This window comes from Nitratireductor lacus (assembly GCF_056431025.1).
Genome location: NZ_JBWKMB010000014.1, coordinates 56,218 through 143,630, shown reverse-complemented (window position 1 = coordinate 143,630; position 87,413 = coordinate 56,218). Strand labels below are relative to the sequence as shown.

At 60.2% G+C, this 87,413-nt stretch carries 108 protein-coding genes and 2 tRNA genes (1 of these 110 running past the window's edge); 69 read left to right on the top strand and 41 right to left on the bottom strand.

Annotated elements, in window-relative coordinates:
- The first annotated feature begins 309 nt into the window (after window positions 1–309).
- Window positions 310–2,652 (top strand): Tex family protein, encoded by a 2,343-nt coding sequence (locus AC07E3_RS13825; RefSeq protein WP_478362666.1) that lies wholly within the window; start codon window positions 310–312, stop codon window positions 2,650–2,652.
- Window positions 2,653–2,673: 21 nt separating this feature from the next.
- Here AC07E3_RS13825 and AC07E3_RS13820 read toward each other — a convergent pair whose 3' ends face one another.
- The 6 genes from AC07E3_RS13820 to hemB form a co-directional block, all read right to left on the bottom strand.
- Window positions 2,674–3,579 carry a DMT family transporter gene (locus AC07E3_RS13820; protein ID WP_065817720.1) on the bottom strand — a complete coding sequence of 302 codons (906 nt, stop codon included), beginning with the start codon at window positions 3,577–3,579 and terminating at the stop codon, window positions 2,674–2,676.
- A 56-nt stretch (window positions 3,580–3,635) separates the two neighbouring features.
- On the bottom strand, window positions 3,636–4,382 hold the full coding sequence (locus AC07E3_RS13815; RefSeq protein ID WP_223004358.1) for an arginyltransferase: 747 nt from the start codon (window positions 4,380–4,382) through the stop codon (window positions 3,636–3,638).
- A gap of 24 nt (window positions 4,383–4,406) precedes the next feature.
- On the bottom strand, window positions 4,407–6,203 hold the full coding sequence (locus AC07E3_RS13810; protein ID WP_336065401.1) for an SLC13 family permease: 1,797 nt from the start codon (window positions 6,201–6,203) through the stop codon (window positions 4,407–4,409).
- A gap of 189 nt (window positions 6,204–6,392) precedes the next feature.
- Window positions 6,393–7,028 carry an RDD family protein gene (locus AC07E3_RS13805; RefSeq protein WP_478362663.1) on the bottom strand — a complete coding sequence of 212 codons (636 nt, stop codon included), beginning with the start codon at window positions 7,026–7,028 and terminating at the stop codon, window positions 6,393–6,395.
- 55 nt (window positions 7,029–7,083) lie between these two features.
- A complete protein-coding gene (locus AC07E3_RS13800) occupies window positions 7,084–7,551 on the bottom strand; it encodes an RDD family protein (protein ID WP_336065398.1) in 468 nt (155 codons plus the stop codon).
- A gap of 74 nt (window positions 7,552–7,625) precedes the next feature.
- Window positions 7,626–8,657, bottom strand: a complete 1,032-nt coding sequence (gene hemB / locus AC07E3_RS13795; protein ID WP_336065395.1) for a porphobilinogen synthase — start codon at window positions 8,655–8,657, stop codon at window positions 7,626–7,628.
- Between the two features lie 157 nt (window positions 8,658–8,814).
- Here hemB and AC07E3_RS13790 point away from each other — a divergent pair, with 157 nt between their 5' ends.
- The 12 genes from AC07E3_RS13790 (at window position 8,815) to AC07E3_RS13735 (ending at window position 20,801) form a co-directional block, all read left to right on the top strand.
- Window positions 8,815–9,864: an enoyl-CoA hydratase/isomerase family protein gene (locus AC07E3_RS13790; protein ID WP_336065393.1), complete on the top strand. Its 1,050-nt coding sequence runs from the start codon at window positions 8,815–8,817 to the stop codon at window positions 9,862–9,864.
- A complete protein-coding gene (locus tag AC07E3_RS13785) occupies window positions 9,861–10,286 on the top strand; it encodes a DUF6163 family protein (RefSeq protein WP_478362659.1) in 426 nt (141 codons plus the stop codon). Before AC07E3_RS13790 ends, AC07E3_RS13785 begins: the two co-directional genes overlap by 4 nt.
- Window positions 10,287–10,504: 218 nt before the next feature.
- Window positions 10,505–11,020 (top strand): transcriptional regulator LdtR, encoded by a 516-nt coding sequence (gene ldtR / locus AC07E3_RS13780; RefSeq protein ID WP_007007954.1) that lies wholly within the window; start codon window positions 10,505–10,507, stop codon window positions 11,018–11,020.
- A 282-nt stretch (window positions 11,021–11,302) separates the two neighbouring features.
- A complete protein-coding gene (locus tag AC07E3_RS13775; RefSeq protein WP_478362657.1) occupies window positions 11,303–12,556 on the top strand; it encodes a L,D-transpeptidase family protein in 1,254 nt (417 codons plus the stop codon).
- Between the two features lie 158 nt (window positions 12,557–12,714).
- Window positions 12,715–14,031 carry a serine hydroxymethyltransferase gene (gene glyA / locus AC07E3_RS13770; RefSeq protein ID WP_223004353.1) on the top strand — a complete coding sequence of 439 codons (1,317 nt, stop codon included), beginning with the start codon at window positions 12,715–12,717 and terminating at the stop codon, window positions 14,029–14,031.
- Between the two features lie 35 nt (window positions 14,032–14,066).
- Window positions 14,067–14,525, top strand: a complete 459-nt coding sequence (gene nrdR / locus AC07E3_RS13765; RefSeq protein WP_025031595.1) for a transcriptional regulator NrdR — start codon at window positions 14,067–14,069, stop codon at window positions 14,523–14,525.
- 2 nt (window positions 14,526–14,527) lie between these two features.
- Entirely contained in the window at window positions 14,528–15,631 is a 1,104-nt protein-coding gene (gene ribD, locus AC07E3_RS13760) for a bifunctional diaminohydroxyphosphoribosylaminopyrimidine deaminase/5-amino-6-(5-phosphoribosylamino)uracil reductase RibD (protein WP_478362654.1), read from the top strand.
- Entirely contained in the window at window positions 15,631–16,245 is a 615-nt protein-coding gene (locus AC07E3_RS13755) for a riboflavin synthase (protein WP_478362652.1), read from the top strand. The genes ribD and AC07E3_RS13755 overlap by 1 nt, the downstream gene beginning before the upstream one ends.
- 44 nt (window positions 16,246–16,289) lie before the next feature.
- Complete coding sequence (gene ribH / locus AC07E3_RS13750; protein WP_478362650.1) at window positions 16,290–16,757, top strand: 6,7-dimethyl-8-ribityllumazine synthase; 468 nt, start codon at window positions 16,290–16,292, stop codon at window positions 16,755–16,757.
- Window position 16,758: 1 nt separating this feature from the next.
- Window positions 16,759–17,250 carry a transcription antitermination factor NusB gene (gene nusB / locus AC07E3_RS13745; protein ID WP_336065375.1) on the top strand — a complete coding sequence of 164 codons (492 nt, stop codon included), beginning with the start codon at window positions 16,759–16,761 and terminating at the stop codon, window positions 17,248–17,250.
- Window positions 17,247–18,464, top strand: a complete 1,218-nt coding sequence (locus AC07E3_RS13740) for an MFS transporter (protein WP_065817707.1) — start codon at window positions 17,247–17,249, stop codon at window positions 18,462–18,464. The genes nusB and AC07E3_RS13740 overlap by 4 nt, the downstream gene beginning before the upstream one ends.
- A gap of 204 nt (window positions 18,465–18,668) precedes the next feature.
- Window positions 18,669–20,801 (top strand): sodium-translocating pyrophosphatase, encoded by a 2,133-nt coding sequence (locus tag AC07E3_RS13735; protein WP_478362646.1) that lies wholly within the window; start codon window positions 18,669–18,671, stop codon window positions 20,799–20,801.
- 91 nt (window positions 20,802–20,892) lie between these two features.
- On the opposite strand, the gene AC07E3_RS13730 is transcribed toward AC07E3_RS13735, so the two are convergent.
- Complete coding sequence (locus AC07E3_RS13730) at window positions 20,893–21,414, bottom strand: outer membrane protein assembly factor BamE (RefSeq protein ID WP_007007943.1); 522 nt, start codon at window positions 21,412–21,414, stop codon at window positions 20,893–20,895.
- Between the two features lie 125 nt (window positions 21,415–21,539).
- On the opposite strand from AC07E3_RS13730, the gene AC07E3_RS13725 reads away from it, so the two are divergent.
- The 7 genes from AC07E3_RS13725 (at window position 21,540) to AC07E3_RS13695 (ending at window position 26,210) form a co-directional block, all read left to right on the top strand.
- Window positions 21,540–22,088, top strand: a complete 549-nt coding sequence (locus AC07E3_RS13725) for a ubiquinol-cytochrome C chaperone family protein (RefSeq protein ID WP_336065365.1) — start codon at window positions 21,540–21,542, stop codon at window positions 22,086–22,088.
- Between the two features lie 3 nt (window positions 22,089–22,091).
- Window positions 22,092–22,643: a YceD family protein gene (locus tag AC07E3_RS13720; protein WP_478362643.1), complete on the top strand. Its 552-nt coding sequence runs from the start codon at window positions 22,092–22,094 to the stop codon at window positions 22,641–22,643.
- Between the two features lie 110 nt (window positions 22,644–22,753).
- On the top strand, window positions 22,754–23,809 hold the full coding sequence (gene plsX / locus AC07E3_RS13715) for a phosphate acyltransferase PlsX (RefSeq protein ID WP_065817703.1): 1,056 nt from the start codon (window positions 22,754–22,756) through the stop codon (window positions 23,807–23,809).
- A gap of 9 nt (window positions 23,810–23,818) precedes the next feature.
- Window positions 23,819–24,790 carry a beta-ketoacyl-ACP synthase III gene (locus AC07E3_RS13710; RefSeq protein WP_223004345.1) on the top strand — a complete coding sequence of 324 codons (972 nt, stop codon included), beginning with the start codon at window positions 23,819–23,821 and terminating at the stop codon, window positions 24,788–24,790.
- A gap of 108 nt (window positions 24,791–24,898) precedes the next feature.
- Window positions 24,899–25,222 carry an integration host factor subunit alpha gene (locus tag AC07E3_RS13705; RefSeq protein WP_065817701.1) on the top strand — a complete coding sequence of 108 codons (324 nt, stop codon included), beginning with the start codon at window positions 24,899–24,901 and terminating at the stop codon, window positions 25,220–25,222.
- A 266-nt stretch (window positions 25,223–25,488) separates the two neighbouring features.
- Window positions 25,489–26,010 (top strand): MerR family transcriptional regulator, encoded by a 522-nt coding sequence (locus tag AC07E3_RS13700; RefSeq protein ID WP_007007937.1) that lies wholly within the window; start codon window positions 25,489–25,491, stop codon window positions 26,008–26,010.
- A gap of 123 nt (window positions 26,011–26,133) precedes the next feature.
- A tRNA-Pro gene (locus AC07E3_RS13695) sits at window positions 26,134–26,210 on the top strand.
- Window positions 26,211–26,289: 79 nt separating this feature from the next.
- On the opposite strand, the gene AC07E3_RS13690 is transcribed toward AC07E3_RS13695, so the two are convergent.
- The 19 genes from AC07E3_RS13690 to AC07E3_RS13600 all read right to left on the bottom strand — a co-directional run bounded on the left by AC07E3_RS13690 (window position 26,290) and on the right by AC07E3_RS13600 (window position 37,735).
- On the bottom strand, window positions 26,290–27,327 hold the full coding sequence (locus AC07E3_RS13690) for a tyrosine-type recombinase/integrase (RefSeq protein WP_478362638.1): 1,038 nt from the start codon (window positions 27,325–27,327) through the stop codon (window positions 26,290–26,292).
- Window positions 27,328–27,513: 186 nt separating this feature from the next.
- A complete protein-coding gene (locus tag AC07E3_RS13685; protein WP_478362636.1) occupies window positions 27,514–27,825 on the bottom strand; it encodes a hypothetical protein in 312 nt (103 codons plus the stop codon).
- Window positions 27,822–28,022 carry a hypothetical protein gene (locus AC07E3_RS13680; protein ID WP_478362634.1) on the bottom strand — a complete coding sequence of 67 codons (201 nt, stop codon included), beginning with the start codon at window positions 28,020–28,022 and terminating at the stop codon, window positions 27,822–27,824. Before AC07E3_RS13680 ends, AC07E3_RS13685 begins: the two co-directional genes overlap by 4 nt.
- A gap of 240 nt (window positions 28,023–28,262) precedes the next feature.
- Window positions 28,263–28,859 (bottom strand): hypothetical protein, encoded by a 597-nt coding sequence (locus AC07E3_RS13675; protein ID WP_478362631.1) that lies wholly within the window; start codon window positions 28,857–28,859, stop codon window positions 28,263–28,265.
- Window positions 28,856–29,245, bottom strand: coding sequence for a DUF968 domain-containing protein (locus AC07E3_RS13670; protein ID WP_478362629.1), 390 nt, complete (start codon window positions 29,243–29,245; stop codon window positions 28,856–28,858). The genes AC07E3_RS13675 and AC07E3_RS13670 overlap by 4 nt, the downstream gene beginning before the upstream one ends.
- Entirely contained in the window at window positions 29,245–29,712 is a 468-nt protein-coding gene (locus tag AC07E3_RS13665) for a hypothetical protein (protein WP_478362626.1), read from the bottom strand. Before AC07E3_RS13665 ends, AC07E3_RS13670 begins: the two co-directional genes overlap by 1 nt.
- The gene (locus tag AC07E3_RS13660) at window positions 29,712–29,924 is read right to left on the bottom strand and encodes a hypothetical protein (RefSeq protein WP_478362624.1); all 213 of its coding nucleotides are present in this window, start codon (window positions 29,922–29,924) and stop codon (window positions 29,712–29,714) included. Before AC07E3_RS13660 ends, AC07E3_RS13665 begins: the two co-directional genes overlap by 1 nt.
- Window positions 29,921–30,241 carry a hypothetical protein gene (locus tag AC07E3_RS13655; RefSeq protein WP_478362622.1) on the bottom strand — a complete coding sequence of 107 codons (321 nt, stop codon included), beginning with the start codon at window positions 30,239–30,241 and terminating at the stop codon, window positions 29,921–29,923. The genes AC07E3_RS13660 and AC07E3_RS13655 overlap by 4 nt, the downstream gene beginning before the upstream one ends.
- On the bottom strand, window positions 30,238–30,966 hold the full coding sequence (locus AC07E3_RS13650; protein WP_478362620.1) for a hypothetical protein: 729 nt from the start codon (window positions 30,964–30,966) through the stop codon (window positions 30,238–30,240). The genes AC07E3_RS13655 and AC07E3_RS13650 overlap by 4 nt, the downstream gene beginning before the upstream one ends.
- Complete coding sequence (locus AC07E3_RS13645) at window positions 30,963–31,814, bottom strand: hypothetical protein (RefSeq protein WP_478362618.1); 852 nt, start codon at window positions 31,812–31,814, stop codon at window positions 30,963–30,965. Before AC07E3_RS13645 ends, AC07E3_RS13650 begins: the two co-directional genes overlap by 4 nt.
- Complete coding sequence (locus AC07E3_RS13640; protein WP_478362616.1) at window positions 31,801–32,712, bottom strand: recombinase RecT; 912 nt, start codon at window positions 32,710–32,712, stop codon at window positions 31,801–31,803. The genes AC07E3_RS13645 and AC07E3_RS13640 overlap by 14 nt, the downstream gene beginning before the upstream one ends.
- Window positions 32,709–32,909, bottom strand: a complete 201-nt coding sequence (locus AC07E3_RS13635) for a hypothetical protein (RefSeq protein WP_478362614.1) — start codon at window positions 32,907–32,909, stop codon at window positions 32,709–32,711. Before AC07E3_RS13635 ends, AC07E3_RS13640 begins: the two co-directional genes overlap by 4 nt.
- Complete coding sequence (locus AC07E3_RS13630; protein ID WP_478362611.1) at window positions 32,909–33,184, bottom strand: primosomal protein N' family DNA-binding protein; 276 nt, start codon at window positions 33,182–33,184, stop codon at window positions 32,909–32,911. Before AC07E3_RS13630 ends, AC07E3_RS13635 begins: the two co-directional genes overlap by 1 nt.
- On the bottom strand, window positions 33,181–34,209 hold the full coding sequence (locus tag AC07E3_RS13625; protein ID WP_478362609.1) for a hypothetical protein: 1,029 nt from the start codon (window positions 34,207–34,209) through the stop codon (window positions 33,181–33,183). The genes AC07E3_RS13630 and AC07E3_RS13625 overlap by 4 nt, the downstream gene beginning before the upstream one ends.
- A 123-nt stretch (window positions 34,210–34,332) precedes the next feature.
- Entirely contained in the window at window positions 34,333–34,779 is a 447-nt protein-coding gene (locus tag AC07E3_RS13620; RefSeq protein ID WP_478362607.1) for a hypothetical protein, read from the bottom strand.
- 40 nt (window positions 34,780–34,819) lie between these two features.
- The gene (locus AC07E3_RS13615) at window positions 34,820–35,266 is read right to left on the bottom strand and encodes a hypothetical protein (protein ID WP_478362605.1); all 447 of its coding nucleotides are present in this window, start codon (window positions 35,264–35,266) and stop codon (window positions 34,820–34,822) included.
- Between the two features lie 780 nt (window positions 35,267–36,046).
- The gene (locus tag AC07E3_RS13610; protein ID WP_478362603.1) at window positions 36,047–36,550 is read right to left on the bottom strand and encodes a hypothetical protein; all 504 of its coding nucleotides are present in this window, start codon (window positions 36,548–36,550) and stop codon (window positions 36,047–36,049) included.
- Window positions 36,551–36,818: 268 nt separating this feature from the next.
- Entirely contained in the window at window positions 36,819–37,052 is a 234-nt protein-coding gene (locus AC07E3_RS13605) for a hypothetical protein (RefSeq protein WP_478362601.1), read from the bottom strand.
- Entirely contained in the window at window positions 37,049–37,735 is a 687-nt protein-coding gene (locus AC07E3_RS13600; protein WP_478362599.1) for a hypothetical protein, read from the bottom strand. Before AC07E3_RS13600 ends, AC07E3_RS13605 begins: the two co-directional genes overlap by 4 nt.
- A gap of 29 nt (window positions 37,736–37,764) precedes the next feature.
- Here AC07E3_RS13600 and AC07E3_RS13595 point away from each other — a divergent pair, with 29 nt between their 5' ends.
- Complete coding sequence (locus AC07E3_RS13595; RefSeq protein ID WP_478362597.1) at window positions 37,765–38,010, top strand: hypothetical protein; 246 nt, start codon at window positions 37,765–37,767, stop codon at window positions 38,008–38,010.
- Window positions 38,011–38,096: 86 nt separating this feature from the next.
- Here AC07E3_RS13595 and AC07E3_RS13590 read toward each other — a convergent pair whose 3' ends face one another.
- The 3 genes from AC07E3_RS13590 to AC07E3_RS13580 all read right to left on the bottom strand — a co-directional run bounded on the left by AC07E3_RS13590 (window position 38,097) and on the right by AC07E3_RS13580 (window position 40,124).
- Complete coding sequence (locus AC07E3_RS13590; protein WP_478362595.1) at window positions 38,097–38,717, bottom strand: NYN domain-containing protein; 621 nt, start codon at window positions 38,715–38,717, stop codon at window positions 38,097–38,099.
- Between the two features lie 171 nt (window positions 38,718–38,888).
- On the bottom strand, window positions 38,889–39,500 hold the full coding sequence (locus AC07E3_RS13585; protein WP_478362593.1) for a type VI secretion system-associated protein TagO: 612 nt from the start codon (window positions 39,498–39,500) through the stop codon (window positions 38,889–38,891).
- Window positions 39,501–39,515: 15 nt separating this feature from the next.
- Entirely contained in the window at window positions 39,516–40,124 is a 609-nt protein-coding gene (locus AC07E3_RS13580; RefSeq protein WP_478362591.1) for a LexA family protein, read from the bottom strand.
- Window positions 40,125–40,436: 312 nt separating this feature from the next.
- Here AC07E3_RS13580 and AC07E3_RS13575 point away from each other — a divergent pair, with 312 nt between their 5' ends.
- Entirely contained in the window at window positions 40,437–40,799 is a 363-nt protein-coding gene (locus AC07E3_RS13575; RefSeq protein ID WP_478362589.1) for a hypothetical protein, read from the top strand.
- Between the two features lie 19 nt (window positions 40,800–40,818).
- Here AC07E3_RS13575 and AC07E3_RS13570 read toward each other — a convergent pair whose 3' ends face one another.
- Window positions 40,819–41,106, bottom strand: coding sequence for a hypothetical protein (locus AC07E3_RS13570; protein ID WP_478362587.1), 288 nt, complete (start codon window positions 41,104–41,106; stop codon window positions 40,819–40,821).
- Between the two features lie 297 nt (window positions 41,107–41,403).
- On the opposite strand from AC07E3_RS13570, the gene AC07E3_RS13565 reads away from it, so the two are divergent.
- The 17 genes from AC07E3_RS13565 to AC07E3_RS13485 all read left to right on the top strand — a co-directional run bounded on the left by AC07E3_RS13565 (window position 41,404) and on the right by AC07E3_RS13485 (window position 50,808).
- Window positions 41,404–41,847 carry a hypothetical protein gene (locus tag AC07E3_RS13565; RefSeq protein ID WP_478362585.1) on the top strand — a complete coding sequence of 148 codons (444 nt, stop codon included), beginning with the start codon at window positions 41,404–41,406 and terminating at the stop codon, window positions 41,845–41,847.
- On the top strand, window positions 41,844–42,041 hold the full coding sequence (locus AC07E3_RS13560) for a hypothetical protein (RefSeq protein ID WP_478362583.1): 198 nt from the start codon (window positions 41,844–41,846) through the stop codon (window positions 42,039–42,041). The genes AC07E3_RS13565 and AC07E3_RS13560 overlap by 4 nt, the downstream gene beginning before the upstream one ends.
- Entirely contained in the window at window positions 42,038–42,205 is a 168-nt protein-coding gene (locus AC07E3_RS13555; RefSeq protein ID WP_478362580.1) for a hypothetical protein, read from the top strand. The genes AC07E3_RS13560 and AC07E3_RS13555 overlap by 4 nt, the downstream gene beginning before the upstream one ends.
- Before the next feature lie 552 nt (window positions 42,206–42,757).
- Window positions 42,758–43,294, top strand: a complete 537-nt coding sequence (locus AC07E3_RS13550; RefSeq protein ID WP_478362578.1) for a hypothetical protein — start codon at window positions 42,758–42,760, stop codon at window positions 43,292–43,294.
- A gap of 3 nt (window positions 43,295–43,297) precedes the next feature.
- A complete protein-coding gene (locus AC07E3_RS13545; protein WP_478362576.1) occupies window positions 43,298–43,531 on the top strand; it encodes a hypothetical protein in 234 nt (77 codons plus the stop codon).
- A 69-nt stretch (window positions 43,532–43,600) separates the two neighbouring features.
- Entirely contained in the window at window positions 43,601–45,466 is a 1,866-nt protein-coding gene (locus tag AC07E3_RS13540) for a DNA cytosine methyltransferase (RefSeq protein ID WP_478362574.1), read from the top strand.
- An 88-nt stretch (window positions 45,467–45,554) separates the two neighbouring features.
- A complete protein-coding gene (locus AC07E3_RS13535) occupies window positions 45,555–46,127 on the top strand; it encodes an MT-A70 family methyltransferase (protein ID WP_478362572.1) in 573 nt (190 codons plus the stop codon).
- Complete coding sequence (locus tag AC07E3_RS13530; RefSeq protein ID WP_478362570.1) at window positions 46,127–46,699, top strand: hypothetical protein; 573 nt, start codon at window positions 46,127–46,129, stop codon at window positions 46,697–46,699. Before AC07E3_RS13535 ends, AC07E3_RS13530 begins: the two co-directional genes overlap by 1 nt.
- The gene (locus AC07E3_RS13525) at window positions 46,696–48,123 is read left to right on the top strand and encodes a replicative DNA helicase (RefSeq protein ID WP_478362568.1); all 1,428 of its coding nucleotides are present in this window, start codon (window positions 46,696–46,698) and stop codon (window positions 48,121–48,123) included. The genes AC07E3_RS13530 and AC07E3_RS13525 overlap by 4 nt, the downstream gene beginning before the upstream one ends.
- Window positions 48,120–48,308 carry a hypothetical protein gene (locus AC07E3_RS13520; protein WP_223004325.1) on the top strand — a complete coding sequence of 63 codons (189 nt, stop codon included), beginning with the start codon at window positions 48,120–48,122 and terminating at the stop codon, window positions 48,306–48,308. The genes AC07E3_RS13525 and AC07E3_RS13520 overlap by 4 nt, the downstream gene beginning before the upstream one ends.
- Window positions 48,305–48,577 carry a hypothetical protein gene (locus tag AC07E3_RS13515; protein ID WP_478362566.1) on the top strand — a complete coding sequence of 91 codons (273 nt, stop codon included), beginning with the start codon at window positions 48,305–48,307 and terminating at the stop codon, window positions 48,575–48,577. The genes AC07E3_RS13520 and AC07E3_RS13515 overlap by 4 nt, the downstream gene beginning before the upstream one ends.
- The gene (locus tag AC07E3_RS13510) at window positions 48,574–48,903 is read left to right on the top strand and encodes a hypothetical protein (RefSeq protein ID WP_478362564.1); all 330 of its coding nucleotides are present in this window, start codon (window positions 48,574–48,576) and stop codon (window positions 48,901–48,903) included. The genes AC07E3_RS13515 and AC07E3_RS13510 overlap by 4 nt, the downstream gene beginning before the upstream one ends.
- Window positions 48,900–49,352 carry a hypothetical protein gene (locus AC07E3_RS13505; RefSeq protein WP_478362562.1) on the top strand — a complete coding sequence of 151 codons (453 nt, stop codon included), beginning with the start codon at window positions 48,900–48,902 and terminating at the stop codon, window positions 49,350–49,352. The genes AC07E3_RS13510 and AC07E3_RS13505 overlap by 4 nt, the downstream gene beginning before the upstream one ends.
- Window positions 49,349–50,065, top strand: coding sequence for a hypothetical protein (locus AC07E3_RS13500; RefSeq protein ID WP_478362560.1), 717 nt, complete (start codon window positions 49,349–49,351; stop codon window positions 50,063–50,065). Before AC07E3_RS13505 ends, AC07E3_RS13500 begins: the two co-directional genes overlap by 4 nt.
- Window positions 50,065–50,313 carry a hypothetical protein gene (locus AC07E3_RS13495; RefSeq protein ID WP_478362558.1) on the top strand — a complete coding sequence of 83 codons (249 nt, stop codon included), beginning with the start codon at window positions 50,065–50,067 and terminating at the stop codon, window positions 50,311–50,313. The genes AC07E3_RS13500 and AC07E3_RS13495 overlap by 1 nt, the downstream gene beginning before the upstream one ends.
- A 95-nt stretch (window positions 50,314–50,408) precedes the next feature.
- Window positions 50,409–50,485: transfer RNA gene (locus tag AC07E3_RS13490), tRNA-Met, on the top strand.
- A 101-nt stretch (window positions 50,486–50,586) separates the two neighbouring features.
- Complete coding sequence (locus AC07E3_RS13485; RefSeq protein ID WP_478362556.1) at window positions 50,587–50,808, top strand: hypothetical protein; 222 nt, start codon at window positions 50,587–50,589, stop codon at window positions 50,806–50,808.
- 4 nt (window positions 50,809–50,812) lie between these two features.
- On the opposite strand, the gene AC07E3_RS13480 is transcribed toward AC07E3_RS13485, so the two are convergent.
- The gene (locus AC07E3_RS13480; RefSeq protein WP_478362554.1) at window positions 50,813–51,157 is read right to left on the bottom strand and encodes a hypothetical protein; all 345 of its coding nucleotides are present in this window, start codon (window positions 51,155–51,157) and stop codon (window positions 50,813–50,815) included.
- Between the two features lie 32 nt (window positions 51,158–51,189).
- On the opposite strand from AC07E3_RS13480, the gene AC07E3_RS13475 reads away from it, so the two are divergent.
- The 25 genes from AC07E3_RS13475 to AC07E3_RS13355 all read left to right on the top strand — a co-directional run bounded on the left by AC07E3_RS13475 (window position 51,190) and on the right by AC07E3_RS13355 (window position 72,766).
- Entirely contained in the window at window positions 51,190–51,402 is a 213-nt protein-coding gene (locus AC07E3_RS13475) for a hypothetical protein (protein ID WP_478362552.1), read from the top strand.
- A 5-nt stretch (window positions 51,403–51,407) separates the two neighbouring features.
- Entirely contained in the window at window positions 51,408–51,593 is a 186-nt protein-coding gene (locus tag AC07E3_RS13470; protein ID WP_478362550.1) for a hypothetical protein, read from the top strand.
- Window positions 51,575–51,796, top strand: coding sequence for a hypothetical protein (locus tag AC07E3_RS13465; protein WP_478362548.1), 222 nt, complete (start codon window positions 51,575–51,577; stop codon window positions 51,794–51,796). Before AC07E3_RS13470 ends, AC07E3_RS13465 begins: the two co-directional genes overlap by 19 nt.
- 129 nt (window positions 51,797–51,925) lie before the next feature.
- Window positions 51,926–52,249, top strand: coding sequence for an HNH endonuclease (locus AC07E3_RS13460; protein WP_478362546.1), 324 nt, complete (start codon window positions 51,926–51,928; stop codon window positions 52,247–52,249).
- A gap of 177 nt (window positions 52,250–52,426) precedes the next feature.
- A complete protein-coding gene (locus tag AC07E3_RS13455) occupies window positions 52,427–52,822 on the top strand; it encodes a hypothetical protein (protein WP_478362544.1) in 396 nt (131 codons plus the stop codon).
- Entirely contained in the window at window positions 52,794–54,650 is a 1,857-nt protein-coding gene (locus tag AC07E3_RS13450) for a terminase large subunit (protein ID WP_478362542.1), read from the top strand. The genes AC07E3_RS13455 and AC07E3_RS13450 overlap by 29 nt, the downstream gene beginning before the upstream one ends.
- Before the next feature lie 37 nt (window positions 54,651–54,687).
- On the top strand, window positions 54,688–56,709 hold the full coding sequence (locus tag AC07E3_RS13445; RefSeq protein ID WP_478362540.1) for a phage major capsid protein: 2,022 nt from the start codon (window positions 54,688–54,690) through the stop codon (window positions 56,707–56,709).
- 71 nt (window positions 56,710–56,780) lie between these two features.
- Window positions 56,781–57,008 carry a hypothetical protein gene (locus AC07E3_RS13440; protein WP_206549036.1) on the top strand — a complete coding sequence of 76 codons (228 nt, stop codon included), beginning with the start codon at window positions 56,781–56,783 and terminating at the stop codon, window positions 57,006–57,008.
- Window positions 57,009–57,012: 4 nt separating this feature from the next.
- On the top strand, window positions 57,013–58,368 hold the full coding sequence (locus AC07E3_RS13435; protein WP_478362538.1) for a phage portal protein: 1,356 nt from the start codon (window positions 57,013–57,015) through the stop codon (window positions 58,366–58,368).
- The gene (locus AC07E3_RS13430; protein ID WP_478362536.1) at window positions 58,368–59,216 is read left to right on the top strand and encodes a hypothetical protein; all 849 of its coding nucleotides are present in this window, start codon (window positions 58,368–58,370) and stop codon (window positions 59,214–59,216) included. The genes AC07E3_RS13435 and AC07E3_RS13430 overlap by 1 nt, the downstream gene beginning before the upstream one ends.
- Window positions 59,216–59,587, top strand: a complete 372-nt coding sequence (locus AC07E3_RS13425; RefSeq protein WP_478362534.1) for a head-tail connector protein — start codon at window positions 59,216–59,218, stop codon at window positions 59,585–59,587. The genes AC07E3_RS13430 and AC07E3_RS13425 overlap by 1 nt, the downstream gene beginning before the upstream one ends.
- Window positions 59,588–59,628: 41 nt before the next feature.
- The gene (locus AC07E3_RS13420) at window positions 59,629–60,204 is read left to right on the top strand and encodes a hypothetical protein (RefSeq protein WP_478362532.1); all 576 of its coding nucleotides are present in this window, start codon (window positions 59,629–59,631) and stop codon (window positions 60,202–60,204) included.
- A gap of 173 nt (window positions 60,205–60,377) precedes the next feature.
- On the top strand, window positions 60,378–60,833 hold the full coding sequence (locus AC07E3_RS13415) for a hypothetical protein (RefSeq protein ID WP_478362530.1): 456 nt from the start codon (window positions 60,378–60,380) through the stop codon (window positions 60,831–60,833).
- A complete protein-coding gene (locus AC07E3_RS13410) occupies window positions 60,833–61,390 on the top strand; it encodes a class I SAM-dependent methyltransferase (protein ID WP_478362528.1) in 558 nt (185 codons plus the stop codon). The genes AC07E3_RS13415 and AC07E3_RS13410 overlap by 1 nt, the downstream gene beginning before the upstream one ends.
- The gene (locus AC07E3_RS13405) at window positions 61,390–61,740 is read left to right on the top strand and encodes a phage head closure protein (protein WP_478362526.1); all 351 of its coding nucleotides are present in this window, start codon (window positions 61,390–61,392) and stop codon (window positions 61,738–61,740) included. Before AC07E3_RS13410 ends, AC07E3_RS13405 begins: the two co-directional genes overlap by 1 nt.
- Window positions 61,740–62,216: an HK97-gp10 family putative phage morphogenesis protein gene (locus AC07E3_RS13400; RefSeq protein ID WP_478362524.1), complete on the top strand. Its 477-nt coding sequence runs from the start codon at window positions 61,740–61,742 to the stop codon at window positions 62,214–62,216. Before AC07E3_RS13405 ends, AC07E3_RS13400 begins: the two co-directional genes overlap by 1 nt.
- Window positions 62,217–62,301: 85 nt before the next feature.
- A complete protein-coding gene (gene gp17, locus AC07E3_RS13395) occupies window positions 62,302–62,712 on the top strand; it encodes a tail completion protein gp17 (RefSeq protein WP_478362522.1) in 411 nt (136 codons plus the stop codon).
- 66 nt (window positions 62,713–62,778) lie between these two features.
- On the top strand, window positions 62,779–63,240 hold the full coding sequence (locus tag AC07E3_RS13390) for a phage tail tube protein (protein WP_206546006.1): 462 nt from the start codon (window positions 62,779–62,781) through the stop codon (window positions 63,238–63,240).
- On the top strand, window positions 63,240–63,596 hold the full coding sequence (locus tag AC07E3_RS13385) for a GTA-gp10 family protein (RefSeq protein WP_478362520.1): 357 nt from the start codon (window positions 63,240–63,242) through the stop codon (window positions 63,594–63,596). Before AC07E3_RS13390 ends, AC07E3_RS13385 begins: the two co-directional genes overlap by 1 nt.
- Window positions 63,597–63,909: 313 nt before the next feature.
- Window positions 63,910–65,577, top strand: a complete 1,668-nt coding sequence (locus tag AC07E3_RS13380; RefSeq protein ID WP_478362518.1) for a phage tail tape measure protein — start codon at window positions 63,910–63,912, stop codon at window positions 65,575–65,577.
- Complete coding sequence (locus AC07E3_RS13375) at window positions 65,577–66,299, top strand: hypothetical protein (protein WP_478362516.1); 723 nt, start codon at window positions 65,577–65,579, stop codon at window positions 66,297–66,299. The genes AC07E3_RS13380 and AC07E3_RS13375 overlap by 1 nt, the downstream gene beginning before the upstream one ends.
- A gap of 3 nt (window positions 66,300–66,302) precedes the next feature.
- Window positions 66,303–66,872, top strand: coding sequence for a transcriptional regulator (locus tag AC07E3_RS13370; protein ID WP_478362514.1), 570 nt, complete (start codon window positions 66,303–66,305; stop codon window positions 66,870–66,872).
- Window positions 66,869–67,273, top strand: a complete 405-nt coding sequence (locus AC07E3_RS13365; RefSeq protein WP_478362512.1) for a DUF6950 family protein — start codon at window positions 66,869–66,871, stop codon at window positions 67,271–67,273. The genes AC07E3_RS13370 and AC07E3_RS13365 overlap by 4 nt, the downstream gene beginning before the upstream one ends.
- Entirely contained in the window at window positions 67,270–69,456 is a 2,187-nt protein-coding gene (locus AC07E3_RS13360; protein WP_478362510.1) for a phage tail protein, read from the top strand. Before AC07E3_RS13365 ends, AC07E3_RS13360 begins: the two co-directional genes overlap by 4 nt.
- 529 nt (window positions 69,457–69,985) lie before the next feature.
- A complete protein-coding gene (locus tag AC07E3_RS13355; RefSeq protein ID WP_478362508.1) occupies window positions 69,986–72,766 on the top strand; it encodes a hypothetical protein in 2,781 nt (926 codons plus the stop codon).
- Here the strand turns inward: AC07E3_RS13355 and AC07E3_RS13350 are convergent.
- Entirely contained in the window at window positions 72,732–73,799 is a 1,068-nt protein-coding gene (locus tag AC07E3_RS13350; RefSeq protein WP_478362506.1) for an acyltransferase family protein, read from the bottom strand. The two genes, AC07E3_RS13355 and AC07E3_RS13350, sit on opposite strands and share 35 nt — an antisense overlap.
- A 952-nt stretch (window positions 73,800–74,751) precedes the next feature.
- On the opposite strand from AC07E3_RS13350, the gene AC07E3_RS13345 reads away from it, so the two are divergent.
- The 3 genes from AC07E3_RS13345 (at window position 74,752) to AC07E3_RS13335 (ending at window position 76,288) form a co-directional block, all read left to right on the top strand.
- Entirely contained in the window at window positions 74,752–75,546 is a 795-nt protein-coding gene (locus tag AC07E3_RS13345) for a glycoside hydrolase family 108 protein (protein ID WP_478362503.1), read from the top strand.
- Window positions 75,543–75,815 carry a hypothetical protein gene (locus AC07E3_RS13340; RefSeq protein ID WP_478362501.1) on the top strand — a complete coding sequence of 91 codons (273 nt, stop codon included), beginning with the start codon at window positions 75,543–75,545 and terminating at the stop codon, window positions 75,813–75,815. Before AC07E3_RS13345 ends, AC07E3_RS13340 begins: the two co-directional genes overlap by 4 nt.
- A 164-nt stretch (window positions 75,816–75,979) precedes the next feature.
- Window positions 75,980–76,288 (top strand): hypothetical protein, encoded by a 309-nt coding sequence (locus tag AC07E3_RS13335; protein WP_478362499.1) that lies wholly within the window; start codon window positions 75,980–75,982, stop codon window positions 76,286–76,288.
- Between the two features lie 528 nt (window positions 76,289–76,816).
- Here AC07E3_RS13335 and AC07E3_RS13330 read toward each other — a convergent pair.
- From AC07E3_RS13330 to AC07E3_RS13300, 7 genes are all read right to left on the bottom strand, one after another.
- Window positions 76,817–77,509 carry an RNA polymerase sigma factor gene (locus AC07E3_RS13330; protein WP_478362497.1) on the bottom strand — a complete coding sequence of 231 codons (693 nt, stop codon included), beginning with the start codon at window positions 77,507–77,509 and terminating at the stop codon, window positions 76,817–76,819.
- On the bottom strand, window positions 77,506–77,931 hold the full coding sequence (locus tag AC07E3_RS13325; RefSeq protein WP_478362495.1) for a plastocyanin/azurin family copper-binding protein: 426 nt from the start codon (window positions 77,929–77,931) through the stop codon (window positions 77,506–77,508). The genes AC07E3_RS13330 and AC07E3_RS13325 overlap by 4 nt, the downstream gene beginning before the upstream one ends.
- Window positions 77,932–78,029: 98 nt before the next feature.
- Window positions 78,030–78,449: a hypothetical protein gene (locus tag AC07E3_RS13320; RefSeq protein ID WP_336065352.1), complete on the bottom strand. Its 420-nt coding sequence runs from the start codon at window positions 78,447–78,449 to the stop codon at window positions 78,030–78,032.
- A 123-nt stretch (window positions 78,450–78,572) separates the two neighbouring features.
- Complete coding sequence (locus tag AC07E3_RS13315) at window positions 78,573–79,820, bottom strand: O-antigen ligase family protein (protein WP_478362493.1); 1,248 nt, start codon at window positions 79,818–79,820, stop codon at window positions 78,573–78,575.
- Window positions 79,817–81,352, bottom strand: coding sequence for an undecaprenyl-phosphate glucose phosphotransferase (locus tag AC07E3_RS13310; RefSeq protein ID WP_478362491.1), 1,536 nt, complete (start codon window positions 81,350–81,352; stop codon window positions 79,817–79,819). Before AC07E3_RS13310 ends, AC07E3_RS13315 begins: the two co-directional genes overlap by 4 nt.
- A gap of 100 nt (window positions 81,353–81,452) precedes the next feature.
- Window positions 81,453–82,595 carry a glycosyltransferase family 4 protein gene (locus AC07E3_RS13305; RefSeq protein ID WP_478362489.1) on the bottom strand — a complete coding sequence of 381 codons (1,143 nt, stop codon included), beginning with the start codon at window positions 82,593–82,595 and terminating at the stop codon, window positions 81,453–81,455.
- Window positions 82,596–82,623: 28 nt separating this feature from the next.
- Window positions 82,624–83,187: a polysaccharide biosynthesis/export family protein gene (locus tag AC07E3_RS13300; RefSeq protein ID WP_418792831.1), complete on the bottom strand. Its 564-nt coding sequence runs from the start codon at window positions 83,185–83,187 to the stop codon at window positions 82,624–82,626.
- A 236-nt stretch (window positions 83,188–83,423) separates the two neighbouring features.
- On the opposite strand from AC07E3_RS13300, the gene AC07E3_RS13295 reads away from it, so the two are divergent.
- Window positions 83,424–85,592, top strand: coding sequence for a GumC family protein (locus tag AC07E3_RS13295; RefSeq protein WP_478362486.1), 2,169 nt, complete (start codon window positions 83,424–83,426; stop codon window positions 85,590–85,592).
- Window positions 85,593–85,623: 31 nt separating this feature from the next.
- Here the strand turns inward: AC07E3_RS13295 and AC07E3_RS13290 are convergent, their stop codons facing one another.
- Window positions 85,624–86,808: a GNAT family N-acetyltransferase gene (locus AC07E3_RS13290; protein ID WP_478362484.1), complete on the bottom strand. Its 1,185-nt coding sequence runs from the start codon at window positions 86,806–86,808 to the stop codon at window positions 85,624–85,626.
- A gap of 81 nt (window positions 86,809–86,889) precedes the next feature.
- On the bottom strand, window positions 86,890–87,105 hold the full coding sequence (locus AC07E3_RS13285) for a DUF2842 domain-containing protein (protein WP_007007928.1): 216 nt from the start codon (window positions 87,103–87,105) through the stop codon (window positions 86,890–86,892).
- A 167-nt stretch (window positions 87,106–87,272) separates the two neighbouring features.
- On the opposite strand from AC07E3_RS13285, the gene AC07E3_RS13280 reads away from it, so the two are divergent.
- On the top strand, window positions 87,273–87,413 hold the start of the coding sequence (locus AC07E3_RS13280) for a COX15/CtaA family protein (RefSeq protein ID WP_478362482.1). Its footprint extends 960 nt past the window's final position; only the first 141 of its 1,101 coding nucleotides appear in the window; the start codon lies at window positions 87,273–87,275; the stop codon falls past the right edge of the window.

The following is an 87,413-nucleotide window of genomic DNA, read 5'->3' as shown; positions in this document are numbered from 1 at the left end:
GCGCAGGCACTCGACACTGGGCTATCTGAGCCCCGTGGAGTTCGAGGAGCGAGCTATGTTAGCTTAACCTCGTGTCCGAAAAACCGGCAGCAGGCCAGCTCGACTTCTCTGACCGAAGGAGGAAGTGCTCGCAACGTCTACCTTGATGGCGCGCTCCATCCCTCCTCATCCTGAGCTTGTCGAAGGACGCACTCCCTCTTAGCGCACCTTGTCCCTTCACGTCCGCGATTGTGGAAAAGCGCTTCTTGTGAGCGGCAGGCTGCGGCGAATGACACTATCTTCGCCGCACCAATCGATTCAGGAAATTCCATGTCCGCAGACGCCAAACGCATTGCCACCCTCATCGCCAACGAGATCAGCGCCCGCCCGGAGCAAGCCGAGGCTGCCATAGGCCTCCTCGATGAGGGGGCGACCGTTCCGTTCATCGCGCGCTACCGCAAGGAGGTGACCGGCGGGCTCGACGACACGCAGCTGCGAACGCTCTCCGAGCGGCTCTCCTATCTGCGCGAGCTCGATCAGCGGCGCGACACGATCCTCGGGTCCATCCGCGAGCAGGGCAAGCTGACGCCGGAGCTGGAGACGAAGATCGCAACCGCAGCGACAAAAGCGGAGCTCGAAGACATCTACCTTCCCTACAAACCCAAGCGGCGCACCAAGGCGCAGATCGCGCGTGAACGCGGGCTGGGGCCGCTGGCAGAGGCCATTCTGGCCGACCGCTCGAAAGTGCCGGCGGATATCGCAAAGGACTATCTGGGCGAAGAGGTGCCGGACGAGAAGGCGGCGCTTGAGGGCGCACGCGACATTCTGGCCGAACAGTTTGCGGAAAACGCCGATCTGGTCGGGCAGTTGCGCAACCACATGAAGGAACGCGCCGTCCTGCGCGCCCGGGTTGTCGAGGGCAAGGAAGAGGCGGGCGCGAAATTTTCCGACTATTTCGATCATTCAGAGCGCTGGGCGGGCGTACCGAGCCACCGCGCACTGGCCATGCTGCGCGGTCGCAATGAGGACGTTCTGGCGCTCGACCTGGAAGTGGATACGGACGACACCAGCCCGTTGAAACCGGCGGTGCGCATGATCGCGGCAGCCTATGAGATCGGCGGGCAGCTTCCCGGCGACCAATGGCTGATGGAGGTGGCCGGCTGGACATGGCGTGTAAAACTCTTCCTGCATCTCACCCTCGACCTGATGCGCGATCTGCGCGAGCGGGCCGAGGAAGAGGCGATCAACGTGTTCGCCCGCAATCTGAAGGACCTGCTTCTGGCAGCCCCCGCCGGCACCCGCGCGACGATGGGGCTGGATCCCGGCATCCGCACCGGCGTCAAGGTGGCGGTGGTGGATGCCACGGGCAAGCTGCTCGACACGGAAACGGTCTACCCGTTCCCGCCGCGCAACGATCTGCGCGGCAGCCAGGCGGCGCTTTCGGCATTGATCCGCAAGCATGGCATCGAACTCATCGCCATCGGCAACGGCACGGCCAGCCGCGAAACGGAGAAGATGGTCGCCGACATGCTCTCCGACATGCCCGCGCCAAAGCCGCTCAAGGTCGTGGTTTCGGAGGCGGGGGCCTCGGTTTATTCGGCTTCGCCCACGGCGGCGGCCGAGTTCCCCAATCTCGACGTGTCGCTGCGCGGTGCCGTCTCCATCGCCCGCCGCCTGCAGGACCCGCTGGCGGAACTGGTGAAGATCGAGCCGAAATCCATCGGCGTCGGCCAGTATCAGCACGATGTGGATCAGTATCGTCTGGCCAGGGCGCTCGACGCGGTGGTGGAAGACGCGGTGAATGCGGTCGGTGTCGATCTGAACACGGCCTCCAAATCGCTTCTGGCGCGGGTTTCCGGCCTTGGTGAATCGATCGCCGAGGCGATTGTCGCGCATCGGGATGCCAATGGCGCTTTTTCAAGCCGTAAGCAGCTTCTGGAGGTGGCGCGGCTCGGACAGCGCACTTTCGAGCAATGTGCCGGCTTCCTGCGCATCCAGAACGGTACAGAGCCGCTCGACGCGTCATCCGTCCACCCGGAAGCCTATGGCGTTGCCCGCAAGATCGTCGCCTCATGCGGGCGCGACGTGCGCGCGTTGATGGGCGATGCCGAGGCGCTCAAGGCGCTCGATCCGCGCGTCTTCGTGGACGAGCGTTTCGGCCTGCCGACGGTGCGCGACATCATCGCCGAACTGGAGAAACCGGGGCGCGACCCGCGCCCGGCCTTCCGCACGGCGACGTTTGCCGAAGGAATTGACGACATCAAGGACCTGAAGCCCGGCATGAGCCTTGAAGGCACGGTGACCAATGTCGCCGCCTTCGGCGCCTTCGTTGACATAGGCGTGCATCAGGACGGGCTCGTGCATGTCTCGCAGCTTGCCGACCGCTTCGTGAAGGATGCTCATGAGGTGGTGAAGGCCGGAGACGTGGTAAAGGTGCGGGTGCTTGAGGTCGACATCAAGCGCAAGCGCATCAGCCTTTCCATGCGCAAGGATGGCGGCAGCGCAGCTGGGGCCGGCGCAGGCGCAGGAGCCGGTGCCGGTCGACCGCGCGACCAGGGTAAGCCCGCCCGTACCGCGATGCCACGCAATGGCGGCGGCAAACCGGGCGGGCGTGGCAGCGAACCGCAGGGCGCGCTGGCCGCAGCGCTTGCTCAGGCCATGAAGAAGAAATAAAGGGCGTTCGTCATTCCGCCCTCACAGCGGGTGACGCACCACGCCTTGCGCCAATCGCCGCTTGCGGCCTGAATGGAGTTGCCACAGCGAGTGCGCGACCAGTGTGACGATGAGGATCGTGCCGCCGATGAGGGTGGCGCGGCTCGGCACCTCGGAAAAGATCAGCCACACCCAGACCGGCGCCAGAACCGTTTCGAGAAGATAGAACATCGCCACTTCCGGCCCTGAAATGTATTTGGGGCCGTTGGACAGGCAGAAGAACGAGATCGGCATGATCACCGCACCGTTGAGGATGATCCACCAGGGCGCTTCGATCCGATAACCGGTCCTGGCTGTCATGATCGCGGCCACAAGGCAGGGAAGCGCCACCGCCACGAGTGCGGCAAACCCCATGTCGCGACCGCTGCCGCGCGTGATGGTGATCGCGGTCGCCAGCAGGAATGCAGCGCTCAGCGCCATCACGTCACCGAACAGATTGCCGGCCCCGATGCCGCCGCCGACGATGATCAAGACACCGATCAGCATAACGCCCATGGCTATCAGCGTGGCGGGTCTTGGTCTTTCCTTGAGAAACAACCATGAGAGAAGCGCGGCAAACATGGAGTTGAAGGCAAGAATGAACACAAGATTGGCGGTAGAGGTGTTGTAGACGGCGGTGATGAAGCAGAGTGCCGAAAGCGCATAAAGGGCGGCGACCACAAGGCCCACACGACCGGGGACGAGCGGCGGGACATTGCGCGTAAAAAGACGCCACACGAACCATACGATAAGCGCCACCGCGACCGTCAAGGCGCTGCGCACCATCAGGATCGGCCAGGGGTCGCCATCGGCCAGCCGGATCAGCGGAATGTCGATGGTGAGCGCCATGCCGCCAAAAGCGGTCAGCGCAAGTCCCTTGGCGTGGGAAGATGGCGAGGGAGTGGGCATGAAGGACCCTTCCGGGACGGCGTGTCGGATGCAGGCGGGTGCGGTGGATGCGACCTTCAGTCGACGCGTTCCCACCCCTGCGGGCCCAGGTGCTCCTGTGGCTTGAAACGCACCTTATAGGCCATTTTGCGCGAGCCATTGACCCAGTAGCCGAGATAGACATGCGGCAGGCCGGCGGCGATTGCACGGTTGATATGGTCGAGGATCATGAAGGTGCCGAGCGAACGGTCGGTAAGCTCCGGGTTGAAGAAGGAATAGACCATCGACAGCCCGTCTCCCATCGTATCGGTGAGGGCCACGGCCATCAGCTCGCCTTCGCCCTTGCCGGTGATGAAACTGTCGGGTCCGCGGCGGCGGTATTCGATCACCTGCGTGCTCACATGCGTGTCTTCCACCATCATCGCATAGTCGAGCACGGTCATGTCCGACATGCCGCCTTTCTTGTGGCGGGCGTCGAGGTAGGAACGGAACAGCGTGTACTGTTCGGTGGAAGGTTCCGCATCATGGGCTGTGCCGATGAGGTCGGCATTCTGCCTGAGAATGCGCTTCATGTTCTTCGTCGGCTGGAACTCCTGCGCGAGGATGCGTACGGAAACGCAGGCGCGGCAGGTTTCGCAGGCGGGGCGGTAAGCGATGTTCTGCGAGCGGCGGAAACCGCCCTGGGTCAGCAAATCGTTCAGTTCGGGTGCCTTGTCACCGACCAGATGGGTGAAGACCTTCCGCTCGAACTGCCCTTCCAGATAAGGGCAGGGTGAAGGCGCGGTTAGAAAGAACTGCGGCGATTGGGCGGGTTGCTGCGTCATGTCGGTAGGGCGTCACTCCTGATCCTAAAGCCCATAATACCATGGCCCGACAAACGAAAACGTCAACCAAATTATCGCCACCAGCGGCATGCCCGCCTTTATGAAGTCGCGGAAGGAATAGTGGCCGGGGCCCATGACCATCAGGTTTGTCTGGTAACCGATCGGCGTCGCGAAGGAGCAGTTGGCGGCAAAGATCGTCGCGGCGATGAACGCCTCCGGAGGCACACCGATGGCCGAGGAGATTCCCAGGGCGATGGGGGTGAACAAGACGGCGGTGGCATTGTTGGAGAGAAAATTGGTCAGGATGGCGACCACCGCGAAATAGCCCGACAGGATGATTGCGGGGGACTGGCCCTGAAGTGCCGCCACCGCTCCGTCGGCGATGAGCTGTGCACCGCCGGTGCGTTCCAGCGCCGTGGCGGCGGCAATGGCCGAGCCCACCAGAAGGAAAATCTGCCGGTCAAAGGCACGGCCAGCCTGTGCAAGCGTCAGACAGCCCGTGGCGATCATGGCGAAGGCGCCGGCAACGGCCGTGGCGACGATGGGGGCGATGTCGAGCGCTGCCGTAATGACGATTCCGGCGAAAATGACGAAAGCGATCCAGGCCTTACGGCGCTGGGGAACCGGCTCGGCTGACCATTCGAGGACAAGGAGATCGTGGCTTTCGCGCAGATCCTCGAATGCGCGGTCGGTGCCTCCCACGAGAATGGTGTCGCCGGGTTCGAGCCGGATATCGGAGACCGGCGTGCGTCCCATCCGGCTTTTGCGCTGCACACCGAGCATGTGGACACTGTGTTCGGTCTCGATACCGGCGTTGCGGATCGTGCGCCCGGCGTGGCGCGAGCCTGGCGGTATGACGGCTTCGGCAATGTGATAGTCGGGACCGACCGTTGCCGTCTCCGCTTCGGCGATGTGTCCCGCTGCCCCGTGGGAAAGCGCCTGCGTGAAGGCGCGGCGGGTGGCCGTCACCATGAGACGGTCGCCTTCCGACAGAACCACATTCTCGAAGGGAGGGTGAAAGCTCATCCCGCGCCGGACGATAAGGCGCGGCGTCAGGTCGCCGAGCCCCTGGAACAGTCCGGCTTTCGATTCCTTACCAATGAAGGGATGACCCGGCACGATGCGAATCTCACCGATGAACTGCGTGCCGGACTGCATCTGCCGGAAGGTCTTTTCGCTGCTTGAATCGCGCAGGATGCGCGGCATGACGAAAAAGACATAGAGCGCACCCGCCGCCGCCAGAAGCAGGCCGGGCATGGTGATGTCGAAGAAACCGATCGTCAGGCCCGCCTTGCCGGCGACCCCGGCCACCAGAAGATTGGTCGAGGAGCCGATCAGCGTCGTCATGCCGCCCAGAATGGTCATGAAGGAAAGCGGCATCAGCGCCTTGGAAACCGGGAAGTTGCGCTGCGCGGCGAAGACGATCAGCACCGGAATGAAGATGACCACCACCGGTGTGTTGTTGAGGATCGCGCTCAGCATCGCCGCCGTGATGAGCGTGATGATGATGGTTCGCGTGCTCGAACTGCCGGCGGATTTTGCGAGAATGCGGGCCGGCTTGTCGAGCGCGTCGGTGGCAAACAGGCCCTGACCGACAATCAGGAGTGCCAGGACCGTTGCCAGCGCGGGATTGGCGAAGCCCGACAGGAGCTCTTCGGGCGGCAGGCCTCCGGACGCCTCATAGGGGATGAAAGCGAAGAGTGCCAGAAAGGCGACCAGACTGCCAAGAGCGACGATCTCCAGCGTAAAGCGCTCGCTGACATAGGCGGCGACGGTTGCGAGAATGATCGCGTAGGTCGCCCAGAGATGGAAATCGGCCATTCAGGTCCCGCTGCTTGAGACTGTCCCCGCAGGCGACGGTCTGCGCCTGCTCATCGTTGAGGAGAATAAGCACGGGCAGGCGCGCCGCAAGCATGGATTTGTCTCACGCCGACAAAAGGCGGGCAAATCAGCGAGGCTGGATGGCTCGTCCGAGAAAGGAATTTGCTTGTCTCTTATGTCGATGCGCAGTCAGGACTGCGCATCGGGGGGAAGATTGTGCTCCGATCCCAGCATCACGATGTCGAGCAGCCGGTCGTGCAACGCCTGCCTGTTGGTCAGGAAGAAGGGGGCGAGCAGGATGAGCGGCGTGAAGACTGCTGAGGTCACCAGAAACAGAAGAAGATGAGCAACCGCATAACGGCCGGTGATTTTGCTGTTGTCGAGGCGCTCCAGTCGCAATCCAAGAGCGCGCATCCCAAGTGTTGCCTGGCGGCGTCCGCCCAGCGTAACGGATACATAGACCATGACAAGGGCCAGTGTGGTCAACGAGGCAAGGCCTGCAGAAAGCGTGTAGAAGAAATTGAGGCTCTGCTGAGAAAACGCCGGTGCCACGCGTCCATCGGATGCCGCTATCCCGGTCAGGTTTTCCATCAGCATCGTCGCAACCACGGTCAGCACCAGGGCCAAGGCTACGTAAAGCGCGTAGTCCATGAGAAATGCCAGCACGCGCCGGACGTGGAGCCATCGGCCCTGGCGCAGGGAAATGTCCGTTGCCCGACCGTTGGGGAGCGTTTCGTCTGGATGGTATTCTTGAAATGTATCGGTCATCAAATCACTCGCAATATCGTTGGTGTTCTGAAAGACACCACGATACCGGGTTATCACGATTTGATAAACCTAAAATATATATAACCGTTAATAATGCAACCTTTAGGGGTGTTCAGTTTGACCGAACAACGACGGTGCCGAGGAGCAGGTCGTGGACCGTGCGCTTGTGGTCGAGAAACAGGCTTGCCAGAAGGATGAGCGGGGTCAGAATCGCGTTGCCGGCCCAGAAAAGAACCGTGTGAACAACCGCAAGCAGCGAATCGACACGCCCGCCGTCAAGGCGCGCAAGCCGGATATCCATGAACTGCATGCCGAGCGTCGCCTGACTGCGCCCGCCGAGCGTGAAGGCGACATAGAGGAGGGCGGTCAAGGGCGCGAGAATGCCGAACAGAAGCCAGCCGAGACCCAGCGTCATGACGCCGAGCAGGGCAACGATGATCGCAACGGGGATCATCATCAATCCGATCAGCAGATAGTCGATGAAGAACGCGAGGATACGGCGCGTGCGGACACCGCGGTAAAGATAACCGTCGTCCTGTGCATTGTCGAGAATTTCGCCGTCGAGGGGCCGGGCTGTCATAAACGATCCTCTTTCGATTGGTTCATGACAGAGATGGGGAACCTGGCGCGCGCTTCAAGCTTTCCAGCGCGAAATCACAGCAATTCGGCCATTTCGAGCGCGAAATAGGTGAGAACCCCGTCACAACCGGCGCGCTTGAAGGCGAGGAGGCTCTCCACCATCGCTCTCTCGCCGTCGATCCACCCATTGGCCGCCGCGGCCTTGATCATCGCATACTCGCCGGAGACCTGATAGGCGAAGGTCGGAACGGCGAATGTGTCCTTCAGGCGGTGGACGATGTCGAGATAGGGAAGCCCGGGCTTCACGATCAGCATGTCCGCTCCTTCCAGAAGATCCTGCTCGGCTTCCCGCAACGCTTCGTCGCTGTTGGCGGGGTCGATGTAGTAGGTCTTCTTGTCTCCCTTCAGCAGCCCGCCCGTGCCGATGGCTTCGCGGTACGGGCCGTAGAAGGCGGAAGCGAATTTGGTCGCATAGGACATGATCGCGACGTTCTGGAAGCCGTTCTGGTCGAGTGCATCGCGGATCGCGCCGATACGGCCATCCATCATGTCGGAGGGCGCGATGATGTCGGCACCGGCCGCCGCCTGACCGACAGCGGCCACGGCGATCTGGGCGACCGTCTCGTCGTTGACGATCTCGCCATCGCGCAGGATGCCGTCATGGCCGTGGCTGGTGAAGGGATCGAGTGCAACATCGGTGATGATGCCGATCTCCGGCACCGCCTCCTTGATGGCACGGGTAGCCCGGTTGATCAGATTGTCCGGATCGAGGCTGTGGGAGCCGGTTTCATCCCTGCGCGAAGGATCGATATTGGGGAAGGTGGCGATCGCGGGAATGCCGAGCCTTGCCGCGCGCTCAGCCTGCCTCACCGCATGATCGACCGTATGCCGCATGACGCCGGGCATGGCCTCGAGCGGCTCCTGCCGGTTCTCACCCTCCATGAGAAACAGCGGCCAGATGAGGTCATCGACCGTAAGATGGTTCTCGCGCACCAGCCGGCGCGACCAGTCGGCCTTGCGGGTGCGACGCAGGCGGCGGCTGCCTGTAATCTCATCGACGCTGCGGCGTGTGGCGGGGCTGTTCATGGTGCGGGAAAACTTGTTCACGGCTTCGACTCCAGTATGGCGCCTCTCTATCACGCAGGCGAAACGGGTCCAAGTGGACGTCCGGCGTCCTGTGGTCGCATCCGCTTATAGCATTGACGGCCCGGGTAGCGGCGAATAATCACCTAGTGAGGCTTGCTGTTTCTGCAACGATTTGGGGGTGCCCGTGAACGTCGATTTCGGTGGCGCTGGAGATATCCTGTTTGAACAGGTCGGGCGTGCCGGCATCGTAACCCTTTCCCGGCCGGCATCTTTGAATGCGATCAATCATCGCATGATCAGCGCGCTTGCGCGGGCGCTTTCTGCCTGGGAGGCGGACAGCGCGGTCGAGCGTGTCATTATCCGGGGAGAGGGACGCGCCTTCTCGGCAGGGGGGGACATTCTGGATGTCTACCGGGCCGGCCTTGAAGGCCGGGCCAGTCCTGACTTCTTCGCCGACGAATATCGGCTCAATGCCGCGATTGCCCGTTTTCCGAAACCCTATGTCGCGCTGATCGACGGTATCGTGATGGGTGGCGGCGTCGGCGTCTCCTGTCACGGCTCCCATCGTGTGATGACGGAGAATGCGGTTTTCGCAATGCCCGAAGTGGGGATCGGTTTCTTTCCCGATGTGGGCGGCAGCCATCTTCTGTCGCGCCTGCCGGGCGAGTTCGGCATGTATCTGGCCCTGACCGGCAATCGCATTCGCCGTGGTGATGCCTGTGCGGCGGGGCTGGCGACCCATTCGGTCGATGCCGGGCAACTGCCGGCGCTCATGCAGGCATTGTGCGAGAGCGACAGCGTGGATGGGACGCTCTCCGTATTCGATGGCGCGGCAGAACCGCAGATGGACGAGGGCACTGTGCATGCGATCGCACGCCATTTCTCCTTCGGCAGCCTGCCCGAAATTCTGGAATCGCTTGCCGACGACCAGGACGAATGGGCACAAGACACTCTCGCCACGATCGAAAAACGCTCGCCCACCAGCCTTCATGTCGCGTTCCGCCAGGTGCGTGCGGGCGCGATGCTGGAGATGGACGAGTGCATGAAGATGGAGTTCCGCATCCTTAACCGGATGCTCGCCGGGCATGACTTCTATGAGGGCATTCGCGCCGTCCTTGTTGAAAAGGGCAGCACGCCCCGCTGGAAGCCTGAAAAGCTGGGCGACGTTCGGGAAGAGGACATCGACGCCTATTTCGCACCGCTGACCGACGGGGAACTGACGCTGTGAATGGTGAAACCCTGTCGGGCATAACGTCCAGCCGGCCGTCTCAACTCGACAGTCTCTATTTCGGGTTTCACCGGCTGATCGCGATCGCCTGCCTGATCATGGGGCTTTTCTACTGGGTCCGGCTTCTGGGCTTCTATCCCGGTCTTATGTGGCGGTTCGACCTCATGCCGGTCCACTGGCAGGTCGCGAGCGTCATTCTCGCGGTCATCTATCCCTTTGCTTCGGTTGGCCTCTGGCTGGTCGCGCCGTGGGGCGCGGTGATCTGGTTTTTATGCGCGGGCGCGGAAGTGGTGATGTTTGGCGTATTGCCTGATCTTTTCGGGCACAACTACCCGCTGATCGGCTTTCATCTTGTGGTGGCCATTGTCTATGCGGTCCTGCGCTTCGCCCGTTACCGGAGCAGACGCAGGGCAATGCAGTAGCCCCGTTTCGTTTCCGCACCCACAGCCGCTGCTTCTCTCAAGCTTTCATCGAATGCCCGCAGCCCGGTTTACCGGCTGTTAGCCGTGTTTGCAGGGGCGGCTTTTGTAAGGCGTTGTTAAGGCTAGTGTTTAAGTCGAATTTTAGAAGCATTCGATAGGGTCAGGCCAAGGTGAGACAAAAAACAAAAATCACCGGCGTCAAACGAGAGGCTTTAGTTATGAATACTTCGCGACCCGCGGCGAAACCTGCCGCTACGAATGACGAACGCAAAGATGCACTGCGTTCTCTTTATCTTGAATCTCTCCAGCTCGTGGAGCGACTGCACCGCCGTCTGCTCGACGTGATCAAGGACGAGTTCGAGCGCAACGGACGCAGCGACATCAACGCCATCCAGGCATTGCTGCTCTTCAACATCGGTGACACGGAACTGACGGCTGGCGAGCTGCGCTCGCGCGGCTATTATCTCGGCTCCAACGTCTCCTACAATCTCAAGAAGCTGGTCGATCTCGGCTTCGTCAACCATCAGCGCTCGCGCGTCGACCGTCGTTCGGTGCGCATCAGCCTGACGCCCAAGGGCGCCCAGGTCGCCAAGGTGGTCGAGGGGCTCTACAACCGCCACATCGGCTCCATCGAGCAGGTCGGCGGGATCAGCCCCGACGAGTTCAGCCAGATGAATCGTGCCCTGCAGCGGCTCGACCGCTTCTGGAACGACTCGATCGCATACCGTATGTAGTCTCACCTTGATCACCTGGCTGCGCGCCGGTGTGCAGCCAATGAAGGCCGGCGTGGCGGGACGCCGGCCTTTACGCGTTTGTTATCGCGCTCAAAGTGACGCACGGTCACGTTAAGGTCATAATCCGGTGGGATGCAGCCTGATGGAGGCCGCGCGGTGCGTCTTGCGCCGATTTCTGATCAGGGTTCGCGGATTCTTAACGCAGTCGCGGCATGTATGGCTGCAGGACTGCATGCAGTACCCTGGAAGGGGCTGACGAGCCAAGAGAGCACGGATACGCGTATGAAGACGAACCGCCGCATGTTTTTAACCGGTGCCGGTGCAGCCGCAACGGCAGCGATGACCGGGGCCGCCAGTGCCCAGGACCTGATCGAAGCGATCATCCGTTCGCCGCGGCGCGGCGCCTGGAACGATCAGTTCGACGCGCGGGCGAGCAGTGGCGGCAAGGTGGCGTCCAACCTCCCCATCTTCAGCCAGGAAACGGTGTCCTATGTCGAGCGCGCGATCATGGAGTATTCCAGCATCGCCTCGCAGGGTGGCTGGCCGCGCGTTCCCGATGACAAGAAACTGGAACTGGGCGTGGTCGATCCCAATGTGGAGATCCTGCGCCGCCGGCTGATGATCTCGGGCGATCTTTCGGAGCGCGCGGGCATGTCGCAGTCGTTCGATTCCTATGTGGATGCTGCCGTGAAGCGCTTTCAGGCCCGCCACGGCCTGCCGGCCGACGGTGTGACCGGGCGTCATACCTTTGCCGCTCTCAACGTTCCTGCAGCAATCCGCCTTGGCCAGCTCGAAACCAATCTCGTTCGGCTGCGCTCCATGTCCGGTTTCCTTGGTGACCGCTATGTGGTGGTGAACATCCCTGCTGCTGAAATCGAGGCGGTGGACAATGGCCGCGTAATGCTGCGTCATACGGCGATTGTCGGCAAGATCGACCGCCAGACGCCGATCCTGAATTCCAAGATCAACGAAATCATCATCAATCCTTACTGGAATGCGCCCGTTTCGATCGTCCGCAAGGACATCATCCCGCTGATGCGCAAGAACCCGAACTATTTGACGGACAACAACATCCGCCTGATCGCGCCGGACGGCAGCGAAGTGGATCCGCTGACGGTGGACTGGTCGACGGACGACGCGGCAAAATACCGGTTCCGCCAGGATCCGGGCCGGATCAACGCCATGGCGTCGATCAAGATCAATTTCCCGAACCCGCATGCGGTCTATATGCACGACACGCCGCAGCAGGGCCTGTTCCGCGATCTCGACCGGTTTTATTCATCGGGTTGCGTACGCGTTCAGAACGTGCGCGACCTCGTCACCTGGCTCCTGCGGGAGACCGACGGCTGGGACCGCCGGCGCATCGAGCAGACGATCCAGAACGACGAGGATGTCCGGGTTTCGCTCAACAATCCTGTTCCAGTGTATTTCACCTATATCTCCGCCTGGTCGACTGGCGACGGTGCCGTGCATCTGCGCGACGACATTTATGGACGGGACGGGGCGAGCGAATTGCAGATTTCGACGGCGCTCTGATCCGTCCACCCATGGTGAATTGCCGCAGCCGCCCGGAAACGGGCGGCTGCTTCGTTTCTGGAGGATAAATTTTCGCCGTCAGGCGTGGTGAGGTCGGGGGAAAAGTGCTAGATGCGCCACTTCCGCATTTGATCCATCATCGAAGGGGACACACCGCCATGGCAATTGCGACCGCCGCCGCTTCCAGCGAGACCGACGCATTCTTCACCCGACCGCTCGAAGACAGCGACCAGGACATTTTCTCCGCAATCCGTCAGGAACTTGGCCGCCAGCGTCACGAGATCGAGCTGATCGCCTCGGAAAACATCGTCTCGCGCGCCGTGATGGAGGCGCAGGGCACGGTCCTGACCAACAAATATGCGGAAGGTTATCCGGGCAAGCGGTATTATGGCGGTTGTCAGTATGTCGACATTGTCGAGGAACTGGCCATCGAGCGCGCCAAGAAGCTTTTCGGTTGCGAGTTCGCCAATGTGCAGCCCAATTCCGGTTCGCAGATGAACCAGGCCGTGTTCCTGGCGCTCCTGCAGCCGGGCGACAGTTTCATGGGCCTCGACCTGAATTCGGGCGGCCACCTGACCCATGGCTCACCGGTCAACATGTCCGGCAAGTGGTTCAACCCTATCTCCTATGGCGTGCGCGAGGACGATCATCTTCTCGACATGGACGAGGTGGAGCGTCTGGCGAAGGAGCACAGGCCGAAGCTTATTCTGGCCGGCGGCACCGCCTATTCACGCGTCTGGGACTGGAAGCGGTTCCGCGAGATCGCCGACGAGATCGGCGCTTATCTGATGGTCGACATGGCCCACATCGCCGGCCTGGTCGCCGGTGGCCAGCACCCGTCGCCGCTGCCGCACGCCCATGTGGTCACCACCACGACGCACAAATCTCTGCGTGGCCCACGCGGCGGCATGATTCTGACCAATGACGAAGCATTGGCGAAAAAGTTCAATTCGGCCGTGTTCCCGGGCCTGCAGGGCGGCCCGCTGATGCATGTGATCGCCGCCAAGGCGGTTGCGCTGGGCGAGGCGCTTCAGCCGGAATTCAAGACCTATGCGCGCGATGTGGTGGCGAATGCGCGTGCCTTGGCCGAGAGCCTGAAGGAAACCGGCCTCGATATCGTGTCGGGCGGCACCGACAACCATTTGATGCTCGTGGACCTGCGCCCCAAGAACGCAACGGGCAAGCGCGCCGAGGCAGCTCTTGGCCGCGCGAACATCACCTGCAACAAGAACGGCATTCCGTTCGATCCCGAAAAGCCTTTCGTGACGTCGGGCATCCGTCTCGGCACGCCGGCCGGCACGACGCGTGGCTTCGGCACGGCCGAGTTCCGCGAAATCGGCCATCTGATCGCCGAGGTGCTCGACGGTCTCAAGGCGGCGAACTCGGATGAGGGCAACGCCCAGGTCGAGCAGGCTGTGAAGGACAAGGTGATCGCACTGACCGAGCGCTTCCCGCTCTACCCCTATCTGGGGTAAGCAGTCACGAATGGATTCGTGAACAAGGGCCCGATATGCGCTGTCCGTACTGTCAGTCGGAAGACACACAGGTAAAGGATTCCCGCCCCGCCGAAGACGGGGCGGCGATCCGGCGACGGCGCGCCTGTCCCGATTGCGGCGGGCGTTTCACCACATTCGAGCGCATTCAGCTGCGCGACCTGGTGGTGGTCAAGCGGTCGGGCCGCAAGGTGCCGTTCGACCGCGACAAGCTGATGCGCTCCTTCGACATCGCGCTTAGAAAACGCAATGTGGAGCCGGAGCGCGTGGAACGTGCGGTCACCGGCATCGTGCGCCAGCTCGAAAGCTCGGGCGAGACGGAAATCCCCTCCGACGACATCGGCCTGCTTGTCATCGATGCGCTGAAGGCGCTGGATGACGTGGCCTATGTGCGTTTTGCCTCGGTCTACCGCAATTTCCGCGAAGCCAAGGATTTTCAGGACGTGCTGGGCGAGCTGAAGGGCAAAGAGGACTGAGAATGGAGAGCGGGCCGGCAAGCGAGCTCGACCGGCGCTTTATGGCCGCTGCGATCCGGCTGTCGCGCCGCAATCTCGGACTGACCGGCACCAACCCCTCCGTTGGAACGCTGATCGTGCGCGATGGACGCATCGTCGGCAGGGGCGTCACCGCGATTGGCGGGCGCCCGCACGCCGAGCCGCAGGCGCTGGCGGAAGCCGGCGAGGCGGCGCGTGGCGCAACGGCCTATGTGACGCTCGAACCCTGCGCCCATCACGGCCGCACCCCTCCTTGCGCCAATGCGCTGGTCTCCTCCGGGATCGCCCGTGTGGTGGGGGCGGCGAGCGATCCCGATCCGCGCGTGAGTGGCAGGGGCTACGCCATCCTGCGCGAAGCGGGCATCGAGGTGGTCGAGGGTGTGCTGGCCGAAGAGGCGGCCGACATGCTGCGTGGATATCTCACGCGATCCGAGAAGAAACGGCCAGAAGTGATTCTCAAGCTTGCCATATCCGCCGATGGCATGATCGGGCGGACAGGCGAGGGGCAGGTCGCGATCACCGGCCCCGCGTCGCGCCGGCAGGTGCACATGATGCGCGCCGAGAGCGACGCGATCCTCGTCGGTATCGGGACGGCGCTGGCGGACAATCCGTCGCTGACCTGCCGGCTGCCGGGGCTTGAACACCGCTCGCCGCTGCGCGTCGTGCTCGACCGGGCGACCAGACTGCCCGTGCAGTCCGCTCTGGCACGGACAGCACGCGATGTGCCGGTTCTGGTGACAGCGGCGGAAGACTGCCAGCCGGAGCGCCGAAAGGCACTGGCCGAGGCGGGCGTCGACTTTCTCGGTGTCGAGCTCCATGACGGCGAGATCGCGCTGCCGGAGTTTCTGGAAGATCTGGCGGCCCGCGGGGTTCTCACCCTGATGGTGGAGGGGGGAGCCTTCACCGCCCGCATGTTCCTTGAGGAAGGGCTGGTTGACCGGCTCGCACTCTTTACTGGGCCATCGAAAATCGGCCCTGGCGGGATTGCCGCACCGGTCGATTGCGACCATATCCCGGAAGGTTTTCGCCTGCTGCGCGAGGCGCGGTTCGGCGACGATGTGTACCTGGAATATGTGAAAGGCGACTGATGTTCACCGGCATTGTCACAGACATAGGCGTGGTGCAGTCCGTCACCCCGCGCGACGAAGGGGTGCTGTTGCGCATCGAGACCAATTTCGATCCCGAGACCATCGATATTGGTGCGTCCATTGCCTGTTCGGGTGTCTGCCTCACCGTGGTGAAACTGCCAGAAGCGGGCGCGAATGCGCGCTGGTTCGAGGTCGAGGCATGGGAAGAGGCCCTGCGGCTGACCACGGTTTCCGACTGGCAGCAGGGACAGCGCATCAATCTGGAACGCGCGCTAAAGGTGGGCGACGAACTGGGTGGACATATCGTCTCGGGTCACGTGGACGGCATGGCGGAAATCGTCGAGCGCCAGGATGAAGGCGAGGCGGTTCGCTTCGTGCTCGAAGCACCGAAGGAACTGGCGAAGTTCATTGCGCCGAAAGGCTCGGTGGCGCTGGACGGCACGTCGCTCACGGTCAACCGTGTTGACGGCGCGCGGTTCGATGTTCTGCTCATTCACCACTCGCTTTCCGTCACCACCTGGGGAGAGCGGAAGGTGGGCGACCGGGTGAATATCGAGGTCGATACGATGGCGCGATACGCCGCACGTCTTGCGGATGCCGCCAAAGAGGCTTAAGGCAGCGCTCTCATTTTAGAGTTTATGCCGTGTGGAGAATGTCCATGGCCGATGCGCGCCCCCTGAGGCTGCTGATCGTCGAAGCCCGTTTTTACGACCATCTGGCCGATGGTCTTCTTGAAGGTGCAAAGGCTGCATTGGATGCCGCCGGTGCGGCCTATGATGTGGTAACGGTTCCCGGAGCGCTTGAAGTGCCCGCAGCGATTGCCTTCGCCGCGACAGGCAATGGCGGTCCGCTTTATCATGGTTACGTGGCGCTCGGCTGCGTTATCCGCGGCGAGACCTATCATTTCGATGTGGTCGCCAATGAATCGAGCCGCGCGCTGATGGACCTCGCCGTGCAGAAGAATCTTGCTATCGGCAATGGCATCCTGACCGTCGAGAATGAGGCCCAGGCGCTTGCCCGCATCGAGAAGAGCGAGGGCACCAGCGGCGAAAGCATGGGTAAGGGATATTTCGCCGCCGAAGCGGCACTGAAGATGATTGCGCTCAAGCAGCGCATGGGAGCTTGATGTGACCGAACCGACCGCAGACGGCTTTCGCCCGGCCAACAAACGGGGTTCAGCCCGCCTTGCAGCCGTTCAGGCGCTCTACCAGATGGATGTGGCGGGCACCGGCCTGCTGGAAACCACGGCGGAATACGAGCTTTTCCGCCTTGGCAAGGAGATCGATGGCGAGCTTTACCGCGATGCCGATCCGCAGTGGTTCCGCGCCATTTTGGCCGGCGTTGTGGAAGACCAGAAGACCATCGACCCGGTGATCCGCAAATCGCTGACCGAAGACTGGCCGCTGTCGCGCCTCGATTCGACGCTGCGTGCCATCCTGCGCGCCGGCGTCTACGAGCTCACACGGCGCAAGGATGTGCCGGTGGCCGTGATCGTTTCGGAATATGTGGACATCGCCAAGGCGTTCTACACCGAGGACGAGCCGAAGCTCGTCAATGCCGTGCTCGACCGGGTTGCCCGGCGCAGCCGCAATGAGGGCAGGGGGAAAGACCCGGAATGACCGGCACGCGCGATGACCTGTACCGCGAGGCAAAACGCACCGCGCTGATTCTTGCCTCCGCACAGGCCATCGTCGGTTCCGCTGCCCCGATTGCCATCTCCATGGGCGGTCTTGCCGGATTTTACCTGCTCGGCAGCGACAAATCGCTCGCAACGGCACCCGTCACAGGCTTCAATGTCGGCATCGCGCTTGGCGCGCTTCCCGCTGCCGCCCTGATGCGCGCCGTGGGGCGTCGCAACGGCTTCATGGCGGGTGGTCTGGTGACGGCGAGCGGCGGTTTCGTTGCTGCGTCAGCCCTGTTCCAGAGCAGTTTCTGGCTGTTCGCGTTTGGTCTCCTGCTGACCGGAATCGGCAACGCATTCCTGCAGCAATACCGTTTTGCGGCAGCCGACAATGCACCCTCCGATTTCAAGCCCAGAGCCATATCCTGGGTGCTGGGCGGCGGCGTCTTCGCCGCGATCATTGGCCCGCAGACCGTGATCTACACGCGTGACCTGTTCGCACCGATCCAGTTTGCCGGGGCTTTCGCCGCTCTGGTGGTGCTCGGCCTGTTGGGGTCTTTCATCCTCTCCTTCCTTCGCCTGCCAAAGGAAGCCCCCTCAGCAGCGCTCGACAGTCACGAGCCGGCCCGGCCGCTGTCTCAGATTCTCCTGCAGCCGCGTTTTCTGGTTTCGCTCTTTTGCGGCGTCGCCTCCTACGCCCTGATGAGCTTCGTCATGACGGGTGCGCCACTCGCCATGGTGGGCTGCGGATTCACGCCTGACGAGGCGACGCTCGGCATTTCCTGGCATGTGATGGCGATGTTCGCGCCGAGTTTCATCACCGGCCGGCTGATCGCGCGCTTCGGCAAGGAAACCATTGTGGCTACGGGGCTTGTGACGCTCATTGCCTGCGCTATCGTGGCGTTATCGGGCATCGAGCTATGGCAGTTCTGGACAGCGCTGATCCTGCTTGGCATCGGCTGGAACTTTGGCTTTATCGGCGCAACGGCGATGGTGGCCGAGTGCTACCGGCCATCGGAAAAGAACAGTGTGCAGGGTGTGCACGATTTTCTGCTCTTCTCGACCACGGCCTTTGCCTCGCTGATGTCGGGCCAGATCTACAATGCGTTCGGCTGGAACATGCTCGCCTGGATCGTGATTCCCGTCGCCGGTTCGTGCCTTCTTGCGCTGGGTGTCATGGCACTCAGCCGCCGGTCCAGGCAGGCTGCCTGACACGCAACCCCTTGAGAACAGGGCGTCGGCGGCCGTGCCGGCGCAGCCCTGCGACAAATTATCCCTGCACAAGCTTGACGTGTCCGCGCGCCTTCGCCCAAGCTGCGCGCATTGGGCCGGGAGGGGCGCGAATGCCGCCGGCCTTTTCAGCGTGACCCGGGAGGGGGTTCCAGCTACGGGTCGAAATCAAGGGATAGATTGGCAATGAACATGCTTTACGTGGTCATCGCCTGCGGTGTGCTTTCCATACTCTATGCCATCTGGGCAACCCGGTCGGTGCTGGCCGCCGATCAGGGCAATGCACGCATGCAGGAAATCGCCGGCGCAATCCGGGAGGGGGCGCAGGCTTATTTGACAAGGCAGTACACCACTGTCGCCATTGTCGGCGTTGTGGTTTTCATTCTCGCATGGTGGCTTCTCACCGGCGTGGCGGCCATCGGCTTCCTCATCGGTGCGGTGCTTTCAGCCTCCGCAGGTTTCATAGGCATGCACGTTTCGGTGCGTGCCAATGTGCGCACCGCGCAGGCAGCCTCCAACAGCCTGGCTGCCGGTCTCGACATCGCGTTCAAGTCCGGTGCGATCACCGGCCTGCTGGTTGCGGGTCTCGCGCTGCTGGGCGTGTCGGTCTATTTCTGGGTTCTCACCGGGCCGCTCGGCCACGCGCCGACGGACCGCATCGTCATCGACGCACTGGTGGCGCTCGGTTTCGGCGCCTCGCTGATTTCCATCTTCGCGCGTCTGGGCGGCGGCATTTTCACCAAGGGTGCGGATGTCGGCGGCGATCTGGTGGGCAAGGTGGAAGCGGGCATTCCGGAGGACGATCCGCGCAACCCGGCCACGATCGCCGACAATGTGGGTGACAATGTCGGCGACTGCGCGGGCATGGCCGCCGATCTGTTCGAGACCTATGTGGTGACCGTCGTCGCCACCATGGTGCTCGCCTCGATCTTCTTCACCGGCGAGGTGGCGCTGACGCTCATGCTCTTCCCGCTGGTCATCGGCGCTGCCTGCGTGGTGACGTCGATCATCGGGACGTTTTTCGTCAAGCTCGGCTCCAACAACTCCATCATGGGCGCGCTCTACAAGGGGTTTTGGGCAACTGCCGCACTTTCGGTCGTCGCACTTGGCGGCATTGTCTGGGGCTGGCTCGGCGGTTCGACTGCCTTCTCGGCAAGCAATGGTTCCGAGTTTACCGGAACGTCGCTCTTCTGGTGCGGCGTTGTGGGGCTCGGCGTGACCGGCCTCATCATCTGGATCACCGAGTATTATACCGGCGTCGGCTACCGGCCGGTGCGTTCCATCAGCCAGGCATCGGTGACCGGCCATGGCACCAATGTCATCCAGGGACTGGCGGTTTCGCTTGAGGCAACGGCACTTCCGGCCATCGTGATCATTGCCGGCATCATCCTGTCGTTCAATCTGGCAGGCCTGTTCGGCATAGCGATCGCGGTGACGACGATGCTGGCGCTAGCCGGCATGGTGGTGGCGCTCGACGCGTTCGGTCCGGTGACGGACAATGCAGGCGGCATCGCCGAAATGTCCGACATGCCGAGCGAAGTGCGCCAGACGACCGACGCGCTCGACGCGGTCGGCAACACCACCAAGGCGGTGACCAAGGGCTATGCCATCGGTTCCGCCGGGCTCGGAGCGCTGGTGTTGTTCGCGGCCTATACGGAAGATTTGAAATACTTTGCCGCGAATGCGGAGCCGGGTACTTTCTTTGAAGGTGTGAGCGTCAATTTCTCGCTCTCCAACCCCTACGTGGTTGTCGGTCTTCTCTTCGGCGGGCTGCTGCCGTATCTGTTCGGCGGGCTCTCCATGACGGCGGTTGGCCGCGCGGGCGGTGCCATCGTACAGGAGGTGCGCCGGCAGTTCCGCGAGAAGCCGGGCATCATGGAGGGCAAGGAAAAGCCGGATTACGGTGCGGCGGTCGACCTTCTGACAAAGGCCGCGATCAAGGAAATGATCGTTCCTTCGCTCCTGCCGGTGCTCTCGCCGCTCGTTGCGTTCGCGGTTGTCTATGCCATCGCCGGCAAGAGCGAGGCCTTCTCCGCGCTCGGCGCGATGCTTCTGGGCGTCATCGTCACGGGCCTCTTCGTGGCGATCTCCATGACGGCGGGCGGCGGCGCATGGGATAATGCCAAAAAATCCTTCGAGGATGGTTTCGTGGATGCCGATGGCATCAGGCACGAAAAAGGCTCGGAGGCGCACAAGGCCTCGGTGACCGGCGACACGGTGGGCGATCCCTACAAGGATACGGCCGGTCCGGCGGTGAACCCGATGATCAAGATCACCAACATCATCGCCCTTCTGCTGCTGGCCGTTCTGGCGCACTGACAGGGCCGGCTTTGCCTGTCATAGCGGCAATGAAAAAAGCCCGCGAGCATCGCTCGCGGGCTTTCAGGTGTTGCCTGAGATTTGTGATCGGTCAGCCGCCGCCGCCGAAGAGGCCCGCAGGCGGGCCGCCCTTCGAGGCGCCGGCGAGAATCTGGCCGATAAAGGTCTGTTCCTTGCCACCCGTCGGCGTGGTGCGTGAAATGAAATCAAACACCTTGCCGTCTTCCATGCCGTAATGGGCGATTTTCGAGACACGCTCGTCATCGCCGAAATAAACGGCGAGAACCTGCTGCTCGACGAGACGCGGACGCATGAAGGCGGCCCCGCGCACACGTTTCTGGGAGATGTAATAGAAGGCTTCGTTGTCGAAGGTCGCCGTTGTCGACGGCGAACCAAGTGCCAGAAGCACCTGTTCACGGCTCGACCCGACGGGAACGAGTTCCAGCGCCTGCTCGTCAATGACGTAACCCTGGGTGAGCGTTTCGCGCGCATCGAGCGTGTTGGCGACATTGCAGCCGGACAACGCAGCCGCAGCACCGGCGAGACCGGCAGCCAAAATTGTGCGTCCGACAGGATAACTGTTGATTTTCTTCACCTGCAACGACATCTCCATAGCGTCCCCGGCGCGAAGGCTTTCGAGCGAAAGCCCTTGTCCCCGCCGGCAAAACGGGTAAACCAGCTTAAGCGCCGATGCAACCTGATCCTGTCCCAAACCAGCCCCGAGGGAGGGCATTTCTCATGTTCCAGAAGCTGTTTGGCTTTGGGCAGCGTTCGCGCCGTGTGGTCATCGACGGCTTGTATGAACGAATCGTGGCGGCCTCGCGGCAGCCTGTCTTTTATGCACGCTGGGAGGTGCCCGACACGCCGCTCGGTCGCTTCGAGATGATCGCCCTCAACATGATTCTGTTTCTACGCCGGGTGCGCGACGAGGAGAGCGCAGTCGTCCGCGAGGTGGCGCAGGAGGTCACCGATGTGTTCTTCGCCGATGTGGAGCATGCGATTCGCGAGCTGGGGATCGGCGATCTGGGAGTGCCCAAGCGGATCAAGAAGCTGGCGCGCATGTTTTACGGCCGCGCTGCCGCCTATGGGGAAGCGATTGACGCGGGCGATGTGGAAGCGCTGGCTGCAGCCCTGCGCCGCAACATCCGCCCGGACGCCGAGGGCTGGACGGGTGCCGAACCGATTGCGCGATACGCGCTTGCCGCTGCGGCCTCGCTGGAAAGCCAGCAGACGGAGCGCCTGATCGCGGCCGATATTGCATTCCCTGATGCGGAAAGGGAGAATTGAGCCATGCCTGAGAAGAAGAAAACGCCGATCTCGCACGAGGTGAACGTTCATCGCCTTGCACGCAAGGGAATGGCGGTCTCCATAAGCGCAGACGCGGCCGAGCGCAGGGCGCTGGCGGAAGAGCACGATCTCCTTTCCGTTGAGCGTTTTGCGGCGGAGCTCACGGTGCGGCCCTGGAAAGCCGATGGCGTGCGCATTACCGGCACGGTTGAGGCCGACATCACCCAGGCCTGTGTGGTGACGCTGGAGCCGGTCTCGAGCCACATCGAGGAAGATGTGTCGGCGACGCTGGTGCCGGACGGGTCGCGGCTTGCGCGCAACGAGGTGGAGGGCGGCGAGTTCGTGCTGGACGCGGAAGGCCCGGATATGCCGGACACGTTTCACGGCAGCATCATCGATGTCGGTGTGCTGGCGGTGGAGTTCTTCACGCTCGGCATTGACCCCTATCCGCGCAGGCCCGGCGCTGTTATGGAGGCTGCCGAACCGCATGAGGATGCCCCAAAAGAGGCCGGGCCCCTCTATGAGGGCCTGCAAAAGCTCGGACAAAAGTCCTGAATTGCATGAAGAAGGCGCGAAACGAGGTTGTGCCACCGGCCAAAAACGCTATTTTCGCCGCACATTTGAGCCGATACCGGCGCCCGATCAACCATTGAGGCACATCACGCGTGGTACGCATTTCGATTGACGCTATGGGTGGGGATCATGGTCCCGAGGTCACGCTGCGTGGTCTGACCAAGGTCATCGAACGGCGTCCTGACGCCCGTTTCCTGATCTATGGCCGCGAGGACACCGTTTTGCCCGTGCTCGACGGCTTACCCGTCCTCAGGGATGTGAGCGAGTTCACGCATTGCGAGGTTGCAGTGCGGATGGACGACAAGCCGAGCCAGGCACTGCGCCAGGGGCGCTGGAAGTCGTCCATGTGGAAAGCCATTGAAGCGGTCAAAAACGGCGAGGCGGATGCCTGCGTCTCCGCCGGCAACACCGGCGCGCTGATGGCGATGTCGAAATTCTGCCTGCGCACCATGGCCGATATCGAGCGGCCGGCGATCGCCGCGATCTGGCCGACCCTGCGCAGCGAAAGCATCGTTCTGGATGTGGGCGCGACGATCGGCGCCGACGCCCAGCAGCTTGTTGATTTCGCCATCCTTGGCGCCGCCATGGCCAATGCGCTGTTCGATCTCGACCGGCCGACCGTCGGCCTGCTGAATGTGGGGGTCGAGGAAATCAAGGGCCAGGAAGAGGTCAAGGAGGCCGGGCGCATGCTGCGCGAGGCCGCGCTCAACACGATGCGCTATGAGGGTTTCGTGGAGGGCGACGACATCGGCAAGGGCACCGTCGACGTGGTGGTCTCGGAGGGCTTTGCCGGCAACATCGCGCTGAAAACCGCCGAGGGCACGGCGCGACAGATTGCCGGCTATCTCCGCGAAGCCATGAGCCGTACGCTGATGGCGCGCATCGGCTACCTGTTCGCACGCGGCGCATTCCAGCGCCTTGGCGAGAAGATGGACGTGCGCAAGGCGAATGGCGGCGTCTTTCTCGGCCTCAACGGCATCGTTGTCAAAAGCCATGGCGGGGCGGATGCGGAAGGTTTTGCTGCCGCCGTCGAGCTTGGATATGAAATGGCGCGCAGTCACCTGCTCGACAGGACGCGTGCTACCCTGGACCTTTATCACGCCCGCAAGCCGCAGGTGGCTGCCGGCGCTGCAGCCGTGAATGAATAGGACGCTGTAATGACTAGATCCGTCGTGCGTGGCATTGGCTCTGCTCTGCCGCGCCGCATCATGAAGAACGCGGAGTTCGAGAAACTGGTCGATACAACCGACGAGTGGATCGTTCAGCGGACCGGCATTCGCCAGCGCCACATCGCCTCGGAGGACGAGACGACGGCATCGCTGGGTGAGGCGGCAGCACGCGCGGCTCTCGACAGCGCCGGCCTGACGCCGGCGGATATCGACATGATCATTCTGGCGACTTCGACGCCCAACAACACCTTTCCTGCGACCGCAGTCGAAATCCAGGAGCGGCTCGGCATGTCCGGTGGCTTCGCCTTCGATATGCAGGCCGTGTGCAGCGGCTTCGTCTACGCCGTCACCACCGCCGATCTCTATATTCGCGGCGGTCAGGCAAAGCGGATGCTGGTGATCGGCTCCGAAACCTTTTCGCGCATTCTCGACTGGACCGACCGCACCACCTGCGTGCTCTTCGGCGACGGGGCCGGCGCGGTGGTTCTGGAGGCGCAGGATGGCGAAGCGGCACTGGATCAGCGCGGCGTCATCGCCTCGTCGCTGCGTTCCGACGGCAGCCAGCGCGACAAGCTCTACGTCGATGGCGGCCCGTCTACCACCTGCACGGTGGGGCACCTGCGCATGCAGGGGCGTGAAGTCTTCAAACATGCCGTCGGTATGATCACCGACGTGATCGAGGACGTTTTCGCCAAGGCCGGCATCACCGCGGAGGACATCGACTGGTTTGTCCCCCACCAGGCCAACCGGCGCATTATCGACGCTTCGGCCAAAAAACTCGGCATTGCCGAGGAGAAGGTCGTGGTGACGGTGGACCTGCATGGCAACACGTCTGCCGCCTCGGTGCCGCTGGCGCTGTCGGTGGCTGTCGAGCGTGGCCAGATCAAGAAGGGCGACCTGGTGCTTCTCGAGGCCATGGGCGGCGGTTTTACCTGGGGCGCGGTGCTGGTGCGCTGGTAGTGGAAGCAAATCACGTGTATCGTCCTTGACCGTTGCAAAGCATTTTTTGTAACGTCAGCGCCGCGTATTGAAATCACAAGCATTTTCAAGATCTGGATGGGTAGCCCTATGGGGGGAAAGACACTGACGCGTGCCGAGCTGGCTGAGGCCGTCTATCGGAAGGTCGGACTGTCACGAACCGAATCCGCTCAGCTTGTCGAAATGGTTCTGCAGGAAGTCTGCGACGCGGTGGTCCGCGGCGAAACGGTGAAGCTTTCCTCTTTTGCCACCTTCCAGGTGCGCGACAAGAACGAGCGCATCGGCCGCAACCCCAAGACCGGCGAGGAAGTGCCGATCTCTCCGCGCCGGGTGATGACCTTCAAGGCCTCGAACGTTCTCAAGGACCGCATTCTCAAGGCGCATCAGGCAAGGCGCATGCGCAAGAGCGCCTGAACGCCCAGCGCATTTTGCAGTCAGGTAGAATCACCTGACGTCAGCACAAATGCAGGAAATCAGGCAGATAGAGCGGAGCGGCGTTTCTGTGAAACGGTGAAGCACTCTGGCGGTCTCGAGCAGGGCTGAACGGTTTTTTCTGAACCGCGAAGTGGTTTACACTCACGAATCGATGGGCGTTGCCTCACGCGGCTTATGCCGTGCGCAGGTCGCCCGGTTCGAACGGGTGACGGCGTAGTGCGCCGGCCTGCAGGAGATGCACGATCATGGACAAGAGCCCCGACGCCTTCCGCACAATCAGCGAAGCGGCCGAAGAGCTGGACCTGCCGCAGCATGTGCTGCGCTTCTGGGAGACCCGGTTTTCGCAGATCAAGCCGCTGAAACGAGGCGGCGGCCGCCGCTATTACCGGCCGCAGGACATCGACCTGATCAAGGGCATCCGCCACATGCTCTATGACCAGGGATACACGATCAAGGGCGTGCAGAAACTCCTGCGTGAGAATGGCAACCAGTTCGTCGTGGCGATCGGCCGGGGCGATGTGGCCGCCGTGGAGGCCATTGCGCAGAGCCACCAGGCAGAGGCCGAGAAGACCGCCTCCGAAGAGGAGGTTCTGGTGGGAACGCCGAAGGCGAGGCCAAGCAAGCGCTTTTTCGGCCTCGGCCGTGGCGAGCAGGAGGGGCCTGTCACCGCCGATGCGGCAAGCCTTTCACGCGACAACAGGGCGCTTCTGCAGGAGGCGCTGTTCGATCTCCTGGAATGCAAGCGCCTGCTCGACCAGGTGCGTTGAGCCGTTCTTGCCGGGTCGGAAGAGAGGGCTTGTCGAAAGCCCGCGCTGATGCCGGCTTTTTACCATTGAGTTGTTTTTAGGCCTTGCGCGCACGATGCGGAAACTATATCCCTTGCGCCGGTTCGGAGCGTAGCGCAGCCCGGTAGCGCACTTGACTGGGGGTCAAGGGGTCGTGGGTTCGAATCCCGCCGCTCCGACCATTTTTCTCTTTTATTTCAGTTGTTTGGACGGCTCTCTATTTGGAGCCGTGGCCTGTCGGTTTACAGATTTCCGGCTAGTTTACGGGCGCGTTCCTGTTTCGATCTTTTCCACAGCCGCGCTCGACACCAGATAGTGCTTGCGAATGATGCCTTCAGCGTCCTTTTCCGCATGACCGGTGATCTCGGCAATCTCACGAATCGAAGCGCCATTTCGATAAGCGAGGGTGACAAACGTCCCGCGCAGATCGTGAAATGTCTTTCCCTTGATGCCGGCAGCCGCAACCGCTTTCCTCCACGAAGACTTGAAACCGGAGGTCCAAGGCTTGCCGCTGCGATTCGTGAGGATCGTCGCTGCAGGTGTTTCTCGTTTGGCGTTCTCGGCCCTGGCTGCATCCAGAATGGCGCGAAGCTCGGCAGACACCTTCACGGCGACATGGGCGCCGGTCTTGGACTGCCGGAGCCTGATGGCGTTCCCGTCGTAGGCTGACCAGGTGAGGGCGAGTAAATCTCCCTGCCTCTGCCCGGTCCATGCGGCGAGCATCATCGCTCGCACAAGGGGCTCGCGCGCGTTTTCCCTGAAAGCCTTCATATCAGTATCTGTCCAGATGATGTCCCGTCTGGTGCCATCGCTTACCTTGGTGATCCGCTCCAAAGGGTGTCGCTCGATCATTTCCCGGTCTAGGGCGAACCAGAACAGACGCTGCAGAACGCTCATGTAGAGATCGGCCTTGCGGGGATGCGTCTCTGCCATCTCGTCACGCCATTCGAGAAAAAGGGTTCGGCTGCCGGCCCCGGAAATGCGCTCGGCCGTCATGTCGTAGAACTCACCCTCGATTGCACGGATCGCCAGGTCATAGCCTTCGCGGGTGCTGGGTTTCAGGTCTTTGTAATGCGGGGATTTGAGGTAGCCGCGAATGATCTCGGCCATGCAGCCCTGATAGGGCGCGTCTTCTCGGTCGCGCGTCAGCCGCAGGTATTCCTCGGTGAATTTTCGATGCTCGGTTTCTGGGTCGGCCTTGATGGCCGGGCCCCCTCGCCACGCATAGTGGTAAGTTTTGACCGATCCGTCGGCCAGTCGCTTTTTGACGCTATGAACGCCCACGAGATTTACCCGCACTGTGTCTTTCCCTCCATGCGCGGAGGGAATTGCCGCCATTCAGAGGCGCGCTGTCAAATCGGTCATTGTGAGTATCGGGGATAAGCGTGATCGCTCCATCCACCTCAAGGCGCACGGTCAGCCCCATGTCGCGGGCTACGCGACCGGCGTTCTCGATCTCGCATCGACGGTGACGGAGGGGCTTCGTCATCCTTCAGCGCCTCCTAATGCTCGGATAGCGGCGGCGATGTCGTCGGCATCGCTTTCCATTTCTCGATGCGTCATCTCGCCATGGCAGACCACGGCACCGCTTATAGCGTTGAACGCTTCTTTCCGTGCCACCTTCGCCGCAGCTTCCAGCGTCTCCCTGTCCATCTCTCCGGGCGCAAGGATGCGGTAGCCGTGGAACTTCTCGGCAAACGCCATGGCGATTTCATTCGCTTTTGCAGGGCTGACAAATTCGAGCGCCGCGAGATGAACGTCAACTGCGACGGCGGGGACTTCCTTCCAAGCGCTCATGGCTGGCCCTCCAGTGCGCGGCGACCGGCTTCGGTGACGTAGTAGTCGGAACCATAACCGGGAATGCTGTGTCGCAGCATATCGCGTGCTAAGAGCGACTGAGCCGTCCTGTCCTCGTGACCGCCGTGTGTTCTTACGCCGCCATCATTTCTAACGGCGCGCCGAAGCATATTTTTCTGCGCTTTCGTCAGCTTCATGCTCCCTCTCCCTTGCTGGGGAAGGCTAAAAGGGCGCGAAGGCGCTTCCATTCCTCAACGACCGCCTCGCAGTCGCAAAGAAAAGCAGGGCCTGAAATTGGATCCCATCCGGGCACCGAACTGCACCGAGGATGATGGTTTAGCGTCTCTCCCCGGTCATGCTGAATCGCCCATGCCGTTGGGAAGTCGGGATAGTCGGGGCACTTTCGCATAGGCTTCGCGATGCGTTCCGGAACGGTTTCATTCGCCATCGGGGCCTCCCTTGCTGGGGAAGGCGGCGAGGGATGGTGGCGTCACACCGTTAACCTGGTCACCCTCGGTCACGAAGCGAATGAGCATCGCCATCAGCTGCACAACTTCGCCCTCAACTTCGTCCCATTCCATACGCCCCTCGGCATAGTGGACAGCGCCACGAACTACCTCGCCAGCTTCTTCCGCGAGCTTGAGAGTCACATAGTTTGGCTGAGGGTACTTTGCCGATGCTTTGACGGCGGCTTTCTGCGCCTTTCGGAAAAGAGATGACGGGTAATCCTCCACCGCCTCGTCGGTGAGGGCGGGGACGGGGGAGGTGTAGAGGGCCTGCCGCGCCTGATTGAGAAACGTGATTGTGGTCTCGGGGCTGTAGTTGCCCTTTGACCGGATGTTGTCGATCAGGCTTTGTAGGATTTCATCGCATTCGATGGTGCCGTCTTCCTCCACCGCCTCTGCCTTGGGGGCAGAGAGGGCGGCGCGCAATCGGCAAAGCTCGTCCATGTGACGGACTTCGTTGCCCAACACGCCAATCTCGTTCAGCTCAGAAATCGCCCATTCAAGGGCGGCAGACTGTTCGCGTGTCATCTCATCCTCGCGTTCACAATGATCTTGATTCCCGCCTCGGTCTCGCCAGTGACGGTGTAGAGCGCATGGGCGATCCTCAAAGGGTCGATCCCTTGCGCGTCCCAAAACGCCTTTTCATTCATGTTGTGCTGGTCGCGGTGCTCTTCTGGTGTCATCGGCACGGTCCAGCAGTCGTCGGGTTTCTGACCTTTTCCCGTTCGTTTTTTTCGATACATCGGATCGCCATATCGGATGTGGCAGGCCTCGCACCGGCCGACCTCGCCAGAGATCACGCTTGGCAAGGTGCGGATCCAAGCCAGGTGACGCTCGTCTTTGATGCGGGCCGTGGCCCTGCTCGACGGGTCGAGTGCAAAGGCGGTCGGGGCTTTGACGATCTCGAAGGCCATCACGCACCGCCTTTCGGGGCAGGAAGCAGTGGCTGCATCGAGCCAGTCTCATAGGCCTGAGCGATCCGTGGTTTGACGTGCTCAGACACCGAATGGCCGTCCGGCATCTGGATGTGTGCGAGAAATGCATCTTCAAAGCTCTCAATGCCGCTTTCGATGCTCTCGAGCTTTGCCTTGATGCAGAGAAACAATGCCCGCCATCGTGACCGGCAGGCTTGCTCCCATGCTGCAAGAGCTGCGTCGGCAGACCGGGCCTTGCCACGGGCAGTCATCACGAACTCTTTGTCGAGCTGGTCGGGGAGCGGAAGGTGGAAGACAATCCTGCGCTCTGACATCTCAAAGACCAGCATCGCGCGCGTCCGTTCCTCGAACACGCCGAAACCGGCGGCCTTGTGCTTCCTCAGCAGTCCGTCGATCTCGCCCTTGGTCTTGCTTACGGAAACGCTTGTGGTCGCAGCATAGGCCATCAGCGAGCCCTCCCTGCGTATTTGGTAAGCAGCTGGGACATGGCGTCACGCTGCTCCCTGTAGAGCGCCTGTGTGGGACGATGCTGGCGTTTGGCCTTGAAAAGCTCTTCGCGGCGCTCCCGGTAGCCTGGGATGATCTTCTCGAGCTTGTTCTGGTATCGCCAGTCCTGCCAGCCCCAGATCACGCGACGGATGAGGCGGATGGAGATCATGACGCGCCTCCTGTGGCTTTGGAGAGAGCGGCGCGGGCCATCGGAATAACTGTCTCAGTCAATTCCTTGTCGCCAGAGCAGACACCTACGTACGCGGACAGCTTGCGCTCAGCGCGTTCCAGCGCTTCCAGCAGATCTGGAGCGGCGGCTATGAGGCGGGCGTTGGCTTCTGCGTATCGCTTCCCGTCCCACGGCTGGTAAACCGCAAACAGAGTGTACCTCGGCCCAATCTCATCACAGCCAACGATGATTGGTTGATTAGGCCGTTTTTTTGCGTGAATAATCCACGGCCCCGGCGTATGCGCTTTCTCGCTCATGCCGCTTCTCCCATTGCATCGATGTTCTGCTTGATGACATCAAAGGTCAGGGCGACCACCCAAGGGTTTGCGTCCCAGCCGTAGCCGCGCTTGGCGTTGAGGCCGTCCCAGAGTGAAGCGAACTCGCTCTGATGGTAGCCGCCAGAGATGCCCTCGGCCTTGGCGTCCTGCCATGTGATCTCCTGTAACCGCTGCACCCGCACGTCTGTGACGATCAGGGTCAGGCGGGAGGCCCAGCGGGGCATGTGGATGGAGGGGTAGTTCTTTGACGTTCTACCACCCCATCCGCCAAGACTGTGGCGAAAGAACTGAACATCGCCCACGCCTTCGATGTGTTGCATGAATTCGCGCGGCACCGGACCGTCTGCGAAGTCGTAACCAACAAGGTGACTACTGGGGCTATCGTTGGTCCTGTGGTGCGCCTCTCGTACCCAAAGGCGGTCACCAGGGGCATAACCAATGTGAGCCATCCATCCGGTGCGGGTTGCTGGCGCCTGCCATTCGAAAGCATCGGCTTCCCAGAACCATCCATCGCCGCCCAAATGACGAAATCGATCAGCGTTTTGCAGAGCGCGGGCCATGTCGTCGCCGGATAACGTAAAAGCACGTGTCTCCGGTGTTGCGAACACGCGGGCCTTGTTAAGGACGCGCCGGGTTTGCGTTTTCCTGCCTTCAAGCAGTGCGCGGATCATTGGGCCGCTGAAAAGGATTGGGCGATCGGTCATTTCCTCGCCCTCTCGATCAATCCGTCGAGGAACTGGCGCTCCTGCGCCTCTCGATGCAGAACAGCGGTAGTGTCCTGATCGCCTTTGATGATCCTGTCGGATGCCTCAAAACAGGCCTTTACGAAAGGCTGGTGATCGGGAAGTTCGCCTTTCCATGCATCCTTTGTCGAAATCAGAGTGTGCCGACGCTGTTCGGGTGGAAGGTCCATATTTGTTGCCAATGACAGGAACTTGTCGCGGCATTCGATCAGTAGGTTGACGACGGAATTCGAGGCCGGCTCGCCTTCGCTCTCTCCCATGTCTTGCGAGCCGGCCTCGTCCGCCGTGGCGGATGAATTGTCGGCAGTGCCAGCACCAGGAGAGGAAGGCGAAGCGCTGGCACTGCCGTCACCGGTGGGGCTTTCTGCCGGTGAACTGTGTTCTTCCTCGACCTTGGCCTCTTTCTTGAGGGTCTCTGGATCGACGCCGGTCATTCGATGAAGGAGGTCCATCATGTCGCGCACGGCTTCATCGAGCTCCGGGTCCGAAAGCTCTGTCAGTGACTTTGGCCACTGCATGAAGTTGCCGTTGACCGTCTTTCCGTAGTGGACGATGCCAAGCGATAGCTTCACAGCTTCGCTAGCCTGCTCTTTGGCTGACCACGGCACATTGCAGCGGTCGACGACGAGATCGAGGATCGCCCACCATTTGCGTTCCATGGGGCGGCTTCCGTCTCGCACGAAGGTGACATTTACCTGAGAGCCGGCCCGCCAGGTGTCGAGCCGCTCCGCATCGCCAGACGTGGCCGGGGCGAGCCGCGGTCCTTTCTCGACAATCATGCGGAAGGGAGGGGTGTCACTCTTGCTCATTGGACGCCCTTTCGATTTCCCGCAGTCTCCGCTTTTTGATGGCTAGGGCGATGCCTTGATTGGATTCGTCACCCTCGAACTGCGCCATGGGGTCGAATTCTGTCCAGCGTTCCTCGAGGCCCTCGAGCGTGGTTTCAGCGGCGAAAGATGTCTCCATTTCTTCGAAGAAGGCGGCCGCATCGAATTCGCCATCAGCCATCACCGCGCCGATATCCTCGCCGGTTTCGCGTACGATCTGGCTGTCATCGATTACTTCGCCGGTCTCGGCATCAATCGCTTCGCTATGACTAATCTGGTGCGTTGGCGGGACTGGAGGCTTCGGGGGCGTCGGCGGGGTGACGTCCTTCATCTCTGCGATTTTCGCGCCCTCATCCTCGTCATAGATGCCGGAAAAGCCGAATGCGTATCGTGCGCACTGGATCAGCGCCTTATGGCGCAACATGCGGTGCTGCATCTGCCAGGGTTCAGTGCTTCGCTTGCACTCAACGAGATATTCCGTGACCTCGATGGGGTGCGATCGGTCCTTGCGGTGGATCTTGCACGTACAGGACACCAATGCGCCGTTGCCATCGTGCTCCATTTCGAACTGGATGCCGTCGAGAGACCTGTGGGAGTTGATCAGGTTCACCCATCCGTCAATCGACACGATGGGGACGATGCCTCCTCCTTTCGCTGGGAAGGCGTAGATCTCTTTGGTCAGCGGATTGAGATTGTATTCCTTCGCCACAAGCAGGAAGGCGGCGAATTCCTCGCGGCTCGGCACCTTTCCATTCTTGTCCGGCTTCATGCAGGTGGCGCGAACCGTGGCCTCGAACGCGCCCGGCTCCATGCCGAAACGCGAGGACATATCCACGAGGACGGAACGCGGCTGGCGCTCTGTGGTGGTGATGGCGTTCATTTCGGTTCCTCGATCTTCATGGCTTCAAAAATGAAACCCCGTTTGGCGGAATTGATGAGCATGTTGATTTGCCAGCCGCGCGCCCAAGCGTTCGGGGCAAACTTGCGATTGTGGTAGACGGGCCGCCCTTGCTCGATCTGGACAAGAGCTTCCAGCGCGGACAAGGCGCGTCCTCTCTCCCACTTCCGGCGCGACATCAGAAATTCCAATCCTCGGCAGGCTGCGCGGCAACAGTCGCTACCGGCTCGACCGGCTCGGCGCGCCGGAGGAGGTGCTTTTCCGCCTTGTCGGATTGCGTCTTGATCTCGACCACTTCGACGGTGGTTTCGCCGCGCTTGGTCTCTACGATCACCTTGTCGCCGGGCGCGAGCTCAAGACCGGGCGGAACAAAGTAGTCGTAGGTCCGATCATCCTTCTGCCACTTGAATTTGATTGCGGCGACGGTGAGGGCGGTGTTGGGCTGATCACTCATCGGACGCTTGCCTCCTCTGCGGTGGTGATGCCGGGAATGTCCGTGCGGCCGGCGTCAAGCGCGCGCTGTGCGAGCTTGCGAAGCAGTGCCTGTGTTTCGGGATGGCCGCTCATGTAGATAGCGAGCTTCGTCCAGTCGGTGACTTCCTTGACGACGACCTTCACCTGAACACTGGCAGCCTTGCCGTAAGTCCCTTTGATCTGAGCCGGGGCGGCAGCAACAGGCTCCGCGACGGGTTCAGGCTCAGGAACTGGCTTCCCAGCCTCAGCGGCCTTCGCTGCCTCTGCCTCGGCTTTCAGGCGGGCCTGCTCGGCCTTTCTCTCTGCCTCTCGCTGTCGCCGTAGCTTTTCTGTCTCCCATGCACCGATGGCAGAGCGAACCTGATCAGCTCCAGCTTTCGCCTTTTTCACCAATGGCTGCCATTTGGCGTCCACTGCTTTGCCAGCCTCAAGGTGAGGCTCTTTCTCTTTCGTCCTGATCTTGTCAGCTTCGCGTGAGAGCTCGTTCAGACGGTTGCGGAGGGACAGGGCTTTGGATGCCGTCTCATCGTCCTGAACCGTCTCGTAGGCCGAAAGTCCTGCCAGAGCGGCCTCAATCTGATCGCGGATGACTTCCGCTTCATCGATCTTTCCGGAATTGTCGCCGGCAACTGCGGGTTTCGGTGCAACCTGCGCTGCGACAGTCGGGTCGTCATCCGGCCAATTCTTGCCATTGAGCGCGGCGACATAGGCGTCATAGGAAACGGGATGGCGACAGCACCACTGAAACAGTTCCGGGATATCATCGACCTGCCGTTCGCCGCGGAATGCGACAACAACGCCGTTCTCATCCGGATAAATCCCGACAGGCTCCCAAGGGCCATTCTTGCGGCGGGTGCGGTAGTATCCGAGCTGATACTCGCCGGGATGGATCGGCAGTTCTTCCGTTCCAATCTTGGACGGATCGGCGAGGGCAGAATTCCACCAGCCCCAGCGTTCGATGATTGCGACTTGGGCGACTTCGCCCGGGTTCATGAAAGTATCCATGGTTCAATCCTCAGTGGGGCGTTTCAAAGAACCCGACGAGCAGGGCGCTGATGACGATCAGAGCCAGAGTGCGGGCCGTGGGGTGTTCGGGGAACGGGAGGTATTGGTAGAGGGCGAGCATCATCACGCGGCCCTCTCGTTCTCGACACCGAGCCAAACGCGCTTGCCGAAGCGTCGGAAATACCGTGCGAAAACAAGCGCCTCTTTCAGGTTCGGAATGCGTCCCGGCTTGTGTGACCAGTGACCACGGCGGCGCTGTTCACGGGCGATCTCACGACGGATTTCCGTCACGGCCTCGTCAGTCGAAAGGACAACGGCACCTGGCAAATCGCGGAAATACCGGTGGCGCCAGAACAGTTCGGGAAGGTCGATCGTTTCATTGATGTGGGACACCAGACGGGCGCGTCGGGCGGACAGGTAAGCCGCCTGCTGGCGATGGGCGCTTGCCTCGAAGTCAGGGATCAACCGGCTGGCATATTCGCCAAACTCCGGGTCATCCTGCTTTGACCATGCCGCTATGTTCTGCGACATCGCCAGCGCTGTGAAATCTCGTTCTGCGGGTAACGGCATGATCTCGTGCTCCATGTTCCCGGGGGAGTGGGCTAGGCGGTCAATAGGTGCGGAAGCGAAGTTGCTCTTGAAGGCGCTCCACCTCGATTTCGAGGTCACGAATGCGAGCGTCCTTGATCGGGTCGCTGTAGAGCTTTGCCAGAGTCTCCCGGACCTTTTCCTTGCGGTAGCCTTCTGGCGAGATGTAGCGCCGATAAGCCCATTCCTCTCCGCCGATCAGGGCGGTCACGCTGTCCTCAATGATCTGACGCATTTCGCTTTGCGCGTTCATCTCGGTGTCGGAAAGAAGCCAGTCACGGAAAGCATCCCAGACTTTCTCCTGTACCGCGTCGAGGACCGGCTTCATGATGGCCTCGGCAAGCTGTTCCGCGTGGTCTTCCTGCCAATGCTTGAGGAACCGCTCTGCGGCGTCACGCGCGGCGAAGTATTCCGGGCTGAGCGCTGTGTGCTTTTCGCCTTCTGCGATTTGTTCTGCCGTATAGGCCATCGTCTTCCTCTCCATCGTGTCCGGCAGATCGGCGCGGAAGCGCTTCTTCGTGCTCGGTGTGTGAGAGGAACGTACGAAATGTACGATGACTGGTCAAGTACGTTTTGTACGATTTTTTTTGACATGCCGTACCAGCAGTCATACAAATGCAAAACCCCGGCGCGATGGCCGGGGTCGAAAAGAGAGCGAATGGTTGAAGACGGTGGCGCTCTCACCGCTTTGAGATGCGGTATCGTATTACCACTGGGCGCGAGCAAAGTACAGCCCCACTCCGAAAGACCGAAGGGGTGCTCGCCGTGGCCTTACCAGAGGCAACGAGAAAGTGCGGTCGAGGGTTGGCACTGGTTTCTGACCAACTCGGAAGGGCGATAGACGGCTCCGCTGTTCAGAATCGCTCGGCATAGGGGCTAACTCCGGATGCTCTCAGAGCACGGGGCTTAGTCCTCCTATGTTCGGGCTCCTGACTCACCACTATTCAGAATTTGGAAAATCTCAGAGGTTGATACCTCTCAAACGTAGAAGGGAAGGGCGCTATGAGGAACCTTACCAGAACCAAGGTAGATGGTTTCGGATGCGAGGAGCCGGAGCTCATTGCCGAGGTTGTGAGCGATATCTGGTTTGAGCCGGTTCACCCCGGTGAAAGTACGTCGTTGCGTATTTCAGTTCCGCACGCCGAGATTCCGCATGGGAGTAGTCTATCTAATCTCGAATTGCTGTCTGTGGAGTTGACCGGCTCGGACGGTGCTGCTGGCTATATCACCTTCGAATACGTGGGAACTTTTAAAGGTCGAGCAGTTTTTGAAGCCAGGCAATTGCATCCGGCGTCCGAGCGAGACCAGCTTTCAGGCCCTCTATCGTCACTGTTTTCGTCATTTCTGCTGGCAAAGACCTGATCTGCGAAACCATCCTGCTTTTGACAGATTCCGGTTCGTCCGAGGACTGGACTCGATCGATCAACAGTTCCTTGATCGTTTCCTCATGCAGCCGAACAGTCACCACTCCCAAAATCGCGGTCAGGCCGCCATCGTCGGCGAGAAAGTCGATCCCTCGTGCGGTGATGGCGGCGGCGAATGGGCGCTTTGGTGATGTGTTTGTTTTCGGATACCAGTTGACTTCAACCAAGCCGAATTCTTCGAGATAGCGGAGATTTGGCGTCAACTCCCGGTCTGTCGGGATTTCCTTGAACGAGCGCTGCATGTCCGCGAATTCTGGGTACAGCGTTTTCAGGTCTTCAAGGATCTTCTTCTGTAGCGCGCGATCAAACTTTGGCGGCTCGATCTCCATCTCCCCTCCCTATTCGCCTAATAGAGTGCCGCCAGCAATTCAGCAGTCTCGTAGATCGCCCATGCGAGACCGGCAACGATCACCAGGCATACGAGCAAAACCAGCCAGTTCATTTCCCGGCGTTCTTGCTTTGGCGGTCTCCGTGCCAATTCGGCCCCCTTGGTTTCACTTCCTCACGTGAACAGCGCTACCATCGCCGTATACAACCCGCCGATGATTGCTGCAGAGCTGACCACGCTGATGATGAACATCCTCCAATTCATGACCGCTACCGCAACTGTGCGTCGATGATCTCGCGTGCCGCCTCAAAGATTGCTTTCATATCCGGTTCTTCGCTCTGGTGGCTCTCAAGCAGGAACAGGGCGTGTTCGTAGATTTCGCGGACCTCGCGGTCTGACAGAATGCCTTTGGAAGCGAGTGCCCCGATAAGGGACGCAAGCACGGACGCTGAAACCAGGTCGCTTGCTGCGATGGCGTCAACTCTTGGATCTGGATCGGTCATATCGAAGGCCACAGTCCTGAAATGTTCTGGCAGCACGCCGCTACGTCCTTCATGCGAGCCGCAGTTGACTTCACTCCCGGAAATACCTTGCCGGATGCTACGTCAATGACGAAACAATAGCTGGGATTAACAGTCTCGTCGTCTCCCGCGATGTGAAGTCGACAATACTCCTGCATGATCGCCGAGACATAGCCGGCAGATTCCTCAGTGTGTGGCCTGCTTTTAGAGAAATGAAGCTTCACACCTCCAACCAGCTTCTTCCCTTTCGGGCCTGCTCCACGAAGAATAATCTCGGGGCGCACGGAAATCTGGACGTTGTGAAATGTAAGTTTCTCAGCGTGGTTTGATCCCAGAGAAGCGTCTGCATCGCCGAGGTCAATGTCATCAAGCATCTCTGAAAAACGTTCGATAGCGTCGATGTTGGAAGAAATTCGTCTTGCGGTGCCGATCTTTTCGGTCGGCTGCTGATCCAGCAGACGAAGCTGCCGTGTCAGTGGCGCCGGATCGATAGCGCCCGTTGTGAGATACTGGGATACAGCCTCTTCGGCTTCACGATAGAACTGCCCCATGTTGAAGTCGGGGTCAGGATATTTTCGGTCACTGAGGATTTTTCGCTGCCTTGCAGCCCGAGAAACGATATATTCTGCCAGCTTGTTAACCGAAATGGATGGGTTGTCTGCCATTTTCAGCCCCGAATTGGTGGAGATTTGTCATGACCATGCAGGTTGTCGCCTCGCTTTCGAATGCTGAAAGCCTATGCATTGGTGAAATCACGGAACGCGAGCGTGAGATCGCTGCTGCGGAAGACCCGTCGATCGATGGGATCGGCCTATATCTGCTCAGCGTATCGGTGCGCAGCCCGCGTGACCCTGCCAGGGTGCTTGCGAAGTTCTCTTCGGAAGAAGCCGCATTGCGCTTGGCGCAGTTCTTCCGGATGAGTGGCCGGCTGGAAGATTGATCGACAAGGGGAGTGCTTACCACTCCCACGAACGCTATCGCTACAATCTTCCCCCGCATGAATTCCCTCCTAAGCTTCAAGCTGTTCTAAGTAATCACTCGGTCCGCATGGACCTTTAAATCGCGCTTTACGCCATGTCCCATGACGTCCACGTAGATCTTCACACCTTCTCGACGCGCGAACTTGAATGCGGGAATCAGGTCGCTGTCCCCGGTGACGACCACGATTACATCCACGAGAGATTTCAGAGAGAGGCGGGCTATATCCAAGCCGATCCGCAGGTCGACGCCCTTCTGTTCGATATTGGGTATGAAGTCTTTCGCCTCTGGTTGGCGCGGCTTTTCTGTCAGGTTTTTCAGGGCGCGAGGTCCGAAGGTCCACCCATGCGAGACTGTCTCTCCCATGCGCAACGCAAAGTCGGGCATCAGTTCCAGTCCTTGGTGAAGGCTGGTGTAATCGCTATGGATTTTGGTTGCTCCCAGGTTGACGGTGGTGCCGTCAATCGGATTTTTCAACGTCTCAGTGGATGGCGAGGCGTCATAAAAATACACTCGCATGAGGGAATGGCCCGCAAGGTATTCGTGACCTGATATGCGGTCGACCTCGGACTGAACGTCATTCGCGGACGGGAACTGGCCAAGCTTTGGCCCAAGCTTCTTTGTGACGAAGCCGCCGTCCATGAGAATAGCAAATTTTCGGGAGGTCATTGGGGTTGACCCCAATCACTCGTGGCACCGAAGTGCGCTTTATCAGAGACGAATGACTGGGGCCGTTTTTCACTCACAGCCATATATTCCTCCCGCCTTCGATGTCAACCTGAACAATCTGGGAACCCTTCACGCCTCTATGCCCTAAGTTTGAGCTGTCCCTGTATGCCGTTACCAGTGGCAGGCGTCCCGCAATGGCTTGATGGATTCTTCCAGCCCAGTGATGTCGAATGTCGCGGTGAAAGGGTTTTCGCCGTATGGCGTCATCCTCACCACCATCTGTGACCTGCCAAACATTTGCTTGATGACCGGGATAGAGCGCCCGCCACTCCAAAGGCCCAGCGATCGATTGTTGGTTGATTCCTGCATCCCAACAGTCTTCGCCTTCTCGTCATCCAGGCGATAGGTTACGTCACCATAGTCGTTGTATTGGCTGGAAGTCATGTGGCAGCCGGTGGCGAAAATCAGTCCGGTCTTGTTTTCAACGCAGCGCACGTAGAGCGTGACTTTCCCGCCTCTGTTCCATCCGCAATTGACCGTTTCGTCAGACTCCACGCGGAGGAAAACATTCGTTTGATCGGTGAGTTTGGACGTTTCAGACGTGACCGACCAATTGCCTTGTGCAATCGGCTCCGTCTTCTGTTCTGGTGTCCGTCCAAGCGCTTTATCGTAGCAAGCCAATCGATCCAGATCGTTCGAAATCTGGATGCAGCCTTCTCCGGCCGCAAACCCCGGCGCGCAAGTCGTAGTCAGAACGACCGCACCAGCGAAAATCCCCCTCATTGAAATCCCCCGCTCTCAAATGTCCGTGATTACTCTTCGAACTCTTCCGAACACGTACAGATCGCCATCCACCGGGATCGAAATGTGATCTGGGTTCGTGGAGTACGGTTGCAGGCGCTCAGGATTGCGTCGATAGCGTTTAAACGTAGCCGCTCCGTTGCCCAGAGAGAAAATATAGAACTTTCCGTCAATGAGCCGATCATCGGCACGGTTCACAAGAACGATAGAGCCCTCCGGCGCTACCCGATCCATGGAATCGCCTTCTACGGCAAGCGCAATCCATTCTCCCTTCGGCATATCCGCCACACGGACCCAACGCTCGATGTCGGCCGCGGTGATCGTGGGCTGCTCGCGTAGGTGGCCTGCGCTGACCATCGATAACAACGGCACCTCCATATCACTCCGGTCTTCTTCCGCCTCTTCATCAAATAGGATCCACCCTGCACGGGTCCCGAAGAGACGCGCATACTTCTCTGCAGCCTTCCGCGATATCGGGCGATTGCCATTCAAATTGCTGGTGAGAGTGTTCTGATTGATCTCGCGAAACGCGCGCGCGGCTTCCGCGGGAGATTTATAGCCCGCGTCGATCATAGCCTGGCGCAATCTGTCTTTCGGTTCTTCCATTCGTACAGAATGGCCGAAATTTATCGTCCAAGGTGTACGATTGTGCCTTGATTTAGTATCGTACGTATTGTACGAAATTGGCATGGCACAGGAACCTACATCCATTTCGGCCCTCATTGATGAGTGGAAAACGATCGCTGAATTCGCGTCCGAAGTCGGTTGCGGATACGAGGCTGCAAGGCAGATGCGGAGGCGTGGAAGCATCGCCCCGAAACATTGGGCTGCGGTCATCGAAGCGAGCTCTAGACGAGGCATTGAGGGGGTCACGTATGAGTGGCTGGCGCGTTCCTGTGCTTCGGCGGAGGCAGCGGCATGAGCGAGCGCAACCCGATCTACCAGACGTTCATCCGCTCCGGCTTCATGGGGCAGCTTGAAGATCGCTTCCGCAGGGCTGGTGAGCATTCGGCGCTTTTCAAAACGGTCAGCAGTGAGCGCCGCGCGGTTATGTCCATGTGGAAGCGCGGCGTCATCGGCTATGACGAGTACGTCTCGCTGACCGCGAAGATCAGCCGGGCGCTTCATGCTCGCATTCTTCATGATGCAATGCGCGGCGTCAGCCTTCCCCATCGCCGGCGCACCATCGCAGAGTTCCGCAAGATCGCCCCGGCTGGCATGAGCTCCTACAACTGCCGGATGGGCTATGGCCTTAAAGCCGCGAGGCTCGGTCATGCCTGATCTCACTGCAAACGCCGCGCTATACACTGTAGTCCCGTTGAAACTGGTAGATGGCGAAAGCTGCCCGGTCCTTGGTTGTGACCTGACCTCGATTTCTCCGGCACCATTCGGCGACCTCGTCAGGGTCTGCTTTGATCTCGATGATCTTCGCGCCAGCCGGGAGACCGCTCTTGGCTACGGCAAGCTGTTTCTGCCAGTCCGCGAAGGTTTCCGGCATTTCGTCCTCGCTGAGAGCGACTGCACGTTCGTAGTTGGTCTCCGTCCAGACGATGATCGGGACGATGATGTCGTCATCTCCAAATTCCATTCAGTTCGCTCCTTCTCGCCTCATGTTGGAATCATGCACTCCCATCATGCGCATGGCGGGAAGGGGCGTCCATCCATGGGAGCCGCCGCATGACCTCCCACCAGACACCAGAACGCCGCGCTATCCCCCCAGCGCGGCTGACGCCGGAGAGGGTGCACCTCCTCCCGTATCCTCTCCGGCAACCCTTCATCTCAGCACCGGCAAGATCATCCTGGTCTGGTCCTTTTTGGTCTCGCTTCTTCTCACCTCCCTCGCAGGCTGGTGGGTGATCTTGCTGGCGATCTCCGGTGTGGTGGAATGGATCGAGAGGATCGCGGGATGACATCCTCTCACAATGCTAAAGCCCTTGGGCACAAAAGCCGAAAGGCAAGTCGTGCGATCTTCGGGTGCGAGACGGTATCCAAGGGCCAGCCGGCCGGCATCTCGCGTCCTCTCGATGACAAAATGGAAAATCGCAGTGGTGAAGTCCGGCCGGCGCACTCGCTCGAGGAACTGGTCTCGGACTGGATTTCTCAACATGGCGCACCTCGCCGGTTTGAGCCTGGTGCAAACACGGATTTCGAAGCGATCAGGAGATACCTGGAACAGTGGGGCTATCGCGTCAGGTATCACCGGTCGCGGTTCAGCGTGAGCAATGGGCGCGGTCGCCCGAAGATGCTCACGCGCCGGCAGCTTCTTGCTTTCGTAGACGAGTTCCGCACCGCCGAGGGCTTGGCGCCGATCCTTGCGGAGGCGGCATGACCCAGCGCCCTTTGTGGAACTTCAAGTGGACCGTTGCCGACACCGACCTGATGCTTGCGGCAGCGCGACGCGGTCAGACGCCCACGCATATTGCGAGAACCATCCGGCGCGAAACCGGCAAACCCTGCGCTCCCTGTGAGGTTGAGCGCGTTCTAAGAAATGCCGGTGTTGCGGTTCTGGAGAGCTCAGCATGACGATCCTCGCCATCATCCTATACGGGCTTGGCGTCATAGGCGCGGTTGCTGCCGTAAAGCGGGAAGCGCCCGCGGGCCTCCGTGAATGGGCAGTTTGCATTGTCTGGCCTCTGGCGGTTGTCGCCGCCATTGCCATGAGCCCGTTTCAGCGGAGGCGCAAATGACCTCCGCAATGTTTCAGGGAACAAATCGAGCTGACCAGGCTGATGTTTGCGCGTCGTCCTGCTCATTCGTCGTTCCTTTCCTTCCTTTCGAGATCGAGCCCTACAGGCCCGATCGTTCCTTCGACGCGGACCAATCTGCCGAAGGAAATTTGTCATGCGTAACAAAAATCACGACAGGGAAAGCATCATGCATGTAGCGCGTATCGATGACCCTTTGTGGCTTGGTCAGGAGGCCAAGCGCATGTCGTCGGACCTTCTCCGAAAGGAGCACCGCGGTCCCGGCGACACAATTGAGGCGGCAGCCCATCGGCTGCAAACGCGGCTTCGAGTGCCTGCCGCGATCATCCTCCAATGCTGGAACCGTCCCGCTCGCGAAATGAAGGTCTCGCGGTGGATGTCCGTGTTCCGGGCTCATTGGGAAGAATTCGGCTCAAAAATGGACACGGCATATGAGCGGAAAAGGGAAGAGACCACGGCCCATCCGGCGCTTGTTCGGCTTGCTGATCTTGTGGCTGGCGGAACGGCTGGGGCCGAAGAGGAAAGGGAAGAGGCATGACTGAAAAGACCACGCACAACGGCCCTGCAGTCGATGCAGCCGTAGCGCTCAATCTCAGCAAGTTGAAGCGCGAGAAGGAAGCAGTGGAGAGCGCAACGGGCTCATACCGGGCTACTCGCAAGCACGTCGAAGGGAAGGGCATCCACCTCAAGGCTGCTGACCGCGCACTCCAGATCATCAAGTCCGGCAAGAAGGATGAATACCTCGCCGAAACGGAGAAGGTGATCGAATATCTCTATGCCTTCGGCGACGGTATCGAGGAAGCGCAGATGTCGTTCGACTACCTGCTGAACGGTGCCATGCCGAGCAGCGAGAAAGCCCGCATGCTTGGGCGCAATGCTGGCCTGCGCGGCGATGGGCATGGCGAGAACCCATACGCCCCAGGTTCCGAGCAGTATCAGGAATGGCTCTCAGGCCATGGTGACGGTGCCCGTGAGCGCGCACTGGCTGAGGCCGAAGACAGCGAAACCGAGCTGGTCAAGGGCGATGAAGTCGACCCCGAGTTCCCCGACGAAGAAGCGGCGGAGGCGTAGACCATGGCCGCTCCCGAAACCTTCTGGATGGTCTACGGGCTTGGCCAGCGCCAACCCACGGTGCGTCACAAGACGTTCGCCAGCGCACAGGGCGAAGCCGAGCGCTTGGCCCGTGTCGCGCCGGGAACATCCTTTTACGTGCTTGAGGCCGTCTCAGTCTCCCGCCGTGTCGATGTCGAGACCATCCGACTTGAGCCGGGACAGCGAGCCATCACCGAAGACGACATCCCGTTTTGAACCGCGTGCCCTGCGCCGCGGCTTAGACGGCGCGCCCCGATTGAGGCGATGAACCTGCCAGGGATCCAGATGCAGAAGATCAGAAAACCGAAAAAGATGCTCGTAGCCGACCTGCTTTGTGGGGCCGGTGGTTCTTCCACCGGAGCATCGCGCGCCTTGGCTGAACTCGGCCTCGACATGGAACTGGTGTGCGTCAATCACTGGCCAACGGCGATCGACACCCATCAACGCAATCATCCCGAAGCACGGCACTTTGTGCAGGACATTGCGACTGTCCGTCCGCACATTCTTGTGCCCGAAGGCTATCTCGACCTGTTGATGGCATCGCCAACCTGCACCCACCACAGTGTGGCGCGCGGTGGCAAGCCGACCAGCGACCAGCAGCGTTCCGATCCTTGGCACATTATTACCTGGCTCACTGAACTCCGTGTGAAGCGGATTATCATCGAGAACGTTTGGGAGTTCACGAGTTGGGGACCGGTTGATCGCCGAACCGGTCGCCCGATCAAGAGCCGCAAGGGTGAGTATTTTCATGCGTGGATCGAGACGCTGAAAAGGCTTGGCTTCGATCCGGAGTGGCGAAAGCTCAATGCCGCTGATTACGGAGATGCCACCACTCGCCAGAGATTCATTCTGATGGCGCGTTCGGACGGGCGAAAAGTCCACTGGCCGATGCCGACGCATCGCAAGCGGACTGAGGTGAAAGGCGAACTTTTCTCCGACGCGAAGCCATGGCGCCCAGCGCGGGAAATCATCGACTGGGAGATCAAGGGCAAGTCGATCTTCAATCGGAAGAAGGCGCTCGCTCCAAAGACCCTGATGCGCATCTATGCAGGTGCGGTGAAGCACAAGTGGCCCGAGCCGTTCATTGTTGTGCTTCGCAATCATATGGCCGCACAGGGGCTCGAAGCGCCACTTCCGACCATCGCAGCGAACGGGCAGCATATCGCACTTGCGGAGCCGGTTGTCGTCAATATGAAGGGCAAATCGACAGCGACTGGCGTATCAGAACCATTGCCTACGCAGACCGCGCACGCAGGTCATCTCTACTCCGCAGAGCCGCTGCTGCTGTCACAACACAACAGCGGAGCCGCGCGCTCGGCAAGTGATCCGTTGCCAACCATCACCACCGGTGGCGCCGGGACCGAAGTGCGTCCCGGCTGCGCAAGACCAATGCTGGTCACAGTTGCGCATGGAACGGATGCCCGTGACAAAGATCCATACACTCGACGCGCACACGACATCGAAGACCCGTTGGGCACCGTGCATGGTGATGGCAGTTCATATGCAGTCGTTGAGCCGTTCGTGTTGTCGCAAGCATCCGGCGGTTCGCCCCGTGCGGTTTCAGACCCCTTGCCAACGTCCACAACGGGCGGGGCTGGCGGCGCGCACGCTCTGATCTCAGCCTACTATGGAGCAAACTCGACCTGCACGAGCGATGCTGAACCGTTGCCGACTGTGACGACAAAAGATCGTTTCGGCGTCGTCGTTCCGGTGACACACGCGGGCGGCGAAAATCGCGCGCACGATGTAAACGGTGAACCTCTGCCAACGATAACGGGGGCGAACCGAGGTGAACTGGCCTTTATTACTGCTCAGTTCGGAGAGCGCGAGGGACAAGCCCCGCGCACCCACGATTTGGGGGAGCCGCTGCCAGTCGGTCCGACCCTGGGTCAGGGGGCGTTGATCGAGCCGGGCCAGCAATTCGACATCCTTTTCCGAATGCTGGAGCCCCACGAGCTGGCGTCTGCCATGGGGTTCAATACCGAAGACCAGCAGTACGAGTTCGCCGGTACCAAGACCGACAAGATCAAGCAGATCGGTAATGCGGTTTCTGTTGCGAAAATGAAGGCGTGCGTCGGTGCGATCATGGCCGATGCCGCCCCGAAAGAGATCGTGACATGTGAGGCCGAGTTCATGGAGGCGGCGGAATGACCGAGCGCACCCGTTTCTTGATCATCAACTGGACCATCGCCATTGCGGGCATTCTCATCCTTGGCGCGGCTATGTGGGGAGGGGAGTGATGCGATTGTTCGACTGGCCATTTGGCGACATCAACCCGCATTCCTTCGATCTGATTATGGCAGACCCTGCTTGGTCATTCGAACTGCGTTCGGGGAAGGGCGAGGGGAAGTCGGCGCAGGCGCAATACCGCTGCCAGAGCCTTGATGAGATCAAAGCGCTGCCGGTTCTCGACTTGGCTGCACCGGACGCGCTCCTGTGGCTCTGGGCCACCAATCCAATGCTGCCGCAGGCGCTCGAAGTTCTGCATGCCTGGGGCTTTACCTTCAAGACAGCCGGAGCGTGGGGCAAGACGACGATCAACGGCAAGCTCGCCTTCGGAACCGGCTACATTTTCCGCAGTGCTCACGAACCCATCCTGATCGGAACGCGGGGTGAGCCGAAGACCACCAAATCCGTCCGGTCGCTGATCATGGGGCAGGCCAGAGAGCACTCCCGCAAACCGGAAGAAGCTTACCGGGCTGCCGAGCAGTTGATGCCCTGCGCGCGCCGGATCGAGCTTTTCAGCCGCACCAACCGCCCCGACTGGACAGTCTGGGGCGATGAGGCGGGCAAATTCGGGGAGGCAGCTTGATGGCACTCATTCTCGGACTGGATATTGCTACGACGACTGGCTTCGCCTGGTACGACACGGATGCATCTCTGTCAGCCGTCAGGCCCGGATCGTTCAAGATCGACGGTGAATGCTACGAGGCCCGCGCCGGCGAGATGGGGCAGCGCATCATCAAGATGGTGAAGCAAACCCGCCCGGATTTCGTGGTGATCGAGCGTCCGGCACGAAACGTCATGCAGCATCGGAAGAAAACAAACGACTTCGCCGGCGAGCATGAAGAGATGACGATCAACGCCGGGACGGCACTCCTTCTGAACCAGCTTACCGGTGCGGCTTCAGCCATCGTTCGGGCCTATCAGATCCCGTTCGAGATCGTTGCGCCGGAAACATGGCGCAAGCAATTCCTTGGTTTTGGACGGCGGCCGGGCTGGAGCCGGAAGGACTGGAAGAAGGCGGCGCGGGTTCGCTGTCGGCAGCTTCGCATCACCGTCACCAATGACGATCAGGCAGACGCGGTTGGATTGGCGTTCGCTGGACCGTCCTGCCAGACATTCAAGATCGTTCAGGCGCGCCGAACAGGAGAGGCGGCATGACCGATATCCAAAAGCCACTCCCTCACAACATCGAGCTCGAGCAGGCCATTCTTGGGGCAGTGCTGGTCAATAACACCTGCTTTGACCTCGTATCCAAGGTGATCCAGCCTCATCACTTCTTCGATCCGCTGCATGGAAAGGTGTTTGAGGTGATCGGTAAAATGGTCTCTGTCGGGCGCAAGGCCGATCCGAAGACCGTCAAGAGCTACCTGCCTGAGGGCGAGCGCGTCGGCGAGATCACACTGGGGGAATACCTGGTTCGGCTTGCCGTGGAGGCCGTGGCACCGGTTCAGGCCCGCGATTATGCCCTTGGTGTCCTGCACCACTGGATTGATCGCCAGATCATCGCCGGCTGCGAGGAAACCATCGCCGGCGTGTATGCCCGGTCTCCCGATGTGGATCCCTTCTCTGCCTCCGCGGCGCTGGAGGATCAACTTGCCAAGCTTCGTGGCGAGCACGTCGGTGGTGGTTCGGGTAACCTTGGACACCAGTATCTGGAAGCCATGACCGCCGCCCAACAGCGCAAGAGCATCGCGGGCGTTCCGATCTGCCTGGATGAAATCGCAGAAGTCATCTCCGAACCCTGTTTCGAGGCAGGGAACCTCTACGGGCTGCTTTCCAGCTCAGGAGAAGGCAAGACAAGCCTCACGCTCCAGATGATCACGCATGCCCTGAAACGCGGGCACCCGGTCCTGTTCATGAGTTATGACCAGTCTGGAGAGCAGTGCGTGCGACAGATGATTGCTCAGGAGCACGACATCGAAGCGCGGCGCCAACGGGCCGGAGACGTTTCAGAGAAGGAAATGAGAAAGGTGGTCGACTTCGCCACCTGGATCGACCGGCAGCCTTTCGAGGTCGTGAAATGCACGGACCAGACAGCGCCCCAACTGCTTTCCTTTGCTCGCTCATTCGTGAAGCGCTTCGGCAATGGGAATGTCCCACTTGTGGTGGTTGATCACATAGGAGCCGTGACGCCGCAGGATCGGCGCTCGGATGAGGGCACAAAGGCCAAGGATATCAACAAGGTGTTCAAGGCCGGCGCGGAGCAAACCGGCGCGGCATGGCTCGTTCTGAACCAGCGCAACAGCTACGGCATGAAGCGGGACAATCCACGGCCTATCTCGGCCGATCTGTTTGGCGGCGATCCGGCCAAGCAGGCCTATGATGCGATCTTCTATGTCTATCGCTACATCAAATTCCTTGAGGAGCGGAAGGCCGTGGCTGCATCTGACTCCGACTGGAAGAAGATCCACAAGGCATTCCCGTCCGCGGTGATCGAGGGCGAAGACATTGCCCAGATAGGCGCGATCAAGGTCCGCTTCGGAAATGCCGCGGTGAAGAACAACCTGATCTTTGAGGCGCGGTTCACTCGCTACAAATCGGAACGGCAGACCGATGCAGAGCTGCAGGAGGCAATGCTGTGACCGATATGAGCACAGACCTTCTGAACGCTGCCAAGGCACTGGTCGAAGCCGTGAACGTTGATCTCAACGGCATCCCCGGCATGCCCTGGTCAGGCAATGGCGGCCTGATCTCTACCGATACGGTGAAACGGTCGGACCAACTTCGGCTTGCAATCCATCGATATGAGAAGGCGAGGGACCAATGAACGCTTTCGACGCCCGCGCCCGGCACAACGGCTTTATCTGGATCGGGGAATTCCGAGCCGGTGAACACGGCGCCTACAAGCCCGTGATGGAGAATGGCGAGATCAAGCCATTCCGGACTGCCAGAGAGGCGAGGGAGGGCGCTCATGCAGCCCTGATCTCCTACATGAATGGCAACTACGTCAGCGCGAGAGCAAAGGCCGAGCACGAATGGAGCGCGGGAACCATTCATCGCGCCGGCAAACGCCCGGTGGAGGTGGTCAAGGCGTGAGCGATCGCACTCCCTGCATCAACCCGCGTTGCCGGCGCACAGGCCCGGCGGATGAGTTCCCCGGAGAAATGATCTGCGGCAAGTGCTTCCGGTCATTGCCGGAGGGCGTGCGCAGAGAACATCGACGGCTGTGGCGCGAGATCAGGAAGTGGGAGCGACGCATCACGCGCACCAGCGATGAGATGAAGATCGTGAAGATGCACAACATCGTGACGCGACTCTCATGGCAACTCAGCAGGCATTGGGACAGGGAGATCAAGCCACTGTTCCTTGCACCTGAGAAGCCCGAAGGTCTCGACGCGTTTCTAGAGGAGATGGGCCTGTGACAGCCATCCCAGCTCATATCCAACGCCTTTGCGATGAATTCGGCATCAAAGTCATCGATGGCCATCGTTATCCCGAAGTGGGAGAAACGCGAGCAGTGGTGACGCTGGATCGGATCTACCGCAAATTTGGAGAGGCCCATGTAAGACTGGTGCTGACCACGATCAGGGAAGCCGGCAACAACCTGCTTTTGATGGATGAGAGCGGCTTCTGGATGGTCTCGGACATGGTGAGGGCCTGTCAGGGCATCATCGAGCGCGATGCAAGCGCATGGCTCGAGACATGGGACATGATCCCCGGTGGTGAGCTGCAGTTTGTGGCGCAGGAACTGAGGAGCGTTGTCCCGACGCGCTTCGCTCTCGGCGGTATGGTCTATGAGCGCCTGTTCCGCCGCTTCGGCCCAAACGCGGATCAACTCGACATGCTGGATGATCGTCGGAGGATGACATGAACATCGAAGAGATCGCAGAGCGCCTTATCCGGGCGGCAGAGATCGAGAGTGTGGGCAACCGCGTGGGACCGGCCCCGCTGCGCGCCCAGCAGCTCCCCTACGTCCATTCCGACGACGACATGAGGAATTGGGGCCACAGGCGAGGGGAGCGCCGCAGCCGCGATCCTCTGGCCAACGCCTGCCGTCTTCTCCGAGAGGACGAGGACGCCCATGCGCTCTATCGGCGGGAGTTCTTCGAGAAGACCGAATACACGGCGCGAGACATCTCGGAAGCCGAGGAGGCGCAGGGCTGGTATGCGTTGGTCGACAGCGAGACCAACAGGGCCGCGCTTGCCGCCTGGGTGAGGTGCATGGCCGACCACAAGCGGCTGTTCTTCAAGGACTGGTGCGCCGGTCAGGACATCACGCCGAAGACGGGGAGGGCGCGGAAAAATCGCGCTCTTTCATCAATTTTTGCACATCTGGCTCGCAGGAGTGTGCAGAATTGCAATGTCCCCGAATTCGAGGGGTTCCCTTTTCCCCCGGAAAACGGGCATATTGAGCCCAACATCGAAGACGAGCGCGCCGAGGAAAGAGGCGTTACGTCATGGGCCTCAGACGAGGCATTCACCAGCTACTTCTCAAACGATCCAGCGGACTTCTCCTGGGCAGAGCGGCGCAATGAGCGCCGGCGGCAGAGGGAAGCCAAGAAGCGGAAGCAGGAAGCGGCGTAATGAGACGCTTGTACGGATACGAAGGCGAGAAATTCGTCGCCTATTTCTGGTTCGTCGGATGGTGGGCCTTCTCGCTCGGCGTCCATATCGACTTGAATAGCCCGAATGTCGAAATTCATCTGCCGTTCGGCTTCTTTCGTGTTGGTCGCCCATCGAAGCCGATGGAACTGATCGTGATGCCGGTGCGACGTGGTTGCAGAACCGCAATCGGCGCTAGGGCGAAGCGCCGGAAGCAGGAAGCGGCGTAGACATAAAAGGGGAAGCCACCGCGCCCCGACGTGGAGACCATGGCTTAGGGGCATGGCCGGTGGCCAAGCCGGGAGGGTAGCCCGGCATCAGTTTCAGCAGCGTGGGGAAGTGGTCTATCCCGTCTGGCTCATAACCAGAAGACCGGCGGTTCAAATCCGCCCGCTGCAACCAAGTTCGATTGATTCCGCCGGCAAGTGAATTTGACACTGATCAATCCGCGTCTGTTATCCAAATGCTATCGAGCAAGAACATGCACTTGCGAGAGCGGACCCATGGAAGTCAAAGTAAGGCCCGGGAAGAAGGATGGCGATCCAAAGCTGATCTATCGGGAGAAGATCACGAAGGATCATGTTGAGCTTGTCGATGACGATACGGTCAGACTGACGATCCTCACCTCTGACATGTACATGGACAACGCGACACGGCGGTACACGATTACCCTTGGTCGTGACGAACTGGATGTAATCCAGGCGGTGGCGAGTAATTCAGGTTAGGGGCTTATATTCGGGGCTTGATGATGTCCGGGGCTTTCCGACCAGTACGCTCCTGCCAAAGTAGGTAGAATATGCCCGGTGCTACAAGGATCGTGATCAACACTGATCGCACCAATGTCGCGGCCATTGTGTGATGGTCCTCAAACGCCATGACGACGATTGCAGCCGCGACATGTGTCAGGCCCGCGACGATGAAGCCAATGAGTATCGATCGCCATGCGAGTGTCAGCATCCCAAGGTATCCCTGTGTTTGTTTAGAGGCGCGCAACATAGGCGTCAGCGTCGAAGACAAAAGTAAAAATGTCGCGACATATGTACTCAGATGATCGATCTCGCTAACCCCGGCCATGCGCTGGGGCTTCTCGTATGTGGAGACCTGAGATGCCGCAGCTTGTCGAACAGAAGGTGGATATCGGCCGGGACGCATACGGCAGGCGTGTAACCGCCACCCGAAAGCGCACCTATGACGGCAAGACGGTGTGGGACATTCGCAGCGAGGCCGTGAACCAACGTGACGAAGGCGAACGCATGTCTGGCCTCTCGGACGAAAATATCCGCGAATTGGTGCAGGCGCTCGATCTGATCAAAGGATGATGCAGATGACAGTCACGTTCGCATGGTGGGCGATCCCGGCCCTGATCACTGCTGTGTCGCTCTCGTGGGCGGTCTTCACGCCAATGAAGCCCAGCGGAGACTACGGCTTCGACATCATGCCGCTGCTTCGCTTTGGCGCAGCCCTGATCGGATCGCTCCTGGCGTGGCTGGTGTGGGCGTTGATCTTTTGAGGCGCTGCACCCACTTCGTCGGCTTCCGTGGCGAGGAATACCACTCAGCGGTCAAAGCCTTCGGGCCGCCGGATTTCATTCATCGTGGCTGGGACAAGCGTGCGCAGCGGGAAATAGCTGATTGCGATCTGGTGGTTTTAGCCAAAGGGCCAGCGGATCAGAACCCGCGCGCCCGCAGCTATGACGATATCCGGGAGACCTAACATGAAACGCCGATCCTTCCTTCGCTTCCTTGGCGCTGCGTCTCCCAATCCCATCGGGACATCATATCAGCCGAAAGGTGGTCTTCCGACAAAGCTCCCGAGGGGAGGCACATCCGCCTCCAGGTCCTGATGGACAGGACCGACCGGCGTTCACCAGAGGCCAGAGCCTATCGGCCATGGTACAGCACCGCCCGGTGGCAAAAGCTCCGCTGGAGCATCCTTGTCAGGGATCGTTTCACATGTAGGAGGTGCAAGCGCGTTGAGCCAGACACAAGCCAGCTCGTTGCCGACCACATCAAAGAGCACAAGGGGAATGAGCGCCTGTTCTGGGACCGGGACAATCTCCAGTGCCTCTGCAAACATTGCCATGACAGCGCGAAGCAGTCGTTCGAAAAGACCGGACGGAAGCGCTCACTCATAGGACTGGATGGCTGGCCCATAGACGAAGGGTAGGGGCAACTCTGACATGGCCTCGGTAAAATGCTCAACGCCTCTCCACGGCCTCCCATGGCCCGCTGTGGGCGCGAAAAGGGGGCGGGGGTATCCGAAAATCGGGATCGGGTGCCCCTTCTAGACCGCCTCGGTCCCTAAAAAAGCAAAAAACCACATTAACGTTCTGGAGTATCCAATATGGCAGCCAGGGGAGCGAAGCCCAAGGCGGCGCACCTGCGCTTGATCGACGGGACGCATCGCAAGACAAGGCATGGCGATAAAGGTAAGTCGCGTAAGGCAATCGAGGAATCTGTTGAGCGGTTCGGCTCGCTGTCTCGCCCTTCGAGTTTGAAAGGCGAAGGGCTTAAAGCTTGGAAGAAGTACATCGAGCCTGCCTACTGGCTTGATGCGTCAAGAGAGCCTGCCGCAATCGCCTTCTGCGAACTTTGGCAGGAGTTCCGGTTCAACCCCACTGGCTTCCCTGCGTCGAAGCACGGGCAGATGCGAGCCTACATGAGCGAGCTCGGGCTGACCGACGAACGCAACAGGACTGATGAAGCCCCGGATGAAAAAGACGAGTTCTTCGACGATTGACCGCGCGACGACCTATGCCGAGGCGGTGGTCAAAGGAGAGATCGTTGCAGGACCTCACGTTCGCAATGCCTGCCGTCGCCACATCGATGATCTGAAGCGCAGGGATCTCGAGTTCGACAAAGCTGCAGCCGAGAAGGCGATCCGATTCTTCGAGACAAAACTTAAGCTGAGCGAAGGGCAGTTTGAGGGCAGGCCGTTCAAGAGCCAGCCGGCGCAGGACTTCATCATCGGCTCTCTGTTCGGCTGGAAGCGTCAGGACGGCTGGCGCCGCTTCCGCCGCGCTTACATTGAACAGGGGAAGGGCAACGGGAAATCCCCACTTGCTGGTGGGATCGGGCTCTATGGCTTAATGGCAGACGGCGAGGCCGGTGCTGAGGTCTATTCGGCGGGCGCGACCAAGGAGCAGGCGGGCATCCTGTTCCGTGACGCGGTGAAGATGGTCGACAAGTCGCCAGACCTTGACAAACGCCTGAAGCGCAGCGGCAGCCCAGGGAAGGAATACAATCTCGCCTATTTGGCGAAGGGGTCGTTCTTCCGCCCGGTATCGAGAGAGACCAAGAAGACCGGTTCCGGTCCGCGCCCGCATTTCGCACTCGTGGACGAGCTGCATGAACACGCAGATGGCGGCATCATCGAGATGCTGGAGCGTGGCTTCAAGTTCCGTCGCCAGCCGCTACTGCTGATGATTACCAACTCCGGGAGTGATCGCACGTCGGCATGCTGGGCAGAGCATGAGCACGCAGTAAGGGTGGCCGCTGGCAATCGTGATGCTAAGGACGATGACCCGCATTATCTTGGCGAGCCGATCGATGACAGCACGTTCAGCTATGTATGCGGGCTCGATCCTGATGATGACCCGCTTGAAGACCCGACATCCTGGATAAAGGCAAACCCATTGCTCGGCGTCACGATCACCGAGGAATACCTCGCAGGGGTGGTGAAGCAGGCAAAGGACATCCCTTCGAAGCTCAACAACATCCTTCGTCTTCACTTCTGCGTCTGGACGGATGCGGAGACGGCATGGATGACGCGCGCGGCGCTTGAGCCTCGCATCCATGACTTTGATCCGGTCGATCATCATGGTGAGAAAGCATGGATCGGCGTTGATCTCTCACAGAACCGAGACATCACCGCGCTCGCTGTGGTGGTTCGTGCCGGTGATGTTGAGGTTGAAGCCGAGCGCGATGGCAAGGTTCAGACCGTTCGCAAGCCGACCTTTGACGCATGGATTGAGGCATGGACGCCAGGCGACACGCTCGCCGCCCGTGAGTTGAAGGATCGGCAGCCCTATCAGGAATGGGTGAAGCAAGGCTTCCTTCATGCTCCCAAGGGGCAGAGCATCCGCTTTGACCATGTTGCTCAGGCTCTCGCTGAGTATGCCCACGACTTTGCTGTGCAGTGTGTTGCCTATGACCGGTATGCGTTCCGCAGGGGGTTCGAGCCGGAATGTGCGGCACTTGGAATCACAGTCGAGTTCGTGGAGCATCCGCAGGGCGGCACCAAGAAGGGCAAGCCAAACGAGGCGATGATCGCTGCGGCAAAAGCTGCTGAACGCGATCCTGAAGGTCTCTGGATGCCAGGATCGGTGCGGGAATTCGAGGACGCAATTGCAGAAGGCCGCATTCGGCTTCGACGCAATCCGGTTCTCATCTCTGCAATCATGTCTGCGGTCACAGATGAAGACCGCTGGGGCAACCGCTGGCTCGCGAAAGAGCGGGCAACAAACAAGATCGACGCGGCTGTCGCTCTGGCAATGGCTCTTGGTGCGGCAGTTTCGTACCAGGGCGCCAGAACCGAGCCCAAATATCAGATGTTCGCCTTCGGCTGACATCGCTCCCTGAAAATTAAAACTCTGGAGGTCCGTCATGACTGTGACGCGCCGCGCATACTCGTATCTGCACATCAAGGCAGTGAACGAGGAAAAGCGCATTATTCGCGGTGTCGCGACGACGCCGGCGGTTGATCGTGTTGGCGATGTTGTCGAACCCATGGGGGTCAAGTTTCAGAACCCCATGCCGTTCCTGTGGCAGCACGATGCCGGGAAGCCCATCGGTACGGTGAAATTCGATGACCCTACCGAGGATGGCATCACCTTCGAAGCCGAACTACCTGTCATTGAAGAAGCCGGCACGCTGAAGGATCGCGTCGATGAAGCCTGGCAATCGATCAAGCTGGGCTTGGTCCGCGCCGTGTCCATCGGTTTCAAGGCCATCGAATACGCCTTCATTGAGGGCACGAACGGCATTCGCTTCATCGAAAGCGAAGTCTTCGAGCTTTCCGCCGTCACGATCCCGGCCCAGCCGGAAGCCGTGATGACGAGCATCAAGAACATGGACGCGGCCGGTGTCGCGCTCATCAAGTCCTTCGATCCGAACGCTCCCGCCGCGACTGGCACGATTGAGCGTCCGGCGAAGACCTCTCCCGGCGCTTCGGGAAAATCTCACAAACCCGTCAACTTGCGCCCGAAGGAGGGCAAAGACATGAAAACGCTCGCTGAGCAGATCACGGCTCTGGAGGCCAAGCGTGCCGCGAACATGGCCCGCATGGAGGAAATCCAGACCAAGGCGTCCGAGGAAGGGCGCACCAAGGATGAGGCCGAACGCGAAGAGTTCGGAACCCTCGCCGACGAAAACGACACCATTGACGAGGAGCTGAAAGACCTTCGCCGCATGGAGAGGGCCAAGGCTGTCGAGGCCAAGCCGGTAAACAAGGCACCGGCACCTGCGACCACCGACGCGCCGGCTCGTGCGGCTGTCACGGTCAAGGCACCAAAGCTGGATGCCGGCATCGAGTTCGCACGGCTCGCCCGCGTCAAGGCCATCTCTCGTCTCGACAATGAGCCGCAGCGCGAAGTTGCAAAGGCGATGTACGGCGAAGATTCGACCGTCTATCGCATCGTCTCCAAGGCGGCTGTCGGTGCGGCGACGACGACGGACGCGACCTGGGCTGGTCCGCTGGTCGGCGATGAGACGTCCGCCTTTGCGGATTTTGTCGAGTTCCTGCGCCCACAGACCATCCTTGGTCGCTTCGGCGCCAATGGTGTTCCGTCCCTGCGCCGCGTACCGTTCCGCACCGCCCTTATCGGGCAGACCAGCGGTGGTGAGGGTTATTGGGTCGGTGAAGGCAAGCCGAAGCCGTTGACGGACTTTGACTTCAGCCGCACCACGCTCGATCCGCTGAAGGTGGCAAACATCGCCGTTGTCACGGAAGAAACCCTCCGCGACTCCAGCCCGTCGGCAGAGATGATTGTTCGTGACCAGCTGGCGGCCGCACTGCGCGCCCGACTGGATACGGACTTCATCAATCCGGCCAAGGCTGCAGCTGCTGGTGTTTCGCCGGCATCCATCACTAACGGCATCTCCGCGATTACATCTTCGGGCAATGACGCTGATGCGATCCGTGAAGATGTCCGGGCACTGTTCGGAACGTTTATTGCTGCGAACAACGCGCCGACCAGTGGCGTGTGGATCATGTCGGCCACCACAGCACTTGCGCTTTCCCTGATGCGCAATCCGCTTGGCCAGCGTGAATTTCCCGGCATCAACATGAACGGTGGTGACTTTGAAGGTCTCCCGGTCATCGTGTCGGAGTACTTCGCGCCGGTTTCTGCTGGTGGCTTTGTCGCTCTGGTGAATGCGCAGGATGTCTACCTCGCAGATGAGGGCGGTGTCGCTGTCGACATGAGCCGTGAAGCCTCGCTCCAGATGAACGATGCGCCGACGACGCAGGATGCCACGACCGGCACCGGCACCTCGCTCGTCTCGCTCTGGCAGACCAATGCAGTCGGCTTCCGCGCCGAACGCACCATCAACTGGGCTCGCCGCCGTGCATCGGCTGTGGCCCTTCTGGATGAGGTCAACTGGGGTCTGCCGGCGGCTTCCGTCTAAGCAGCCCTGAATGACATTGCCGGCCGCGGGCAACTGCGGCCGGTTCCCTTCCTCTCTCGGGAGAATGCCCGATGAAATCGAATTATCTGACCCGCGCCATGAACGCTCGCGATCCGCGCTATGCAAAGATCGCTGAGAAGCTTGGCTATGGTCGGCGCGACGTGCAGGCGAAGCCGCGCAAGCCGGTCGATGACATGAAGGCGTTGCGTGCGCGCTATGTCAAAGTCGTGGGCAAGAAGCCCTATCATGGTTGGGACGCGGACACGCTGCGCACCAAGATCGCGGAAGCGAAGGGCTAAGCCTATGCGTGTTCTCGGCATGCCGGTCCCCTTTACAGGCGAGGGCAAGAAAGACCTGTCACCGGTGAACCCGAACCGGGGTGGCTGGTTTCGGATCCTCGAAAGCTTCTCCGGAGCCTGGCAGAACAACGTCGAGGTGGACTTCAGCTCGGTCCTGTCGTTCCACGCGGATTTTGCATGCCGCACTCTGATCGCTTCCGATATCGCGAAGCTTCGGGTCAAGCTCGTCAAGAAAGACGATGACGGCATCTGGACGGAAGTCAGCAGCCCGGCCTATTCGCCCGTCCTGCGCAAACCGAACCACTTCCAGAACCGCATTCAGTTCTTTGAGACATGGGTTCTGTCGAAGCTCCAGCGCGGCAACACGTACATCCTGAAGCAGCGCGACAATGGTGGCAGTGTCCGCCAGATGTTCGTTCTGGACCCGCTTCGTGTAAAGCCACTGGTGGCGGATGACGGGTCTGTCTTCTACGAGCTCAATACCGATGAACTGAGCGGATTACCGGCGCGTGTGATTGTGCCAGCGCGTGAGATCATTCACGACCGCTTCAACTGTATGTTTCATCCGCTGGTCGGCATGTCTCCGATCTATGCCGGCGGGCTGGCTGCCATGCAGGGGCTTGCGATCCAGAGCAATTCGACGAGGTTCTTTGAGAACGGAGCGCAGCCGGGTGGTGTGCTTGTGGCTCCGGGTTCCATCTCGGACGAAACAGCCGGTCGCCTTAAAGAATACTGGGACAACAACTTCACCGGCAAGAAAGCCGGGAAGGTGGCGGTTCTCGGCGACGGTCTGAAGTATGAGGCCATGGCGGCCAAGGCCATCGATTCACAGCTCATCGAGCAGTTGAAGTGGTCGGCTGAAGTGGTGTGTTCCGTCTATCACGTCCCTCCGTACAAGATCGGGGTTGGGCAGATGCCCAGCTACAACAACGTGCAGGCACTCAACACCGAGTATTACTCTCAGTGCCTCCAGAAACTCATTGAAGATATTGAGATTTGCCTTGACGAGGGTCTAGGCATGACTGGCGAGAAGATCGGCACGGAGTTCGATCTGGACGGCTTGCTTCGGATGGACAGCGTCACTCAGATGCAGGCCCTGAAGGAGGGTATCAGCGCCGGCATCATGTCGCCCAACGAAGCACGCCGCCGCCTCGATCTGAAGAAGGTGGCGGGTGGCGAAACTCCCTACCTCCAGCAGCAGAACTATTCGCTGGCGGCCTTGGCGAAGCGGGACGCACAGGAAGACCCGTTCGGATCACCGACGCCTCCCACGCCGCCAGCAGATGATGGCGCTGTAAACGACAATGCCGAAGCCGAGGCCCGCGCCGCACTGGTCGAAATCTACAAAGGACTGCGCTGATGACGTTCGACGGGAAGGCCTTCGGCAAAGAGATCGTTGGCGTGGTCAAGGAGTATGTGCGCGATACGATTGCGCCGATACTGGTCCGCCTCGATGCCATCGAAAAGCGCCAGCCTGAGAAAGGCGAGCGCGGCGAGAAGGGAGACAAGGGCGATCCAGGTGCAAATGGGGCTGACGGTGAGCGCGGCCCACAGGGTGAACCCGGCGAGAAGGGCGAGCGCGGCGAAAAGGGGGAGCCCGGCGACCGGGGTCCCGAAGGTCCGCCCGGCAAGGATGGCGCGCCCGGTGTTGTTGGGGAAAAGGGTGATAAAGGCGATCCGGGCGACCCCGGCCCGGTAGGCGATCCCGGCAATGATGGGGCCAATGGTAAAGACGGTGCTGACGGCGTGGGCTTGGCCGGTGCGGTTATCGATCGATCCGGAAATCTCATCCTCACACTGACAGATGGCTCCACACGCGAGCTTGGCCTTGTTGTCGGGCGCGATGGTCAGAAAGGCGAACCCGGTCAAGATGGCAAGGACGGCGTGGACGGGCTCGGCTTTGATGATCTCGAAGTTGTTCACGATGGCCTGCGCACCTTCACATTCCGCTTTGCCAAGGGCGAGAAAGTCAAGGAGTTTCCATTCACGCTTCCGGTCGTTCTGGATTGCGGCGTTTTCAAATCTGGCGGGACCTATGTCGCTGGCGACGGTGTCACCTGGGGCGGTTCGTTCTGGATCGCCCAGAAAGACACCACGGAAAAGCCCGGTGAAGGTGACGGCTGGCGTCTCGCTGTCAAGAAGGGCAGGGACGGCAAGGACGGGGTTATGAAGGCCGAGAAGCCGAAACAGCCTCTGAAGGTGGGATGATGGTCAAACTGGTCTCTCTCGACACCGTGAAGCTTGCTCTGCGCATAGGTGAGATCGAGGAAACGAGCGGCGGTTGGGATGTCCTCCCACATGAGGATGACACGCTGCTCGACGCCTATATCGAGGCAGCGTCGGCCGCGGTCATCAATTACTTGAAGGATCAGGCCGAAGTCATCTTGAACCTGGACAGCGGCGGCGACGTGCCTTCAGGAACCGAAATCCCGAAGGAAATCGAAACTGCGGCAATCCTGCTCGTCGGTCACTTCTATCGCGAGCCGGACGGCGACACCGAAGAAGCCTTCGACCGAGGGTATCTCCCGAAGCCCGTCACCGCCTTGCTTTATCCGCTCCGAGACCCTGCGCTTCGATGACAAAGCCTGAGTGGTGGCCCTCATGGGAGGGAGAGACGGTCGTGATCGTGGCATCCGGGCCGAGCGCAAAGAACGCCCCGCTGCATGTCGCGAAGGGCAAGGCGAAGTTTATTGCGATCAACAAGTCATGGGAGTTGGCGCCATGGGCCGACATTCTCTACGGCTGCGACTTTGCATGGTGGAAGCACGTGAAAGGATGCCCGGGCTTTTCTGGTCTCAAGCTAACGGTCGACAGGGCCGCAGTGAAGGATTTCCCGGAACTCAAACAGGTGGAATGCCGGAAGCCGGATGATCGCCTGTTCCTGTCGCCTCTCGGCACCGTTGGATGGGGCGGCAACGGTGGGTTTCATGCGCTGAACCTCGCAGTGCAGTTCGGCTGTCGCAAAATCATCCTTGTCGGGTACGACATGACCACCCGATACGGCCTTCATTGGCATGGAGCGCATTCGGGCAACCTGCACAATCCGAAAGAAGCGAACGCGGCACGATGGAGGCGCGCTGTCGACAACGCGAGCAAGGTGATCCTTCCGATGGGGATCAAGGTGATCAACTGCAGCAAGGTTTCGGCTCTGACCAGCTATCCGAAGATGGAACTGGACAAGGCCCTTGCCTCATGAGGGTCGCGCTGGTTTTGCGGTCAGGAGGTGACTTCGACGCTTCCCATATCGCCCGACTTCACCGACAGGTGACAGATTATCTTCCCGGCGCTCAGATTTTTTGCCTGTCGGATGTCGAGGTTCCGTGCCCCCGTATCGAGCTTCGGTATGATTGGCCGGGTTGGTGGTCCAAGATGGAATTGTTTCGCCCTGATATTGGTGGCGACCTTCTATTCATGGATCTGGACACATCAATCGTAAGTACTCTGGAAGACATTGCGGCTGTCGACCGCCTCACGGTGCTGTCTGATTTCTACTGGCCGACGACTGGGCGCATTCAATCGTCGCTCATGTTCATTCCAGAGCGTGATCGACAGGAGATTTGGGATGCATGGATCGCTGACCCTTCGCGGCACATGCGCGAATGCGTGACGCGGGAGAGGTGGGGCGACCAGGGTTTCCTTGGTCAGTTTTGGCAGGGCAGGGCGCAGCGATGGCAAGACGCGCTGCCCGGTCAGGTGGTTTCGTACAAATGCCATGTCCGCGAGAAAACGCGGTCTGACAAAGAGTTCGGTGACGGAACGTTGCCGGAGAACGCGCGTGTCGTGATCTTTCACGGCAAGCCCCGGCCTTGGGAAATCGGATGGTAATGCGCCCCTTTGAACAGCGAGCCCAGACGATTATTCGCCGGTTGCCAGCCCGCGCACTGGCTGTCGAAATCGGCGTCCTGCGCGGGCAGGTATCGGAATGCGTTCTCCAGAACACAGACGCCCACCTGGTCATGGTCGATAACTGGTTGCCAACCAATCAGCAGCCAGAACGCTACAAGGCGACGAAAGATCAGCACGCATTCGATCCTGCGGAGATCGTGAGTAAGCACAAGCGAGAAGCACTCGCTCGGGTACATCGCTTCCGCGGCCGCGCGCAGATCAAGGAAATGTCATCGGTCGAGGCGGCATCACAGGTTGAAGATTGCACGCTCGACCTGGTCTTCATCGATGCCGACCATTCCTATGAAGGTGTCCGGGAAGACATTGCGGCTTGGTTCCCGAAGGTGAAGGCCGGCGGCTGGATCGGCGGGCACGATTATAAAAACCCGGATGCGCGCTTCTGTTTCGGAGTTGACCGTGCGGTAGATGAGTGGATCGAAGAGTCCGGTTGTACCCTGGAAACCGACTTGAATTTCACATGGTGGGCTCGGGTCTGATGGCAAAACGCTCAGCGGGTTCGCTCGACCGGACAATCACGGTTGAGCGCTACCAGGTCGTTGGTATGAACGACTTCAACGAGGATATCCGGGAATGGACAGCCTTCATCACTGTGCGTGCCGCACGTCGCGATGTGTCAGATGGTGAAAGGTTCGCGGCCGGCCAAACTGGCTCTTCGCTTCGCAGCCGGTTCGTCATCCGCGCATCGACAAAATCGAAAACGATCTCGCCAGTTGATCGCCTGTCCTATGACGGCGGCATCTGGAACATCGAGGGTGTGAAGGAAGGCGACCAAGGCGATATGCGCGGGCGCTTCATTGAGATCACGGCGGTTCGGAGCACGAGCTGATGGCTACTCAGGTTCGAATTGAGGGGCTGCGGGAGCTCGACAAGGCGCTCGGTCAGCTCCCGAAGTCCACGGGCAAGAACGTCTTGCGCCGCACGCTGCGAGAAGCCGCAAAGCCGCTGATCAACGATGCGCAGCGCTTGGCCCCGGATCGCCCCGGCCGCCCACGAAACGATCTGCCGACCTCGATCACCATTTCCACGCGCTTGAACAAGAACCAGCGCAAGGCCACGCGCGGAACCGATAAGTCGTTCGTCGAGATGTATGTCGGCCCCGACGTTTCAGTTCCACACCCACATGGGCACTGGCAGGAGTTCGGAACGGTTCAGCACGGCCCGCAGCCCTTCATGCGCCCAGCCTGGGACGCGAACAAGATGGAGGTGCTGGACGTGATCGGTGATCGGCTGGGCGACGAAATCATGAGAGCCGCGAAACGCCTCGCCAAGAAGCAGGCAAAGGCCGCTGCCACGGTCAAATAGATGACCTGCCGAGTGTGTGAAATGGCCCGCGCCGCGCTGGCCCGACTGATCGAGCGCTCACAGCTACCAACAGGACGCAAGCCGAATGATCGAAGAACGGATAACCGCGCTCCTAAGCGGCGTGGCTGATGGCAAGCGGTACTGGGTGAAGGCACCGCGCCGGGACGATGGCTCGCTCGCTGTCACACCTCCCTATCTCGTTCTTCACCGTGTCGACGGGCTGCCGAACTATCACTTTTGCGGGCGTGGCACTGTGGAGAGCCGCGTGCAGGTGAATTGCATCGCAGAGACCTATGGAGCTGTGAAGGCCCTAGCACGTGCCGTAGTGGCCACTCTCGACATGTTCAGCGACCCGGCAGCCGGCATCTACGGTGTTTTTGTCGACGGGGAGGGGCGCGATCTCACCGAAGACGCTCCAGGTGGTGTGAATACCTCAGATGCAGGCTCAAAGCTCTTTGGCGTGGCCGTGGATTTTCGCATCCACCACGCCGGTTGATCCGGCCCGGCCGGTCTGCCCGCAAACGCCCTTGGGCAAGGCATTCTCTGAAAAGGAAGCCGTAAAATGGCAAGCAAAGCAACCATCGGCTGGGATACGATCCTTGAGGCGTATGATGACGCCAGTTCGCCGCCCGGCTTCGTCCAACTCTGTGAGGTCTTCAACCTGTCACCCGGTGCGCAGGAAGCGGATCGCATCGATGTCACGCACTTCTGCAGCCCAGATCGGCGCCGTGAATATATTCCGGGACTGATCGACAATGGCGAGGCGAGCTTCGAGGCAAACTACATCCCAGGTTCTCCGGAAGATCAGCTCATCCTCTCGCTACTGAACAGCGGTGATGTCATCCAGTGGCGCATCACATTCCCGCTCCAGCAGGGCGACACGGATCGCCACCGTGTGACCTTCGAGGCGTCGGTGACCGGCTACGAGCGCACGATCCCCGTGGATGACCGTATGACGGCCACGATCACGCTCGCGCCGTCCGGTTCCGAGGTCTGGGACACGATCTCTGCGGGCAGCGTGTAATGGCGAACCCGAACCGTGGAGCCGTCGCGCTCGAAACTGAGGACAAGGTTTATTCCTTGCGCTTTTCCACCAACGCGATCTGCGAGCTCGAGGAGCATTTTGGGAAACCGATCATGCAGATCGTCAACGAGCTTGAAGATGAGAGCCGGGTGAGCATGGGAATAATCCGGTCAATCGTTTGGGCCGCGCTTCTGGAGCACGATCCAGAAATTACCCACAAGGAAGCCGGCCGGGTTCTGGATCACGCTGGCCAGCAGGTTGTGATGGAGAAGATTGGCCTTGCTCTCCAGCGCTTCTTTCCAGATGCGGGGGCTGAGAAGGGCAAGGCAAACCCTCCGAAGGCGAAAGCCGAATAGATTGGCTTTCGCTGCAACAGGACTGGGTAAGCGTCGTCGGCGGGAACGGTCAGGACTTCTGGGGCCTGTCTCTCCGCGAAATTCAAAACGTTCTCGCCGGCCACAACGAAAAACGAAGGCGCGACGGCAATCTCTTGATGTCGCAGGCGTGGCACACAGCGGCCTTCCAGCGCATCAAGAAGATGCCGAAGCTCAAGAACGTTCTCGATGAAGGTCCGAAGCGCGCAAGCCGCCACATGAGGCCCGTCCAAGTGGATGAGGTCAGGGCGTGGCTCGCGAATGCTCCGAAGATGAAGCGGCAAGGTAGGTAGACATGGCGCAAGGGGTGATTGGCAGCCTCCGGGTCAACCTCGGCATTGATACCGCCGCGTTCTCGACGGGGCTGAAGAAGGCGGAATCCGGACTTCAGAAGTTCGGAAAGATGGCAAAGACCGGACTGCTTGCTGCCGGTGCTGCCGCGACGGCTGCGGCCGGTGGCCTGGCCGTGATGGTCAAGGGTACCATCGACAGCGCCGACGAAATGGCAAAGGCCAGTCGAAGCTTCGGGGTTCCCATTGAGGAACTGTCGCGTCTCAGGTATGCGGCCGATCTTTCGGGTGTCTCGTTCAGCAATCTCGGCAACTCGCTGCGGACGCTGAACAAGAATGCCTATGACGCATCGAACGGGACAGGTGCCGCAAAGGATGCGTTTGCCGAGCTCGGCGTCAGTGTCGCGAATGCAGACGGTCGCCTCAAATCTTCCACCCAGCTCATGGGTGAAGTCGCTGACGCGCTCCAGAGCGTCGATGACGAAACGCGAAAGGCGGCGTTGTCGGGCAAAATCTTCGGTGAGCGTTACGGCCCGCAGCTCGCCTCGCTCCTTGCTGGTGGGTCGGAGGGGATCAGGCAGCTTACCTCGGAGGCCGATAAATTCGGCCAGGTGTTCACCCAGCAGATGGGCACCAGCGCCGAGGCCTTCAACGACAATATGGCCCGCCTTACGGGAACGTTCGGCGCCGTCTCGGCCAAGATCACGCAGCAACTCTTGCCGATCCTCGAAGAGTTCAGTCAGTGGCTTGTCGACAACAGCGACGGGATCGTCAAGTTCGCGGTCGATACGGCGAATATGTTTGCCGCGATGGGGCGAGGTTCTGCCGATGCTGCCCGCTGGCTTGTCGAAACGCGCGAATCCATTCGCCAGTTCGGTGAAGACCTCCGCAATGCGGCCATTCAGGCAACGCGGTTCGCTGCAGATATCCTTGCGGCGTTCGTGGCGCTGCCCGGCCAAATGTACCAGATCGGTGTCGACATCGTTCAGGGGCTCTGGAACGGTCTCAAATCGCAATGGGAAGCGGTCAAGAGTAGCGTCACCGGCTTCGCATCCGATGTGGCCGGCAGCTTTCGTTCGGTGCTTGGTATCAAATCCCCTTCACGGGTGATGTACGAGATCGGCGTCAACATCATGGAGGGGCTGCACAACGGCATGACCAGCATGGCCGATGGTGTGAAGGGGATTGCAAGTGCGGCGGCCGATGGCATCGCGGGTTCGTTCGAGGGGATCGGTTCCGGCATCGCAGAAGCCATCAAGGGCACGCGGGAATGGAAGGACGTGGCGCTCGACGCCATTCGCTCTGTGGCCTCCTCAATCCTCTCCAACATGAACTTTGGCGGCGGTATCTTCGGTGGTCTTCTGAAAGGCCTGCTCGGCGGTTTGGTCGGATTTGCCAATGGCGGCTCGTTCCGCGTCGGCGGCTCTGGCGGCATCGATAGCCAACTGGTCGCGTTCAAGGCATCACCGAACGAAACCGTCGATATCAGAAAGCCGGGGCAGGATGCTGGCGGTGGTGGCGGATATGCGCCGACCTACAACATCGATGCGCGCGGTGCGGATCAGGCAGCGATTGCACGCCTTGAGCGCGGACTTTCCGAGATGGACCGCAACTTCAATCGTCGGGTCGACGCCCGCACCAACACCCGTGACGTTCGGGGGACGAGGCCCTAATGGCACGACTGATCAGCCGCCCGGATGGGCTGGGCCTTGTTTCGATTGAGCCGCTGTCCGGCCCGCGCGCCATCAACGCAGGGCAGAACCAGTCAATCAGCGGGTTCGTACAGAGTGTTGCTGGAGCCTTTGGACTCTGGCGCTTTCGCTTTGCCTTCCACGCCATGCGTGGCACAGAGTTCCGGCAGTATCGAAAATGGATCACGGCGCTCCATGGTGGGGCCAATGCGACACGCTGGCCGTTCTACGACCCGGATGCGATCACCTTCCAGGAAGCGGGGGTTGATGCCTCCAACTTCGAGATCGCGACCGGGCAGCCGTGGTCGAACGGTGAGCCCTGGTCGAATAACCAGAACTGGGCCACCAGCCGGCCGAATGTCGCTGTGGCGGAGGATGCGGCCAAGAATGCGACCATCATCAAGTTGGTCGACAGCTTCTGGGGGCACCAACTGGATGGCGGCGACTATCTCGGTTTCTTCCCCTTTCATTTCGGGCTTTACCTCGTCACTGAAGTGATCAGCCCCGGAACATATCGGATCTGGCCGCCGCTTCGAAAAGCGATCACCACTGACGATTTCGCCACACTGAACCCGACCTTAGCACTGCGGCTTGAAGGGGAGGACGCCGCCAGCGCGGGGCGCGGACTTGTGGTGGCGGATACTCTTCAGGTCACGATGATCGAAGTGCTCGATTACGACGTGCGCAAATATTTCGCGGATTGATCAATGGCAGAGTTCACGCAAGCGGACATGGACTGGCTTTCCGGTCATCATGTCACGCGCGCCTGGTTCGGCGAGTTCGATCTCCCGACCGGCATTCGCTACCTGCACAATGGTGTGGGTGAGGTCGCGGTCGAGGGGCAGACCTATGTGGGTGTGACCGATCCTGTCGGCGGCTTGCTGGTCGGCATTTCCGCCGTCGAGGATCCGCGCTTCGGGCAGGCAGCCAAGGTCGACATCATCCTGAGCGGGGTCAATGTCGAGTTCTTTAAGAGCGTGAAGCGGGACGCTCGCTCCATCGAGGGCAGAACAGCCACTCTTCGGTTCGGGGCGGTCGATCCCGAGACGGGGCAGATCAAGCTTTTCAAGAACATGTTTCCCGGCAAGATGTCTGCGCCGACCCTGCACCGACAGGGCGTGGGCACGCGCTATGTGGGGCTGACCGTGGAGTCCTTTTGGGAGGCGCAGAACTTTCCGTTCGGCGGAAAGTGGAACGACGCCGATCAGCGACGGCGCTATCCCGGCGACAAGGGCCTCCAGTTTGTCGGCGTGAAGGTTGCGGAGAAGTGGGAATGAACCGCGCTGAACGTCTCCGCGCCTTCCTGGCACGTTTTGATGGTGCTCCCGCGGTTTGGGGTGAAAGCGACTGTTCTGCCGCGCCGGCGCTCTGGTGGAGCGAGGAGACGGGCAATAAGGTCGAACTGCCTGCCTATTCGTCCAGAGACGAGGCGCACGCGATCATCAAGCGCATGGGCGGGCTCGATGCGGTGTGGGATGACATCGCGGCGCAGGCGGGGGCCATGGAGCGCTATGGCGACCCGGAAGTGGGTGATGTCGCAATCATCGATACGCGCAAATATGGGCTGATCGGCGGCATCTGCGGGGCAGGGCGTATCCTCATCATCCGCAAAGACAATGGCAGCTGGCATCCCTTCGGGCCGGTTCGGCAGTTTGTGAAGGTCTACGCGACACCATGAAGCTCTGGAAATTCGTTCTGAGCGCTGGGGCTTCGTATCTGGCGATGACGGCGCACGCCTCTGCGGACCCGATCAGCATCGGTTTCTTCCTGTTTGCGGGTCCGCTCGGCGCGGTCTTCTCTTTCGGCGCGCTGGTGACGGCTGCCCAGATCGGCCTTTATGCCGTCGGCATCGGGGCATCCCTGCTGGTCTCGGCTTCACTTGCCAAGAACCAGAAGATCGATCCGGGCCAGTACAAGAACACGTTCGAGGCATCGCCGGAGAACTCCGAGGTGAACGCTATCGGGCGCTGCCGCCTGGGTGGACTGAAGGCCTTCGGCAACACGCGGAACAAGGATCGCTACCGTCTTGTCTGCCAGGCAAAGGGGCCGCTGGTCGCCATTGAAGAGTATCTGCTTGGCGGGCGCGAGGTCGTTGTCGACAGCGATACCGGCTATGTGTCATCGCCGCCTTTTGCCAAGTCTGGCGGATCATGGGTGACGATCAAGACCAAGCCTGGCACCGGCGCGGAAACCGCATGGCCGGAACTGATCTCGGCCTTTCCGAACCTCTGGACGTCCAGCCATCGTGTCCGTGGCATTGCCCAGACGCTGGTGAAATACGTTTCGCCCGGCATCTACACCGAGAAGTTCGGCAAGCTGTTTCAGGGGGGCGAGCCGGAACCGGCACTGACCGGACGTTTCAATACGGTCTATGACCCTCGCGTTCCGGGCGCCGACCCTCACGATCCCAATACCTGGGTATGGTCAATGAACGGGCCGCTCTGTGCTGCCCGGATCATGCTTTCGTATCCCGATCTCACCGTCGACAGTTTCGATTGGGACTTTATCTCGGACGAAGCGGACAGGGCCGATGCCCTGGTTGCCACTCTGACCGGGACGGAACCGCGATCACAGTGCTCCGGTGTGTGGCTCTCCGAGGCCAAGCGCGGCGATACGATGAAACAGGTTCTGGAAAGCATCGGCTGCGAGGTCACACTCAGCGATGCCGGATTGATCCGCATCGGCCTGATCGAAGATGCGCCGACGGCAGACTTGACGCTGACCGAGGATCACCTCGTCAACTTCTCGTGGCGCTCCGGGCCGGAAGCCGCCGAGCGCCCGAATGTCTGCCGGATCACCTACTACTCGGCCGAGCGCGGCTATGAGATGGCCGAGATCGACATGACCGGCATCGCGTGGGCGCGTATGCAGGATGAGATCGATCGCTACGGCGAGAAGATTTACGACATCGAGCTTCCGTTCTGCCCGTCTGCCAGCCAGGCGCAGCGCATTGCGCGACGGCTCTTTCTCCAGGCACGTGGCGACACCGGTGTTGCCAACACGAACATGGCGGGACTAGCCCTGTGGGGGCGGGATTATGCCAATATCGTGCTGCCCGACCTCGATGAAGCGCCGGTCTGCAAGATCGCGCCGCCGCGATGCGACGACGAACGCGGACAGGTGGAGATACCCTTTACCGTCTGGCCGGCCGAACTGATCGACAATCCGTGGAACCCGGCGACGATGGAAGCGTCGGCGCCGGAAGCCCTGCCGAACCTGCAGTATGAAAGCGATCTGGACACGCCGGACATCCTCGACGCTGCTCTCGTTCAGTATCCGAGCGGCTCCTATGAGCTTCGCCTCCAGTATACGCACCCTTCCGGGGGCTCTACCGCAGAGGCAAGCTATCGGGTCTATACGGGCGGTCTTCCGGACCCGTGGCAGGGAATGACGGAGTGGGATGATTTTGGACCGAAGGGCGAAGGCGAGTTTTCCGACAGGCCAGCGTCAGTCTGGTTTGCGCGCGCATCGGTGAATGCGCTTGGCAAGGATACTGATCTCCGCGTTCGCTGGTTCAATGGGGATGGCGATGCCTCGTACTTTTCCGATCCGGAGGAACTGCGACCAGCCAGCATCGACAACACGCTACCAAATCCGCCTGCGATGTATGGGAGCCTCCTTCAACCCCAGTATTTCGGCACGAAGGACATCCAAGTGGTGCAAATCGTTCTTCAGAACCGCACGCGCCCGCTTAGCGCAGGTGCGTGGGGACCGTGGGAAGACCTTGCGAGCAACGATCAGGTGCGCCCCGGAGAAGATGTGACGGTGGTCGCGCCGCCGGTTGACGATCCCGAACTCGAAGAGCGGCGCTTTTTGGCTGTCACGTCGAACGGCACCCGCAGCGCACCCTACTACCCGTAATTCCTGATCCCTGATCCAGCCACCGCGGCCCGCGCGCCTCGGCCGGCGAAGCATGCGAGGAACCCAGATGCAGACCAGAGCAGAACGCGATGCGATGATTGCCAATATGTCGTTTAGAGAGTTGGCAGCTATGTGGGGTCGCGAGGCAGAAACTGCCCTCCTAGAAGGGAACTTGCTATGTCCTCATATTGCCGAGCGCGTGCGTCGATGTAGTGGGAAAGGCTCGAGTTGGGACCGATCTCGATCCCCCGAGCAAATTCAGAGAGATCAACGGCGTACTTAGCCGCAGTTTCCTTCGGCAATCCATGCTGGATCATGATGACCAGCAAGTGTTGCATCTCTGCCCCTCTAAGGATTGCGTCAATTCCAGCAATGGATTGTGCGGCAGCCATTCATTCCCTCCCTGTCTAGCGCCTTCAAATGAAGCAGAGGCTCTACCGGGAGTCGAGACCACACCCATCGTGAACTGATCCGCCCCGCGCAGTGCATCTGCTCGGCCGGCGAAGCCTATCCAAAATCGGAGATACTCATGACCGTCTTTACCAAGCGGGGCGTTGATATTTTTGCGCCTACTGACGCCGCCGGCAACCTGCGCAAGGTGATCAATGGCGAGGTGCAGGTCTGGTCTGCCGAGGTCGAGCGGGCGATTTACTATGCGATGGTCTCGGGCAATCTGGCCTATGCGACCAAGGCCGATCTGGACGCCGATCTTGCTCATGACGACGGCACCGTTGCGTGGGTGGTGGCGGACACGGATGAGCTGAACGGCATCTATGTGAAGTCGGGTGCTTCCGGATCCGGATCGTGGACGAAGGAACGCAACCTTCCGGCAGGCCCACAGGGCGACATCGGCGGCGTTGCCTATCGATTTGACGCTGGAACAGCCGATGCGGACCCCGGCACCGGTCTGATCCGCGCAAACAATGCCGATCTTTCCGCCGCGACGCAGCTCTTCGTCTCGAAGTCGAACCGGTACGGAGACGATCTCTCCGGCTTCCTCGCCACGCTTGCCGGCTCCACCAGCTCGCACAAGGGTTATCTGATCCTCACGGCGCCGGACAGCGAGACGCAGGCCGCGTTCAATGTCACGGGCGTTACCGATGCCACGGGCTATGTGAAGCTCTCAGTTTCCAGCCAGGGCGGCGCGACCACATTCACCGATGCGGAGCGGCTGATTTTCCTGTTTTCGCGCACCGGCAATGCGGGCGATCTGAACGGCGTTAATCCGGGTACGGCTGGTTTGGAGGTGTTGGAAGCGGAGACGGTCGAGAACGTTCGCGCCATTATCCAGCTCCCGCCCAAGGCCAACACGATTTCACCTATGCAGTTTGGGGCGAAGGATGCGGTGAGCAATCCAGGGTTCAACAGCTCCCCGGCGTTTTCGGACTGTTTGCAGGCGTCCTTGGATACCGGGGCCAAGATCATCATGGATGCGCCGTTCGACCTCTACGGCGGACACATCATCCCCTACGGAACTGAGATCGAGTGGCTGACCGGCGCGTGGACCCGGCAGCGCAAGCGTTCGGTTACTGGCGCGTTCCTTCGCAATGGTTCAGCCCCAGCCTACGGCAGTCCGAATTGGATACCGCTTGAGGACCGAAAAGACATTACGATCATCAACCCCCATATTGACGGGAGTGGGTATCCGATCTTCGAGGGGACGGTAGCGTCGGCTGTCGATGCGAACACTTTTGCTCTAGATGCCTCAGCGCCTTCTATTGACGACTATTTCAACGGAGATGTGGTGGAGATCACCACCGGCGCCGCATCCGGGCTTGGGTCATGGGCCTATGTTCTCGATTACGATGGGGCATCCAAGACAATCATCATCGACCAGACGCGCACACCTGGTGTTGGCTGGGGCGGCGTCCCGGTGAATGGCGATCAGGTGCGTATCGGCTACAATGACCCCGCATTCGTCCTATTCTGGGGACCGCGCAACACGAAGATCATCGGCGGGCGCATCAAAAACTTCCCATGGGAGCGCGATGTTGCCTATGGCTACGGCTCCAAGGCCATCAATCTCGAACAGGGACATTCGCGCTGCTTGATCGATGGGGTATCTATCGAGAATTGCGGAACAGGCATTTTCCTGTGGGCACGTCCAGGGACGGTGCCGACGGCCAGCGACCCAGAAGAACCTACCCGTGAGAACCGCCAGATCGTGATGTCAAACATCATCTGCGATAATGTCGGGAGCGCGCTGTCTGCCACCGGGACTACAACCGCTCCAGGCCCTGACGGCGACCCAGAGCAGATGACCGCGATTGCGCAAAATTGGAGTGTGCGGAATTCGGGGCACAACCCCAACCGCCTGTTCGACTCTGGCGACACGAAAATGAAGGCTGGGGTCATCAATCTCGGCGGCGCGCAAAACCTCTCCGTGCGCAACTGGAAAATCCAGAACCAGAGCACTTACCCTGACATCTCCCCTGGCTATCCGAGCGAACCTAACGCCGCTGCCTATGGCCTTTCTGGCCCTGTTGGCGCTGTTGTGTGGGGCTGGGGGCGCAATGTTAATATCGAGGGCATCGAGTACCACGGTGATTGTGATCAGCTTGTACGCGTCCAACGACCGAAAGCGTTGAACACGGATGCTGGCAACACCAACATTCTCCATAGTGAGCGCTTCGACATTGAGATGAAGCACTATGGCACCGCTGGCTATTTGGCTGAGGTTGACCCGGATGATAGTTACCAGATTTCACGCACCTATCTCACAGGCACATGGAAGCTTACGACTGACGTGTTGTCTAATGGCGTGATCGGGCCGAACCTCGGTGGCAACGATTTCAATGGTTTCCCTTATGATTATATCAACATTGAAATCCGTAAGCACAACAGTCAGGCGCTAATCACTGGCACCCCAGAGCGGCTTTTCACGGTTGGCGGCGCAAACGACCTTGATACAGGCCGTACTACGGATGCTTGGCACAAGGGGCGCTCGGTCCAGTATGACAAGATACGTTCGCCATTCATCAATGGCGTTACGATTGTTACCGCAGACGATGCGCTTTCAACGGTGCCTCTCAAAGCGCGCGCGGGTATTGTCATCATCTCGTCGCTTCAAACCGGCTTGCGTATGATGTTCGATTTCAGGACGCATGACCCGGCTGGTTCGCCATCTGCGCAGGTTGGAACCGGCCCGCTCATTCCGGCAAACACGAGTGTTACAGCGGGGTCGCTTTCCGCTGGCGGCGGTGCCGATGCGTCTTTCAATGTTGGCATCGGCAGTGACGGTCAAATGTACGTGTCAAACCGACGCGGCGCGACTGTCACATGGAACTATACAGTGATCGGCTACGAGTGATCCACGACCAGATCTGATCTCGGATCGTCTTGTAGCGCTGTTCAAACGGCAGGCTTACAAGCCATGCCACGAACAGGCACAGCACCGGCACTAGAAGTGTTGCCAACATGCTTCGTGAAACCGTGCCGGTGTTATTCAGCATCTTCATGATGGGGTAGTGGATCAGGTAGGTGGTGTAGGCGAAGCCGCCAAACCAGGTCGCCCCGCGCATTGCCCAAAATGGCACCTGTAAACCCGTAAGAATAATCGATGACAGCGCGAACGCGATGAAGATCATCGAGTTATATGCCATATTGTAGCTCTTGGTTGCAAAATCGCCGAACGCGAGCGCAGCAAGGACAAAGGCCAACGGCACCAACAAAGCCAACTTCATGCTTCTGGTGTCTGTGCGCGATTTCGTGGCGTGATAAAAAATCGCACCGGCTATCCAGATAAGCGGCAATCCAGCTCCATGTCCTCCAAAAACATAGCGCTGTAAAAGATAAAGGGCTGCACCGGTTATCACGGGGAGTGCCCATGAGAAGGACCGGCAGGCATAGGCGACAGCGCCAAACGCTATGTAAATCCAGAACTCGATTGATATCGTCCAAAGCGGGCTATTCACGCCGAATGGTGGAATTGTTTGCCACGGTCCCGGCACTTCCATGTTCTGCAGAAACGCCAAGTTTCCGAGAAAGCTTGCAGCGTTGAACTTGCGTGCTGCGGGGTGCGCATCGCCATACACGAAGAACTCGACCACAGCGAACAAGATCAACACCGGAAGCAGAGGGATGGCGAGCCGGACATACCGGTTGAACGCAAATCTCGTGAAGCCCGCCAGCCCCTCACCACGGCTGTTGTCGATCACCCAGGCAATTGTCCAGCCAGAAAGAGCGAAGAACACTACAACCGCAATGCTCTGCATGTAGAACATGTTGGGCCATTGCGTGAAATTAAGCCCCCCAAAGAATGCCGCAGAGTGGCCGAACAATACTGCGAGTGTGGCAACTGCTCGAAAGAGCAACATCAAATCTTCGCGGCTAACCGTATGCATTCGGCCCCTCCTATTCGCCAGCCGATTACACGAATTCGGCGAGCCTGCCAACACGGAGACCCCATGCGCTCCTACCTAGCCTCTCTCTCTATCTTTATCAATTGAAGAGGATGGCCATGAGCGCCAACGAGCGAATTGTTGGGGTTCACACCTTAAGGCTTGGGGCGCTCAAGGGGGAATATTCGCCCGCTGGCAACCGAATGTAGCTGTTGCAACTGATAGGAGCCAGCTACGGGATCGCACCATTCAGTCGTCAGGATCGCGCCCGAAGTGACGAATGACCTTCATGACGATGTGAATGAGCACGCCGCAGCCGATGATGTAAGCGAGCATGTAAAGCCAAATGTCCATGGCTCTCCATATCTATTGCTTTCCCCCACGTGACCGGTGCGATCACGCTAGATTTTACAATGCTGGCGCGCGGGGCTTACGTGTTGAATGATGGGCTTAATGCCCGACATGACACGCGCCAGCGAGGCAATTCTCCGACAGTCAGGTTATCGATTCGTAAAAGTGCCGATGGCCCAAAGGGGAATGAAGTAGTGGCCTCCTGCCGGCGGACAGTCGCTTCCGAGGTGTGAGCCGACGGGAAGCCGTGCCCTCGTGGGGGAGAGCGAAATAACCGTAACACCGACAATCTGAAATGAAAAACCCCTGCCGGCCAAGTTAGCAATCGGAGGCGGCCAGCAGAGGTATGCCTGATTGACCGCACCACTGGCTATGCCCCAATCAGTGGATTGGCCCAACAAGGCTCAATGAGCGTAGCACTAGCTACCTGAAAAGAAACCCCTGCCGGCGAGTGTTGGGTGGACACAAATTCCGGCAGGGGCGCTCTCGGCCAGAGCAACGGCATAAACCAAAGCAAGTAATTAAACCTTCGTCCAGTTGCGAATTCAACCGTGTTTAACGACGCGGCGCTTTCGCATGGGCTCTTCACCAGAAAGGAAACGATATGGACCGCAATTTCGCGCGGGCGCTTCCGCTCGTCCTTGAGCACGAGGGTGGATGGGCTGATCATCCAGACGATCCGGGCGGCGCAACGATGAAAGGCGTCACGCTCCAGACCTTCCGTCGCTATGTGAAAGCGGATGGCACTAAGGCCGATCTGCAAGCGATTTCCGACGAGCAGATCGCGACAGTCTACTATCGCCACTATTGGGCGGCCGTGAATGCCCAGGCACTGCCTTCGGGTATCGACTATGCCGTGTTCGATTTCGCGGTGAACTCCGGCCCCAGTCGGGCGGTGAAGTATCTGCAATCGATCGTCGGTGCGGATGTCGACGGCAGGGTAGGGCCGAAGACGATTGCTGCGGTTTCGCGCATGGAGCCGGCAGACGTGATCAACCGGCTTTGCGATGCTCGCATGGCCTTCCTGCGCAAGCTGAAGCACTGGCCGAGGTTCGGCAAAGGCTGGTCGCGTCGCGTCGCCGATGTGCGCAAGGATGCCGTGAACATGATCGGACGGCCGGCAGATGTTGAGCGTGTGCCCGTGCCTGTGCCGCGCCCCACCGTTCCCGCAGAGGTCGAGCAGAAGGTGAAAGAGAAGTCCGGCTTCTGGCAGTGGCTGACCGGCCTTCTCGGTTCCGGAGCCCTTGGGCTCGGCTGGCTGACCGGCATGGACTGGAAGGCGATAGCGGCGGGCGGCGGTGTGCTTGTCGGGGTTATTCTCGTTCTGGTGATCCTGCGCTCGCAGATCGTGGCAGCAGTTCGGGACATCAAAGGTGCGGTCGAGGGGAAGGGCACATGATCGGCGCCGGTCTGGTCTACAAAGCCCTGTTCTCGAAGCTGGGGCAGGCACTGGCCGTCGTTGTCGGCGCTTCCGTCATTGTGGCCCTGATTTACTCCTACGGCCACCACAGGGGCGCTGCGTCGGAAAGGCAGGCGATCCTTTCCCGTTCCGTCGAAGTTCTCCGCGAAAGGAATGCGACCGATGAAGAAATCCGCGACATGGATGCTGTTGCCCTTTGTCGGGCTCTTGGCGGCCTGCCAGACGAATGCGCCGGCCTCGGTCTGTGATGGGTGGCAAAAGCTGTCACCCTCAGCCGAGACCCGGGCCTTCGTGATCCAGAACGACAGGGCTTTCGCTCAGGACGTAGCCGCCCACAACACCTTCGGTAGCCGCCAGGGCTGCTGGTAATTGAACCCACCCCACAGGCAACGCATTGGAACAGGAGCGGGGCGTGACCGAAAAGGCACCAGACATGGATCACGATATAAGGGCTCGCGTTGTCACGCTCGAGCACTCTTCGGCGGACAAGGAACGGCGATTGTCCGATCTGGAAGCATGGAAGGCTCAACGAGAGATCGAGAGTGCGCGCCATGATGAGAAATGGAATGCGATGGAAGCGCGGATCGATACCCGGTTCTCCGGGCTGGAAAGCTCGGTAGGTGACATCAAGAAAACTCTGTCTCACATCAACTGGCTGATTATCGGGGGCATCATCACCGGTGTGGTGGCCTTTCTGATCAAAGGTGGTTTTGCGTCCTGATCTTTCCGCATTCTCCCCAACTGCCCCGCTGGCCTCGCGCTGGCGGGGCTCTTTTTTGCGTTTGGGGATGGCAAATTCAGTTTACACTTGACGGCGGCACCCCTTGGTTTCGACGGGGGGTAGGTGGTCGCTGATGTAAACTGCTCCCCAATAGGGCATTGAAGTCACGAGGGAAATCGCTTCGCCGCCAAGTCTGGGGGTCAAGGGGTCGTGGGTTCGAATCCCGCCGCTCCGACCATTTTTCTTTTCACTTCAAGATGTTGCAGGGTCTGGAAGAATGCGACGTCCTGTTCGCTTGAACAGCTCTTTGCGGCCATCCACTGCACCAGACGCCGTCCATTGGACAACGTTCCCGGATAGGGCGCTGTCTGGACGATATCCAACGTGGATGAAGCGTTGGAATAACCGAAAACCGGGGTCCGGTTATTAGAGCGGATCATCGTTTCACGGAAATGCCGCTGCGTTCTATCTATCTGTTTCTCCGCATTTATGCGGACGTCAGGTGATTCCACCTGACTGCAAAATGCTCTAGTTCTGAAGCCTGGCGACAACGCGGTCAGCCATTCCAGCGCAACGCGCACCGTCGAATGGAAAGATCGAATCGAAACCGCGCTCGAGTTGCGCTTCGAGTTCGGTGCGCATCTGGCGTCGTGCGCGGTATAATCGCGTTCTCACTGTCACCACATTGAGATTCAGGAGCTCGGCAATCGCACGAATCTTGAGCCCTTCCGTCTCATGCAGCAGAAGCGGCAACCGGAGATCGGCCGGCAGGTTGGAAACGGCCTGTTCGAGCAGGCTGCGAAGCTGCGAACGTCCCGTGGAGACTTCGGGATCATTCAGATCGCATCCGGGAAAACTCACAATCTGTGGATTTGATGCTTCGCTCACGGTGTCAAATTCCTCCTGCGGCCGCACTTTGCGCTGAAGCATGAGAGCATTGTTGATGGCAATTCTGGTGACCCAGGTCGAAAAGCTTGACCGGCCCTGAAATTCGCCCAGTCGCGTGAAGGCGGAGAGATAGGTCTCCTGCACGGCCTCTTCAGCCTCAGCGTCGCTGGAGACGATGCCTCGTGCAACACGGAAGAGTCGCGGGTTCATCCGGCGGATGAGCTCGCGTATGGCTGCTTCGTCCCTTGAAAGGGCAGCTGCAACCAGCTGCCGCTCTGAACTCTGTGCCAGACCGGGTGTTGCAGATGCTCTGCGTTGAGCCTGAGCGCTCATCCGGCGTCTCCCTCAATGCGGCCGCGAGCGAGAATGTCCGGGACTGCCGGAAACACCTCAAGGGCACCGGGCGGCAGGTCGTCAGACGCGCTGCTGGCATCTTCAAACCCCGGTGTACCCGGCTGTCCCACAACGATGCGGCCCACCATTCCCGCCATCTCATGGGGGATGCAATGATAGTCATACACTCCCGGCACATCCAGAACGACCTCGAAACTCTCTTCGGGAAGGAGAAAGCCGCTGTCCCAGGGGGATGCCTTGAGGGGAATGCGGCGCTTCCGGTCGAAGTTTTCAGGATGGTATGCGGTCGCGGTATGGCTGTTGACCGGGTCACGATTGACAAACCGCAATACCGTCCCGGGCGCGACGGCCAGCCCGACAGGCGAAAACCAGATGCGTTCGCCACGCGGTGTTCCGCGCATCTCGATGATTTCAAGCGGCGCTGAATGCAGCGTTCGTGCGGTTGCGAGGGTGGCCGCCAGGCCACCCCCCAACTGGAGGAATCTGCGACGTGACGGTTTCATTTGGCAAGACGCGTTCTGGCGTCCCCATCATGATAGAGCACGATATGCGCGTGCGGTTTGTCGACGCCCGGGTGCCCTGCATTGTAGTAGACCTCTGCACTGCTCACCGTGTGCGATCCGATAGCCAGCCCCTCGTAAGCCGTGCCGTTCTCAAGCTCTTCAAGCGGCGTCATGTAGACGGTGGCGGACAGCTTTCCTGCGTGGTCGTAGGAAAGGAATGGCCCGGCCGGAAGAGTTTCCGGGTCGACGAAGAGCGTGCCGAGGCCGGGAATGAACTCCGGCAGCGGCAGCACGTCGCTCACCTGAACATAGGGCTCCCCCGGAGGAGCGGATTTGAGGGCTTCCTCGTCATGGGCGAGGGCCGGCACGGAAGTCAGCGCAATCGTGGTCACCAGTGCAAGAACTGACGATTTCATTGTTTGTCCTTTCCATTCATGTGGAACGCCTTGTGCTGACGTTCGACATGTTGGATGCACAAAAACGAAAAACGTTCGCGGCTGACTGAATTTTTCAGGAGCCGGGACGCAGGAACAGCGTCGTCATTGTGGACGGCGCGCCGCCATCCATTTCTGTTCCAGCGCGATCATCCCCCAAAGCAGGCCGAGAAGCAGGTAAAAATGGCGCCAGTGATCGGTGTCGATCACCGTGCCGAGCGCCACATGGCCAACGAAGACGATGTAGACGCATATCAGATGGGGCTGCCAGGGACGGCGGCGGAAGAGGATGCGGAAACCTGCCGCGAGCGACCACAGAATCAGCGTCAGATAGGCCGCGAAACCCAGCCAGGAATAATCCAGCAGCGTCTTCAGCCAGATATTGTGCGTGTCCTCACCGAGAATCTGGCCGAACTGCAGGGGGCCGATGCCGAGCGGATGTTCTGTGGCCCAGCCGAAACCGATGCCGAAACGCGCGAAGCGGCCAAGGCGGGCACTGTCGTAATCCTGCACGAGCTGAGCGCGCTGGGTGAAGAGCTCCGATACGGCGGGAATCTGAAGCGCGAGAATGAGGGCAAGCGCGATGCCGGCAACCGCCAGAAGCGCGGTGACGGCGATGCGCAGCCGCGCGGTGGCAGTTCCGGCATTGAGAAAGACGACAAGCACCAGAAGGCTCGAGGTCAAGACGAGGAGGCCCCACGCGCCGCGCGAAAAGGAAAAGAAGATGCCACCCGTAACGATGAGAAGCAGCGGCGCGGCAAGAAAGGCAATGCCCGGCCGCGCCGTCAGGATCAGGTAGAGAAGATAGATCGCCGGTAGTGTCAGGAACGGACCAAACACGTTCGGATCTTCGAAAACGCCGGCAGCGCGCCCGAATTTGGTGAACATTGCAGCGCCCGGAAAGGCGTTGAAATATCCGAGAATTCCAAACAGAGCCGTGATCGCGGCGGCGGCCACCCAGGCGCGGAAAACGACGGAAAGCAGCTCGGCCTCCGCCTCGACGATCGCGGCAGAGAACACGGATGTGAGCGCCAGAAACAGAGAGACCGCAATATAGAGCGGGATCGTGCCGAGATCTGCCAGCTGCGAGAGCGAAATGAGACCGCCGATATTGAAGGCGATGAGCAGCGCCAGAAGCGGTGCGACACGCCGCGATATCCTGAGGCCCGCCAGCGCCCAGACGGCGATAAGGCCGACCATGTAGAGCTCATAGGGGGCCGGTTCGCGAATGACGAAGCCGGACAGAAAAACGCCAAGACCGATCGCCGCCAGCTTCATGAGTGAAACCAGCTTGGCGTCAACGGCGGCGCGGGGCAGGCCCGGCGGCGGTCTATCGTAAGCGAGCAGGCTCAATAGGCGTTTTCCGTGTTGAACAGGCTGATCGGTGTCAGGAACAGGATCTTGAGATCGAGCCAGAGCGACCAGTTCTCGATGTAGTAAAGGTCGTATTCCGTGCGTTTGCGGATTTTTTCGTCCGTATCGATCTCGCCGCGCCAGCCATTGATTTGCGCCCAGCCGGTGACGCCCGGCTTGACCTTGTGACGGGCGAAGTAACCGTCGACGACTTCTTCATAGAGACGATTGTGGGTTTGCGCCGTTACCGCATGCGGCCGTGGACCGACAAGGGAGAGGCTGCCAAACAGCGCGTTGAAGAACTGCGGCAGCTCATCAATGGAGGTCTTGCGGATGATGCGGCCGACACGCGTGACGCGCGGGTCGTTCTTGGTGACTGCCGCCTTCGCGGTCGGGTCGCATTGCTCGACATACATGGAACGGAACTTCAGGACTTCGATCGGTTCGTTGTTGAAGCCGTGCCGCAACTGCTTGAAGAGCACCGGCCCCCTGCTGTCGAGCTTGATGGCGATGGCCGTCGCAAGCATGATCGGTGAAAAGACGATGATGCCGATCAGGCTGAAGAGGATGTCAAAACCCCGCTTGGCAACCGAATCCCAGTCGTTGATGGGCCGGTCGAAAATGTCGAGCATCGGCACCGAGCCGATATAGGAATAGGCGCGGGGCCGGAAGCGCAGATGGTTGGCGTGGGCCGACAGCCGAATGTCGACCGGCAGCACCCAGAGCTTCGAGAGGAGCGATAGAACACGCTTTTCAGCCGAGATCGGAAGGGCGACGATCAGCATGTCGATACGGGCAATGCGGGTGAACTCCACCAGCTCCGTGATGGTGCCGAGCTTGGGATAACCGGCGATGACGGGTGGCGAGCGCAGGTCGTCGCGGTCGTCGAACAGACCGCAGATGCGAATGTCGTTGTAGGGTTGCTGTTCGATCGAGCGGATGAGCTGTTCGGCATTGGACCCGCCACCGACGATGACCGCGCGGCGCTCGATCGTGCCATTGCGAGCCCAGCGGCGTAGGAGCTGCGACATGGTGATGCGCAGCACAAGAAGGGCTCCAAACCCGCACACGAACCAGGAACCGAGCCAGAAGCGCGAGAAACTGTCGGAAATCTTCAGGAAGAAGCCCGTCAGGGCCAGGGCCGCGAATGTGGCCATCCACGCAACCAGCACCCGCCCCATGGACCCGGTGGGATTGCGCAGCGCGCGCATCTGATAGCAGCTGGTGAACTCGCAAAGCACTACCATGAGGACCGAGCCGCCGCCGATGACGGTCATGTAGTGCCAGAAGAGAAACGGCGAAAGGCCGACATAGAGTGTGTAGAGAACGAAGCCGCTCAAAAGCAGCATGGAGAATTCCACCAGACGCATGACGCCGAGAACCATGACCGGCGACATGGTTTCGCGCTTGTATTGCTGTGCGACCTGCCAGGCGATGGGATTGAGCCTGCTTTGCTCGTCTCCCGCCTTCAGCATGCCCGGCTTTCGCGGTGCCCTCGACGTCTGGAGCCGCTTCGGGTCGATCTGGTTCATGAACGGCAATGCCCCCTGACTTTTGCGACCGCAACATAAGTGGGAGGGGGCTAAGATTCTGTTTCAGGCAACGGATTGCCGGAAATGCTCGTTTTCTTGCTTAACGATTTGCTTTCAGGCTGGCGCGGTAGGCAGTCTCTATGGCTGCGGCCATGACGTCCGCACCGAAGCGCGTTCGAAGATCATCGCGCGACGGCATGATCGCGTGAAAGGCTGTTTGATCGGATAATGCCAGACGCATTTTTGCGGCAATGGCTTCGGAATCCGGCTGCGTGAGGGCAGGGGAATCCTCGCCGAAGATCTCTGGAATTCCGCCCACCGAACTGGCGATCAGCGTGCGGCCTGCCGCCAGTGCCTCAAGCACGATATAGGGCATGGCCTCGGCGCGCGAGGGGACCACCATGATTCGTGCCAGTGAAAACGCATCGCGGGCGGGCATGGCCGGCAGGAAGCGGATGCGGTCGCCAAATCCAAGATCCTGCGCCTGGCGCCTGTAACGCCCGAGATCGTCGCCGTCTCCAACCATGACGGCGGTGAGGCTGCGATCAAGCGATTTCTCCGCCAGCGCCAGCGCATCGATGAAAAGGTCGGGGCCTTTCAGGTCGCGCATCATGCCGATGTAGAGGAAATCGGCCGCGCCCGGCATCGTCTGGACCGGGGCGAACTCGTCAGTGGTAAGGCCGTTATAGACGAGCGTGAAGGGCGCGCGCGGAACGCCGACCTTTTGCTCGAATGTGCGCCGCTCATAGTCCGAAACGAACAGGATGTGATCGGTCAGGCGATCCATCATGCGCTCGATCGAGAAGAAGAAGCGACCGGTGGCGGTCTCTGCGGCGTAATGCAGGCTGCCGCCGTGGGGGGAATAGATGCGTGCGGGCCTCTGGCCGGACAATCGCATCAGGGTGCCGAAGACGCGTGCATAGACGCCGCCCTTGGCGCCGTGACCGTGAAGGACGTCGGGACGCATCTCGCGTACGACGCCATAGGCGCGCCGCGCAGCGGTCAGATCGCCAAGTCCTATATGACGCTGCATGGGCGTCCGCTTCACCCCCAGCGAAAGACGCGGTTCCAGTTCCGCGATGAGGTTCGTCTCATACGCCCCGCCCGTGGTGGAATCGCAGATTATGCCGACCTCGTGCCCGGCGGCACGCTGCGCATCGCACAAATCACGAACATGGCGAAAAATTCCACCAACGGGAGAGCGAAAACAATGGACGATCCTCAGCTTTTCGCCGGTCGGCACGGCCTTGGCCCTTATTGGAGGATGCGCTTCAGAACAGGCGTTCGCGGACATAGACCGTGTCACCGGGAAGAAGCGGATCGGACGTTACGACACGACCGGTCATGACCTTGCCGTTGATATCGCGGGTTATGTCGACATTGTTCTGGTTGGCGCGCGGGCTGAAACCGCCAGCGGCGGCCACGGCCTTTTGAACCGTCATGCCTGGAACATAGGAATACTGTCCGGGCGCTCCGACTTCGCCCATCACGAAGACAGGGCGGTAGCGGTCGATCTCCACGGATACATCCGGATCGCGTAGATAACCCTGCCTGAGCATGCCGGCAATGGACTGTTCAACCTGTTTTGAGGTCTTGCCGCGGGCAGGAACCGAACCGATCAGCGGAAATGCGATGTAACCGGCCTGGTCGACGCTGTAGGTGTTGGTCAGGTTGTCCTGATCGAAAACGGTGACACGCAGTGAATCTCCAGCGTCGAGCACATAGGGCTGGTAAAGCGCTTCGTGAAATGCCGCCGGCGCCGGGCGGTATCCCGAACAGCCCGCAGCAAGGACGAAAGCTGCCAGCACTGGCAGGAGTTTGGCTGTTTTCATCATGACCGACTGCAAACCTCTGACGTCATCCAGTCCCGCCCGTGATCTGTCTTCGACATCTTCACGAAAGCAGGCACCATGCTCGTTTTATCCATCCGTTAGGGTTAATGTCGGGTAAAGTTGCGCCTTATACCCCCATAACGCGCATGCTTTTTCAATCTAGCGGCAGGCGCGAAGCTTTAACCGGCTGGTTACTATGCCCGTTTACCTTGGCGTCGAGCAGATTGGGAGCCAACTGGATGAACAGCGATCAGATCGCGCATGGTGACGTGGATGTCGACCTGGGCCGGCTTTTTGCCAGTGTCCGGCAAAAATGGCCACGCATTCTCTTCGCCGCACTCGTCATCACGGGACTGGTTTTTGCGGTTACCTATGCGGTGACGCCGCAATATCGCGCCCAGACACGCCTGCTGATCGAGACCCGAGAATCCATCTACACCCGCCCGCAGGGCGTGAATGACGGTGATCGTCCGATCCTCGACGGTGAGGGGGTGGCAAGCCAGGTCGAGCTGATCACCTCCACCGAAATTCTCACGCGCGTGGCCGAGGACTACAATCTTGCCAATCGCGGCGAGTTTGCCGGTGACGGTGGTTCCCTTCTGTCCGGTCTGCTTGAGATGGCCGGCCTCAAAAGTGCTCCTGTTGAAGGAACGGCGGAAGAAAAGGTTCTGCGCGCGTTCCGCGAGCGCCTGACGGTCTACCGTGTGGAGAATTCGCGCGTCATCGTCATCGAGTTTTCGTCGGAAGATCCCAAGCTCGCGGCTGAAATTCCCAATGCCGTGGCCGACGCATATGTGGCGGTGCAGAGCGATGCAAAGCTCCAGTCGAACACCAGTGCAACCCAGTGGCTCGAGCCGGAAATCCAGGATCTGCGCGAGCGCGTGAAGGAAGCCGAAGCGCGTGTCGCCGAATACCGGGCGCAGTCCGATCTTCTGCTTGGCCAGAACAACACCGTCCTGGCCACACAACAGCTTGCCGAACTTTCGAGCGAGCTTTCCCGCACCCGCGCGAACCGGTCTGCGGCGACGGCACAGGCCGCTTCGGTTCGCAGTGCGCTTCAAAGCGGCGCTTCGGTGGAAACGCTGCCCGAAGTCATGGCGTCGCCGCTCATCCAGCGCCTGCGCGAAAGACAGGTGGAGCTCAACGCACAGATCGCCGATCTCTCGACGACGCTGCTCGGCAATCATCCGCGCATTCGCGCGCTGCGGTCCCAGCTTGCCGATCTCGATGCGCAGATCAGGAGTGAAGCCAACAAGGTGCTTGCCAGCTTTGAGGCCGAGGCAGCGACGGCTGAGCGGCGTGAGGAAGAGCTGACCGCAGAACTCAACCGCCTGAAATCCGCATCCGCGCTTGCCGAAGAAGAACAGGTGGAGCTGAGGGCTCTGGAACGCGAAGCCGCCGCCCAGCGCGAACTGCTTGAATCCTATCTGACGCGCTATCGTGAGGCCGCGTCGCGCAGCGACCGGAATTACCTGCCGGCAGATGTACGCATCTTCTCGCGTGCCATCACCCCGAGCGAACCTTATTTCCCAAAGATCTTGCCGATCACGGTGGCGGCCTTTGTCGCGTCGCTTCTGGTCATGGCCGTCATGACGCTCCTGCAGGAGCTTTTCAGCGGCCGGGCCATGCGCCCGACAGCGGGTGTCCCGGCTCCGGTGCCCGCGACGGCGCGAATGCCGCGCGCGGAGCCGTTGATGGAGGTCCATTCCGACGAGCCGGAACTCACGGATCTGGACGCCGAAAGGGCGCACATACCGATCTTTCCCAAGCGACCTGAGACGCGGCGGGAACCCGTGCAACCGGTGCGCTATGGCGAGATCGACATTGAACAGGCGTCGGAACGGCTGGTGGCGGGTGGCGCAGGCCGCGCCCTGTTCATCTCACCGGAGGGCGATGAAGCGGCGGCGGCCTCGGTTCTGGTGGCGCGGGACGTGGCCGATTCCGGCCTGCGCGTTCTGCTGCTCGACCTCACCGCTTCAGGCGCTGCGTCGCTGCCGATGCTCGAAAGCGTTGCCTATGCCGGTATTACAAACCTTCTCGCCTCGGAAGCGCAGTTTGCCGATGTGATCCACACGGACCTCTTTTCCGAGTGCCACATCATTCCGGTCGGAACGGCCGATCCGAAACGCGCCATGCGGGCGGCAGACCGGCTGCCGATCATCATGGAATCCCTGTCGGCCGCCTATGATGTGGTGATTGTCGAGTGTGGTCCATCAGATGCCCGGGATATCCGGCGTCTCCTGTCTTCCGACACCGAGGTTCTGGTGAGCATGGTCGATCCGGAGGAGGGGGACATGGCGGTCGAGATGCTTGACGACCTGCGTGAAAGCGGCGTCGATGCCCCGATCCTCGTTTCACCGGCTGGCCACCGCATGCCGCCGGCCCCGCCCGGCCGCGACGCGGCCTGATCTTGGTGCCGCGACGCGGCCTGAGCCCGGTTCAGCCACGCAGCAGCGCCAGCCGGCGCCGAACGGCTTTCGCAGTTGCCCAGAGCCTGGGATTGTTGTTGATCAGGCGCTTGGCGCGGGCGATGCCAGCGCGAGTCAGCGCAGCGGCGCGGCCTTTCGCCGTCAGGGGCACGAACGTGTCGAACTGGATGGTTTCCAGATCGCACCACAGTCGTTTGTAATATTCGTCGCCAACGCTGAAATCATAGATCTTCAGCCCCTGTGAGCAGGCGTCCTCGATGTTTTCGTAAAACAGGAAACGGCCCGGACTCGCTTCGCTCAGCTCATCGTCGGCAAACGAGCTGAACTCGCAGATCAGGCGTTCGCCAACGCGGCTCGAGCCGGTCACGGCGCGGAGCCTGCCGGCCACCTCCAGCCCGTGAAGCACAAAGCCCGGGTTCTGCATCTCCGCCGCATCGCCGAAGAGCGTACGGAAAGAGGCTTTTACGCGGTCAGGCGCGAAAACGTCCTGAACGCCCATCAGCGCGAAGCGGTGCGCCTTCATGTCAAAGAAGGCGTCCAGCATCGCCTCGGCCTCGGCACGTGAGCCTGCCAGACGGCGCTCATAGCCGCCCGCCGCCTCGAGCTTGCGCGCCTGCGAGCGATGCTGCTTGCGCTTCCGCTTTCCGCTGGAGCGTTCGAGAACCGCGTCGAAGCCGCCTTCGAGGTCGACGGCGAGCGAGACGTTGGGGCTGTCGCCGTGGGGCCAGCCAGAGAGCGGGTTGGTCTGATCTCCGCAGTTGCGTACCTGCCGCTCGAGCACCAGCAGGTCGATATCCGGCCGGGCATGACGGATAGCGTCGACCAGCATTTGAAGGTGTGAGCCGGGCAATCCGTCGCGAACCCTGCGGTTCAGTGCCGGGAAATTGCCATTGGCGTGGCGGTCGCCGATGAAGCGGGCAACGCCAAAGCGGCCCTGTCGGGCAACTTCGAGCGCCAGGCTCATCAGGTGGCCGTCCCCGTCGCAAAGCCGGGCGATAATGGGAGGGTGCGGTGCATGCTTCGCCCAGGCCACCACCCAATCGGGGCTTTGAGCAGGCATGAAGCGGGCATCGCCGCAGTCTTCGCGATAGCGCTGCAGCGTCACAGCGTTGGCGTCGCGGACCTCGACGCCGAGGCCTTCCTCAGCGTTACCGCCGGTGGCAGACACCCTTACTGGCTGCTTTGCAAACGTCATCTTTCATCGCAGTCGTCAAAGCCGCCCCTCTGGCAGCGTTGCTTCTGAATACCGACAAAAGGTGAAAGAAAGATCGACGGATCAGGCGCCGCCCTCGGGCTTGCCGATCATCCAGCGGATGATGAACATCGCCGGGATGATCCACAGAAGGCCGGACAGGAAGAAATAGGCAAGGTGAACCAGCGGGCCGGATTCGGCCAGTTGCGCCACGGCGATCGCGGTCGAGAGGATGGCGTAGACGGCCACAAGCGCGACGAGCGCGACCATGCCGATGAATTTTCGAAGACGTACGGGCATGAAAAATACCTTTCGCGCGCTTCATAAAACGCTCGGAGACGCGATGCAATCGCAGGCCCCACGCAGCGCGACGGCTTGTCGCGCAAAGGCCGGTTCGGCTTGCAAGTCAGGTGGCTTTGGTTCACCAACGGTCAACTTCCAAAATGACGATGGCTGACGCTGTGGATATGACCGCTTCCAGTGCTGCAAGGGTAGACGTCTCGCAGGAGACACTTTTGCGCAACCGCAAATTCGTGCGCTTCTGGCTTTATTTCGTGCTTTTTACCCTGTTTGCGCTGGTGATCGTCGGCGGGGCGACCCGGTTGACG

What these genes read in the sequence shown, in the direction of transcription:
- AC07E3_RS13470 (WP_478362550.1), top strand. Translation starts at nt 51,408, where the DNA reads ATGACAGTCACGTTCGCATGGTGGGCGATCCCGGCCCTGATCACTGCT.
- AC07E3_RS13540 (WP_478362574.1), top strand. Translation starts at nt 43,601, where the DNA reads ATGCAGAAGATCAGAAAACCGAAAAAGATGCTCGTAGCCGACCTGCTT.
- AC07E3_RS13440 (WP_206549036.1), top strand. Translation starts at nt 56,781, where the DNA reads ATGAAATCGAATTATCTGACCCGCGCCATGAACGCTCGCGATCCGCGC.
- AC07E3_RS13410 (WP_478362528.1), top strand. Translation starts at nt 60,833, where the DNA reads ATGCGCCCCTTTGAACAGCGAGCCCAGACGATTATTCGCCGGTTGCCA.
- AC07E3_RS13400 (WP_478362524.1), top strand. Translation starts at nt 61,740, where the DNA reads ATGGCTACTCAGGTTCGAATTGAGGGGCTGCGGGAGCTCGACAAGGCG.
- AC07E3_RS13645 (WP_478362618.1), bottom strand. Translation starts at nt 31,814, where the DNA reads ATGAGCAAGAGTGACACCCCTCCCTTCCGCATGATTGTCGAGAAAGGA.
- AC07E3_RS13405 (WP_478362526.1), top strand. Translation starts at nt 61,390, where the DNA reads ATGGCAAAACGCTCAGCGGGTTCGCTCGACCGGACAATCACGGTTGAG.
- AC07E3_RS13390 (WP_206546006.1), top strand. Translation starts at nt 62,779, where the DNA reads ATGGCAAGCAAAGCAACCATCGGCTGGGATACGATCCTTGAGGCGTAT.
- AC07E3_RS13295 (WP_478362486.1), top strand. Translation starts at nt 83,424, where the DNA reads ATGAACAGCGATCAGATCGCGCATGGTGACGTGGATGTCGACCTGGGC.
- AC07E3_RS13565 (WP_478362585.1), top strand. Translation starts at nt 41,404, where the DNA reads ATGGATCGAGAGGATCGCGGGATGACATCCTCTCACAATGCTAAAGCC.
- AC07E3_RS13820 (WP_065817720.1), bottom strand. Translation starts at nt 3,579, where the DNA reads ATGCCCACTCCCTCGCCATCTTCCCACGCCAAGGGACTTGCGCTGACC.
- AC07E3_RS13735 (WP_478362646.1), top strand. Translation starts at nt 18,669, where the DNA reads ATGAACATGCTTTACGTGGTCATCGCCTGCGGTGTGCTTTCCATACTC.
- AC07E3_RS13325 (WP_478362495.1), bottom strand. Translation starts at nt 77,931, where the DNA reads ATGCGCGGAACACCGCGTGGCGAACGCATCTGGTTTTCGCCTGTCGGG.
- AC07E3_RS13460 (WP_478362546.1), top strand. Translation starts at nt 51,926, where the DNA reads ATGGACAGGACCGACCGGCGTTCACCAGAGGCCAGAGCCTATCGGCCA.
- AC07E3_RS13480 (WP_478362554.1), bottom strand. Translation starts at nt 51,157, where the DNA reads ATGGCCGGGGTTAGCGAGATCGATCATCTGAGTACATATGTCGCGACA.
- AC07E3_RS13650 (WP_478362620.1), bottom strand. Translation starts at nt 30,966, where the DNA reads ATGACCGATCGCCCAATCCTTTTCAGCGGCCCAATGATCCGCGCACTG.
- AC07E3_RS13500 (WP_478362560.1), top strand. Translation starts at nt 49,349, where the DNA reads ATGAACATCGAAGAGATCGCAGAGCGCCTTATCCGGGCGGCAGAGATC.
- AC07E3_RS13740 (WP_065817707.1), top strand. Translation starts at nt 17,247, where the DNA reads ATGACCGGCACGCGCGATGACCTGTACCGCGAGGCAAAACGCACCGCG.
- AC07E3_RS13580 (WP_478362591.1), bottom strand. Translation starts at nt 40,124, where the DNA reads ATGGAAGAACCGAAAGACAGATTGCGCCAGGCTATGATCGACGCGGGC.
- AC07E3_RS13290 (WP_478362484.1), bottom strand. Translation starts at nt 86,808, where the DNA reads ATGACGTTTGCAAAGCAGCCAGTAAGGGTGTCTGCCACCGGCGGTAAC.
- AC07E3_RS13455 (WP_478362544.1), top strand. Translation starts at nt 52,427, where the DNA reads ATGGCAGCCAGGGGAGCGAAGCCCAAGGCGGCGCACCTGCGCTTGATC.
- ribD (WP_478362654.1), top strand. Translation starts at nt 14,528, where the DNA reads ATGGAGAGCGGGCCGGCAAGCGAGCTCGACCGGCGCTTTATGGCCGCT.
- AC07E3_RS13360 (WP_478362510.1), top strand. Translation starts at nt 67,270, where the DNA reads ATGAAGCTCTGGAAATTCGTTCTGAGCGCTGGGGCTTCGTATCTGGCG.
- ribH (WP_478362650.1), top strand. Translation starts at nt 16,290, where the DNA reads ATGGCCGATGCGCGCCCCCTGAGGCTGCTGATCGTCGAAGCCCGTTTT.
- AC07E3_RS13700 (WP_007007937.1), top strand. Translation starts at nt 25,489, where the DNA reads ATGGACAAGAGCCCCGACGCCTTCCGCACAATCAGCGAAGCGGCCGAA.
- AC07E3_RS13665 (WP_478362626.1), bottom strand. Translation starts at nt 29,712, where the DNA reads ATGGCCTATGCTGCGACCACAAGCGTTTCCGTAAGCAAGACCAAGGGC.
- AC07E3_RS13340 (WP_478362501.1), top strand. Translation starts at nt 75,543, where the DNA reads ATGATCGGCGCCGGTCTGGTCTACAAAGCCCTGTTCTCGAAGCTGGGG.
- AC07E3_RS13625 (WP_478362609.1), bottom strand. Translation starts at nt 34,209, where the DNA reads ATGGATACTTTCATGAACCCGGGCGAAGTCGCCCAAGTCGCAATCATC.
- AC07E3_RS13330 (WP_478362497.1), bottom strand. Translation starts at nt 77,509, where the DNA reads ATGAGCGCTCAGGCTCAACGCAGAGCATCTGCAACACCCGGTCTGGCA.
- ldtR (WP_007007954.1), top strand. Translation starts at nt 10,505, where the DNA reads ATGAATACTTCGCGACCCGCGGCGAAACCTGCCGCTACGAATGACGAA.
- AC07E3_RS13800 (WP_336065398.1), bottom strand. Translation starts at nt 7,551, where the DNA reads ATGACAGCCCGGCCCCTCGACGGCGAAATTCTCGACAATGCACAGGAC.
- AC07E3_RS13345 (WP_478362503.1), top strand. Translation starts at nt 74,752, where the DNA reads ATGGACCGCAATTTCGCGCGGGCGCTTCCGCTCGTCCTTGAGCACGAG.
- AC07E3_RS13675 (WP_478362631.1), bottom strand. Translation starts at nt 28,859, where the DNA reads ATGACACGCGAACAGTCTGCCGCCCTTGAATGGGCGATTTCTGAGCTG.
- AC07E3_RS13310 (WP_478362491.1), bottom strand. Translation starts at nt 81,352, where the DNA reads ATGAACCAGATCGACCCGAAGCGGCTCCAGACGTCGAGGGCACCGCGA.
- AC07E3_RS13725 (WP_336065365.1), top strand. Translation starts at nt 21,540, where the DNA reads ATGTTCCAGAAGCTGTTTGGCTTTGGGCAGCGTTCGCGCCGTGTGGTC.
- AC07E3_RS13620 (WP_478362607.1), bottom strand. Translation starts at nt 34,779, where the DNA reads ATGCCGTTACCCGCAGAACGAGATTTCACAGCGCTGGCGATGTCGCAG.
- AC07E3_RS13425 (WP_478362534.1), top strand. Translation starts at nt 59,216, where the DNA reads ATGGTCAAACTGGTCTCTCTCGACACCGTGAAGCTTGCTCTGCGCATA.
- AC07E3_RS13640 (WP_478362616.1), bottom strand. Translation starts at nt 32,712, where the DNA reads ATGAACGCCATCACCACCACAGAGCGCCAGCCGCGTTCCGTCCTCGTG.
- AC07E3_RS13370 (WP_478362514.1), top strand. Translation starts at nt 66,303, where the DNA reads ATGGCAGAGTTCACGCAAGCGGACATGGACTGGCTTTCCGGTCATCAT.
- AC07E3_RS13385 (WP_478362520.1), top strand. Translation starts at nt 63,240, where the DNA reads ATGGCGAACCCGAACCGTGGAGCCGTCGCGCTCGAAACTGAGGACAAG.
- AC07E3_RS13525 (WP_478362568.1), top strand. Translation starts at nt 46,696, where the DNA reads ATGACCGATATCCAAAAGCCACTCCCTCACAACATCGAGCTCGAGCAG.
- AC07E3_RS13600 (WP_478362599.1), bottom strand. Translation starts at nt 37,735, where the DNA reads ATGGCAGACAACCCATCCATTTCGGTTAACAAGCTGGCAGAATATATC.
- AC07E3_RS13655 (WP_478362622.1), bottom strand. Translation starts at nt 30,241, where the DNA reads ATGAGCGAGAAAGCGCATACGCCGGGGCCGTGGATTATTCACGCAAAA.
- AC07E3_RS13635 (WP_478362614.1), bottom strand. Translation starts at nt 32,909, where the DNA reads ATGTCGCGCCGGAAGTGGGAGAGAGGACGCGCCTTGTCCGCGCTGGAA.
- AC07E3_RS13535 (WP_478362572.1), top strand. Translation starts at nt 45,555, where the DNA reads ATGCGATTGTTCGACTGGCCATTTGGCGACATCAACCCGCATTCCTTC.
- AC07E3_RS13570 (WP_478362587.1), bottom strand. Translation starts at nt 41,106, where the DNA reads ATGGAATTTGGAGATGACGACATCATCGTCCCGATCATCGTCTGGACG.
- AC07E3_RS13685 (WP_478362636.1), bottom strand. Translation starts at nt 27,825, where the DNA reads ATGAGCGCTTGGAAGGAAGTCCCCGCCGTCGCAGTTGACGTTCATCTC.
- AC07E3_RS13605 (WP_478362601.1), bottom strand. Translation starts at nt 37,052, where the DNA reads ATGACCGATCCAGATCCAAGAGTTGACGCCATCGCAGCAAGCGACCTG.
- AC07E3_RS13355 (WP_478362508.1), top strand. Translation starts at nt 69,986, where the DNA reads ATGACCGTCTTTACCAAGCGGGGCGTTGATATTTTTGCGCCTACTGAC.
- AC07E3_RS13485 (WP_478362556.1), top strand. Translation starts at nt 50,587, where the DNA reads ATGGAAGTCAAAGTAAGGCCCGGGAAGAAGGATGGCGATCCAAAGCTG.
- AC07E3_RS13560 (WP_478362583.1), top strand. Translation starts at nt 41,844, where the DNA reads ATGACCCAGCGCCCTTTGTGGAACTTCAAGTGGACCGTTGCCGACACC.
- AC07E3_RS13755 (WP_478362652.1), top strand. Translation starts at nt 15,631, where the DNA reads ATGTTCACCGGCATTGTCACAGACATAGGCGTGGTGCAGTCCGTCACC.
- AC07E3_RS13705 (WP_065817701.1), top strand. Translation starts at nt 24,899, where the DNA reads ATGGGGGGAAAGACACTGACGCGTGCCGAGCTGGCTGAGGCCGTCTAT.
- AC07E3_RS13435 (WP_478362538.1), top strand. Translation starts at nt 57,013, where the DNA reads ATGCGTGTTCTCGGCATGCCGGTCCCCTTTACAGGCGAGGGCAAGAAA.
- AC07E3_RS13775 (WP_478362657.1), top strand. Translation starts at nt 11,303, where the DNA reads ATGAAGACGAACCGCCGCATGTTTTTAACCGGTGCCGGTGCAGCCGCA.
- AC07E3_RS13630 (WP_478362611.1), bottom strand. Translation starts at nt 33,184, where the DNA reads ATGAGTGATCAGCCCAACACCGCCCTCACCGTCGCCGCAATCAAATTC.
- AC07E3_RS13575 (WP_478362589.1), top strand. Translation starts at nt 40,437, where the DNA reads ATGAGCGAGCGCAACCCGATCTACCAGACGTTCATCCGCTCCGGCTTC.
- AC07E3_RS13495 (WP_478362558.1), top strand. Translation starts at nt 50,065, where the DNA reads ATGAGACGCTTGTACGGATACGAAGGCGAGAAATTCGTCGCCTATTTC.
- AC07E3_RS13545 (WP_478362576.1), top strand. Translation starts at nt 43,298, where the DNA reads ATGGCCGCTCCCGAAACCTTCTGGATGGTCTACGGGCTTGGCCAGCGC.
- AC07E3_RS13720 (WP_478362643.1), top strand. Translation starts at nt 22,092, where the DNA reads ATGCCTGAGAAGAAGAAAACGCCGATCTCGCACGAGGTGAACGTTCAT.
- AC07E3_RS13300 (WP_418792831.1), bottom strand. Translation starts at nt 83,187, where the DNA reads ATGATGAAAACAGCCAAACTCCTGCCAGTGCTGGCAGCTTTCGTCCTT.
- AC07E3_RS13555 (WP_478362580.1), top strand. Translation starts at nt 42,038, where the DNA reads ATGACGATCCTCGCCATCATCCTATACGGGCTTGGCGTCATAGGCGCG.
- AC07E3_RS13680 (WP_478362634.1), bottom strand. Translation starts at nt 28,022, where the DNA reads ATGAAGCTGACGAAAGCGCAGAAAAATATGCTTCGGCGCGCCGTTAGA.
- AC07E3_RS13730 (WP_007007943.1), bottom strand. Translation starts at nt 21,414, where the DNA reads ATGGAGATGTCGTTGCAGGTGAAGAAAATCAACAGTTATCCTGTCGGA.
- AC07E3_RS13825 (WP_478362666.1), top strand. Translation starts at nt 310, where the DNA reads ATGTCCGCAGACGCCAAACGCATTGCCACCCTCATCGCCAACGAGATC.
- AC07E3_RS13445 (WP_478362540.1), top strand. Translation starts at nt 54,688, where the DNA reads ATGACTGTGACGCGCCGCGCATACTCGTATCTGCACATCAAGGCAGTG.
- AC07E3_RS13610 (WP_478362603.1), bottom strand. Translation starts at nt 36,550, where the DNA reads ATGGAGATCGAGCCGCCAAAGTTTGATCGCGCGCTACAGAAGAAGATC.
- AC07E3_RS13670 (WP_478362629.1), bottom strand. Translation starts at nt 29,245, where the DNA reads ATGGCCTTCGAGATCGTCAAAGCCCCGACCGCCTTTGCACTCGACCCG.
- AC07E3_RS13365 (WP_478362512.1), top strand. Translation starts at nt 66,869, where the DNA reads ATGAACCGCGCTGAACGTCTCCGCGCCTTCCTGGCACGTTTTGATGGT.
- AC07E3_RS13350 (WP_478362506.1), bottom strand. Translation starts at nt 73,799, where the DNA reads ATGCATACGGTTAGCCGCGAAGATTTGATGTTGCTCTTTCGAGCAGTT.
- AC07E3_RS13415 (WP_478362530.1), top strand. Translation starts at nt 60,378, where the DNA reads ATGGAATTGTTTCGCCCTGATATTGGTGGCGACCTTCTATTCATGGAT.
- AC07E3_RS13815 (WP_223004358.1), bottom strand. Translation starts at nt 4,382, where the DNA reads ATGACGCAGCAACCCGCCCAATCGCCGCAGTTCTTTCTAACCGCGCCT.
- AC07E3_RS13375 (WP_478362516.1), top strand. Translation starts at nt 65,577, where the DNA reads ATGGCACGACTGATCAGCCGCCCGGATGGGCTGGGCCTTGTTTCGATT.
- nrdR (WP_025031595.1), top strand. Translation starts at nt 14,067, where the DNA reads ATGCGCTGTCCGTACTGTCAGTCGGAAGACACACAGGTAAAGGATTCC.
- AC07E3_RS13660 (WP_478362624.1), bottom strand. Translation starts at nt 29,924, where the DNA reads ATGATCTCCATCCGCCTCATCCGTCGCGTGATCTGGGGCTGGCAGGAC.
- AC07E3_RS13710 (WP_223004345.1), top strand. Translation starts at nt 23,819, where the DNA reads ATGACTAGATCCGTCGTGCGTGGCATTGGCTCTGCTCTGCCGCGCCGC.
- AC07E3_RS13615 (WP_478362605.1), bottom strand. Translation starts at nt 35,266, where the DNA reads ATGGCCTATACGGCAGAACAAATCGCAGAAGGCGAAAAGCACACAGCG.
- gp17 (WP_478362522.1), top strand. Translation starts at nt 62,302, where the DNA reads ATGATCGAAGAACGGATAACCGCGCTCCTAAGCGGCGTGGCTGATGGC.
- AC07E3_RS13380 (WP_478362518.1), top strand. Translation starts at nt 63,910, where the DNA reads ATGGCGCAAGGGGTGATTGGCAGCCTCCGGGTCAACCTCGGCATTGAT.
- AC07E3_RS13550 (WP_478362578.1), top strand. Translation starts at nt 42,758, where the DNA reads ATGACTGAAAAGACCACGCACAACGGCCCTGCAGTCGATGCAGCCGTA.
- AC07E3_RS13595 (WP_478362597.1), top strand. Translation starts at nt 37,765, where the DNA reads ATGACCATGCAGGTTGTCGCCTCGCTTTCGAATGCTGAAAGCCTATGC.
- AC07E3_RS13810 (WP_336065401.1), bottom strand. Translation starts at nt 6,203, where the DNA reads ATGGCCGATTTCCATCTCTGGGCGACCTACGCGATCATTCTCGCAACC.
- AC07E3_RS13450 (WP_478362542.1), top strand. Translation starts at nt 52,794, where the DNA reads ATGAAAAAGACGAGTTCTTCGACGATTGACCGCGCGACGACCTATGCC.
- AC07E3_RS13515 (WP_478362566.1), top strand. Translation starts at nt 48,305, where the DNA reads ATGAACGCTTTCGACGCCCGCGCCCGGCACAACGGCTTTATCTGGATC.
- AC07E3_RS13530 (WP_478362570.1), top strand. Translation starts at nt 46,127, where the DNA reads ATGGCACTCATTCTCGGACTGGATATTGCTACGACGACTGGCTTCGCC.
- AC07E3_RS13475 (WP_478362552.1), top strand. Translation starts at nt 51,190, where the DNA reads ATGCCGCAGCTTGTCGAACAGAAGGTGGATATCGGCCGGGACGCATAC.
- AC07E3_RS13590 (WP_478362595.1), bottom strand. Translation starts at nt 38,717, where the DNA reads ATGACCTCCCGAAAATTTGCTATTCTCATGGACGGCGGCTTCGTCACA.
- AC07E3_RS13285 (WP_007007928.1), bottom strand. Translation starts at nt 87,105, where the DNA reads ATGCCCGTACGTCTTCGAAAATTCATCGGCATGGTCGCGCTCGTCGCG.
- AC07E3_RS13320 (WP_336065352.1), bottom strand. Translation starts at nt 78,449, where the DNA reads ATGAAATCGTCAGTTCTTGCACTGGTGACCACGATTGCGCTGACTTCC.
- glyA (WP_223004353.1), top strand. Translation starts at nt 12,715, where the DNA reads ATGGCAATTGCGACCGCCGCCGCTTCCAGCGAGACCGACGCATTCTTC.
- AC07E3_RS13585 (WP_478362593.1), bottom strand. Translation starts at nt 39,500, where the DNA reads ATGAGGGGGATTTTCGCTGGTGCGGTCGTTCTGACTACGACTTGCGCG.
- AC07E3_RS13430 (WP_478362536.1), top strand. Translation starts at nt 58,368, where the DNA reads ATGACGTTCGACGGGAAGGCCTTCGGCAAAGAGATCGTTGGCGTGGTC.